This window comes from Flectobacillus sp. BAB-3569 (genome assembly GCF_002270355.1).
In the GTDB taxonomy this organism is placed as follows: Bacteria; Bacteroidota; Bacteroidia; order Cytophagales; family Spirosomataceae; genus Flectobacillus; species Flectobacillus roseus.
Genome location: NZ_NJFZ01000018.1, coordinates 1 through 100,084, shown reverse-complemented (window position 1 = coordinate 100,084; position 100,084 = coordinate 1). Strand labels below are relative to the sequence as shown.

Annotated in this window: 70 protein-coding genes and 3 pseudogenes; 31 read left to right on the top strand and 42 right to left on the bottom strand. The window is 37.2% G+C overall.

What is annotated here, in order from left to right; translation table 11 throughout:
• The coding region (locus BWI92_RS17550; RefSeq protein WP_217903436.1) for a transposase at positions 1-495 on the top strand (495 nt) is incomplete at its 5' end.
• Between the two features lie 109 nt (positions 496-604).
• On the opposite strand, the gene BWI92_RS17545 is transcribed toward BWI92_RS17550, so the two are convergent.
• The 5 genes from BWI92_RS17545 to BWI92_RS17525 form a co-directional block, all read right to left on the bottom strand.
• Positions 605-1,084 (bottom strand): hypothetical protein, encoded by a 480-nt coding sequence (locus tag BWI92_RS17545; RefSeq protein WP_095164873.1) that lies wholly within the window; start codon positions 1,082-1,084, stop codon positions 605-607.
• Between the two features lie 211 nt (positions 1,085-1,295).
• The gene (locus BWI92_RS17540) at positions 1,296-1,904 is read right to left on the bottom strand and encodes a tyrosine-type recombinase/integrase (RefSeq protein ID WP_229363246.1); all 609 of its coding nucleotides are present in this window, start codon (positions 1,902-1,904) and stop codon (positions 1,296-1,298) included.
• A gap of 265 nt (positions 1,905-2,169) precedes the next feature.
• A complete protein-coding gene (locus BWI92_RS17535) occupies positions 2,170-2,613 on the bottom strand; it encodes a DUF6584 family protein (RefSeq protein ID WP_141234824.1) in 444 nt (147 codons plus the stop codon).
• 281 nt (positions 2,614-2,894) lie between these two features.
• Complete coding sequence (locus BWI92_RS17530) at positions 2,895-3,392, bottom strand: hypothetical protein (protein ID WP_141234823.1); 498 nt, start codon at positions 3,390-3,392, stop codon at positions 2,895-2,897.
• Between the two features lie 437 nt (positions 3,393-3,829).
• Positions 3,830-4,231: a Dabb family protein gene (locus BWI92_RS17525; protein WP_095164867.1), complete on the bottom strand. Its 402-nt coding sequence runs from the start codon at positions 4,229-4,231 to the stop codon at positions 3,830-3,832.
• Positions 4,232-4,463: 232 nt separating this feature from the next.
• Between BWI92_RS17525 and BWI92_RS17520 the strand changes: the two genes are divergently transcribed.
• From BWI92_RS17520 to BWI92_RS17510, 3 genes are all read left to right on the top strand, one after another.
• Positions 4,464-5,309: an AraC family transcriptional regulator gene (locus tag BWI92_RS17520; protein WP_095164865.1), complete on the top strand. Its 846-nt coding sequence runs from the start codon at positions 4,464-4,466 to the stop codon at positions 5,307-5,309.
• Between the two features lie 124 nt (positions 5,310-5,433).
• Positions 5,434-7,284 carry a hypothetical protein gene (locus BWI92_RS17515; protein ID WP_095164883.1) on the top strand — a complete coding sequence of 617 codons (1,851 nt, stop codon included), beginning with the start codon at positions 5,434-5,436 and terminating at the stop codon, positions 7,282-7,284.
• A gap of 170 nt (positions 7,285-7,454) precedes the next feature.
• Positions 7,455-8,444: a sterol desaturase family protein gene (locus BWI92_RS17510; RefSeq protein ID WP_095164863.1), complete on the top strand. Its 990-nt coding sequence runs from the start codon at positions 7,455-7,457 to the stop codon at positions 8,442-8,444.
• Positions 8,445-8,591: 147 nt separating this feature from the next.
• Here the strand turns inward: BWI92_RS17510 and BWI92_RS17505 are convergent, their stop codons facing one another.
• The 10 genes from BWI92_RS17505 to BWI92_RS17460 all read right to left on the bottom strand — a co-directional run bounded on the left by BWI92_RS17505 (position 8,592) and on the right by BWI92_RS17460 (position 24,579).
• Positions 8,592-9,350 carry a LytTR family DNA-binding domain-containing protein gene (locus tag BWI92_RS17505; RefSeq protein WP_095164861.1) on the bottom strand — a complete coding sequence of 253 codons (759 nt, stop codon included), beginning with the start codon at positions 9,348-9,350 and terminating at the stop codon, positions 8,592-8,594.
• Between the two features lie 109 nt (positions 9,351-9,459).
• Complete coding sequence (locus BWI92_RS17500) at positions 9,460-11,625, bottom strand: histidine kinase (protein WP_095164859.1); 2,166 nt, start codon at positions 11,623-11,625, stop codon at positions 9,460-9,462.
• A gap of 255 nt (positions 11,626-11,880) precedes the next feature.
• Complete coding sequence (gene katG, locus BWI92_RS17495; RefSeq protein ID WP_095164857.1) at positions 11,881-14,136, bottom strand: catalase/peroxidase HPI; 2,256 nt, start codon at positions 14,134-14,136, stop codon at positions 11,881-11,883.
• A gap of 652 nt (positions 14,137-14,788) precedes the next feature.
• Entirely contained in the window at positions 14,789-15,325 is a 537-nt protein-coding gene (locus BWI92_RS17490) for an RNA 2'-phosphotransferase (RefSeq protein ID WP_095164854.1), read from the bottom strand.
• 35 nt (positions 15,326-15,360) lie between these two features.
• Positions 15,361-16,206 carry a hypothetical protein gene (locus BWI92_RS17485; RefSeq protein WP_095164852.1) on the bottom strand — a complete coding sequence of 282 codons (846 nt, stop codon included), beginning with the start codon at positions 16,204-16,206 and terminating at the stop codon, positions 15,361-15,363.
• 301 nt (positions 16,207-16,507) lie between these two features.
• Positions 16,508-17,911, bottom strand: a complete 1,404-nt coding sequence (locus BWI92_RS17480; RefSeq protein WP_095164850.1) for a TolC family protein — start codon at positions 17,909-17,911, stop codon at positions 16,508-16,510.
• Positions 17,912-17,959: 48 nt separating this feature from the next.
• A complete protein-coding gene (locus BWI92_RS17475) occupies positions 17,960-21,088 on the bottom strand; it encodes an efflux RND transporter permease subunit (RefSeq protein WP_095164848.1) in 3,129 nt (1,042 codons plus the stop codon).
• A 380-nt stretch (positions 21,089-21,468) separates the two neighbouring features.
• Positions 21,469-22,587, bottom strand: a complete 1,119-nt coding sequence (locus BWI92_RS17470) for an efflux RND transporter periplasmic adaptor subunit (protein ID WP_095164846.1) — start codon at positions 22,585-22,587, stop codon at positions 21,469-21,471.
• Between the two features lie 145 nt (positions 22,588-22,732).
• Positions 22,733-23,491, bottom strand: coding sequence for a LytTR family DNA-binding domain-containing protein (locus tag BWI92_RS17465; RefSeq protein ID WP_095164844.1), 759 nt, complete (start codon positions 23,489-23,491; stop codon positions 22,733-22,735).
• The gene (locus BWI92_RS17460; protein WP_095164842.1) at positions 23,488-24,579 is read right to left on the bottom strand and encodes a sensor histidine kinase; all 1,092 of its coding nucleotides are present in this window, start codon (positions 24,577-24,579) and stop codon (positions 23,488-23,490) included. The genes BWI92_RS17465 and BWI92_RS17460 overlap by 4 nt, the downstream gene beginning before the upstream one ends.
• A gap of 339 nt (positions 24,580-24,918) precedes the next feature.
• Between BWI92_RS17460 and BWI92_RS17455 the strand changes: the two genes are divergently transcribed.
• Positions 24,919-25,239 (top strand): hypothetical protein, encoded by a 321-nt coding sequence (locus tag BWI92_RS17455; RefSeq protein WP_141234822.1) that lies wholly within the window; start codon positions 24,919-24,921, stop codon positions 25,237-25,239.
• 59 nt (positions 25,240-25,298) lie between these two features.
• Here the strand turns inward: BWI92_RS17455 and BWI92_RS17450 are convergent, their stop codons facing one another.
• Together BWI92_RS17450 and BWI92_RS17445 are read right to left on the bottom strand one after the other, a co-directional pair.
• Positions 25,299-25,832 carry a carboxymuconolactone decarboxylase family protein gene (locus BWI92_RS17450; RefSeq protein ID WP_095164838.1) on the bottom strand — a complete coding sequence of 178 codons (534 nt, stop codon included), beginning with the start codon at positions 25,830-25,832 and terminating at the stop codon, positions 25,299-25,301.
• Between the two features lie 289 nt (positions 25,833-26,121).
• Positions 26,122-26,967 (bottom strand): helix-turn-helix domain-containing protein, encoded by an 846-nt coding sequence (locus BWI92_RS17445; RefSeq protein ID WP_095164881.1) that lies wholly within the window; start codon positions 26,965-26,967, stop codon positions 26,122-26,124.
• Positions 26,968-27,633: 666 nt separating this feature from the next.
• On the opposite strand from BWI92_RS17445, the gene BWI92_RS17440 reads away from it, so the two are divergent.
• Positions 27,634-30,771: a TonB-dependent receptor gene (locus tag BWI92_RS17440; protein WP_095164836.1), complete on the top strand. Its 3,138-nt coding sequence runs from the start codon at positions 27,634-27,636 to the stop codon at positions 30,769-30,771.
• 18 nt (positions 30,772-30,789) lie between these two features.
• Positions 30,790-32,739 (top strand): RagB/SusD family nutrient uptake outer membrane protein, encoded by a 1,950-nt coding sequence (locus tag BWI92_RS17435; protein ID WP_217903435.1) that lies wholly within the window; start codon positions 30,790-30,792, stop codon positions 32,737-32,739.
• A 175-nt stretch (positions 32,740-32,914) separates the two neighbouring features.
• Here the strand turns inward: BWI92_RS17435 and BWI92_RS17430 are convergent, their stop codons facing one another.
• From BWI92_RS17430 to BWI92_RS17405, 5 genes are all read right to left on the bottom strand, one after another.
• Complete coding sequence (locus BWI92_RS17430; RefSeq protein WP_095164832.1) at positions 32,915-33,628, bottom strand: metallophosphoesterase; 714 nt, start codon at positions 33,626-33,628, stop codon at positions 32,915-32,917.
• Positions 33,629-34,113: 485 nt separating this feature from the next.
• Positions 34,114-34,605 carry a hypothetical protein gene (locus BWI92_RS17425; protein ID WP_176464469.1) on the bottom strand — a complete coding sequence of 164 codons (492 nt, stop codon included), beginning with the start codon at positions 34,603-34,605 and terminating at the stop codon, positions 34,114-34,116.
• Between the two features lie 1,088 nt (positions 34,606-35,693).
• Positions 35,694-35,975, bottom strand: a complete 282-nt coding sequence (locus BWI92_RS17420) for a hypothetical protein (protein ID WP_095164830.1) — start codon at positions 35,973-35,975, stop codon at positions 35,694-35,696.
• Between the two features lie 957 nt (positions 35,976-36,932).
• Complete coding sequence (locus BWI92_RS17410; protein WP_095164826.1) at positions 36,933-40,229, bottom strand: caspase family protein; 3,297 nt, start codon at positions 40,227-40,229, stop codon at positions 36,933-36,935.
• 31 nt (positions 40,230-40,260) lie between these two features.
• Complete coding sequence (locus tag BWI92_RS17405) at positions 40,261-41,844, bottom strand: C1 family peptidase (protein WP_095164824.1); 1,584 nt, start codon at positions 41,842-41,844, stop codon at positions 40,261-40,263.
• Between the two features lie 679 nt (positions 41,845-42,523).
• On the opposite strand from BWI92_RS17405, the gene BWI92_RS17400 reads away from it, so the two are divergent.
• Positions 42,524-42,889: a hypothetical protein gene (locus tag BWI92_RS17400; RefSeq protein ID WP_095164822.1), complete on the top strand. Its 366-nt coding sequence runs from the start codon at positions 42,524-42,526 to the stop codon at positions 42,887-42,889.
• A gap of 180 nt (positions 42,890-43,069) precedes the next feature.
• Here the strand turns inward: BWI92_RS17400 and BWI92_RS17395 are convergent, their stop codons facing one another.
• Positions 43,070-44,308, bottom strand: coding sequence for a hypothetical protein (locus BWI92_RS17395; RefSeq protein WP_095164820.1), 1,239 nt, complete (start codon positions 44,306-44,308; stop codon positions 43,070-43,072).
• Positions 44,309-44,676: 368 nt separating this feature from the next.
• Between BWI92_RS17395 and BWI92_RS17390 the strand changes: the two genes are divergently transcribed.
• The 4 genes from BWI92_RS17390 to BWI92_RS17375 all read left to right on the top strand — a co-directional run bounded on the left by BWI92_RS17390 (position 44,677) and on the right by BWI92_RS17375 (position 47,187).
• Positions 44,677-45,042 (top strand): hypothetical protein, encoded by a 366-nt coding sequence (locus BWI92_RS17390; RefSeq protein WP_095164818.1) that lies wholly within the window; start codon positions 44,677-44,679, stop codon positions 45,040-45,042.
• Positions 45,043-45,205: 163 nt separating this feature from the next.
• Positions 45,206-45,571: a hypothetical protein gene (locus tag BWI92_RS17385; RefSeq protein ID WP_095164816.1), complete on the top strand. Its 366-nt coding sequence runs from the start codon at positions 45,206-45,208 to the stop codon at positions 45,569-45,571.
• Positions 45,572-45,746: 175 nt separating this feature from the next.
• Positions 45,747-46,547, top strand: a complete 801-nt coding sequence (locus BWI92_RS17380) for a hypothetical protein (RefSeq protein ID WP_095164814.1) — start codon at positions 45,747-45,749, stop codon at positions 46,545-46,547.
• Between the two features lie 256 nt (positions 46,548-46,803).
• Positions 46,804-47,187 (top strand): hypothetical protein, encoded by a 384-nt coding sequence (locus BWI92_RS17375; protein ID WP_095164812.1) that lies wholly within the window; start codon positions 46,804-46,806, stop codon positions 47,185-47,187.
• Between the two features lie 404 nt (positions 47,188-47,591).
• Here the strand turns inward: BWI92_RS17375 and BWI92_RS17370 are convergent, their stop codons facing one another.
• From BWI92_RS17370 to BWI92_RS17350, 5 genes are all read right to left on the bottom strand, one after another.
• Positions 47,592-49,034 carry a TolC family protein gene (locus tag BWI92_RS17370; RefSeq protein WP_095164810.1) on the bottom strand — a complete coding sequence of 481 codons (1,443 nt, stop codon included), beginning with the start codon at positions 49,032-49,034 and terminating at the stop codon, positions 47,592-47,594.
• A complete protein-coding gene (locus BWI92_RS17365; protein WP_095164807.1) occupies positions 49,027-52,233 on the bottom strand; it encodes an efflux RND transporter permease subunit in 3,207 nt (1,068 codons plus the stop codon). The genes BWI92_RS17370 and BWI92_RS17365 overlap by 8 nt, the downstream gene beginning before the upstream one ends.
• Positions 52,234-52,413: 180 nt before the next feature.
• Positions 52,414-53,499, bottom strand: coding sequence for an efflux RND transporter periplasmic adaptor subunit (locus BWI92_RS17360; protein ID WP_095164805.1), 1,086 nt, complete (start codon positions 53,497-53,499; stop codon positions 52,414-52,416).
• A 246-nt stretch (positions 53,500-53,745) separates the two neighbouring features.
• Entirely contained in the window at positions 53,746-54,165 is a 420-nt protein-coding gene (locus tag BWI92_RS17355; RefSeq protein WP_141234821.1) for a hypothetical protein, read from the bottom strand.
• A 541-nt stretch (positions 54,166-54,706) separates the two neighbouring features.
• Positions 54,707-55,567 (bottom strand): AraC family transcriptional regulator, encoded by an 861-nt coding sequence (locus tag BWI92_RS17350; RefSeq protein WP_095164798.1) that lies wholly within the window; start codon positions 55,565-55,567, stop codon positions 54,707-54,709.
• Between the two features lie 134 nt (positions 55,568-55,701).
• On the opposite strand from BWI92_RS17350, the gene BWI92_RS17345 reads away from it, so the two are divergent.
• The 14 genes and pseudogenes from BWI92_RS17345 (at position 55,702) to BWI92_RS17280 (ending at position 70,583) form a co-directional block, all read left to right on the top strand.
• Positions 55,702-57,732: a glycoside hydrolase family 3 protein gene (locus tag BWI92_RS17345; protein WP_217903434.1), complete on the top strand. Its 2,031-nt coding sequence runs from the start codon at positions 55,702-55,704 to the stop codon at positions 57,730-57,732.
• 307 nt (positions 57,733-58,039) lie between these two features.
• Entirely contained in the window at positions 58,040-58,561 is a 522-nt protein-coding gene (locus BWI92_RS17340; protein ID WP_095164794.1) for a GNAT family N-acetyltransferase, read from the top strand.
• Between the two features lie 185 nt (positions 58,562-58,746).
• The gene (locus BWI92_RS17335) at positions 58,747-59,367 is read left to right on the top strand and encodes a protein-tyrosine-phosphatase (RefSeq protein ID WP_095164792.1); all 621 of its coding nucleotides are present in this window, start codon (positions 58,747-58,749) and stop codon (positions 59,365-59,367) included.
• Positions 59,368-59,391: 24 nt separating this feature from the next.
• A pseudogene (locus tag BWI92_RS17330) lies at positions 59,392-59,723 on the top strand (ArsR/SmtB family transcription factor).
• 39 nt (positions 59,724-59,762) lie between these two features.
• Positions 59,763-60,236: a DUF6428 family protein gene (locus BWI92_RS17325; RefSeq protein WP_095164788.1), complete on the top strand. Its 474-nt coding sequence runs from the start codon at positions 59,763-59,765 to the stop codon at positions 60,234-60,236.
• 132 nt (positions 60,237-60,368) lie between these two features.
• Complete coding sequence (gene arsB / locus BWI92_RS17320) at positions 60,369-61,430, top strand: ACR3 family arsenite efflux transporter (protein ID WP_095164786.1); 1,062 nt, start codon at positions 60,369-60,371, stop codon at positions 61,428-61,430.
• A gap of 88 nt (positions 61,431-61,518) precedes the next feature.
• Positions 61,519-62,730 carry an MFS transporter gene (locus BWI92_RS17315; RefSeq protein ID WP_095164784.1) on the top strand — a complete coding sequence of 404 codons (1,212 nt, stop codon included), beginning with the start codon at positions 61,519-61,521 and terminating at the stop codon, positions 62,728-62,730.
• A 496-nt stretch (positions 62,731-63,226) separates the two neighbouring features.
• Positions 63,227-65,053 carry a YncE family protein gene (locus tag BWI92_RS17310; protein ID WP_095164782.1) on the top strand — a complete coding sequence of 609 codons (1,827 nt, stop codon included), beginning with the start codon at positions 63,227-63,229 and terminating at the stop codon, positions 65,051-65,053.
• Between the two features lie 374 nt (positions 65,054-65,427).
• Positions 65,428-66,429 carry a PAS domain S-box protein gene (locus BWI92_RS17305; protein WP_095164780.1) on the top strand — a complete coding sequence of 334 codons (1,002 nt, stop codon included), beginning with the start codon at positions 65,428-65,430 and terminating at the stop codon, positions 66,427-66,429.
• Between the two features lie 64 nt (positions 66,430-66,493).
• Positions 66,494-67,234 (top strand): hypothetical protein, encoded by a 741-nt coding sequence (locus tag BWI92_RS17300; RefSeq protein WP_095164778.1) that lies wholly within the window; start codon positions 66,494-66,496, stop codon positions 67,232-67,234.
• A gap of 206 nt (positions 67,235-67,440) precedes the next feature.
• Positions 67,441-67,812: a BlaI/MecI/CopY family transcriptional regulator gene (locus BWI92_RS17295; protein ID WP_095164776.1), complete on the top strand. Its 372-nt coding sequence runs from the start codon at positions 67,441-67,443 to the stop codon at positions 67,810-67,812.
• A 137-nt stretch (positions 67,813-67,949) separates the two neighbouring features.
• A complete protein-coding gene (locus BWI92_RS17290) occupies positions 67,950-69,176 on the top strand; it encodes a M56 family metallopeptidase (protein WP_176464468.1) in 1,227 nt (408 codons plus the stop codon).
• A 75-nt stretch (positions 69,177-69,251) separates the two neighbouring features.
• Positions 69,252-70,052, top strand: coding sequence for a lipid II flippase family protein (locus BWI92_RS17285; protein WP_095164773.1), 801 nt, complete (start codon positions 69,252-69,254; stop codon positions 70,050-70,052).
• Positions 70,053-70,151: 99 nt separating this feature from the next.
• Positions 70,152-70,583, top strand: coding sequence for a nuclear transport factor 2 family protein (locus BWI92_RS17280; protein ID WP_095164771.1), 432 nt, complete (start codon positions 70,152-70,154; stop codon positions 70,581-70,583).
• A 102-nt stretch (positions 70,584-70,685) separates the two neighbouring features.
• Here the strand turns inward: BWI92_RS17280 and BWI92_RS17275 are convergent, their stop codons facing one another.
• The 3 genes from BWI92_RS17275 to BWI92_RS17265 form a co-directional block, all read right to left on the bottom strand.
• Positions 70,686-72,371: a RagB/SusD family nutrient uptake outer membrane protein gene (locus BWI92_RS17275; RefSeq protein ID WP_095164769.1), complete on the bottom strand. Its 1,686-nt coding sequence runs from the start codon at positions 72,369-72,371 to the stop codon at positions 70,686-70,688.
• 14 nt (positions 72,372-72,385) lie between these two features.
• Complete coding sequence (locus BWI92_RS17270; protein WP_095164877.1) at positions 72,386-75,289, bottom strand: TonB-dependent receptor; 2,904 nt, start codon at positions 75,287-75,289, stop codon at positions 72,386-72,388.
• Between the two features lie 792 nt (positions 75,290-76,081).
• A complete protein-coding gene (locus BWI92_RS17265; RefSeq protein WP_095164767.1) occupies positions 76,082-78,058 on the bottom strand; it encodes an alpha-1,4-glucan--maltose-1-phosphate maltosyltransferase in 1,977 nt (658 codons plus the stop codon).
• A gap of 781 nt (positions 78,059-78,839) precedes the next feature.
• Between BWI92_RS17265 and BWI92_RS17260 the strand changes: the two genes are divergently transcribed.
• Positions 78,840-79,664 carry an SPOR domain-containing protein gene (locus BWI92_RS17260; protein WP_095164765.1) on the top strand — a complete coding sequence of 275 codons (825 nt, stop codon included), beginning with the start codon at positions 78,840-78,842 and terminating at the stop codon, positions 79,662-79,664.
• Positions 79,665-79,725: 61 nt separating this feature from the next.
• On the opposite strand, the gene BWI92_RS17255 is transcribed toward BWI92_RS17260, so the two are convergent.
• The 5 genes and pseudogenes from BWI92_RS17255 to BWI92_RS28885 all read right to left on the bottom strand — a co-directional run bounded on the left by BWI92_RS17255 (position 79,726) and on the right by BWI92_RS28885 (position 85,288).
• Positions 79,726-80,511, bottom strand: coding sequence for a sterol desaturase family protein (locus BWI92_RS17255; RefSeq protein ID WP_205749628.1), 786 nt, complete (start codon positions 80,509-80,511; stop codon positions 79,726-79,728).
• A 150-nt stretch (positions 80,512-80,661) separates the two neighbouring features.
• Positions 80,662-81,603: an NAD(P)-dependent oxidoreductase gene (locus BWI92_RS17250; protein ID WP_095164763.1), complete on the bottom strand. Its 942-nt coding sequence runs from the start codon at positions 81,601-81,603 to the stop codon at positions 80,662-80,664.
• A 548-nt stretch (positions 81,604-82,151) separates the two neighbouring features.
• Positions 82,152-83,033 carry a TIM barrel protein gene (locus BWI92_RS17245; RefSeq protein WP_095164761.1) on the bottom strand — a complete coding sequence of 294 codons (882 nt, stop codon included), beginning with the start codon at positions 83,031-83,033 and terminating at the stop codon, positions 82,152-82,154.
• 311 nt (positions 83,034-83,344) lie between these two features.
• Entirely contained in the window at positions 83,345-84,373 is a 1,029-nt protein-coding gene (gene pdxA, locus BWI92_RS17240; protein ID WP_095164759.1) for a 4-hydroxythreonine-4-phosphate dehydrogenase PdxA, read from the bottom strand.
• 106 nt (positions 84,374-84,479) lie between these two features.
• Positions 84,480-85,288 (bottom strand): annotated as a pseudogene (locus BWI92_RS28885) (DUF418 domain-containing protein).
• An 844-nt stretch (positions 85,289-86,132) separates the two neighbouring features.
• Between BWI92_RS28885 and BWI92_RS17225 the strand changes: the two are divergent.
• The 4 genes from BWI92_RS17225 to BWI92_RS17210 all read left to right on the top strand — a co-directional run bounded on the left by BWI92_RS17225 (position 86,133) and on the right by BWI92_RS17210 (position 94,895).
• Complete coding sequence (locus BWI92_RS17225; protein WP_095164752.1) at positions 86,133-89,993, top strand: pyruvate carboxylase; 3,861 nt, start codon at positions 86,133-86,135, stop codon at positions 89,991-89,993.
• 415 nt (positions 89,994-90,408) lie between these two features.
• Positions 90,409-91,212, top strand: a complete 804-nt coding sequence (locus BWI92_RS17220) for a hypothetical protein (protein WP_095164750.1) — start codon at positions 90,409-90,411, stop codon at positions 91,210-91,212.
• Between the two features lie 34 nt (positions 91,213-91,246).
• Complete coding sequence (locus BWI92_RS17215) at positions 91,247-92,125, top strand: XAC2610-related protein (protein ID WP_095164748.1); 879 nt, start codon at positions 91,247-91,249, stop codon at positions 92,123-92,125.
• Between the two features lie 286 nt (positions 92,126-92,411).
• Positions 92,412-94,895 (top strand): endonuclease MutS2, encoded by a 2,484-nt coding sequence (locus tag BWI92_RS17210; RefSeq protein WP_095164746.1) that lies wholly within the window; start codon positions 92,412-92,414, stop codon positions 94,893-94,895.
• 283 nt (positions 94,896-95,178) lie between these two features.
• Here BWI92_RS17210 and BWI92_RS28720 read toward each other — a convergent pair whose 3' ends face one another.
• From BWI92_RS28720 to BWI92_RS17185, 6 genes and pseudogenes are all read right to left on the bottom strand, one after another.
• Entirely contained in the window at positions 95,179-95,610 is a 432-nt protein-coding gene (locus tag BWI92_RS28720) for a carboxy terminal-processing peptidase (RefSeq protein WP_310588923.1), read from the bottom strand.
• 60 nt (positions 95,611-95,670) lie between these two features.
• A pseudogene (locus tag BWI92_RS17205) lies at positions 95,671-97,280 on the bottom strand (S41 family peptidase); the annotation flags it as partial.
• 117 nt (positions 97,281-97,397) lie between these two features.
• On the bottom strand, positions 97,398-97,877 hold the full coding sequence (locus tag BWI92_RS17200; protein WP_095164744.1) for an FKBP-type peptidyl-prolyl cis-trans isomerase: 480 nt from the start codon (positions 97,875-97,877) through the stop codon (positions 97,398-97,400).
• Positions 97,877-98,143 (bottom strand): hypothetical protein, encoded by a 267-nt coding sequence (locus BWI92_RS17195; RefSeq protein ID WP_095164742.1) that lies wholly within the window; start codon positions 98,141-98,143, stop codon positions 97,877-97,879. Before BWI92_RS17195 ends, BWI92_RS17200 begins: the two co-directional genes overlap by 1 nt.
• A 357-nt stretch (positions 98,144-98,500) precedes the next feature.
• Positions 98,501-99,337, bottom strand: coding sequence for a VOC family protein (locus BWI92_RS17190; RefSeq protein ID WP_095164740.1), 837 nt, complete (start codon positions 99,335-99,337; stop codon positions 98,501-98,503).
• Positions 99,338-99,406: 69 nt separating this feature from the next.
• Positions 99,407-99,886, bottom strand: coding sequence for an SRPBCC family protein (locus BWI92_RS17185; protein WP_095164738.1), 480 nt, complete (start codon positions 99,884-99,886; stop codon positions 99,407-99,409).
• Positions 99,887-100,084 lie beyond the last annotated feature (198 nt).

Sequence of the window (100,084 nt, the reverse complement as noted above, 5' to 3'; positions counted from 1 at the left end):
ATAGTAAAGGCTATACCAAACGTACTTATCGAAGTAGTGAATCAGATTGCAAGGATTGTCCACTTAGAGAACAATGTTGTGGTAAAGCTACAAAATTTAACCGGGCTGGCGAACCAGAAGGTGGATAATAGTATTCACAAAGAGCATTACGACCGAATGCATGAAAAGCTTACCCAAAACAAGTCTTATGCCAAGCGAATGGTACGAATACGAAGTAAAACCGTCGAACCCGTGATAGGAACACTCGTAAATTTTATGAACATGAAACGAGTGAACACACGAGGTATCAAATCCAGCAACAAACACGTATTAATGGCAAGTTTAGTTTACAACTTGCAGAAATATCTACGCTTCATTGTGAAAAAACCAAGTATATTAGCCCAAGCTATTGCCCTTTCAGAAGGAGAAATTTATGCCTCTCTCAAAAGCGTATCAGTATTCATCAATAACTCAATTTTAAGCGTTTCAAATTTGAGGATATTTTGCAAAAACTAAAAAACAGACCTCTCTTAAATCGCTTTAAAAGAGGTCTGGATGTGTATTCTGTAAGTAAATTTTAGGAAAAATGAGTTGTGCAACAGCTACTCGTGTTAGCGGCTGTTTTTTATTCCCCACTTGGTATTTTTCCATCTATCCATTCTTGTTTTTGTTGTATTGCACCACCTAAAAATAAAAAATTTGACTTATTAAAGTCTATTAGTCCAAATGCAATTACCATATATTTTCCGTCTAAATATTTTTTCTCGTCTTTATTTGGTTCGTTTGGTCTTAAATATCCAACAACTCTGACTTTATCACCAATTTTATTTGATTTATTTTTAAACATCAAAACTGTCCATAAATAATTGTCGTCTGCAATTTTTAGTTTGTAAAATGGTGTATTATTTCTACTTTTTTCAATTTTCTCAATTGTCCCGTCAAACGCCACTATTTTACCGTCAAATTTATCAAGCTCTTTTTCGCTACCTTCTTGAATATTTGTCGGGAAAGATTTATCTGTTGGTTTAGTAGTCGTTGAATTACTTTGTCCAAGCAAGTTTGTCATCGATAATGTTAAAAGTAAAATTGAAAGTAGTATTCTCATTTTATTATATATTTCATTTTTATCGTTGTCTGGTAAAATAGCCGCTAACTCCTAAATATACGAAAGGTTTGTAGTATTTTTTGTATTTTTTATAACTTTACCAATTTCCTATTGTACTATTCTTGTCGTATTTTTTAGTTGTCGTAGTTTTTGTATTGTTTAAAAATTAGGTTTTATTGAAGTTAAAAAACGTTTTTCGGTTTGCAAAACACTATTCATCTTTTATCTTTAATTGATCAAAAGGATTAACAATAGTTTCAAGTTTTCGAGTGCTTACATGTGTGTAACGTAAAGTGGTTTTAAGGTCGTTATGTCCCAATAATTCTTGAATGAGTTTAATATCTGTTCCTCGCTCATGAAGGTGTGTCGCATAACTGTGCCTTAAGCTATGGAAAGTTACATCTTGTGTTATTTTTGCTTCATTTTTGGCTCTGTGGAAAATTTGCTGAAGACTTCTAGTACTGTAAGGTTCGTCTTTATACTGACCTTCAAAAAGCCAATAAGTTGGTTTGTAGGCAATATAATATTTTCTTAAAAGTTCAAGTATACCTTCAGAAAGGGCAACCATTCTGTCTTTTTTTCCTTTTGCTCCCTTGATATTAATAACCATTCTTGCAGAATGAATGTCTTTTATCTTTAGGTTTACTACCTCGCTAACTCTAAGTCCGCCCGAATAGGCTAAAAAAAGCATAGTCTTGTGTTTTAGGTTTTCTAATTGTGAAAATAGCTTTTCTACTTGACTGATAGACAAAACGTTAGGTAAAATCAACTTTTTCTTTGGGCGTGGAATCTCAAAAAAGAATTTCTCACGTTTTAGCACACCCGCTGGTGCTGGCTTCCTAGCCAGTACCCATTTTTCTCTGGATTCTATCCAGAAGTTATCTTTTCAAAACTTAACTATTGAGTTGATTTTTATAATAGGATTAGAATCCTTAGATTGTGTTAGTACTGGCTAGGAAACCAGCACTAGCGGGGCTGTTGTGCGTTCGTTTTTTAATTTCCAAATATCCATTTTATAATAGTTACAAATCCAACTATAACTGAAATTACAATTAAAATGAATACAAAGAAGAAAAATTTACCTATTAGTTTGTCTTTAAAAGTTTGTATTTGTTTAGTGTTATATTTTTTTGAATGTTCTGTTTAGGATTATACTTCGGAACATATTTTGTTTTCTTTTCGCTGTCTAATTCTAAATCTGTTAGTTTTTGTTGAGCAAATTTTGATAGTTTTGTTTTGTCACCACGAAAAACTATTTCTTGTAAAATTTGATTTCCAGAATAGTTGACGGATTTTTCATAAATTTCCACACACTTAATAATTCTTTCTTCTGTAGTTTCTGTTAATATCCAATATTTTCCTGCCGCATCTAAAAATCCACTTTCATAATAAAATTCAGCAAGTTTATTCCACAATTCAATTTCATTTGGATTTTCCTGTATTAAATTTCGTAGTCTATTTGTCGCTTTGAAACGTAAACCGTTTTCAAACTCAAAATCTATTTTATCTAACTTTTCTTTTAAATCCATTTCCATTACACGGTTTGTTCAAAATGACGCAGAACTCCTAAATATACGAAAGTTTTGTAGTACTTTTTGTATTTTTTGTAATTTTACCAATTTTTTATTGTACTATTCTTGTTATACTTTTTAGTTGTCGTAGTTTTTGTATTGTTTAAAAATTATGTTTTATTAAAGTTAAAAAACGTTTTTCGGTTTGTACATTACTATCCATCTAGAACTAACATGTATATCAGGTAGTCAACTAACCCATTATTTAATGATAGTTTGGCAATTAGCATAACCTACCTTCATTGAGTTCTGATTCTCAGAATGCTATATCTTGTGGCTTCTTCATCGTTTTGAATATAGTTTTCTTTGATGGAAAGTGTATTATTATTAATCCATTTGGCATCTTCTATTCCTTTGGTTTTGAGTGCAACTTCTGCACGTTTAATTATTTTTTGATCTTTGATTTCTAGTAATACAAAACCATTATAATCATATTCGGCGATTAAGTCGGAAGATACGCTTATAAGCCACTTTTGGTCTGGTGATATAATGGGAGGGCTCACTAAATCTATTTTTTCTCCCGAATTTTTATTGACCAAAGTAAACATTCCTCCTTCATAAAAATTGACCTTAAAAACCCAATATGGTAGATTTTTAACAGAGCCTAAACACTCATAAACGACAAAACTATCAAACCCTTCATTATCATTTCCAGAGAGTACAAGCTTTTCCTTGCCTTCCATATCCAATGCATACCAGTTCAAACCCTCTTGGCGAAGTCCAGAACTATCTGGCATAATAAAAGATTTTGTAGGGTACTGATTGTAGATTTTTTTAGTAGAGGGTTCAAAAGTAAATGTGAATATCCCAGATTGAATTTGATGTTCGTTTGTATCAGGGGTTGCTAGAATTTTAGCAAGTGATTGAGAAGAACGATTGACTGAAGTGTCGGTATTGGTATTAATGGTATCATTCTTTCGGGGTCCACAATTCCAAAGGAGAATTAGTATAAATGACCCAGTTAAAAGATTGAATAAAAAAGGTTTTGAGCGCATAGGATAGATATAGAATAAGCTTTTGAGGTTATTATTAAATATGTTTCAAAGATATAGATTTACTAATTATTTCAAAACATATCCATAAATTAGCCACAAGCTTTTATAGATTGTTCATCCTATGAAAGCTTGTGGCTATATCACAAATCCCCTAATGCCTCACCCCTCAACCCTCTCGTCTAAATCTGCTCAGAGTCATACACAATTACCTTCTCCCAAAGGTGTGAATAGTCTTCCACAAATTTGAGATGAATGGGGTGTTTTTGATAGATTTCTTCTTCTTCTAAGTTATCAAAAAATAGCATCCACGAAACCGAATACCCTCGCTCGATAACACTACGGTTGGTACTTGCAGGTGTGCCAATGTGATGAAAACGAATGGTTGGCACTTTCGATAATCCTGTTAGTCCTTCGATAAGCTTGTTTTTGTCAGCCTCGCTCGATGGGTTTTTCAACCAAAAATAGACATGATGGATAAAGATTTTTTTCTTTGGCTTTGCCTCCGAAGGTAGCGCAACGGCCGTCAATGCAGAAGCTGCTGCTGCTTTGGTTAAGAATGAACGTCTTTCTAATTTTTTCATGATTGTATCAATGTTTTGAAGTGATGAGCTAATAATATGTATATTTCCATTATGCTCTTTATGGATAGATTATAATTTCTGTATGGTATTGTGTCTTGATTATAAGTGGTTTATCATATTTTTTTGTACTGTATTACATCAATGAAGATACAAAACTACAAATGTTTTTTTCTAGATAATGGTAAAAATCCATTATATCTTGGTAGATAATTAGTAAATATCCTGACGATTGATGAAACGCTATATTTTACATACTGCATTCAATATTTATCATTTTGAGGCGACTCAATGGGAGCATTCAGTGCACAAGCATACCTATTTTGAGATTATTTTTATCCTAAAAGGACAAGGTCAACATAACCTCAACGGCAATTCGTATGACTACTCAGAAGGAGATGTGTTTTTGGTGGGACCTGAAGATTTCCATGATTTCGAGATAGCCACGCTGACGGAGTTTTGTTTTATCAGGTTTAATGAATCGTTTTTGAAGCACTCAACGCAGGAGGGCAATACTTGGCAAAAAATAGTAGATTCTTTACTTTATACTTCCTCACAAAGCAGAGGGTCAATTGTACATGAGTTGTCAGAAAAGCAAAAGCTTCATCATTTACTTCATGTGCTTGAAAGTGAATATCAGCGTCCAGAATCTCAATATTTTGAAATTATTCGTGATAATCTTATGCGTAGTATCATGGTGATTTTGGCAAGGAATCTATTAGGACAAAGTGCCGCCCCAATAGCCACCAATGACTCTGTAGAGGCGATTTTACGCTATATCAAACAACATATTTATGAACCTTCATTGCTTACCATCGAGCATTTGGCTGAGGTTTTTCACTATTCACCTGCCTATATCAGTATTTTCTTCAAAAGACATACTGGCGAGCCATTGAAGCAATATATCACCAAGCTCAAAATGAGTTTGATAGAAGCCCGTTTGCAATATAGCCAACATTCTTTGACCGAAATAGCCGACGAATTTGGCTTTACAGATGAGAGTCATTTTTGTAAACAGTTCAGAAAATATACAGGAAAAACGCCGACAGCTTTTCGTAAAAAACGAACTAATTCGACTTAAAGAAAGGCTTTTTGTCCTAACACTACCCCATAGACTTGGAGTATAAAAATAGGTTTTTCCCTTAAATTTGAGAGAATCAGCATTCAATTACCCAATTTTCACTCTTAAAATTGTTTCTAAAACTTTGAAAAAAATAATTTCTATTCCCTGTATTCTGTTTAGTTTAGCCAGTTCTGGCGTGGCACAAACAGGAAGTGTCACAGAACCAGTACGTTATATCGGCGGTCAGACCGTTGATCCAAGTGTACACGAAGGTCGTTTGCGTTACGCTATCGGTACCGAAAACCGCCAGACGATGCGCGCTAACCGTACCCATCCCGAATATGCCGATGGCTATGGCTGGACCTACAACCATGCTTCTAATCTTTGTTATTGGAATAATACGTTTTATCAACAGTATTTGAGTAATCCAGCAGATGAGCACGTTGCACCTGGGCAGACCTTAATTGTAAAATCAAAAGATGGTCGTCATTGGGAGAAACCAGAGGTGGTGTTTCCTCCTTACAAAGCGCCCGAAGGCGTGAAGATTCCTGCGGGTTATCATGGTTATATGATGCACCAACGTATGGGATTTTATGTGGCTCCTGATGGTCGTTTGTTGGTAATTGCCTTTTATGGACATACTGATGACCCTTTTGGAAAAGGGGGAATCGGTCGCGTGGTGCGCGAAGCCTACAAGGATGGTTCTTACGGACCGATATACTTTATACGTTATGAAAGTGAAGCCAACTGGAATGAAAGTAATACCTCGTATCCTTTCTATAAAAAATCAACGGATGCTGGTTTTGTCGCTGCCTGTGATGCGTTGCTAAAAGATAAATTGATGACTTTTCAGTGGTATGATGAGGATCATGGCGTGGATGGGTTTTACAATGGCAACAAATCTGGACAAGCCTTGTCATTTTATCATCGTAAAGATGGAAAAGTGGTAGCTCTTTGGAAAAAATCTTTAGTAGCGCTTTCGGATGATGAAGGAAAAACTTTTTCTGAACCTGTAAAAGTACCTACTTTCTTGATGTCGGGCGGAAAACAATGGGGGCAAAAAACAGACGATGGTCGTTATGCAATTAGCTATAACCCTATTGAACAAACGCAGTATCGTTTTCCATTGGTCGTGGTGACGGGCGAGGACGGAGTTTTGTTTGATAATATGTTATTGATTCAAGGTGAAGTGCCCGTGCGTAGATTTACGGGTCGCTGGAAAGATTTTGGCCCTTGTTATATGCGTGGTATCGAAGAAGGAAATGGTAATCCTCCGGGTAATGATATGTGGATGACCTATACCGTCAATAAAGAAGACGTATGGGTGAGTCGTACGCCTGTGCCAATTCAATATGCAGTAAAAGGTATCGTTTCGGATAACTTTGATGCTTTGGCATTAGAAGGCGCTGTGCCAAACTGGAATATTTATGCACCAAAATGGGCACCGATAGAGGTAGTAAAAGCGCCTAGCAGAACAGGCAAAGCACTACAATTATCCGATACCGATTTGTATGATTATGCTCGTGCCATTCGAGTATTCCAAGAAGGAACCAAAGCACAGACTAGTTTAGATATATTTGCAGATGCTACCAATACAGGAAGACTCGAAATAGATTTGACCGACCAATTTGGTAATCGTCCTGTAAGAGTACGTTTTGATGAAAATGGACAAATCATCGCCACTGATGGAAGTACCGAAAAGGTAGTTTCAACTTATCAAAAAGGACAATGGTATAAAGTCGAGATTTTGACAGAGTCGAATACCTATGGTCACTATACGTTATTGATAAATGGTAAGAAAGTATTAGAAAAGGGACAATTGGCGGAGGCTGTGAAGTCTATCGAAAGGTTATCGCTACGCACGGGTGCTTATCGTAACTTCCCAACTCGCCAAACACCAAACGAAACCAATGACCCGCCACTCAAAGGTGCAGATGAGCCTTGTTCGCCAACGGCATTTTTTGTAGATAATGTTGTCATCAAAAGCAACTAAGAAATCATATTGATGGTAGAGACGCAAAGCCTGCGTCTCTATTTTTTTTGAACAATTTGCAATTCGCGAATTGCAAATTATTGGAGATATTTCTAAAACATACAGAACCCGAGAGTTTTCTAAAATGATTTTGCTAAATTTTGAGAACCAATTTTCTCAAACTTAACATTATGGAAATCTTAGAAACCTTGTATCGTGAAATTGTAGGCTTTTTTAGCTTTAGTGGTCTAATCGAAATTATTCAGACGGATAATTATAAAGCCCTTTTAACCCAAGATGGCATCGGAAAGGCATTAGCTCCGCTTATTCCTGTATTGCTGGTCATCGAACTTATCCGAGCGTTTTTCTTCCAACGCTTGAGTTTTACCCAATATAAAATCGCCTTTTTTACCTATATCTTCAATCGTGTTATTTCCAGATTTATCTCAATTGGGATGGTGGGTATTTGCATAGGTCTGTTTGAGCCTTATGCCATTTTCAAATCGGAGTTTACTTGGTATTGGTTTATTTATGGCTACGTGGTTTGGGAATTTGCCCATTTTGTGTACCATTATCTGGGTCATAAGGTGCGTCTATTCTGGTGTTTGCATTCTACACATCATGCGTCTGAGTCGATGAACTTGTCCATTACTTATGCTCACTTTTTCTTAGAAGGACCTTATGCCGATATTATCCGTACTACGATTTGTATTTTGATGGGCGTCAACCCTCCGTTATTATTTTTGATTATGTTTGTCGATGGCACTTGGGGTGCATTTATTCACATTGGTGAGAATCTAATGAAAGATGCTCGTCTGGGTTTCTTGAATAAAATCATTCTGACTCCCTCGCATCATCGTGTACATCATGCGCGCAATCCTTTATATATGGATACCAACTTTTGTAATCTGCTTAATATTTGGGACAAGGTATTCGGAACTTTGCAAGACGAAAAATATGAGGAGGAAATAGAATATGGTATCACCAGACCGATGAAAGCTGGGGATTTTTGGGATGCCTATTTTGGTGAAATTATCCTCTTAGCCAAAGACGTATATCATGCACCGACCATAAAAGATAAGGTACTTTATATTTTCATGCCTCCAGGCTGGCACCATTCGGGAGATCATAAAACAGCATCGGTGGTCAAAAAAGAATATTTTGCCACACAAAAACCGTAGAGACGTTGCACGCAACGTCTTCGCACGAACAGTGGATGTCGCTGTAGGGTATGTTGCGTGTAATTATTTATGCAATTTTAATAAACCTATATGGCAGACTTTGTATGGTACTAAGATATTTTGCTGGAGACGTTGCGTGCAACGTCTCTACAAGGAAAATCGTTTGAGATTGTCATGATAGGAGATACCCGTTTCGATTTTGGTACGCTTGCTGTCATTGAGGGCTACGAGATATTTTCCACTAAAATGTTTTTCTAGTTCTCTAATTTGGCTACCGTTGACAATACTCGAACGACTGATGCGAATAAAATTGCTTGGCAGTTTTTCGGATAAATTACTAATCGTATAATTGGTGATAAATTGCTTATTGTCTAGGGTATGTAAAAATACATATTTATCATCTGCTTGAAAAAAAGCTATATCCTGCAAGGCTATTATTAAGATTTTATCGCCTTGTTTTACTGAAATAGAATGTATTTCTTTCTTAGGTTTTAGGAGTTCTGTCAAACTTTGTAAGCTATCAGCTGAGATTTTTAGGGCTTGATTTTCGGTAAATTTCTGGAGCTTTTGCACGGCTTTATCCAAGCGAGATTTTTCGATAGGTTTTAATAAATAATCAATAGAATTTTCTTCAAATGCCTTAATCGCAAATTGGTCGTAAGCGGTTACGAAAATAACAATAGGCATAAACGTAAGCTTTTCGAGCATCTCAAAGCCAGTCAAAATAGGCATTTCAATATCTAAAAATATCAAATCTGGTCTGAGGTCTTCAATCAATTCTAAACCTTCTTGTCCGTTGAGTGCTTCGCCAATGATTTCGAAGGTATCGTCATATTCTTTCAATAATCTTTTGATACGATTAATCGAAATAGGTTCATCGTCGATTAGTATAGTTTTGTATGGCATGAGTCTTAATTGTTAGTTGTGAGTTGTAAATGGTGAATTTGGCGTTCGGCTTTCAGCTCTCGGCAAAAATATTTCTCATGAATTTAAGGGAACTTAAAGCAAGATATGGCTATAGATTCATGATAACAATTTCGATGATTTTGGGATTATTTTTGAGTTCCAAAGAAGCCTTGTTGCCGTACAGCAATTTAAGTTTTTCTTTAACACTTCTCAAGCCAAAACCTCCGCCGAGTGTTTCCGAAAAAGCAGGGCCATTGTCGTGAATCTGAATGGTTAATAAATCATTGGCTTGTTTGATGTTTATGTCAATAATACCTTTCTCTGCTACTCTTGAAATACCATGTTTGATGGCATTTTCGACTAAAGGTTGAAGCAAAAATCGAGGGATTTGCTGAGAAAATAAACTTTCGTCACAATTAATAGCATAAGATAGTCGGTGACCAAAACGAACCTCCTCAATACTCAAATACGCCCTGATGATTTCGAGTTCATCAAAAAGTGAATGAAAGCTTTCTTCTGTTCGACCCGTCGTATACCTAAAAAGCTTTGATAATTGTATAGTCATTTCTTCGGCTTGATTAGGCTGCTCATGAATCAGTCCAGCAATGCTATTTAAAGCATTATACAAAAAATGAGGATTGATTTTTGCCTCCAAAGCATCCAATTGCGCTTTGGATTTGAGCTTTTCTAAGTTGAGTAATTGATATTCTTTTTCAGAAATTTTACGGTTGATATTCCTGTGCTGAAACCAATAATATAAAAATGTCCAACTGATAAAAGCAGGTAATGCCATATAAAAATAAATTGCCATTGGCACACTGTATGCCCAAACATTGGTACGAAGAATACTCCATTGTAAAATTTCGGAAGAAGCGAATGCACAGCCCATTAAGGGTAAAAACTTTACTTCATCGAGCGGAATTTTGGGCTCGATGAATGTCAAAAAAATGTAACAAGCCAAGGTCGCCGAAAATCCAGCCGCAGCGGTCAATAGCACCATATCTGGCTGAATAGCTGAAAAATCAATTTGCCATTTACCCAGTATTTCTAAAGTAAAATAAGCAATACTCGTAATTCCGTAACCGACAAGCAAGCAAAAAATGATACTAAAACCTAAGTCATAAGGAGGTTTTAGACTAAAAGGTTTTGGTTTGTCCGTCATTTCAAAATGATTACTTGATGTTGAAAAAGTGGACAGCGTGTTTTCTACGGGCTTTTTCTCAAGATTAATGTTGGGTTTAGTACTACCATCTTTGAAAGAAGAGTCCGTTGGTCGGATTGGCTCGAATGGTTGATTGTTTTCCCGAATTTTGATTTTTCCTCCTAATGTTTTTACGCTTACCGTTGGTCCTCCTCCTAAAATGGTACCATGAATAGTATCATTTGTCATCAAACCCTTAAAATCAGCAAGCGGTGGTACTTGAATGCGGCTTCCCGAAACATCCAAATTCATAGGTTGGTTGAGAGGCATCGTGATTTTAATATTCCCTCCCGAAGTATCAAACCAAGCGTATTGATGTAACGATTGAATATCAGCGAAAATATTACCTCCTTTGGTGCTTACCCCAATATTCCCATGAATATCATTCAGGCGAATATTACCGCCCAAAGTATGGCATTCAAAAGAACCTTCTACGCCAAAAGCTTCAATTTTGCCACCCCAGCTCGAGCCATTAATAGCACCTTTATGGTTTTGAACAAGCAGATTACCACCTTTGGTGTCCAAACGAATATCAGCTTGATTATTGGCCACATAGATATTGCCCCCCATCGTCGACACATCGATTTTCCCCTGACAAGAAATCAGTTCGATTTTACCACCCATGGTTTTTCCTTTTAGGTTACCCTTGGTGCTTTGTGCCAAAATTTTGCCACCCCAAGTTTCAAAGAAGTGATTGCCACCAATCCCTTTGAGAGAGACATCGCCCCCGAAAGTTTTGGTTTGCGAGTTCAAACGATGCGGAATATAGATACGAAAAGAAGTGCTTTGAAAATTAAACCAGTTGAATACGTTAAAATAGCGAGGTTTGGCATAAATACTAAAAGTATCTCCAGATTGCTCGAATCTTAAATCATGTGTATCATGGTCAAACTCAAGCAGAGGATCGCTGTAGATAAAAAAGGTAAAAATGCTTCTGACGCTAGCATAAATTTCTACTTTAATGGTATTCTCGTCGTGCGCAATTAGTTCGAGATCACCAGTAAAATTTTGAAGGTCTAAGGTATTAATAGATTCAGCTTCAAAAGTTTTTTCAAAAGTCGGTTTATTATTCATGGCTATTGGGATAAACAAGCTTTGCGAAGGCAAAGAATGCTATGTTAAATTTAGTGAATTGTTGAACAAGATTTTGTTTGATTTCTGATTCAAAACAAGTCAAAACACTAAATTTTTAGAAAACCTTTCCGACAGATGAGGGATTTGGCAGGATAAACTGGGGAAAAATGGGAGGGAATATTTTCTAAAAAGCAAAAACCCGACAGTCAAGCGACCGTCGGGTTTTATTCACCAACTTAATAATCTAGTCAATCATTATTTTAAATCAAAACGATCTAGGTTGGTTACTTTTGTCCAAGCTGCAACGAAATCTTTTACGAATTTCGCATGTGAGTCTTGGAAACCATATACTTCGGCAATAGCACGAAGTTCTGAGTTTGAACCAAAGATTAAGTCAACTCTTGAAGCTGTCCATTTCACTTCACCCGTGATACGGTTGCGACCTTCAAATACTTCTTGGTCGTCAGACGTAGCATTCCAAGTAGTTGAGAAATCTAATAAGTTTACAAAGAAATCGTTCGTCAACGCTTCAGGACGGTGAGTAAATACCCCAAGTGATGATTTATCCCAGTTGGTGTTCAATACACGCAAACCACCTACCAAAACAGTCATTTCTGGAGCTGTCAAAGTCAATAATTGTGCTTTGTCGACCAACATTTCTTCTGAAGAAGTTGTATATTTTTTCTTTTTGTAGTTACGGAAACCATCAGCTAATGGCTCAAGTACTGCAAACGATTCTACATCTGTTTGCTCAGCAGTAGCATCTGTACGTCCTGGAGTAAATGGTACTGACACCTCAACACCTGCATTTTTAGCAGCTATTTCAACACCTACGTTACCAGCCAACACAATTACGTCTGCCAATGATACTTTTTTACCACCTGATTGTGTAGCATTGAATTCTTCTTGAATAGAAGTCAATGTTGACAATACTTTTGCTAATTGCTCAGGGTTGTTTGCTTCCCAATCTTTTTGTGGAGCCAAACGTACACGAGCACCATTTGCACCACCACGCTTGTCAGAACCACGGAAGGTAGAAGCAGAAGCCCAAGCAGTAGATACTAATTCAGAAACTGATAAGCCAGAAGCAGCGATATTTGCTTTCAAACCAGCGACATCATTTTCATCTACTAACTCATGGTCAACCGCAGGAATTGGGTCTTGCCATATCAAATCTTCAGCAGGAACTTCTGAACCTAAGTACAATGATTTAGGTCCCATATCGCGGTGAGTTAATTTGAACCACGCACGAGCAAAAGCATCAGCAAACTCGTCTGGGTTTTCGAAGAAACGTCTTGAAACTTTTTCATAAGCAGGATCAAATCTCAACGCCAAGTCAGTTGTAAACATAATTGGTGTATGGCGTTTCGATGGATTGTGCGCATCTGGCACAGTATCGGCTCCCATACCGTGTTTTGGAATCCACTGATGAGCACCTGCAGGGCTTTTGGTCAATTCCCACTCATAGCCAAATAAGTTCCAGAAATAGTTGTTACTCCATTTAGTCGGCGTAGTAGTCCATGCACCTTCCAAACCACTAGTAATCGTATTTTCACCATTACCAGAGCCATAAGAGTTTTTCCAACCTAAGCCTTGTTCTTCGATAGAAGCTGCCGCTGGTTCTGCGCTCACATACTTACTTGGGTCAGCAGCACCGTGTGCTTTACCGAAGGTATGTCCACCTGCAATCAAGGCAACAGTTTCTTCGTCGTTCATTGCCATACGACCAAATGTATCACGAATATCGTGTGCAGCAGCCAATGGATCAGGGTTGCCATCTGGGCCTTCAGGGTTTACATAAATCAAACCCATTTGTACAGCAGCAAGAGGGTTTTCCAAGTCACGCTCGCCCGAATAACGGCTTTTTGGACCACCGCTCAATTCCAACCATTTGTCTTCAGCACCCCAATAAATATCTTCTTCTGGCTCCCACACGTCTTCACGACCACCACCGAATCCAAAAGTTTTGAAGCCCATTGATTCAAGAGCGCAGTTACCTGCCAAAATCATCAAGTCAGCCCATGAAAGTTTACGTCCGTATTTTTGTTTGATTGGCCATAGCAACAAACGAGCTTTATCCAAGTTTACGTTATCTGGCCAGCTATTCAAAGGAGCAAAACGCTGAGTACCCGAACCAGCACCACCACGACCGTCGGCAGTACGATACGTACCTGCACTATGCCAAGCCATACGGATAAAGAATGGGCCATAATGACCGTAATCGGCAGGCCACCAATCTTGTGAAGTTGTCATCAACTCAACAATTTCCTTTTTAACTTCGCTCAAATCCAATGATTTAAACTCTTCGGCGTAGTTGAAATCCTCACCCATAGGATTAGACAAAGTAGAGTGCTGGCGAAGGATATTCAAACGTAATTGATTTGGCCACCAGTCTTGGTTTCTTGGACCACCACCTGCGGCATGTCTTGCTGGCGCAGGAGCAGAAGCACCGTGATGGAATGGGCATTTACCTCCCTCGTGAGAACCGTGATTTGATGATTGATGTTCCATTTTATAAATTGTTTAGTTTTTTACGGTAAAATATTGTCAAAAGTAAAATTCCGCATTAACATTTGGTAATATGTCATTGGTAAGGTTTTTCACTTTGAATGCTAAGTTTTACTACCATAATATTAGTAATAAAAAAAGGATTTTTCCTTGATTCGATGTTAAAATTACGATAATAATAATTATAAGTCAAATTGATTATTTTTATTGAGATATAGATTTTTGCTATAACATTGTTCTGAGTGAATAGAGAGGGATTTACCGAAGAAAATGGGTAAAATAGGTGTAAAAAATTGAGAAATTATTTTTTGAATAGGTTTAAGTGTTGACCTAAACAGCGAAAATATCCCTTTATAGGATTTATCTTTTTCTAATATAATGGAATTATCACAGCGTCGAAGAAATAGGCAAAATTAGTAGAGCCGTTGCACGCAACGGCTACAGGGCATGTTGGTAGTAAGCAATAAAAATAAAGGATATAAATAATCAAGATCTCTTTAACCTGAAGCTATTTTTGAGATATGTTTAGTAGACGTTGCGTGCAACGTCTCTACAATAGGGTTAGGTATTTTAGAAAATCACTTTGTGCCGTTGATACTTTGCACCTGTTCACATTAGTAGACGTTGCATGCAACGTCTCTACGGATAGGTTGAATTATAGACGAATAAACTCACTGGGCACGCTGTCGGTTAGCCAAACCTGATTTTCTGAAAGATAGAAAACATAGCCTTGGTCGTACATTTGTTTACTTTCAATTGTTAAAATTATGGGCTTTCCATGACGCATCCCTACTTTTTGCGCGGTTTCAGTATCTGCACTTAGATGAACGTGATGTCTATTCATTTTTGAAAGACCCTTTTCAAAGATAGAATCAAGATTTTTTTCAACGGTACCATGATATAAAATATTAGGAGGAATTTGTGTCTGTAAAGCCAAATCTACCTCTATAGAATGTCCTTGATTAGCTCTGATTTTTGATAAATCGTCATTGAAGGAAAACCTTTTTTTATTATTAGTATCTACCACTTCCTTTAGTTGTTCAAACGAAATCTGGGTTTGGAGTTTAGTCATATTTTGTAGTAAAATAGATACCTCTACCCAGCCATTTTCATCCAATTGAATATCTATTAAATCAGGCTGATGGCGAAGTATTTTGCTGAGAAGTTTACTGATGTGGGTTAAGTTTGGCATATAGAATTAGTCTAATATTTTTAGAAATCGACTACTCATCCAACCAAGATGAGTGTGGGGAGTTGATATATAAGCTCCATCATTGTCGTACATAACTCCGTTTTAAGTTTTTTGGTGGGTTGCATTTCCACAAACCACCAAGTTCTGCCGCTCGGGTCGGTATATGCTGCCAATGCTATTCCCTGAGCTTTACTTTCGTAAGTTCCTAATATATTTCCCTTCAAAGGACTTGAACGGAATTCGGTTGGGGTATCATAAATTCGTGGCTTATATCTCAGACTATAACCATCATTGATAACTTCAAATTTGATTGGTTGAGCCAAATATTGCGTTGGAAACGTCGTTTCAGACATTTTTGCACTTGATTTGGTAGGTTTAAACTTAAACTTAGCATCTACTATATACTCAGTTTTAAACTCCATATAGTCTCCACAACAGCCTAAATTTAAGAAGGTAACTTTTTGAAGTTGATGTTTTGCATCAAACTCTAAAGAAGCAATACTTTCCAAATGTCTAGATTGCTCAATAAATTTACCATTTTCTTGTAAGAAGAAAATGGTAATATTGGGTTCATAACCTCCATATCCATAATAAATAGCATCAATACTATTATCTCCATTGAGTTCTAGAAAATGAATACCCATCAGAAATTCTTCTTTAGATTCCTGCTTGTTATAGTGTAATGTATCGTATCCTGAATCAAATTTGGGTAGGAAATTCTCTTTTTCTTGGGTGGTGAAGGGACGTTCTACAGTTTTAAAATCTAATTCATCAGTACTTGAAAAGAAAAGTTTAGGGGTATTTTGTTGCCCCAAAACGGGAGAGATACAAGCTGAAAATATGAGAACTAGCGTGTAGTAAATAGAAGATTTAGGAAGCATAACATTATTATTTTAGATAAAAATCCAAAATAGTAAAATTGAGTAATTTTTACAAAAATATAAGTAGAGCCGTTGCACGCAACGGCTCCCAATAGGTTTGTGGTAAGAAGTAGTATTTTAAGGGATTATTTCCTCTTTTGATAATTGCTTGCTAATGAGTGCAGTGAGAAGATTGATCCTTTGCGTAGCTGCAAAACACTAATTTGTAGACGTTGCATGCAACGTCTCTACAATAGGGTTAGGTATTTTAGAAAATTTCTTTGTGCCTTTGCCACTTTGCACCTGTTCACTCAACGAAAAGCTATTCTACGCCTCCACCTAATGAACGGTACAATTCTGTGGTGGCGTCAAACTGCTCTTTGCGAACACTGATGGCCTCTAATTCATTTTGTAATGAATTGTTGAGCGTCGTAATCACTTCCAGATAGCTTGTCATACCGTTCTTATAGAGCAATAAAGCATCTTTGGTGGCTTTGGAAAGCGATTTGTTTTTTGACTGAATCAGTTCCAAACGTTCCTTCGCCGCTGTCCCTCTACTCAATGCCGTTGAAACTTCTCCAACGGCATTGAGTAGGCTCTGTTTGAAATTTAAGACCGATTTTTCTCTTTCTATTACAGAAACTTCATAAGCTGTTTTTAAGGCTTTTTTATTAAAAATTGGTTGTGTGAGGTTTACTCCCACGGTTTTGATTAATGAGCCTGGCAAGTCGAACCATGTATTTAGTTTGAAGGAGTTTGCTCCAATGGAAGGTGTCAGACTAATGCTTGGGTACATCGCGATATTTGCCAAATTCATTTTTGCGTTGGCAGATACTACTGCGTATTCGCTGGCTTTTACGTCGGGTCTACGACTGAGCAAATTGGCTGGAACTCCCTCACTGAATAGGGTAGTTGGCAAAGCCTCTTGCATACTTTTGGTTCGTTCGATGCTATTGGGATATTCTCCACATAAAATGCTAAGGGCATTTTCTTGTGCTACAATCGCCTGTTTTGCCACTGGAATCAATAATTCTGCGGTCTTTTTCTGCACTTCTGCTTGTTCTACAGCCAAGGAGGAGGTTTGTCCAGATTTGTATTGCAAACGAATCATTGTCAAGGCTGTGTCGGCGAATGCAATATTCTTTTGGGCAACCGAAAGTTGTTCGTCCAGTGTCAACAGGTTGAAGTAAGCTTGTGCTACTTGGGCAATCAAGCGAGTTTTGAGCGCTGAAAGATTTTCCTTTTGCATAAAATACTCCGCCAAAGCAGACTCCTTATGGTTTTTGGCTTTTCCCCAAATATCAGCCTCCCATGACAAACTCACCGTAGCACTGTAATCGTCCATATATGCCGTTCCTAGAAATTGCTCACTCAAAGAGCCGTTTAAGGAGTTTTTGGAAAGCCAAGTTCTGTTGGCTCCTAGACTAAAATCAAGGTTGGGGTACAAGCCTAGCTTTGCTTGCTGATAATTCAAATCTAGTTGACGTATAGTTAATACCGCCACTGAAATGTCATTATTTTTGGCAAGGGCTTTTTCTATCAAACCTACCAATTGAGGTTCTTTAAAAAAAGTTTTCCAAGGCAACTGAACAGAATCCGCAGTAGTCGAAATGGAGTTTCTGAAATGCTCAGGCATACTCACTTCGGGGCGACTGTATTTTTTGCCAACAGTACAGGCCGAAAGCATGGCTATCAATCCTATACTGATATATTTTGTTAGTTTCATGTTTATATTCTTTTCTAAAAATTAGAAAATGTGCTTTTCAGCATTTTCTTACGCTTTTTTTCCTGTTACTTTTTCTTGTAAAAACTGGAAAAACATATACAGAATAGGAATAATCACAATCCCTAGAACCACGCCACTCAACATCCCCATCGCCGCACTAGTACTAATCGAATGGTTACCTGTGGCAGTTCCTCCTTCGGAAATCATCAAGGGAATCATACCAACTATAAAGGCAAAGGAAGTCATGATGATAGGACGCAAACGTGCTCTTGCAGCATCTATTGCAGATTCCAAAATACTGAGTCCTGCACGACGACGTTGCACGGCAAATTCTACAATCAAAATGGCATTTTTGGCTAGCAAACCAATCAACATAATCATCCCGATTTGTACATAAATGTTGTTATCCAAACCAATACTTCTAATACCTAAAAATGCACCCAATAAGCCTGTTGGGATAGACAAAAGCACTGCCATTGGCAATAAATAACTTTCGTATTGCGCAGATAACAAGAGATATACAAATAGTAAGCATAGTCCTAAAATACCCAAGGTTTGGTTGCCAGAAGCTTTTTCTTCCAAACTCAAACCTGTCCATTCATAACTATAATCGGCTGGGAGTTTGTCTAACACTTTTTCCAAATTATCCATCAAAGCACCGTTACTTGTCCCCGGCATAGCATTTACATAAATAGTCAAGGCATTGTACAAATTATAGCGACTTACTGCTTCTGGTCCGTACACCTTGTTGAGTTTCACAATCGACTTCACAGGCACCATTTGTCCTTGTGGGTTTTTTACATAAATTTCATCAAAAGCCTGTTCGTCCATTCTAAACACCCCATCAGCTTTGATATTGACACGATAGAATTTTCCGAATCTTGAAAAATTCAAACTTTGGTCACCTGCAAAATAGCTTTGGACTGTACCCAAAACCTGACTAACACTAAGTCCCATTTGTTTGGTTTTATCTTCGTCTACTTCGAGCTCTAACTGAGGATAATCAGTACGGAATACCGTGTAGGCCGATGCTACGCCAGGGACTTTCATGAGTTCAGCAATAACCTCGTCTGATTTAGCTTTGAGCACATTTGGACTTCTACCTTTACGATCTTGTAAAACAATCTCAGCGCCATTGGTCATACCATAACCATCAACTGGAGGAAGGCGCATTGTCATAACCATACCTTCTTTAATCACAGAAAGCTTTTGATTTACTACACCCATCAACTCGTCTATATCCTGTACTTTTCCACGAAGCTTTTTAGGCTTTAGTTTTACAAAACCTACCGCATAGGCAGGGCTGGTACTGTTATTCAAAAGGTTAAAGCCAGTGATTGCAGTATTATCTTCAACGGCTTCGAGCTCAGACAGAAGTTTATTGATTTTATTGGCCACCTGCGTCGTAGGCGTAAGGGCTGTCCCTGGAGGCATACTCAATACGTAAGTGAACATATTGTCGTCTTCCATTGGCACAAAACTTCTTGGCGTAGAGTTCATGACCCAAGCCGAGGCCGCGATTATAATTGCCACTAAAGCTGTAGCCAACCACTTACGTACTGCCAGAAAGCGAATGATTTTGACATAGCGATTTGTGAAATTATTGAAACCGTAGTTGAATGCGACATAGAATCTTTGTCCAAAACCTAGCTTTTTCTTTTCTCCATGATGCTCAGTTGCATGATTATTTTTCAATAAAAGTGCACATAAAGCAGGTGTCAAAGTCAAGGCGTTGACTGCCGAAATAATGATAGAGATGGCAAGTGTATAAGCAAATTGTTTATAGAAAATCCCTGCTGAACCAGTCATAAAGCCAATCGGAATAAATACCGCCGACATCACCAAGGTAATCGAAATAACAGCCCCTGTGATTTCGCTCATAGCCGAATGAGTAGCTTCCTTGGCACTCATATCAGTACCTTCCATTTTACTATGCACGGCCTCCACAACCACAATGGCATCATCGACCACAATACCGATAGCCAATACCAAGGCAAAAAGCGTTAGGATATTGATGGTAAAACCTAAAACTAATAAGAAAAAGAAGGTGCCAATAATAGCCACAGGCACTGCTATGGCAGGAATAAGGGTAGAACGAAAATCTTGCAAAAACACAAACACTACTATAAATACCAAGATAAAGGCTTCGAACAGGGTAGATTTTACCTGATTGGTTGCTTCGTCCAAACGCTTTTTGGTACTGATAAGTTTGGAATATTTGATACTTGGAGGAAAAGATTTTGACAAACGTTCAATTTCTTTGTCAATGCCTATCTCGATGGCATTGGCGTTTGAGCCGGTCGTTTGCAAAATCGCAATCGTCACCGCATTACGCATATTCGAAGAGTTTGAGCCACTGTAATAAATAGCCCCAAATTCTACACGTGCCACATCTTTCAGACGAATCATATTATTGCCTTGATTTTTTACGACAATATTATCGTAGTCTTCTGGCAAGTTTTTCTTTCCTTTATAACGAATCACATATTCGAGTGGTGCATCCGATTCTTCACCCAAACGACCGGGAGATGCCTCCAAACTTTGGTCTGCTATAGCAGCAGTAATTTCGGCTGGCGTAAGTCCATAACTGGCCATTTTACGAGGATTCAACCAAATACGCATCGAATAATCTTTTACCCCAAAAACCATTGCTTGCCCTACGCCTGGTACACGCTTGATTTGTGGAATCAAGTTGATATTGGCATAGTTTTGCAAAAAAGTTTCGTCGTACTTGTTGTTATCTTCCGTAAACAAGTTGAAAATCAGAATCATACTATTTTGCTGTTTCGAGGTGGTAAGACCCATTCGGACTACTTCTTGTGGCAAAATAGGAGTGGCTTGTTGTACACGGTTTTGTACGTTTACGGCCGCTTGGTCAGGATTTACGCCTTGTTTAAAAATAACCGAAATAGAAAATGTACCATCATTACTAGCCGTAGACCTGATGTATTGCATATTTTCTACCCCGTTGATTTGTTCTTCGAGCGGTGTTACTACCGAACGAATTACCGTTTCGCTGTTGCCCCCCGGATACGAGCCAGATACCATTACAGTTGGGGGCGAAATATCTGGAAAACGAGTGACAGATAGTCTGTCGAGACCCACAAATCCTAGTACCACAATGACAATCGAAATCACCGTAGCCAGCACAGGTCTGTCTATTATTTTTGTTAGCATGGTTGTTTTTTTTGTAAAGGCACAAAGGGATAAGGCACATAGGCACAAAGTGTTATTTTAGAAAGATTCACTTTGTGCCTATTGGCTTTGTGCATCTGACACTTGATTTTATTCTAAAGGGATAAGGCGCAAAGGCACTGAGGGTTATTTTAAAAACATTCACTTTTTGCCCGTTGCCTCTTTGCCTTTGTCACTTGATTTAGCCAAAAGGGATAAGGCACAAAGGCACAGCGTGTTGTTGAAAAAAGACTCAATTTTTGCCCGTTGCCTCTTTGCCTTTGTCACTTGATTTAGCCAAAAGGGATAAGGCACAAAGGCACAGAGTGTTGTTGAAAAAAGACTCACTTTGTGCCTGTTGCCTCTGCGCCTTTGTCACTTGATTATTTAATCACCGCCTTCACTACTACGCCTTCGTTGAGCATATCGATGTTGTTGGTGGCGATTTTTTCGCCTGCCTTTAGTCCCGATTTTACGATATATTGACCGTCTACTTTTCCTGCGACTTCAAAAGATTTCATTGATACTTTGCTGCTGTCGCCGAGGGTAAAGACGAAAAATTTATCTTGAATATCTTTGACACTGCCCATTGGAACTTTCAAAACGCCATCAAAGTCTTTTTTGAGAATTACCCTAGCTGTACCACCTGAACGAAGCAATTTTTGTGGATTGGGAAAAATCGCTTTGAATGACATACTCCCAGTCGTTTTATCGATATTTCCACTTGCTACTGTCAGGCGACCTTTGTGATTATACACCGAGCCATCAGCCATTATGAGTTCTACAGAATTAGCATTTTTCTGAAATCCTCCTTCTTTAGCAAAAGAGATATAGTCGGCTTCACTCAAAGAGAAATAGACTAAAACCTCATTGATTTCGGAAAGAGTGGTTAAGGGCGTTGCGTCATTTGGCATCACCAAGTTGCCAATACGGTTGGGGATACGACCGATATAGCCACTTACTGGAGCTTTGAGAACACTAAAATCTAGGTTGATTTTTGATGAGCCAAGGGCGGCGCGTGCCTGTTGGACTTGGGCTGCTGCGGCTTCGTAATTGGATTGAGCCGTTTTGAGTTGCATTTCCGAAACTACTTTGCCTTCTACCAAAGGTTTTAATTTTTCAACCTCTAATTTGGCAGTAGCTTGTGCCGCCAAGGCAGCTTCTAAGAGTGCTTTACTATTATTGACTTGTTCGTTGTAAACATCACCTTTGATTTTGAAAAGTGGTTGACCTTTTTTGACATAGTCACCTTCTTTGACATAAATCTGCTCCAAATAACCTGTTACTTGAGCTTTGATATCTACATTGACTGTCCCTTCAATTGTGCCTGGATATTTTTTTTCGACTTCGGCGTTGGTGGCACCTAATTGGATAAAATCAACAACTAGAGGTGGTTGCTGGGTTTGCTGTGCTTGCTCTTTACATGAAAATAACAAGAGTGTAAAAGCAAAAAACAATAGTGTCTTACTAGACAATCTTGTTCTGAATGCGGTTTGTATCATGATTTCGTATAGATAGAAAATTTTTGATACAAAGAAATAAAGAGAAAAGCGAGTAGGTAAGTCAAATTTGACCGAAACGACAAAATTGGATTCTGAAAAGAAAACGTGTCTGACCGAAATAAGAAATCAGAGAAGAGCCAATACGTTAAAAATCCAACCAAGCTTTGAGTAAACTGGCTTTTTCACGACTTACGATTAGCTCCATGTCTTCTGGACTTTTTTTCAAGTCAATTTTTAGTTTTCCATTAAAATAATTGTGAATTTGTTCGATGGCATCTACATGGATGATAAACTGGCGATTGGCACGAAAAAAATCCTTTGGATTTAGTTGCTCTTCTAGTTCTTCCATGGTCAACGGAATAATCTCCTCGGTACCATTGTTTAGCTTGGCACGAGTGATTTTTAGCTTAGAATAAAAATAGGATATATCGCTGATTTGCAAGCTCTTGTACCCATCTCTGTATGGCAATAAAAACCGAGTTCTGAAATTTTTGGGCTGAAAATAATTCAATAAATTCGCCAAGGAAGCTGGCTCTGGTACTGAGGAGGTACTTTCTAATTTCTGAAAAGCACGCTCCAACTCATCCAATTCTACAGGTTTGAGGAGGTAGTCGATGCTATTATATTTGAAAGCCTTCACGGCGTATTCGTCATACGCGGTAGTAAAAATGATAGGGCAAGAGATAGTTGTTTTTTCAAAAATCTCAAAGCTCAATCCATCCGACAAACGAATATCCATCATGACAACATCAGGCATTTCATGAGTTTCAAACCAGTCGATACTGTCACTAATACAGTCTAATACTTCCACAATTTGTACATTTGGACGAACTGATTTTATCAATCGTTCGAGTCTATCGGCATTGGGTTTTTCGTCTTCTATGATGAGTACTTTCTGAATCATGCTCTTATCAGTGGTATAATTACTTTGAAAATATCGTTGCTTTTGTCAATTTCTACACCCTTTTGCCATAACAGCTTATAGCGTCTTTGAATATTTTGCAAGCCTAAACCTGATGAACTCATGGGATTTTCAATCGGTAGAAGGTTGTTTTCTACGATGAGTTCATCATTTTCGTTATTATAAATACAAATTTGAAGCGGATTTCGCCGAGAGGTTTTATTATGCTTTAAGGCATTTTCTACCAATAACTGCAAGGTTAAAGGCGGCAAACAAGCACCTAAGCATTCTTTTTCAATATCAACTTCAAAAGTAACACCATCACCAATGCGTTGTTTAATCAGAAAAATATACGATTTTAAAAACCTTAATTCTTCGTCTAGCGATATAATATCCTTCTTGGTATTGACGAGCATATAACGGTATATTCTCGAAAAATTTTCGGCATATTCATAGCCCAATTGCTGGTCTTTCAGAATCATTTCTGATAAAACACTGAGGTTGTTGAAGACAAAATGCGGGTCTATTTGGAGCTTGAGCGAATACAATTCAGCTTCTACAGCCATTTGGTCGAGTGCTGCGGCACGTATTTCAGAGTTTTTCCAATTATCGATCAAATACACACAGGTATTGATGCCAATAATCATGAAAGAGATAATGACACTCACTACAATCCACTGAATATAACCACGTTGCATCTCGATGCTCATGGAGCTTGTCACATTCTGACAAGCCTCACACATTTCGAGGAATCGATACAAAAAATCAAAAAAGCCAATAGCAAGCATGACCAAGATGAAATTGAGCCCCGTTTCAATCAATAGTCTACGGTAGGGGCTTTTGGTCCAAGGGATATAGTGATTGAGTTGCATTCCTAAATAAATACTTGATTCAGAAATGAAGCAACAAAAACTAAAATTGAGAAATAAGTCCAAGAAAATATCAAAGGCATCTCGTTGGAAATAGATTTTCCAATAAGCCGAAAATGGGTCGATGATATATGAAACTAAGTTGTAGAGCACAAAGGCAAAAACGATAATGATAATTCGTTTTCTGCGGATGCTGAGGAAGGTATCTCTAGTTTTGGACATTCTTTTTCTAATTCATTAATCTAACTTTATGCTTTTTCAAGACTACCTAAAGCCATTTATGAATCTACAAAGTTGCGTACAAGTTGAGAAATAAACCTAATAATTTAACTTAAGCTACAGAATATCCTTCTGAATAGACATTTTTGGATACTGAGATTTTGTGGAGGAGGAATAGGAAGGTCTTTTTGGGGATATACCTAGTGAAACGATGTTCATCAAAAGCTGAAGTTTCAATGCTTTGTGAAAAATAATTGTCAAAATGAGTATAAAAGAAGAAGAGAATACTTAAACACTTTTAAAATACCTATTTATAATAAACTCATTTTAACCTATTTAATCATGCTCATCATCGGTTCTTTACTCACAACTTTACCTGCATTTGCATTTAATATCTGCGTTTTCTTTTTGGGGAAAATAATTATAAATCATCAAGACGTTATTCTATACTGTAGAAGTTTATTTGGAAGTCTTGTCGATGAAGAAGAGGAGGTTCCTAGCAGACTAGCATACGTCGAGAAGCTCCTAGTTATGATAGGCTATTTGGTGCAGGCTTTTGCGATCATTGGGATGTTTGCGACGGTATTTCAGTTGGTTTCCATGCTCAGTATTCAAATGGCTGAACCTGTAAAAATGCAGCTTTCATCGCCGCATGGGCTTTAATTTAAGTTGAGTGAATGAGTTTTTTGAAAATAATCACTCATTCACTCAACCACCAATCACTAAATTGCTACTGCAACAGGAAAATCAACAGGTACTTGCGTTACGCCATGCAAGTAGTTAGTGATAATTTTGTCACCAATCAAAACGATGGTATCTACTAATTGAGCTTTGGTATAACCTGCTTCCAAAAATGCTTCTACAGATGCTTGACTAGGGTGTCCACGCTCGATAGTCGTTTCTTTTACGAATTGTGCTAAAGCTTGCAATTTGGGGTCAAAATCGATGGCTACTTTACGAATTTTAATGATTTGCTCGTCAGAAAAACCATTCATTTTGCCAATAGCTGTGTGAGCCGAAAGACAGTAAATACAGTCGTTGATTTGACTCACCACCAAGTTTACGACCTCTTTTTCTTTATTGCTCAAAGAAGATTTCATACTTTGTAGTGTTACATAGCTTGACAAGGCATTGTCTGAATGAGCGAAAGTGGCGTATAGGTTAGGAACCATGCCTATTCCTTTTTTGAGGTTATCAAAAATATGTTGGTTTGTTTCAGATACTTGTTCGCGAGTTAGGACTTCAAAAGTTTTCATGTTCGATTTTGTTTAAGTATTATTGAATCATTTTGTTGATGCAAAGTTGATACAATAGACTCGCTCACAACGAACCACTTTTTCCCGACTTGTTACCAATATTTCCTAAGCCATCGGTAATCGGCTTTGGGCTTTAGTAAGTACTTGAGTTGTCAGGCAACAGGCACTAGGCAAAGAGTGTTCAAATGTTTTTTATTGCCCACAGCCATGCTTTTTTCCAAAACCAACCGCCGAAAGCCGATACCTGAAAGCCCTAAGCATAATCTTACATTTTATTTTGCACACTAACTTAATTTCTAAAGTGTTTTTCCTTAAATTCTGTTGGAGAATTGCCAACAACCTTCTTAAATAAGCGACTAAAATGGGCTACCTCCTCAAAACCTAGGTCGAATGCAATTTCTTTGGTGGGTTTTTCTGTAAAAATCAATAAACGCTTGGCTTCGAGTGTAATACGTTCATGAATGATTTGAAGCGGTGATTTGTGATTGTACAGTGCAAATAAATTGGATAAGGTTTTGGGCGATTTGCTCAGCATATCGGCATAATCTTGCACTTGATGTTTGGATTTGTAATGGTTTTCTACCGCAATATTGTATCGGCGGACGATGTCAAAATCTTGTTCTTCCATCGGAGGTTGGATGCTTTGCTCCTTAGCGATTCTTGTTACCAAAATAATCAGGCGCTTGAGCAACATTCTTAGCATTTCGCCTTGGATGGTATCAATTGTACTAAATTCATCAATAAAAACTGTGCGCAAAGATTCAAAACGTTGAAGGTTTTCTGCTGATAGTTGGAAGAAAGTAATCTCTCTCATGCCATAAAACAAAAAGCCCACACAAGACACCTCCTTGTCGTGATCGACAATACAATAAAACTCTCTATTGAAACGCCAGATAACTAAATTTTGGGGCTTTTCGAACCAAAACGACTGATTGACCATCAGTGGAAGAATCGTATTTTTGGGAAAATTGTAAGGATTCCCATCGATTGAGATTTGCTGAGATTCACCTCTATTCCATACGATTGTTAACAAGCGTTCTTCTCGATTGTCGTAAAAAATATGTTCAAATTTGTTTTCTTCGATTAATAATGAGAAATAACTATGGAAAGAGTTTTCTTCAAAAATATATTTCATATGGATTGTTTTGCTGTGTTTAGTAGGTTGTCTTTTACTACATTGACAATAGAAAATAACAACTTTTTTGTTCCATTTCATAAAAATCATTTTCAGAAATAGTACTATTCTTATTGTCCTGTATCTGTACTGTTTTTTGACCAAACAGCAGGATAGAAAAGGTCATAGAAATCATTTTTATAGCTGCTTCTTTAAAAATAGGTATACAATCAGTAAAAAAATACTGGTGAATTTTCTATCCAAAAGATGAAAAATTTACCATGTTATCAGCCTATAAACTATTGCAATTGTACTATTTGAAAATGTACTAATTAGGGAAGAATACCTGTTTTTTGTGTTGCGTATATATAGGATAGTTGAATTTCCGTAAACGATATCGGACTGTATTTTAATAGGTTTTTGATACTTCTAGCCCCATTTATTGACAAATAGGATAAAATAGAACTAAACAAAGTATATATAAAAAAATCATATTTTACCAAAATGAAAATTGAATCAATTAAAGAATAAATTTAATTAAATGTAGCCTATACAGTCAGGACGGAGCATGATGGTTTGGGTCTGGGATGGTAATATCTTTGACAAAAAAGACAAAATAATATAAAATAAATCATATTATGTAAAGGTCTTTTTTCTGTCAATTATTTCATATAAAATCTAATCTCAATGCTCAAAAAATTACTAAATGTGGGTGTGCTTGTGGCCTTAGCTGGAAGTTATACTCAAGTTGAAGGTAAAGGCAATTTGGTACTTGCAAAAGAGGCTAGTTTGCTACATTCGGTAAGAGTAACAAACAAATCAAGTTTGGCTTTGCCTGTAACTGGAAAGGTTACTGGAAGCGATGGAGAAATTCTTCCAGGAGCAAGTATTAAAATCAAAGGTACAAATCAAGGAACTACTACAGGTGTAGACGGTTCGTTTAAACTGAATGTACCAGATGGCAATGCGGTGTTAGTAATTTCTTCGACAGGCTACGAAACAAAAGAAGTGGCCGTTGGAAATCAGACGGTAATTAATGTAGTATTACAAACAGATACGAAGGCCTTAGAGGAGGTTGTCGTAATTGGTTATGGCGAGCGTAAAAAATCAGACGTTACAGGTGCAGTAGTAAGCGTAAGTGCTAAAGACCTTACACAAAGACCTGTTGCCAATGCGTTACAAGGTATGCAAGGTAGAGCAGCTGGGGTTGACATTACTTCTAATGAAAGACCTGGTCAAGTTGGAAATATCACGATTCGTGGGGTTCGTTCATTGACGGCTTCAAACTCACCTTTGTATGTAGTAGATAACATCCCATTGACATCGGGTGGTATCGATAACATCAACCCAAATGATATCGAGTCGGTAGACATCTTGAAAGATGCCTCTGCAACAGCTATTTATGGTTCACGTGGTGCCAATGGTGTTGTGATCATCACTACAAAAAGAGGTAAAAATGGTAAATACACCTTGAGTTTGAACTCCAACTTTACTTCTGAAACATTGCAAAACAGTTCTCCTTTGATGGATGCTGCGCAATATATCGACTACAGAAGATGGTCATATTATTATTTGAACCAGAACTTGTATCCTCGTGGTGATAGACCAACTCAAGCGAATGACTTTTTGATTTTTAAAGGTTCGGGCGACTTAGCATCTTGGAATAATATCCTAAAAGGCTGGGAAGGTGGAACATGGGATGGTTCTAAGGTACAAAATACAGACTGGATAGGTATGGTAACTCGTCCGTCTTTGACAGGACAACATACTATTAGTGTAAGTGGTGGTACAGACAAAATGAAGTCTTACGCTTCTTTTGGTTTTATCGATAACCAAGGAACAGTAAAGGGACAAAGCTACAAACGTTATTCAGCAAAATTGAGCGTTGATGTTAAAACAAGTGCTTGGTTTTCGATGGGTGGCGTTTTAAATGCAGCTTACTCTGTTAACGAATATGGTCAGTCAGGTGCAGGTAAAAATACCAACGTAGGAGCTTCTGGATTATACGAAAGTGCTAGGAACTTGTTCTCTTATGCGATGCCTTACGATGACAAAGGTGTTAGAGTTTTGTACCCTGGTGGTGATGATGCCTTCAAGACTGTTGTAAATGAAGAAAACTACTCTCAAGATCAACGTACGAATCTACGTATCTTCGGTAGTTTGTACTCTGAAGTAAACTTTGCAGGTTTTTCTAAAGCATTGGATGGCTTAAAATTCAGAATGAACTTTGGTCCAGATGTTTCACTTAACCGAAACGGAGTATTTCTTGATGCCAACTCGGTAATCAGAACAGGTTCTAGCTATGCTTCATTGACAAAAGATCAAGCGTTGTCTTATACATTGGATAATATGCTAACGTATAACAAAACTTTTGATAAGCATCAATTAAGTGTATTAGCACTTCAAACTCAAACCGAGTGGACTTATGATAGAAACAACATGGCCGCAGACAACGTGCCTATGACAAGTCAAAAGTGGAACGCCCTAAATATTCCATTGTCTGCTTGGGGATCTACATTGTCTGAAAGACAGCTTCGTTCATATTTGGGTCGTATCAACTATGACTACAATAATAAATTCTTAATTACAGTTTCGGGACGTTATGATGGCGCTTCTCAGTTGGCAGAAGGCAACAAGTGGGCATTCTTCCCAAGTACTGCTTTAGGTTGGAGATTAACCAACGAACCGTTCTTGTCAGATCTACGTTGGGTTGACGACTTAAAAGTAAGAGCAGGGATTGGTGTTACAGGTAACTCTGCTATTGATCCTTATGCTACTCAAGGTGGTCTTTCTCAAATATATTACCCTTATGGCGGTACTTTGGCTACAGGACAAGTGAATAACCCAACTTTGGCGAATCAAGACTTAACTTGGGAAAAAACAACGCAAATTAACTACGGTATCGATTTCTCATTCTTCAAAAGAAAAGTGTCTGGTACTCTAGATTTCTACACTTCTCGTACTACAGATTTATTGATGTTGAAAACGATTCCTTCAGTTACGGGTTTTGTAAACACGTATGCCAATATTGGTGAAACATCAAGTCGAGGTATAGATTTGACAGTGACAACAGTCAACCTAAATAGAGGTGGATTTGAATGGAGCACTACATTCAACGGTTCATGGCAAGCCAATGAGATTGTATCTTTAGCAAACGGTAAAGTAGATGATATCAACAACAAATGGTTTATTGGTCAAAGCCAAGGCGTAATTTATGACTATCAATCTAATGGATTGTGGAAAGATGCAGACGCTGCAGAAATGGCTAAATTCAATGCTAACGGACAAGCATTCACCATTGGTTCTGTAAGACCTGTAGACCAGAATGGTGACTATAAAATCGATGCCACAAATGATCGTAGAGTGTTAGGAAGTACCATTCCTAGATTTATTGTAGGTATGACAAACACGTTTGACTACAAAGGTTTTTCATTGTCATTTATGCTATACGGTCGCTTGAAATACTTGTATAATACAGGTGGTGAGGCATTGACTGGTCGTTCTAACCAACGTGTTGTAAGCTACTATACACCAAACAACACTAATGCCGATTATCAACATCCATACTATACAGCCGCAGCTGGTGACCCTTATTACAATGCATTAGGCTATAAGGATGGATCATTTATTAAAATTAGAAATATCTCATTAGGCTACAACTTGCCAGACAAATTCTCTCAGAGTCTAGGCTTGAGTCACGCAAGAGTTTATTTCCAAGCTCAGAACTTAGGAATGGTTTACAATAATATCAACTGGGTTGATATGGATTTGCAAAGCTCCGCTTGGAATAGAGGCTTTACTATGGGTATTAATGTAGATTTTTAACTTTTAATGATTTTTAAGATGAATAAAGTACAGTTTAGATATATAAAAACAGGTATTTGTGCATTCGCTCTTTTAGCAACGATGTCTTGTCAGTCAGACTTCCTAAAAGAAGAGTTAACCACTCAAAGAAGTAATGCCTATTACTCAACCGATGAAGGTATTCAAGCCGCAGTAACTGGTGCTTATAACCAAACCTTTAATGTGCCATTGAGTGGGGAGGTTCAGTTTGCAACTACTAACTACGGAACAGATGAGTTTCATGTTGGAGGTGATGGTTCAAACAGCCCTTGGAACAATTACGACGGAGGTTTTAGGCCTATCGTGACCGTGGTAACAAGTAATACCATCGCAGCCGAAAGAGCTTGGGACACTTATTATATTGCTATTGGTTTGGCTAATCAAATCGTTAAATCTGCTACTGAAAGTAAGTCGACAAGCAATGCCATCAAAAAGACAGCTTTAGGTGAAGGGTATTTCTTACGTGCATTCAACTATCTAAGATTAGTGCGTCAATATGGAGCAGTACCATTGAAATTGAGTGTTAGTACAACGGTAGAGTTGGAGTTTACACGTGAGAGTCCAGATAAAGTATATGCGCAAATCATTGATGATTTTACTAAGGCGTATGAATTATTAGAAAATACAGGTGGACCTGCCAAAATTACAAAGGATGCCGTAGCACATTATTTAGCAAAAGCATACTTATCGAGAGCTAGTGAAATCAATGATGCATGGAACTCTTCTACTAAGGCGGCTGATTTAGCAAAAGTTGTGTCTCTTTCGGACGAAGTAATCGCTAGACACCCTTTGGCAAACAATTTTGGCGATCTTTGGGCTTATAACAAGCCTAATGGAACAAACGAAACGCTTTCAGAACTGATTCTTTCGGCGCAATTTGGTGACAATTTGTTGGCAACAAACTTCAACAACCAGCACTTGTACTTTACGGCTCGTTATGATGACCTTCCGTATATGCAACGTGACTTAACAGGTATGCGTCCATTTAGCCGTTTGGCACCTACCTATTTTACGTATGATGCCTTCGATCAAGTAAATGACTCAAGATTCTGGAAAAGTTTTAGAACAAAAAGTAGACTTAACAACGGTAGTGGTAAATACGTTAATGGCGATCTTGGTTTGATGTTTATTATTAATAGCCCGTCAGATACACGTTTTACAAAAACGAAATATGTGGATGAGATTGTTTACTCAAAAACTAACAAAACAGTCCCTACAGTATATGTAGCCCATGCTTCGGATGGCAAAAGTTTAGTACAAGACGTTCGCTTCCCATCATTGAGTAAGCATTTTGACGGTGCACGTTTGGCTATCAACGAAGTAAGAGGTTACAGAGATATGGTATTGGCACGTTCGGCAGAAACGTATTTGATGGCAGCAGAAGCAAAAATTCGTCTAGCCAATCTTGGACAAGGTTCTTATGACGCAGCACTTCCTTATATCAATGCTGTAAGAAAAAGAGCTGCTTACAAAGCTGGAGAAGATAGAGCAGCTTACACAGATGGTGCCGCAGCTTTTGTTGTGTCTCAATCTGGACAAAATGTTAATATCAACTCATTCATGACTGAAAATTCATACTATGAGTCGAATAATATTCCAGTATCAACTACAGCAACTGCCCTTGAAATTTCAAGTATCAACAGCCTGCCAGCACCAGATGTAGCGGTAATCAACAAACTAGGTTATACGTCTACTTATGATAAAATGTTGTGCTTGGTATTGAACGAAAGAACAAGAGAGCTTTGTGGTGAATTCCACCGTTGGGAAGATTTGAGCAGAACCAAAACATTGGTGGCTAGAGCAAAAGCCTACAACCCTGGTGCAGCTAACAATATCAAAGATTATCACTTGTTGAGACCAATTCCACAGACTTTCTTGGATGGCGTTTACAGCGGAGGAAAACCTTTGACGTCTGAGCAAAAAACTGCTATGCAAAACCCTGGTTATTAATGATTAATGCAGAGTTGTGAATGGTGAATTGTGAATGTAAAATTTTTATTGTCAAGGTTTTATATTCACAATAAGTTGGGTCTAACTCTGTATAAAACTTTATAATAAAAACTTGATTTATTAATGATAGGCGATATTCAGTAATGGATATCGCCTTTTTTATTAATATCAAAAATCATTTGGTCTCTTTAGCTAATACATTGACCAAAATAATATCCTTAAGACAGTTAAACCGAATAGGGAGTGTATCTCCCAATCCTTTGCTAATTAGCTTGAGGTTGTGTAGTCCTTCCTTTTTTAAAAGATTCCAAGGGTAAAATAGTTTTCCAGGATATAATCCATGGTCTTTTTTCCACCATACAATTTGGCAACCATGCAGATGTCCTGCCAACTGCAAATGAAAGTGCTGTTGAGTTCTTTTGAAATCTTTCGGATTATGAACCATCTGGATATTGAAATCTGCCGACAGGAGTTTCTCATGTAGATTCGACACCAATAGGTTGATAGACTTTATCGAAAAAATATGATAGCCATTTTCAATCCATTTAATGTTATTTTTCATGAATAAGGATTTCACTTTCGATATACCAAAGAAGTAATCATGATTTCCAGCTATGGCAAAAACATATCTTTTAGTTGATAAGTATGCTAATAAAGAATTTAGATAAATCAAACCACCATCAAAATCTATATAATCCCCTCCAAGTAAAATGATATCAGGATTAATTACCTCAATCTCACAAATCAGTTTATGAATCAGTTTTTGACTAAAACAAGATAAATGCAAGTCTGATATAAATAGAATTGAAAATCCTTTTGGAAGCTCTGATTGAATATTTTCAGTGCGAATCTCAAAAGTATGATTATAGCCTATTTCTAACTTCTTCATGATACCAAACGATAACAGCGAGGCATCCTATATGCCAGTTTTGTAAGGGTTTTCGATAATTAAGTAAACCTATAAGCATAAATATGCCAATTCTCACTACCAATAACACTGTTGAGAAAACTCCTAATTGGTATAGTATCTCACAACTTTTTTTAAGTGGATTTTTAGTGTTTTCAATTAACAAAGGGAATAAAAAAAGGAAGTGAACTTCGACTAGGTAAAATATAGCAATACTAATTGGCAGGTACCAAAAGGAGGTTTTAACCAAAAGTATCACAGAAAAAAGATACAAAGATTATATTTTAAGTATCCATATAACTCAAAGCTCCTATTTGGGAGATTTACTTCTTGATGGGGATTTAGTAGTTCAAGATACTGTGCCATCCAAAAGGCGCCATCCGTAAATAATTGCAGGGATAACTTTGTATTGGGAATGGAGCTTTGAGCTAAGATTTCGGAGCTTTTGCTTATTAGATATTGATATTTCATTGGCAATAAATAAAATGAAACCAAGCTAACCATGCAATCCCATTTCCGCCAACTAGCATTCTATGAAAGGTGCTCTCCTGCTTACCACATCGTTTGATATGAAACACAAATTCATCATAACAGATGGCTACAACTGTGTAGATCAGTACAATTAAAATCGGTATAAGGTAGACTTTGGGAGAGTTACTCATCATACTAACCCACATCAGTATAAACATTGGAATTCCACCAAGTCCTAGTGCTGCAGCTTCAGCATCTCGTTCTTTTTTTGGTATTTTTAGATTAAGAGGATTTCGATGGTATCGCCAGTCAAGAATTCCGCCACAAGTTGCCACACTTCCAAAGATGGCTATTGCCCAGAACTGCCAAGGTAAAAATGGGAAGACTTGTCTTATGCCTAAGTGAATATTGGTTTTAAAGATCCAAAGAAGTGTTGCAAACAAAATTGCAGGGACTAATAGTAATATTAGTGAGAGATACTGGCGCATTTTTATATAATTTTTTATGTAGCTATTTACTTTATTGACTCAAATGTAATCGAGATTGTCCTAAATACAAAAAAAGGCATCGAAAACTTCGATGCCTGAATCAAATATGAATAGTGTCAGATAAGTTTATGCCTTGTGGCTTTTACTTTTCTTTAAATGAATCTCGAACCTAAAATAGCCACTATAAAGTATGAGTTGTGAGTTAATAATCTTAAGTCAAACGATTTCTCATGATTTTAACAGTACTTACTTTTTGTAGAAAAGTATAATGTCTCAAACTGATAAATAGTGGATTAATAGCCGAAGATACTACTTTTTAGTGAATGATTTTTAGGAAATTCTATTTTTTTAAAAGCACTTATGTGCCAATATGAAGTCATGAGATCTATTTTATATTTGGAATGCTGCAAAACACAAAACTGAAGTTACCTCAAATTTTAGATTACATCAAAAAGCGACAGCCCATTGATGTTTGTTCGGATTTATAAGTTGTGCAGATGATAAGAATTTCCTATTAGCTGCCTAGTGCAGAAATCGCTAATGGAGATATAGGTTTATACAAAGGATTTCCAATAATTGCGGATTTGGGATTTCTGATTTCTGAAATAAAGTAAAAACCTCTATTTTTTACAAAACATAAAAGCTTACACTTCCGAAATCCAACATCCGATATCCGAAATAGACAGTTTTAGAATCTTTCGTACAGTTCTAATAGAGATAGTTCAATACCTCAAATCAATCTGCTAGTATGTTACCAAACATGTTACATTTCGTCATAATAATGTTGATAGCTGCTCTGTTTTAGATAGGATTTCCATTTCTATCATAAGAACTATATTTTTCCAATTCTTTAAAAATTGGATTTTGCGGGTCTAGGTTAAATAAGGTTTCTTTATATTTTTGAAAATCAAATAAGTCGTTCATACTTCCATAATAAGGCGGAAGTCCAAAATTTAAAATGTTTGCCAAGTAATTTTTTGATTCAGGATTTTTAGATAATACAGATTCATAAAAAATAATTTATATAAATCTGCACCTTCCCAATAACATGCTACGGTATTCAATAATGCGTCAACTATTGATGCTATTTATTCATCTCCTTCTCTATCAAATCGTTGAATTAGGTAGTTTAAAAGAAATAAACCTTTGTCTTCAAAATTAATTAAACAATAATCGCAAAGACTATTTATATCCATTTGATTCAAACTTTCAATCAGTTTTTTCATATTTCTAAAAATTACCCATCCTTTTGGAAGAGTCAAGGCTCCGTTAATCCTAAAATTAGGAATTTGAACAACTTTTGTAATTCCATATCCAGTAATACATGCAACTTTTATTGTATATTTTTGTTCCGCCTCTATAAATTTCATCTACCCCATATTTAAGAACTTCTTTTACTATATCTAGTATATTAGCAGAGTTCTTATTAAGAACAATCGATTACCATTGGTGCATTGAGTTTGAACTAGCTTCAATAAGATGATGAAGTTTATTGGGATTAGAAAAAACCTTTTTAACAACATCATTTATTGACTGAGAAATGATTTTACCTCCCTCTGAACATGAATTATGCCTACCTTATTTTGTAGGGAAGCTTACAGGGGGATGATTTCGTTCACTTTTTGCCAAATCTCATAAACTGAATATATTCACAAACTCATTAAGCTTTTTTTCAAATCTTCACTGGAATATATCGTAGATTCTGAAAAATTATAAAATTCAAAATACATGTCATTAGATGTATTGGCCAACACTAATAAAATTTCATGTAACAGCAAATCAACTGTCCCTAATCCGTTACTCCAATAATCTATCATAAAATATTTGTAATTACTATCCAATAACTCCCCGTTTAGTTTGTATTTTGCTAGTTGCACATGGCTAAAAGAAAGGGAATGTCCATCCACGTTCATTTCATGTTCGTATGGGATGCTATCTTTTTGAAAAAAAACTTCGTATTCAAATTCATTTTCATCCGTATTTCTATAATAATGTATATTAAAGTTAATTTTTTTTGATAGCGCTATTGATTACACATGTTGTTAAATCATCAACATCGATATTTTTTTTTGAATGTACTGCTAATAGTGCCGTAGTATAACGAAAGGAGTAAATCATGCAAATTGTAAACTTTCCCAAAAATAATACCACTTGTTTATTGTTAGGATTTATAAAGTAGACATCCTTATTGTCAAAATATTTAAAAAACTAGGCAATTGCTTTCAATTTGCTATTTCCACACAATAGGAATACCCTACGACCTTTGATGTTTATTCAAGAAGAACCGCTTCGCTATACCTTCCTACAATCATCAAATATGATTGCTTTTACTTCATCATTTCCACGGGGAAATCGTTCCCTAGTCCATAGCTAGCTGGATATTGCGGTGTTCCGCTGTACTTTTTCATGAGTTCGGGTACTTGTACCTGAATAAAGTTTTTGAGTCCATTTACCGTAATCATTTTATTGTTGGCTGCTTGTCCTTTTAGGGCTTGAAGTAACACATACGTAAAAGCACCGTGACCGAGTGTAGCAAATTCATTGGCGAATTGCTTAGAACCCGATGCCGCCATCCAATGAGTTCCTGTACTTCTTGCCACGACGGCTAAACTCTTTTGTTGATTGGCATCCGCCGCAATTAGTTGCTCGAAAGCACCAGCACTTTGACAGGCATCCAAAATAAATACTTGTTTTTGTGCCTGAATATTAACAGCATATCCTTGTAATTGCTTCGAAGGAATACCTTTCTGTAAAAGTATTTCATCTACATTTTTCAGGTCAGATACATCGGTTGGCACTAGATAAAACTCTTTGTTTTTATCCGAAATTACGCCGTGACCCGCATAATAAAATACAAACACATCCTGTGCTCTCGCCGTTTTTTGTACTTCTGTCAATGCATTTATAATCCCATTTTTATCAGCCTTTGTATCAGTGACGAAATAGGTTTTTACGTTTGAAATAACCGTTTTCGCATCTTTTTCTATTTCATCTTTAAAGGCGGTTGCATCTGCAAGGGCATAGTTGAGCGATAATTTCTCATTCTGATATTGATTGATGCCAACAACAACTAAGTGGAGGGTTGCATTTTTATCAACAGCGTCGATAATACCGCCATCTTTTGAAACGTTTGGTTTGTTATTTGGCTGGTTTCCAGCTTTGTAATTCACAATAATTTCATCGGGCTGACTTTCTGTTCTTTGGCTGTTCAGGGCGATGGCTCTGAAAACATTCTGACCAGCTAATAGATTAATGGTATATTTCTTAGTATCTGTTCCCGTTGTATTGTCGGTTACGAATAAACCACGAGTAGCCAAATTCACGATTTTACCGTTATGAAATAACCTGATTTCATCAATTTTATCATTTTCGGCAGTAGCATTTACGGTTATTTCTGCAAGTCCTGTTGTGTTTTCGTAAATTGGCTTGCTATCGTCTTCAACGGTGAGGTTTCTTGTTTTTTGTTCATAAGAAATCTTACAAATTGGTGCTTTGTGCAAATCATCAAAATCAGCATCTACGGCAGGGAAACGTTCGCCAGCTAAAATGCGGGGCAATAATTTGGGCGTATAATATTTTTCGTAAAGTATTTCTAAGGGAAAAGAGTTCACTCCTTTTACAAAGTATAAATCTTTTTGAGCATTTACGGAAGCATCGAACTGCCCATTAGGCGTAACAACCGCCCATTCGCCAGTCGAGGGAACTGGGTATAAAGTCGCTAAGAGTTCACGGGTTTGTAAATCCCAAAGTTTTATATTGTTTTCACGAGCGTTTGTGAATAAATAACGATTGTTTTTACTGAGAGTTACCCCTGCCACGGCATCGGTATAGGCCTTTATTGTTTTAGCCATATCCCATTGTTGTTGCTGGATATTGTAAAAATGTAACTCTCCATCATAGTTACTAGCAATCAAATAGTTTTCATCGGCTGTGAAAGTAGCTGAATAAAAAGTTTTTTTGCCATTGGGTAAAAGCTCTGGGATATCTATTGTTTTTCCTGTGCTGACTTCAACGATTATTTGTCCATTACCCGACTGGCAAGTAAGGTATTTATCATTCATTGAAAATGTCAGCCTTCCGCCACCAACATATTTTTTGGGTAAAGTAATTTTCTTGACTAAGTTCCCTGTAGCTCCGTCTAGTAAGTCTATACTTGTAAATTCTCCAAAGGTATTGATTGTGGCGATTTGTTTAGAAGTATGAGCAAAAACAGCTTGATTAACTGCTTTTTTCCGCCATAAAATTTTCTTCGTTGTAACATCGGCTACAACCAATTTATCCTGATTGACACTATACTGATCTTCAATTTTTGGGTCTCTGTAATACGCTACATGGAAAAGATATTTATCATCGAAAGATAAGCCCATGTTGCTTGGCCTGCCTCCTCCTGCTTCGTAAAGAAAATCTTTATGAGCATTATTTGCTAAATCTATTTCAGTCCAGAAATCATATAATTTACTCCCTTTTTGATTAAGTTGTAAATGATATTCAAATGCAGGTTGGTTGGTCTGAATTACTTTTCGCATTGCACCAGAAGACAAATCCCAAATGGCTGCTTTTTTATCAAATTCGATGAGTAATTGATTAGAAGATTCAGAAAGATGATGATAAAAAACTTCCTCTTTTGTAACTCCGACTAGCTTAGTAATAGTCTGGCCATTCTCTGTACTGAGAAGGCTAAGATTTTTTTGTGTTCCGAGTAGGATCTTTTTCCCATCATCCGAAAAACGGATTACACCCCTTCTACTTCCATATTCACTGACATGGAAATCAGCTTGCTTTATACGCCAAATATCTTGTTTAGTTTCAAGGTTGACTAAGATTATTTCATTAGACGTATGAATAAAGATTTTCTTGCTGTCTGGCGAAAAACCTGCAAGATTTAATATTTTGGTTTTGTATTCATTAGGATGAATGTATGAATAAATACGTTGACCTGTATTGATATCCAATATTTCCAATGAGTTATTGTTGCCTGCCATCAAGTAGCGTCCATCGGGCGAAAATCGAGTGAATTTTATTTCAAGAATCGGATCACTTGCATAACCGCTTTTTGCTAAATTAAAATTGAGTTCTTTGATGATTTCACCACTTGGTACTTTACATAATGTCACATCATTTCCGAACGGAATCGAAATTGCATTTCTTTCATCCGAATAGTCTTGTTCAACCCCAAATTTGTTGATTCTAATAGTTCCTCTAAAGCCATTTTCACGAGTGTAAATACTGGCATTACTTAACAAAAGACTTGATTTTCGGTGATAAGACCAATTCAGGCGGTTATGTTTATCTTTACCCGTATTATTAATTGGACTTTGGCTGACCACATTTCCATTATAGTCTATTGTTTGGAATTTATATTGGTTCGTTACGATGTCAATCGTTTTATTATCCAGCCTAAAATCAGCGGCCATTATATTGGGAAAACTTTGTAGTTGTTTTCCCGTACTTAATTCCCATAAAATCAGCACTTCGTTTTCTTCAACCGTTAAACCAACTTTATTATCAGGCGAAATCGAAGCCATCATTACCTCACTTTGCAAGCCCGATTTGATAACCAATTGAGGTTTCTGAGCAAAAAGTATCAATGGAAACAAGAGTAATAAGATTAAGCACTTCTTCATAATGTTTTATTTGATAAGTTTGATAGGAATACTAGTTGTGTTTAATTTCAATCATTAAAGGCACAACGCTACCAGTAGTTGGCGTAGCGGGATCATCATCAGCAACCGTTAAGTTTCGTGTTGAATGTCCTTTCGTACTAAAAGCAACACGATTTGTATCATACGTAATTTTAGCCTTATCAATCAGTTTATTCCCTAATACTGTTTTGATTTTGGTGCTCAAGGCACCTGTCATACCGTTCATTTTTTCGGCAATGGCTTTAGCATCCAATTTTTCAGCAGCGTATAAAATCAAAAGATAGTCTGTACCTTTTTGATTATCCAACTTGATAACCTTGGTGTCTGAAGGAAAAGCGATGGTACTGTTTGCCCCAACATGAGTTGAAGTATTGTCATTAAAAGGTAAAATTCGATTTACTTGTCCCGTTAAATCCGTGGCAAAAGCATATACATATGCTTCGGCATCAACATTCATAAAGAAACGAAAAGCTGTACCACTCGTATAGGCATTTGCCATTGTATAAGCTACTAAATCTTCTTTAGGCCCTTGAATTTCTTCTTCAACGGTTAAATTTCTCGTGGAGGTTTTCCCAACATCCATATTTTCACCTGTATTTAGTTTGAACTCTATGTTACCACTCAAACTGAACGTGTACTCGGGTATCGGACTTGGTTTTGGTTGTGGCTCAGGACTTGGTTGAGGTTTGGGTGTGGGTTTTACTTCTACAGGAGCAGGAGTGTCAGTCGCTCCAAAAACCTGAATTGCCACGATACACCACTTAGCGTAATCCTTGTATTTGATCCAAACATAGCCGTGGTCTGCCCAGTTAGCACCCCAGCTATTTAGTACTCTGAATGCTCCGCCAGCTTTGTTATCGTCGTAACCAACAATGGCCATGGCGTGTCCGTTGTGTTTCCAATCATTTAGTACTTCATTGGGTGAAGGTTCCCAAACTTCTGACTTTATTTTGAAAAATGTTTCTGGCAAATTAAAACCTGTAGAAACGGGCGAACCTTCTAAAAGTGCTTTCTTCGTCAAATCAATTCTTACTTGTTCGGGTTTTTCGTACTCTTTGATACCAGTAGCGTAAAGAATCGCAGCATCGGCAATACGATATTTAATGGCTTCTTTAGATATTTCTGGGGTGATGGGTAATCCACATTTATAAGGAACACTCTTCATCAATGCTTCACCTTTTTCAATCATAGTGAGCAAGGCCTTAATTGGATCTGCACCGTTTTGACAGTCAGTATCACCTGCTTTCTTGATTTGTTCATACAAGAAAGTAGGAGAAAAAGCATATTTGTCAATCAGTGTTTTATCGGTAAGATTATGTGTTTTGGCATACAAAATAGTAGCAATTCCATAGCCATTGGCAAATGCCACACAAGTACCATGATTCCCTTGGTCGCCAGGAGTAGGGCAATATTTTTCTAGTGAATGAGCTGCAGGCATCCCTCTAAAACTGCGTAAAGAAAGTTCTATTTTTTGAGGAGTAGCGGCAATTGTAGAGAGGTCGAAATTAGCCCCAGTCCCTTTTTGTTGTGAAAAGGTGAGACTTATTGTTGATGAACAGATGACTAAGAATGCGATAAGGAAGTAGCTCTTTTTCATGAAATGAATGATTAGTTTTTAAGGATAAGGCTATTAATTTCTAAGATAAAGATGGGAAAAGTAGGGAGAATAAGCAAATGAATTGATTCCAGACTTATCAATTAAGACATAAATGGGTACTGAATGAGTCTTAAAGACGGTTTTACTTTTTATACCAGTTAGTTCAACTATCAAATAAAATGTCACCTGAATCTTCTTTGTTACTGTTTTTAAGCAAGTGACAATAAATTGTCATACTGAATCAGGTTTTGAGGTACAAAAATAAAAATTGAATTTCGTGTTGAGTAAACACGCTAAATTCTGCTTGGCCTAAAGTTGTATTTGCATAAAGAATCTCGAACAATACCAAGAGTGAAGGATGGTGTTTATTAGGGTATTATGATCGAAATTTGACCACTCACCAGTGCCGACTTTCTAGCCAGTACTTACTCAATATAAGGCTTCTAATCCTTTTTATCACACTACTATTGCAGGGTAAACCTACAATGAAAGTCAGCTTCTGGATAAAGTTCAGAGAAAAAATGGGTATTGGCTAGGAAGCCCGCATCCGCGTGTGTAAACCCTATAAAAGTGAAAGCTACTTACAACCTTTTTTGTTAAAGAAGTATCTTTGGTTTAATCTTATCATTAAACTTAAAATTTAACGAGAATTAAATTTTCATCGTTTACTTACACAAAAATGAAAACACAATCTACACTTATTTTACTATTGTTATTTACGCTGTCTATAAGCTGTAAAGACGAGGAGGTTTCACCACAAAAAGCTATTTTAGGAAAATGGGAATTCATTGGTATCGGTAATGGACGAATAGAAGCGCCATCTGGCGTAAAATGGTATTATGAATATTTTGAAGATAGCCTCCGTTTGCACTATCAATCTTCCACTGGTCAGATAGTTAAAACAAAATATTATTGGGAAAATAGTGGGTTTCTGAATACAGAAGGGACTACTTATAAATGTGTATTTTACAGAGATACAATGCAGCTAGACTATGTTCATATAAATGCCATCTTTATGTCAAGCTTTTTCAAACGGATTAAATAATTACAATGCTAGTTCAAGTCATCTCAATAATGAAGTTTGGAGAGAAGAACTCTGGATAGAATCCAGAGAAAAAGTGGGTACTGGCTAGGAAGCCAGCAGCAGCGTGTGCATGATGTTTTTTTGTTAGTATTAGAGAGCGTTTATCTTTTGGGATAAACGCTCTCTAATACTAACAAAAAACTACTCACTAATTCTCAATTGCAAGTCCTTTACAAGGATAGGAGTTGAATTGATATTGTTTTTGATGAATACTTCTAAATAATCTCCTTGGTTAATTTCAGAGATGGTTTCTAAGGTTAACTGAAATCCTTCCCCTTTTCCTCCTACAGCTATAGATGAATTAGGCGCTATTTGGAGTAAACCATTCTTATAAATTGCTATTGATAAATCAGAATTGGCTTCTGGTGTTTTTCCTCCTACATTGGCATAAATGCGAGCATTCAATGTTCTTTTACCCGTGTAGGTAACTCGATTTGCTGTAGCAACAAAACCATCAGCTTTCATGGTTGTTGTCTCGCCTGCTATTTTCGTAAATAAATTAGGAGAAATTAGTTTCGTTACAGCCGTATTTTCATTCATGTACAGAAAGGCGTAAGGTTTTGTATCAGGTAAACCAGCCCCATTTTGTCTCATTTCCCAACCAGGTGTGTGAGAATCAAATCCACTAATAAGCACGGCTGGTCCTCTAAATAAATTACCATTCATCCTTGCCTGATCGACCTTTGCCTTCTCATGAAATTTTATAGCAGTACTTCCTGAAAAAACGAAATAGTTATTCGACATATCAATGTCATTTGCTTCAAAATCGGCTAAAAACTCAATGCCAACCCCTGAAGATATTCCAGTAATGTAATTGTAGGCACTACAAAACTTACCTGTTGTTCCTGTCACCTTCAATCCATCTTTACATCTCCAAAAGTTGGTCGTAATAAACATTGAGTTGAACCCACTAAATCTTCCTACACCTCCGCTAGCAACTCTAGGAGCTTCTACTACTGAATTCCCTGCTAATAAATTGAGGGCTTTAGTACCTGTATTATCCTCAAAATCGTATGCTGTAGTAGCAGCACTTAATGGGATAACACAAACCTTTTCCAAATAAACATCGACATCTAAACTTCTGAGTACAGCTCCTTTAGTAGCTGAAATAATTCGGTCTTTTCCTGGGTCTAAGCCTCGTAAGCCTGCACCATTTAAGTTTATACTATTCTGTCCTAGGTCAACAGAACCCGAAATGATATATACCTTGGCAGAATTGAGGGTTATTACGCCATTTTGAGGGCTGGGCAAGTCACTGAGTGCGTCCACATAAACAATACTAGAAGGTAGGGGGTGTGTAAGATCTTTTTGAGCAAATGAAGTATTTAAGGCACAAAAAAATAAGAGCATTGAACTAATGCTTGTAAGGATGTGATTCATAATAGTTTTTGAATAATGTATTTATTAATGATTAAATATGCTATTTATTAGAATGATAGCAGCGGGAAAATAAACAGAATAAGGATTAATATATTGTTTATCAAAGGATTATATTGTTGCTATCAAGCAATAAAAATTTATTAGAAATGAAAAACATTTCCAACGCATACAGTATTAACTAAATATTAGCTGTGTTGGATTAAGAAAAGTACAATTATTTTTCTAGTACCCGCGTTGCGTGTGTAAAGCCTATAAAAGTGAAAGCTACTTACAACCTTTTTTGTTAAAGAAGTATCTTTGGTTTAATCTTATCATTAAACTTAAAATTTAACGAGAATTAGATTTTCATCGTTTCTACTTACATAAAAATGAAAACACGCTCTGCACTTATTTTACTATTGTTATTTACGCTTTCTATAAGCTGTAAAGACGAGGAGGTTTCTCCACAAAAAGCGATTTTAGGAAAATGGGAATTCGTTGGTATCGGTAATGGAAGAATAGAAGCGCCAACTGGTGTAAAATGGTATGATGAATATCTTGAGGATAGTGTTCTACTACACCAGCAGTATACTACGGGCAATATAGTTGTAGAAAAATACTTTTGGGAAAATAATGGATTTCTGAATTCAGGCGGAACTACCTATAAATGCGTATTTTATGAAGATACAATGCAATTAGATTATGTTCATGCAAATGCCATCTTTATGTCAAGCTTTTTTAAACGGATTAAATAACTACAATGCTAGTTCAAGTCATCTCAATAATGAAGTTTTGCTGAGAAGGACTCTGGATAGAATCAAGAGAAAAAGTGGGTACTGGCTAGGAGGTTAGCGCCAGCTTGTGAATTAGATTTTTACGGGGTTATATTTTAAATTTTCATCGTTTACTTACATAAAAATGAAAACACGATCTAGACTTATTTTACTGTTGTTATTTACGCTTTCTATAAGCTGTAAAGACGATGAGGTTTCTCCACAAAAAGCGATTTTAGGAAAATGGGAATTCGTTGGTATCGGTAATGGAAGAATAGAAGCGCCAACTGGTGTAAAATGGTATGATGAATATCTTGAGGATAGTGTTCTACTACACCAGCAATATACTACGGGCAATTTAGGTGTAGAAAAATACTTTTGGGAAAATAATGGATTTCTGAATTCAGGCGGAACTACCTATAAATGCGTATTTTATGAAGATACAATGCAATTAGACTATGTTCATGCAAATGCCATCTTTATGTCAAGGTTTTTTAAACGGATTAAATAATTACAATACTAGCTCAGGTCATCTCAATAATGAAGTTTTGCTAAGAAAGACTCTGGATAGAATCAGAGAAAAAGTGGGTATTGGCTAGGAGGTTAGCACCAGCAAGGGTAGTATAAAATGATAATAACGTCAAAGATGTTGAAGCTGGAAAACAAAAACTTTCAGAGTTTGCAAAATGGGATACAAAAATATAGGACAAGCTAATAAGAGCTTACCTATTTACAAACAGTATTACATATCTATAATGCCATTGAGCAAAATGAAAATCAAAACTATTATTCTGGTGAGTTTAGCAATGTTAAGCTTTACGAATTCAGGAAAATTTGAACCATCAGAAACAATTGACATCTTTGGGGACACTGTAGGGAGGCTTCCTATCAACAGTAATAGGAAGTTAGATATCTCTACAATAACAAAATGGCTTATTGATAATTACTTTTTTGGGAGAAAACTTCATGTTGATTTAGTGAAAACTGTAAAAGAAGTGAGTATTTTCAAAATCAGCGTTAAAGGAGAGCTGGCTACATCAGTCCGTAGAGACTATACTTTCATTACTATTCGTAATAAAAACAGTTTTCTATTACCAATAGAGTTTATTCAGTTTAGCGACATCGATGATAAAATGATGCTCGGAGGAATCTATAATTATAGAGAATTTGATTATTATTTTATATACGATATAATAGGCGAACAGTTGACGCGAACCTTTGACAGTAGAAAAGTAAAAACAGGAGTTAAAATAGGGTATTATCGAGATGACGAGTGCGTTGAATATTATCCGAAAAGACTTTTGTTTGATAATGAAAAAAAGACATCTATTTTTTTTCGTGGAATTGTCAAAAACTTTTGCAGAAAAGGACATGATAGAGTGATTCAACAAAAAAAGCCTTTAACAAAAGAAGAAATTTCAATAAGAATAGATTACAACGGTAAATTTTGGGTTTATAACGAAAGGTCCAAGTATAAATTTTGGTAATCACCACTAGTGCTGGCTTCCTAGCCAGTACTAACTCAATCTAAGGATTCCAATCCTACTATAAATATCAACTCAATTGTAAAATTTTGGAAATAAAGCTTCTGGATAGAATCCAGAGAAAAAATAGGTACTGGCTAGGAAGCCAGCACCAGCGTGTGAAGATATGAAAGCTCAAAAAACTATAATTGATAATGCCAGGATATTATATGGACAACAATAAAAAATATTCTATTTTTTAGTTTAAATAGTGATAGATATGGTTAATTTGAAAGTAATAATAAATATAATCCTAATATTTAACTTAGTATGTTTTATATTAGGTTCTTGTACGGACTCAAAAACACAAAAAGTTAAAGTTTATTACACAACGTTTGAAAAAAAATATACCATTCCACAAGGAATAGAAGTAAATGGGTTAAAACAAGGATTATGGATTAATTACAATAGTATAGGGTTTTTACAAAATATTGAGACTTACGTGGATGGTTTAGTACAGGGTGAGACAGTAACTTATAATGAACACGGCATAATTGTTCAAAAGGCAGAAGTTCATCAAGGTAAATTTAGGGGTAAATTTGAGTGTTATAGTGACAAGGGGGTTCAAACCATCAAGGGGATATATTTTGATAACAAAAAATAGGTGATTGGTTTTATTACGATGATAATGGTGTATTAACGGAACAAGAAAAATGGGGTAATGGAAAGATGTTAACTAAAAAAGTATTCAAAAAGTGACGCCCCCCTGCTAGTGCTGGCTTTCAAGCCAGTACTAACTCAATCTAAGGATTCCAATCCTACTATAAAAATCAATTCAATAGTAAAGTTTTTAAAAAAAGCTTCTGGATAGAATCCAGAGAAAAAAAGGGTACTGCCTAGGAAGCCAGCACCAGCGCAAGAAGCCAGCACCAACGTCTGAAATCCGAAATCAGAAATCCCAAATCTACAATAGTTTCACAATTCATCACTCAAAACTCATAATTAAAAATAATCCCCATCTTACTCGGTAAAATGGGGTTATTTGCACTAACGATTACACAATACAAATTAATTCCATCCGCCGCCGAGTGCTCTGTAAGCATTTACAAAAGCATTCATTTGGCGCATTTTTGTTTCAATCAATTCCATACGTGATTCTAATACATCACGTTGGGTCAACAACACTTCCATATAATCTGCTCTAGCCGACTTGAAGAGTTTGATAGAGATTTCCGTAGATTGTGTAAGTGCATCTACTTGATTAGACTTCATGTTGAAGTTCTTATCCAAGTTATCAATGTTTGATAATTGGTTGGTTACCTCAATACAAGCATTCAACACTGTTCTTTCAAACTCGATGATTGCTTTGATTTGCTTGGCACTTGCGATATTATAGCCAGCAATCAAGGCATATTTGTTTACCAATGGACCAGCGATGTCGCCAGCCAATGAGGTAATCAATGCTTGAGGTAGATTGACCAAATACAAAGGATTGTAAGATCTAAAGCCCAAACCAGCACTCAAACCCAAAGAAGGGTAGAAGTTGGCTCTCGCAATACTTACGTCTAGTTTCGCAGCCGAAAGTTTCAACTCAGCTGCTCTTACATCTGGACGGTTGATAATCAATTGCGAAGGCAAGCCAGCATATATCTTTGTTGGTGCCAAAGTGTTGAAATTGTCAGAACTTCTATCTACATGTTGTGGGTAACGTCCCACCAAGAAGTTGATTTTGTTTTCGGCTTCAACAATTTTCTGCTGAATTTCATACTGTAAACTTTGCGTTTTGAATACCTCAGCCTCGAATCTGCGCACAGCTAGTTCAGTAACTTTAGCTGCTTGTTTTTCTTGTCTGATGATATTCAAGGCATTGCTCAAAATCTCGATGTTTTGCTTGATAATAGCCAATTGGTTGTCTAATGCCAACAACTCGTAATATGAATTAGCAATTTCTCCTACCAAATTGGTTACCAGAAAGTTTTTGCCCTCAATGCTTGCGAAATAGTTTTGTGCAGCTACTTTTTGTGCGTTACGCAATTTGTGCCAAATATCCACTTCCCAACTCGCTCTTGCGCCCACCATCATATCAGGCAAAACCTCTGGAGTTCTTACGCCAGGGCGAATTTCAGACATATCGTCTGCCGCACCTTGACTGGTATATCTCGAAACTTTGTCTACACCTAAGCCACCGCCAAGTTTTACAAAAGGAAGGTATTCCCCTTTACGAGCATTGATTTCGTTGCGCGAAATTTCAATTTCTTGTAAAGTAAGATTCAATTCCTGATTGTTTAACAAAGCTGTATCAATCAAGGCTTCCAATTTTGGATCAGTGAAAAACTCTTTCCACTTGATTTTAGCCACATTGGTCGAGTCGCTTGTACCGCCATTATAAGTAGCAGGTGTATTACGGTTTTCTGTTTTAGTCACAGGTACCAAAGACTTTGGTACGCAGGCCGCTACCAACATCAGTACACAGCCCGTTGCTAAATAATTGATTTTTCTTATATTATTCATCGTCGTTACTGTCGTCTGGTTGAGGGAATGAATCTAATTGGTGAACAAGGTTTTCTGTCAACGAGTCGTTTTCTTCATCTTTGATGAGCTTGCGACCTTCAGCTATTGAACCAAAGATATAATACAAGCCTGGCACAATGATTACCCCAAAGATGGTACCGAATAACATACCGCCCAAGGCCGAAGCACCGATCGTTTTGTTACCAATTGCCCCTGCACCATGTGCCAATACCAATGGAATCAAACCTGCAATGAAGGCAAATGAGGTCATCAAGATTGGACGGAAACGAACTCTAGCTCCTTCGATAGCAGCGTCAAGTACTGTTGCGCCTTGATGGTGTTTTTGCATGGCAAACTCTACAATCAATACGGCGTTTTTACCTAACAAACCAACCAACATAACCAAACCAACTTGTGCATAAATATCGTTGGCTAATCCCATTGATTTAATCATTAAGAATGAACCAAATACCCCTGCTGGTAACGATAATACTACCGACAATGGAATAATAAAGCTTTCATATTGAGCAGCTAATACTACATAAACGAAGGCCAATACGATAAGGAAGATATAGATAGCTTCGTTACCACGTCTAACTTCATCGTAAGAAAGGGCAGCCCAGTCAATATCAAATCCGTGTGGCAATGTTTCTTTGGCAACTTGTTGTACCGCAGCAATCGCCTGACCCGAACTGTAACCTTTTGCAGCACCACCACGAATAGCGGCAGTAGTGTACATGTTATAGCGGTTAATTTCGTTTGGCCCTTGCATTTTTTTGATTTTCATGAAAGATGAGAAAGGAACCATTTCGTCACGGTTATTTTTCACATACAATTTCATGACATCTTCTGGTAACTGTCTAAACTCTGGCGAAGCCTGAACGAATACTTTAAAGAAACGTTGGAATTTAATAAAACCTAGTTCGTAAGTACTACCAATCAAGATAGACAAAGTGTTCATGGCATTACCAATAGAAACGCCTTTTTGCATAGCCAATTGGTTGTCGATTTCAAGTTCGTACTGAGGATAGTTTGCACTAAAGAAAGTAAACAAACCTGTAAGTTCAGGACGTTTTTCTAGGGCTTTCATAAAATCATTTTTCACGCTTTCCAATTGGTTGTAGTCACCTGAGTTCGTTTTATCCAACAATTGTAGGGCAAAACCACCTGCTGCACCATAACCAGGAACTGCTGGTGGATCGAAGAATTCGATGGTCGCTCCAGGGATTTCATGTGCTTTTTCTTCTAGTTCATAAATGATTTCAGAAACTGAATGATGACGCTCATCCCATGGTTTTAAGTTAATCAAACAAGTACCCGCGTTCGAACCACGACCTTCGGTAAGTACCTCATAACCAGCCAAAGCTGATACTGATTGGATACCTTCTACTTTTTCAGCAATTTCTTGTAGTCTACGTGAAATATCGTTGGTACGCTCCAACGTTGAGCCTGGAGGTGTCTGAATAATGGCATAAATCATACCTTGGTCTTCACTTGGAATAAAACCAGAAGGGAGGTTTGATGCAATACCTGCGATACCTGCCACAAATACAATCCATAGGACAACTGTCACTAATTTACGATGAGCGATTACCTTCAGGATATTTACATAGAAGTTTGTCAACTTTTCGAAACCAGCATTGAAAACATCCAAGGCTTTGTCTAGGATATTTTTCTTCTTAGGTTTTCCATGATTATTTTTCAAAATCATGGCACAAAGTACTGGTGTTACCGTAAGGGCAATTACCCCCGAGAGAATAATTGAACTAGCCATCGTAATGGAGAACTGACGGTAGAAAATACCTACAGGACCACTCATAAATGCTACTGGTACGAATACCGCTGTCATCAACAAAGTAATCGCAATAACGGCACCACTAATCTCACCTAATACTTTTCTTACGGCCTTATAAGGGGACAGGTGTTCCTCTTCCATCTTGGCATGGACGGCCTCGACGACGACGATGGCGTCATCTACTACGATACCGATAGCCAATACCAAGGCAAACAAGGTAATCATGTTGATGGTCAAACCAAACATCTTAATAAAGATGAATGCCCCAATCAATGAAATAGGTACTGCAAGCGTTGGAATCAACGTTGAGCGCCAGTCTCCCAAGAACACAAATACTACTAATGCCACGAGAATGAAGGCATCGCGAAGGGTATGAATTACGTTTTCGGTAGAAGCATTCAAGAAGTTAGATACGTCATAACTGATTTGGTAGTCCATCCCTGGAGGAAATGAAGACTTTTTCAGTTCATCTAATTTATCTTTAACACTCTTAATTACATCACTGGCATTGGAACCATATGTTTGTTTCAAGACAATCGCCGCCGAAGGATAACCATTTAGGTTGGAGTAAATATCATAATATTCACTACCTAGTTCTACCTTGGCAACGTCTTTCAACCTAAGGATTTCCCCATTAGGATTCGAGCGAATAATTACATCTTGATATTGTTCAGGTTTGTTAAAACGTCCCTGATAGGTTAATACATATTCGAGCGCTTCGGCACGTTTACCATCGGCACGACCAATACGTCCTGGCGAACCAATCACACTTTGGTCACCCAAAGCTTCCATGATTTCGTCTGCCGAAACGTTGTACGCACGCATACGGTCTGGGTTCAACCAAATACGCATAGCGTACTGACGGCTGCCCAATATACGTGCTTGTCCGATACCATTCAAACGCTGTAACTCTGGAATCATGTTCACCCCTGCAAAGTTGAACAAGAACTTCATGTCTGCGTTTTTATCTTTCGAATAAAGGTTCACGTACATCAACATACTGTTCATAACGCGGTTTACCACGACCCCTTCGCGTTGTACCAACGTTGGTAAACGGTTTAGTACTTGAGCAATCCTAGTATTTACCTGTACGAGGGCTTGGTCAGGGTCAGTTCCTAAGTTAAAAACAATTTGAATGTTGGCTTCACCCGCCGAAGTGGCATCGGAAGTCATGTAGCGCATACCCCAAACACCATTGATAGCCTGCTCAAGGGGAATAAGCACCGACTCGGTTAGTACTTTGGCACTAGCACCAGGATAAGAGGCACTTACCATTACTACTGGTGGTGCAATTTCTGGAAATTGTGAAGTAGGGAGTGTCTTCAAGGACAAAATCCCCATGAAAACGATGACGATCGATATTACTATCGCTAATACCGGTCTTTGTATGAATTTACTAAACATGTTCTTCTTGAAGTTTTTGAATACACAAGTGATTGAAGTCTGGACTGAAAGAGTAGGTGTTGAGTGATTGGTGGCTATGAGTCATAACCACCTCATCCATAGATCAATGAGTGCGAATTCCAAAACTCACTCATTGATAATTCACTCAAGCACAATAATTAACTCTTGCAGTTTCTTAGATTATTCAGCATACACTCTTAAGTGCGAAATCACTTTTTGTGGGTCTTCATAATCAAACTTAATCTTATCGTTGTCTCTCACTTTCTTAATACCTTCAAGAAGTATTTTTTCATCGCCTTTCAAGCCCGATTTGATGATATAAATATCTGGCAATTCAGCTCCGATGGTTACCTCGCGTGACTTTACAGTATTGTCTTTATCTACGACAAATACATATTTTTTCTCAAGTACTTCGAAAGTAGCTTTCTGTGGAATGATGACAGCATTTTTCAATGGCGATTCCATCAAGATGCTACCAGTTTCACCATGTCTCAACAATTTTTCAGGGTTTGGAAACGTAGCACGGAAAGCGATGTTACCCGTTTCGTTGTTGAAGTCAGCCTCAATCGTTTGAATCACACCTGTATGAGGGAAAATATCTTGGTTAGCCATTTTCAATTTTACAATTGGTAAGGTTGTTCCTTTGGCTTTTGTTTTCAAGTCAAGATATTGAGATTCAGGCACATTGAAATAAACCCACATTTTGCTATTGTCTGAAAGGGTTGTCAACAAATCACCTTCGTCCAACAAACTACCTTCACGTACAGCGAAGTGGTCCATGATACCGTCAAATGGCGCTCTGATTTCAGTAAAGCCTAAGTGTACTTTTGCCAAGTCCATTTCGGCTTTTGCTTTATCCCACTTTGCTTTTGCCAAGGCCAATTCGTTTTTAGAAACAATATTGCTTTCTGCCAACGATTTGGTGTTTTGGTATTCAATTTCAGCAAAATTTGCTTCAGCTTGTGCCTTTTGGAACTCCGCTTGGTATTGCAAAGGAAGGATTTGGAACATTAATTGTCCTTTCTTCACAAACTGACCTTCATCAACATATATCTTTTTTAAATAACCTTTTTCTAAGGCACGCAACTCAATGTGCTGAATTGCTCGAATCTGGCTCACAAACTCGTGAATGGCGGTTGTGTCTTTTTTTAGCGGGCTGGTTACAAGAAGTTTAATCTCTTCTTTCTTTTCTTCTTCTTTTTTAGAATCGCAGCTAGTATGGCATAGCATAACAGCCACACCCATCAGGATGAGAATTTTTTTCATGATTTTGTATTGTGAAATTGTGAGATAGACTACTGCCAAACAGCTCTGAAGGGATTTTTGGAAACAGAAAAATGATAAATCACAATATTATATTGATAATATTTTTGATTTAAACGACTAGTGAGTAAACTGAAAAGTGTATTCAATCAACATGACACTAGCATCTGCTACCTGAAAATCACTACCTAGAGGGCTGTAACAATATTTGGAATGGAGATGGGACTTTGAATCCCAATAGACATTATCTCATAGTCGGAATACACCGAAAACGATAAATAATTTGTTGGGAGAAAGTTGTAAAAGATTTTTACTGTAAGAAGAAAACTGAGGGCTGCGAAGTTGGATTAAGTTCTGGTACCAACTAAAGAAAAGAGATGCAATGGCATGGCCACCCTGAATATGTTCTGATGAAGCAAGAGTCGCTTCATCTTCTTCCACTTCTTTTTCGTTGGCATCAAAAAATACTTTTTCTCCTCTCTCAGTAACAGGTACAGAGAAAATAGCAGTTTGATGCGACTCGAGAAGTGTGTTGTGGAAAGTCGAATTGGTGTTTGAAGAAGACGCAACAATATCCCCTTCCTTGTGAGAGCGAGCCATCAACTGGTTCGAGAAGCTCAACACGAGGAAAACGAGAGAGAAGAGATATTTTACAAATGTCTTGTTCATTTGAGGCGAAAAGTAGTGTGTTGAAATAACACTTGCAAATGTTTTAACCCAAAATTTATATAAAGGAAACAAGAATCTTGTATTAGTTATATTATATCCTTATTTCTTCTAAAAATAAAAAGTTAGCTTGATTTTTTTGTACTTTTTCAGTATCTACAAAAACTTCAAATTGAGCTAAATGGACTAAAACACAAAGGAGTAAAAAGCGAAGCTTTTAAGTGTTTGAAATATAGTGAGTTGACTTTTGTATGTGGCACTATTAATTCAATCTGTATGCTGTGGTCGCTCTTTAATTTTGCTTAGTTTTTCTTCCAAAATTTTTTAAATCTTGGATTTGTCCAATCTGAACTTGCTCTCAAAAAGAACATAAATCTCGTTTTTGTTCAATATTTGAGTCAATTTAAGAAGCTTTTGTTTGTTGAGATGCATTCTATTAGTAAAGGTTTAATAGGAAGGTGAAAAAAATGAGATTTTTTCTCAAAAACTGCGAAACTGTAAAATTTGACTTTGAAATATACCTAAAGGGCTGATCAGAAAGTGCTTAATGAAATAATTGTCGATAGTTTAGCGGCGTCATTTTTTTCATCTTTTTAAACTGTCTATTAAAGTTTGAAACATTCTGAAAACCTGATTCAAAGCAGATATCTGCGATAGAAATATCTTTATCCTGTAACATTTTACAAGCGTGTTCTATTCTGATTTCGGTCAAAATATGACTAAAAGTCTCACGGGTTCTATGTTTAAAATATCTACTAAAGGCCGATTCACTCATATTTACTAAGCTGGCAACTTGCTCCAAATGAATCTCTTGTTGGAAGTTTTGCATCATGTACGCAAATACCTGCTTAATTCGAGCAGATTCTTCCGAATTATTGATGGTAATGGTGTAGGAGTTTAAATATTTGACGGCAGTTTCTTTACTCATTTGATTCAGAATCGACAAAACACTTAAAACTCTATCCATACCTTCTAGTCGACTCAAAGAGGCCAAAGTTGGTTTAATTTTCTGACAAAATTCATGACTAAACTGAATTCCTCGCTTGGCGTTTTCAAACAGATCGAATACTTTTTGATTTTCGGGTTTTAAGAAAAAATCATTTCCTAAAAAATCCTCTGTGAAATGAATGACCGTTGATTGTGCCATTTCCGAAGACTTTCCTTCTATAAAATCAGGGTCATTTTTGTAAAAATGGGGTACGAAAGAACCAATGATGACTAAATCATCGGGACCAAAATCCTCTATACTGGTACCAATATATTTTTTGCCCGTGCTTGATTTCATCCAAACTATCTCAATTTCTGGATGAAAATGCCAAGGCGTTGGAAAAAATTGGCAGGATTGTTCAAATATGTTGAACGACAAGCCCGATGGTTTATTAATCTTAAGTAATTGTGGTTTCATGGTATTGATTCTACATATTTCAAGTTGAATTTGTCAAAAAAGTATTAAAAATTAAAAGAATAGGTAAATAATTACTTGTATTACTTTGATACATTTGTGTAAATATTTAAAGAAAATTTTGAATAAAATTTACTATGAAAAATATTATACCTTATTCCATAAAAGCACTATTGACCCTTGGTTCGGTAGTAATTTCTTTCGCTTCTTTGGCGCAAACCCTCAAACAGCCTGAGCTTGGTCATCGTACTGTATCAATCCTGACCGTTGGGAAGTTGAAGTTTAAAGACCTTAACAAAAATGGTAAGCTAGATCCATACGAAGATTGGCGCCTACCTGTCAACACGCGCATACAAGATCTCGTAAGCCAAATGACTTTAGACGAAAAGGCTGGTATGATGCTCATTAGTACTACCCGTATGGCTGGCGATTTTGCGTTCGAACAAGGCAAGCCGAAAGGACCTATCACTAATGGTTTTAATGAGGAAGATTTGGTTCAAAATATCAATATGTTTAGCCGAAAACCTTTGCCATATCCATTGCTTTCAGCATCGGGAACGACTAAAGGTGTAAAAGAAAAACACCTGCGAAATTTTATTTTACGTGCCAATACCGACGCCAAAACCATTGCCGAATGGTCTAACAATCTGCAAGCACTTACCGAAGATACTCGTTTGGGTATCCCAGCGATTGTGGCATCCAATCCTCGTAATCATATTACTAGAGACAATTCCGTGGGCTTGAGTGTAGGTACAACCGTGTTCTCTAAATGGCCGGGAGAACTTGGTTTGGCAGCTATGCATGATTTGAAATTAACGCGTCAGTTTGCTGAAATTGCCGCTCAAGAATGGAAAGCTGTCGGACTTCGCAAGGGTTATCAATATATGGCCGATTTAGCTACTGAACCTCGTTGGCAGCGAATAGAAGGCACTTTTGGCGAAGATGCCGACTGGGCTGCCAGTATGATGTTTGAAGTGGTGCAAGGTTTTCAAGGAAAAAAACTCAATACTAATTCTGTCGCATTGACGACTAAACATTTCCCTGGAGGTGGTCCACAAGTGGAAGGTCAAGACCCGCATTTTGATTTTGGGAAAGACCAACATTATCCTGGAGGAATGTTTGAATATCATCTCAAACCGTTTATTGCGGCGATTAAAGCGGGTACTTCTTCGATGATGCCCTATTACGCCAAACCTATTAAAACTGAATTTGAAGAAGTTGGTTTTGCTTACAGCAAAGCTATTATTACAGATTTATTGAGAAAAAAACTAGGTTTTAAAGGTATTGTCAACTCAGATACAGGCCCTATCGAAATGATGCCTTGGGGCGTAGAAGGACTTTCGATTTTGGAACGTTATCAGAAGAGCCTAGATGCTGGGGTTGACTTATATTCGGGTTCTGCTGATCCGAGTTTATTGATAGAAACTGTTAAAAAAGGACTTGTTAGTGAAAAACGGATAGACGAATCTGTAACAAGAATTCTGAGAGAACGTTTCGAATTAGGGCTATTTGAAAATCCGTATGTAGACGCAGAGGCAGCTCAAAGAATTGTTGGAAATGCCAATTTTCAAAAAGTAGCAGATATCGCTTTACGAAAATCGATTGTGGTATTGAAAAATGAAAAACAGACTTTGCCAATCAAAGCTAAAACTAAGGTGTATTTTGAAACTTATTTGGAGAGTGGAAAAAACAATCCTCACTATGTGTATCAACCAAAATCTTCGGCCGACTATGCCGTTGAGTTTGTAAAAACGCCTGAAGAAGCTGATCAAGTCATTGTTTGGTTGATGCCAGGCACAGCAGGGGGCTTATTTGGCTCAACAGGAGCACCGATTGATTTACGTCTTTCTAAAAACTTGGTTGATGTCGAATATGTCAACAAAATTTTAAAATCAGGTAAATCAAGTACGCTTTGTATCAATTTTACAAGTCCTTGGGTGATGGAAGAATTGGCGCCAAGTAATGCCTTGTTAGCTACTTTCGGCACAACCCCTGAGGCTGTTTTAGATATAGTTTTAGGGAAATTTAAACCTTCAGGTAAACTTCCATTTTCTATTCCAGCATCATCTAAAGCAGTGTTAGAAAATCTTTCGGATGTGCCAGGCTTTATGAAAAAAGGAGAGTATGCCCTTTACAAATCTGGGGATGGCTTACAAGCATTGAAATAAGGTTAAGTATGAATGCTGAATAAGATTTATTTATCAGTTTAGGCACTAGGCAACAGGCACAAGGCAAAGAGTGTTAAAATATTTTTAAATAACCACAGAAATGCTTTTTCAAAGCCCACCGCCGAAAGCCGATACCTGAAAGCTCAAGGCACAATCTTAAACATTATTTTGCGTACTAACTTAGTTTTTACGTCTTGCTCGTTTGAATAAAGCGGGCAAGATTTTTTTTGAAAAAACATATCGTTAAATTTGTATATCGCAATATTGCGATATACTTTTGTTGTGTCATTAAAATTTGTCAATTCGCATGACTAATATTTCCAAAAATCTCGTCATCCGAGCAATGCAAGAAAATGATTGGGAAAGTGTTGCTCAAATCTATCAGGAGGGAATGGATACCGATATGGCTACATTCGAAACGCAAGTGCCTTCGTGGGAGAAATGGAATTTAGGACATTTGAAAGTCTGTCGTTTGGTTGTTGAGCAAGATCATAAAGTGGTTGCTTGGGCGGCCTTAAGCCCTGTTTCGACGAGAGAAGTCTATGCTGGAGTAGCTGAGTTGAGTATATATGTGGCTACCAAGTCCAAGGGTAAAGGTCTTGGAAGTATGCTAATGAGCCGAGTAATTGAGGAAAGCGAAAGGGTAGGTATATGGACGCTCCAGTCAAGTATTTTTTCAGAAAATACTATTAGCATTCATTTGCATCAAAAGTCAGGATTCAGAATTGTAGGGTATCGCGAGAAAATCGCACAAAGAAACGGGCGTTGGCGCAATACGCATATCCTCGAAAGAAGAAGCCCTTATGGAGTTGTGAGTGGTGAATTGTGAATGATGAATTAGGGTTTACGAAGGATTTTCTTTCAAAAGAGCTCTTACCATTAGCCTTTTTTGATGTAGTGGCAACTCTTGCAGTTGCCATTTTGAAGGCGGTAACTGCAAGAGTTACCACTACATCAGTTTTATTTTACGTCATCACTCAACATTCAGAATTTTTATTTTAACCAATATTTCTAATGATGATTTTCAGTCCAATTCAACATTTAATTGAAGCCTCAATTGCTCAATTTGATACGATTTCAGAAGAAAGAAAAGCTCTTCTGGCACAAATTTCAACCTATATAAGCGCACAGGTAGCTAATCAAGAACCTGTGAGGTTGGTATATATCTGTACCCACAACTCGCGTCGGAGTCATTATGGACAAATTTGGGCAGGTGTGGCGGCTGCTTATTATGGTATTCCACATGTGGAAACTTATTCGGGTGGAACTGAAGAAACAGCTTTTAACGAAAGAGCAGTGGCGGCATCCGAACGATTAGGTTTTAACATTGAGAAAACGACGGAAGGAACGAACCCTGTCTATCAAGTCTATTTTGCTGATGATGTAGCACCTGTAACAGCTTTTTCTAAAAAGTATGATAGCGATGCTAATCCCAAAGCTGGATTTTGTGCTGTAATGACCTGCAATAGTGCCGACAAAAATTGTCCAGTGGTATTTGGCGCGAGTGCAAGAGTGGCAACGCCTTACGAAGACCCCAAGGCCTTTGATGGCACTCCAGAGGAATCCGCCATGTACGAAGCCCGAAGCAAGCAAATCGCTTTGGAGACGCTATATGTTTTTTCTTTAGTAAAATAAAAATTATTCAATCACTCAACCAATATGGGTATTACAAAAACAGATTTTTTTCGGAGGAGCAAAATGACATAGCCACGATGTTTAAGGCAATTGGTCATCCTGCTCGGGTAGCCATATTGGACTATCTCTTAAAGGTAAATGCTTGTATCACAGGAGATATTGTGAATGAATTGCCTTTGGCACAACCTACCATTTCTCAGCATTTGAAAGAACTCAAAAATGCAGGGCTTATCAAAGGAGCCATTGAAGGGAATGCCGTATGTTATTGTATTGACGAAAAAGGAGTGGAAAAACTTCAAAGTTATTTCGGAAATATTCTTTCCACGCTCAATAGCCGTAAAGGTTGTTGTGAATAAAAAATTAGCCAATTATTCTCATCAAAAACGCATAAAACCATGAAACTTTCAGAAGTAAAACAACATTTAGCTACTGCCGAAGCAGTGAATTTTCAATTATCGAATGGCACTTTTGTACCAGAACATTTTCATGTAACAGAAGTCGGACTAATCACCAGACATTTTATTGATTGTGGTGGGGTCGAGCGTATCGAGAAGATAATTAACTTTCAGTTGTGGGATGCCAATGATTACGAGCACCGTTTAAAGCCACAAAAGTTGTTGAACATTATCGCTTTGTCCGAAAGCAGACTGGGGATTGGAGATTTGGAGGTAGAGGTTGAATATCAGTCAGATACGATTGGGAAATATGGCTTAGGATTTGATGGCACAAACTTCCAATTGTTATCTAAGAAAACAGCTTGTTTGGCGCAAGATGCTTGTGGTATCCCTGCCGAAAAGCCTAAAGTACGTTTGAACGATTTGCAAGCGAGTCAATCAGCATGCTGCACGCCTGGGGGCGGATGTTGTTAAAAATGTTTAATGAGACTTCTTCGCAAGATCAGGACTAAGTCTTTGGCATTGAGGTTAACAAGATTGATAAGAAACAATTTATATTTTGGCTTAAGGCATAAAGCTTATAGTCTAGAGCAAAAACAATACGAAATGTCTGCAAATAATTGTGCCCCAGTTGTAGAACGCAAGCAACTAGGTTTTTTAGATAGATATCTGACTCTTTGGATATTCTTGGCGATGGCGATTGGCGTTGGAATCGGGCATTTTTATCCTGAATCCTCCAATTGGATTAACTCATTTTCGAGTGGAACCACCAATATTCCATTGGCCATTGGCTTGATTTTGATGATGTATCCGCCTTTAGCAAAAGTAAAATATGAAAAAATGGGAGAAGTCTTTTCCAACCTCAAAGTATTGTCGGCTTCGTTGATACTGAATTGGATTATCGGACCTGTTTTCATGTTTTTATTGGCGATTACTTTTCTGAAAGACTACCCACATTATATGGTTGGCTTGATTTTGATTGGACTAGCCAGATGTATTGCCATGGTGGTAGTTTGGAATGATTTAGCCGATGGAAGTCGTGAATATGCCGCTGGACTCATTGCACTGAATAGTATTTTTCAAGTGCTTTTGTATAGCGTTTATGCCTACATTTTTATTGGAATATTGCCTACTTATTTCGGTATCCAAGGATTGAATATTGAGGTAAAAATGAGTCAGATTGCTGAGAGTGTAGGAATTTATCTTGGAATTCCTTTTGGTTTAGGACTTTTTAGTAGATGGATTTTGATAAAAACCAAAGGCGAAACGTGGTTTCAAGAAAAGTATGTGCCCATGATTTCGCCGATTACGTTGGTAGCCCTATTGTTCACGATTGTGATTATGTTTAGTCTCAAAGGTCAACTTATCGTACAGATTCCGATGGATGTGGTACGTATTGCTATTCCTTTGGTGATATATTTTGCAGTAATGTTTGTAGTGAGTTTTATTATTGGTAAAAACTTTGGAGCAGATTATGCCAAGAGTACTTCTATCGCCTTTACCGCAACTGGAAACAATTTTGAATTGGCGATTGCCGTAGCAATTGGCGTATTTGGCATCAATAGTGGTGAAGCTTTTGCCGGTGTTATTGGACCATTGGTAGAAGTGCCAGCCTTGATTGGATTGGTCAATTTAGCTTTTTGGTTTAGAAAAAAATGGTACACTTAGTTAGAGTGCTGAGTTTTGAGTGTTATTTTGTCCTTGCCTAGTTCGAGATTTAGTCTTGAACTAGAAATTAATTTTCAGACATCAACCGATGAATACAATACAGCTGGGCTTAAAAGAAAACTGGAAGCAATTTTCCATTCTTGTTATGATCAATGCCTTTGTGGGAGGTATGATAGGTTTGGAGCGTTCGGTTTTGCCTCAATTGGCTGAGAAAGATTTTGGGATTTCTTCCAAAACAGCTGTGTTTTCATTTATCATTGCCTTTGGTATCACGAAGGCAATCTGTAATTATTTTACAGGAAAACTGGCTAATCTTATTGGTCGCAAAAATCTTTTAGTGATTGGATGGGTATTTGCTTTGCCTGTACCGTTTATCTTGATTTATGCCAACAGCTGGAATTGGGTTGTTTTGGCAAATATCTTATTGGGTATTAATCAAGGTTTGGCTTGGAGTATGGCGGTGATTATGAAAATAGATTTAGTAGGTAGTCAAAAAAGAGGTTTGGCGGTAGGAATCAACGAATTTGCAGGGTATGTGTCGGTCGGGATTGTAGCATTTTTGACAGGATACATTGCCAATACCTACGGAGTTAGACCATATCCTTTTTATCTGGGTATAGGTTTTTCGATCATGGGTTTATTACTTTCAATACTTTTTGTCAAAGATACTCGTCTACACGTGGGGCAAGAAAGCACCCAAAGCACTATTCCTTTACTCAAAAATATTTTTCTGAATACTTCTTTTACGCATAAATCTTTGAGTGGTATTACGCAGGCAGGTTTGGTCAACAATCTCAACGATGGGATGATGTGGGGTTTGTTGCCCATATTATTGCTCAATAAAGGATTTTCCCAAACTCATATTGGTATTCTTACGGCAATATACCCGATGGTGTGGGGATTGAGCCAGCTTTTTACAGGAAAACTTTCTGATGTATATTCCAAAAAGATGTTGCTTTTTGGAGGAATGCTCTTTCAAGGAATGGCCATCGTAGCCTTGATTAAAGCCAATTCATTTGAAACTTTTGGGCTTATTGGCGCCCTTTTAGGTCTTGGTACAGCGCTAGTATATCCAACTTTCATCAATGCTATTGCTGACTATACACATCCTTCACAACGAGCCGAAAGTTTGGGTACATTCCGTTTTTGGCGTGATTTGGGCTATGCAACAGGAGCATTGTTAACAGGCATTTTGGCTGATCATTTCGGAATAGATATGTCCATTCTGATGATTGGTATCCTTACGATTATTTCGTCTTTCATTATTTTATTTCGCGTTGAAAAACCTTTTCAAATTTGAAAATTTGAGGATTTGGTAATTTGAAAAGGTTTTTAGTTTGATTGCCGATAGCCCCAAGCTGATAGCTGACAGCTCAAGACCGATAGCTCAAAATATGCCCTTAACATTAATTTAACATTGAAATAGCTATTGGCGCCATTATTGGAGTGATCTCCACCAAGCCTTGTCGAAGTGTAATGTATTAGTTTTTAGCTTTTTATAGGAAAGTGTTGCTATCGCTAGGCTAATTGGAGGAAACTCCAGCTAGGGCGTAAATAGATTAATGAGGTAAAATGCTTGTTATCATAAAATTATACTCAAAGCTCATACTTAACGACATCGTTGGTTTATTTTTTGCTACAATTGAACTTAGGATTTAGATGGAAAAGTATGAAAAAAAGTATAATCTTCACTTAAATTCTTTACTTGTTTATATATTTGTGCTTTTATCTTTTTGAAAGTATAGTAGCCTATTCAAGAATACTATGTAATAAACTCCTACAGTAAATTATATCAAATGAAAAAAGCACTTTTAATTTTAACCTCATTCCTTTCTATCATAGTTCTCAGTTGTAAAACTCAAGAAATTATACCAGACCAAGGTTCTCTTTTTATTGCTGTTAAAGATCAGTATGGAAGAAATGTAAGTGGAGCAGAAATCACAGGTAATCCCATTATACCTCAATCTAATACAGATAATTTTGGCTCTATTTTAGTGAAAAATCTAAATGTAGGTACTTATGAACTTATAGCTAATAAAGCCCAATATGGAAGTGGAAAGGCTGTCGCGGTGGTGAAAAGTAACGATGTTACCTCTGTAAATATCAATCTAGAGTATGGGATTTTTGCCTCTTTTGCTCCAATAGTAAAGATTGAATTCCCTGTTCAGCCTGCTAACTATGCAGTTGGAGAGAGCATTTTGTTTAAAGCTTATATAAAGGATAATGATACCCCTTTTGAAAAATTAACCATGAGATGGGAGAGTAGTTTGGACGGTCTTATTAGCGAAATTGGTGCTGATAAAGACGGTATTAGTACTTTTTCAACCACAAAATTATCAGCAAATAACCATATTATTAGATTGATCGTAAAAGACCAATCGGGTAATATCGGTCGAGATTCCATCCTTGTTTCTACACTTTCTCCTAAGGAAATTAAGTTAGAAACACCTAGTAAATTAGATGGTGGTATCGTATTGAATTGGTCAAAATCTACTGAAAGCGACTTTAAAGAATATAGAATTTACAGAGCGAACGAAAACTGCGACGAATATTCAAAATCACTAATTGGAGTAGTTCAAGATGCGTCAAAAAATACTTTTACAGATACTCGTCCCCCTTTCAGTACGAAGTCTTGTTATTTTGTTGAAATTATTACCAATACATTAAGAACTAGGAGAAGTAATCAACAACAGGTAGAGTATCCTGCAGGTTTATTTTTTGATTATACGCCCAAAGATGTAGCGATTCATCCTACAAAACCGTGGTTGTACCTTTCACAGCAAGATAAAGGAATTGTGGTTGTTTATGACTATGAAAAATCTCAAGTGGTGACTGAAGTTGCCACGCCTAGACACTCAGGCTACTTGTTGGTTGCGAATAATGGTAATGGACTAAACCTTTACATTCCATCGTATAACAATTCCGTGAATATTTTTGATGCCAATACCTTTGAGCTCAAAAAGAGCTTGTTGACCACTGCACCAGCCACAGATGTTGCTGTCAGTGGAACAGGTGATGTTTTTGTGACACAAAATAATCAATGGACAAATCCTATTGTTTCCTTTAATGAAGGAACTGGTTTGATAAATGGAGGAACATATAGTTATAGTTGTATTTACGGCGGAGCAAGATTAAGAAAATTACCGAATCAAAATACGCTAATGGCTATTAGTACAAGTATTTCACCAACGGATATGGATTTGATTTTTTATGATAGCCAAGGAAAATTGACAAGTTGTAAGGAGGATTCTCAACACGGTGATTTCCCTTTAGATCCTAATATCTTTTGTGTTTCGCCCAAGGGAAATTATGTCTTAACCTCTTTAAGTGGTGCTGCTTATTTAGCGAACGAAACTATGAAGTACTTAGGTTCAGTAAGAGGTAATGATGTACTTAATTATTCAGATTTTGCATTCAATGCTGATGGGGGTGTGTTTTATGGAGCAACGAGCAACAGACAGTCTATACAAATAGGAAAATATCCAGAACTAACTCGTACCAACGAAATACTCTGCAAAGGATTTCCCTACAAAATATTTGTGAAAGGAAATAATATTATATCCTTGAGTAGAACAGCATTAAATGCGGGTTCTACAGCAGTTGAAGTTGTGAAAATCCCGTAATTTCTTAGGTTTTTGCTATGATAAATCATTATCCGATACTACCTATATCTAGTTCGGATGAACAAATGTTGGTTTAGCGGAATACCAAATGGAATAGTATTATTCATTTACCCAACAAAACAGACTTATAAGTTTTCAATTAAGAAGCATTGTCTGCGAAATATTGATAATTAAAGTTTTATTATTTATAATTTAGGATTAAAGCTTTCAAGTGTATTGTGTTACTCAATTTGACTAACACAATATATTTGAAAGCTTTATTTTCGAAAAGAGAGTAGAAAATTAGAAATCTGTGTAAATTTGTTAGCTAACAAATACCACCAATATTAAACCACTGCTAACGCTTTTACTGCTTTAGGGTATATACCTATCTAATGCTAAACACTTCTGAAATACCATTAATTGATACTTTAAAGGCAATACTAGATAGTTCGCCTGAAAATTTTGTATTGATTTCTGCTAATCATACTATTTTATTATTTAATCGTACCCTTCAAGAAATGATATCTGGTTACTTTAACACCGATATCCAGATTGGTGATGATTATCGAAACTATGTACTCGAATCCACACAGAATCTCTATGCAGAAAGTTTTCAAAAAGCCTTAGAAGGAGAAATTATTATTATTCAAGACGAGGCTGTAGTAGGTAATACTACTGTCTGGTTTGAATATAAGATGAACCCAGTTTACGATGTTAATAATCAATTGATTGGGATTGCATTATATATCAAAAATATTAATGCTCAAAAAAGAGCAGAAATATCACGATATGAGAGTGAGATGAAATTTCGTCGTATTATCGAGACCGCACCCATTGCCATTTTGATAGTAGACAGTCAAATGACAATTACCTTGTGTAATCCCGAAACTGAAAAGATTTTTGGGTATAATCACGAAGAAATGATAAATCAACACATCGATTTATTGATTCCTGCTCGCTTCAAACAAAATCACCATCAACATACCGAAGAATATCTACAGTCACCACGAATGTACCAAATGGGAGCAGGCAGATTTATCCCATCTGTCACCAAAGATGGCAAAGAGTTAATTGTGGAAGTGAGTCTTAACTCATTTATTGTCAATGGAAAACAGTTGGTTTTAGCCATGATTCAGGATGTGACCGCCCGTATACAAAACGAAATTCAGCTAAAAGAGCAAGTGCAGATTTTGGAAAAAATCGCTTGGCAACATTCTCATGAAATACGCCGACCAGTTGCCAATATCAAAGGCTTGATAGATCTAATCAATATGGATTATGAAGCAGTACAATCTATTCCAAACTGGAGTTATCTTGAGCAAGAAGTGGAATCACTTGATCATATCATTCATAAAATTGTAGCTGATACCTATCGCGAGTTTAGAGGGAAATAAAGAGTAATGTTTTACTAGGTCAAGACTTAGTCGAGCCCAGTGCAGTTCTAAAACCATCAAACACATGAAAAATCTACTATACTTATTTTTATTCATTGCTCTTCTAAGCTGTAAAAAATCAGAAGATATTCCTGAATCAATCGTAATTAAAGACCCTATCTTTGAAAAAATGCTGGTCGCCCAAGGGATTGACTCCGACAAGGAAGTAAATGGGAAAATAGCAAAATTAGATGTTATGAAAGTGGATACCTTGTTGATTCAAGGTGATGTTTCAAATATCAATAACACCATTTCGAATCTCGCAGGCATAGAAGCATTTGAGAACTTAAGTTATCTTGATTGTTCCTACAATACTTTATCCGTTCTGGATTTGAGCAAAAACGCTAAACTTACTTATTTAAAATGCTCAGGTATTCAAGAGTTAATTGCTGGTGTGACCGATTATAAACAAGTCCAGTCCATAATATTAAACCCTTTCGCCAATCTGCAAACCATTCATTGTGCCTACACCAATATCTCAACTTTAGACTTTGTGATTAAGCCTCAACAACTTAAGGTTCTAAACTGTACAGGAAGTAGTCTGAGCTCGTTGAATGTATCTCAGCTAACAAATTTAGAAGAGCTTTACGCTTCATGGATTTTGTATAACAGGTTGGAGTCTATTGATTTAAGACAAAATACCAAGCTTCAAAAATGTAAGTTGCAGATTTATGGACTTAAATCTATTTGCGTTGCTTCCATAGATAAAATTCCTGCGAGTGGATGGGAAAAAATGACTACCACAAACTATGTTAATTGTCAATAATGCCATTTTACTAGTTCAAGACTTAGTCTTGGACTTATTTTTTTAAACAGTTTGTAAGCTGAAACAAACACCAGTCCGAGACTAAGTTTCTAACTAGATAATAGTATCCTCAAAAATATCCCATCATTTTTTCAAAAAATCAACTTTATCTTGTCGATATAAATTTTTATTCTACATTTGTAGAGTTAATTCTAAATATGTAGAAAATGAAGCTTTCAGAAACTGAAGAAAAACTCATGGAATACCTTTGGCAGAAGGGAAAGGCCTTTATGAAAGATTTGTTAGAGGCATATCCCGACCCCAAACCAGCTACGACAACGGTGGCAACTTTATTGAAACGAATGATTGATAAAGGTTTTGTGGCGTATCGTGAATATGGTAATTCGAGGGAGTATTATCCGCTTGTGTCTAAAGACGACTATTTTACGAAGCATGTTAAGGGACTGATTAAGAATTTCTTTAACAACTCGGTGGGTCAGTTTGCGTCCTTTTTTACTCAGCAAAGCGAAATGAGTACAGAAGAATTGGAAGAATTGAAAAAAATCATTGATGCTCAACTTCAACAAAAACAGCAATGACACTCTACCTACTCAAATTTTCAGCCTGTCTGGGTTTGATATACCTATTTTATAAACTATGTCTTGAAAATGAAAACTTTCATTTGTTCAAGCGCTACTTTCTATTGGTAGGGCTTGTATTGAGCACAACAATTCCATTGGTTTCTTTCGAGATTCCATGGTATCAAGAACATGTTATGGAAATAGTTCTACCTATAAAAAATGCAAATCCGATTGATGGGAAAATACCTTCGATTGAGCCAATTCAACCGAATGAGTATCCTACAGTCGAAATGCCCATTTGGTTCTACATCTATGGTCTAATACTAGGAGTGTTGTTGACAAGATTTTTGCGAGGACTTTATTTGATTACTCGCAAAGCAGTGATGAATGAAAAGCTAGTACACCAGAATGCTCATTTGGTATTAATTGAGGAAAAAATCGCTCCGTTTAGTTTTTGGAAATACATCTTTTTAAACAAGTCAATTTATCAAACCAAAGGAATTGAATCAGATATTCTTTTGCATGAATTAACTCATGTAAAACAAAAACATACTTGGGATATTCTTTTTGTAGAGTTATTTCTGATCGTTTTTTGGTGGAATCCCATCTTGTATTTGTACAAAAAAGCTATACAATTAAATCATGAATTTTTGGCTGACAAAGAAGTTCTTGCTCATACACAAGTGCCGATTTATCAACAACTATTACTTCAAAATGCCACAGGGAATGCTCTTTATTTAACAAGCAGTTCAACCTTTTCTATTACAAAAAAACGATTTCTTATGATGACACATCACACCTCCGTAACCGCCCGTATCTTGCGTGGCGTGGCTTGTTTGCCTTTAATTTTGGTATTGATTGCTGGATTTTCAGACTGGTCTTTAGGGCAAAAAATTGAGAAAAAAACGCAAAAACCAGCGCCAATACCAATTGATGCAGCAAATCAAACTGTAAAATACAAGATCAGTAAAATATTCTTTGCAAAGGGCGAGAAAAATCCCACAGTGATAAAAGGCTATGCTGAGTTGACTAGTGTTGAGCTAGAGGCACTAAAACATCCTCTTATGTTTACTTTTGAACGACCCACCGACGAAATGCTGAAAATATGGACGCATCCTCGCTGTGGTATTTGGATTAATGAAAAACATGTCCCTTATCAAACTTTAAAAAAATATACATCAAAGGATTTTTCTCATTATTTCGTTAGTAGACTTGCCAAAAATGCTCAAGTTGGTAAGCGCCGATATCAGATAGATTTAATGACTAACGATTTTTTTGAAAATGTCTACAAAAAGAAAGCATTAGAAAATCCTTTTATTGTGTATACAGTTGGGAAGGGTGCTAATCAAGAGCAGTATAGAATAGAATTGATTAAAGAGTAAAAAACTTGAAAAGGGATTCGAAAAGGAGTAATTTTCCTTTCGAATCCTTTTTTAAATTTCTAACAAGTTCTTCTGATGAAAATAGTAATAATCATTTTAGTTTTAAACCTAGTTATTAATCTCATTGCCACTTTTTCTTTTGCAGCCCGTATTGCAGGCATCCGTACAGGCAAGATAGCTTTAGCATTTTCGCTCTTCAATATCCTCAATGTAATTTCGAGAACCGCCAATGGATTTCAGGCGCCTTTATTAGCAAACTATGTGGAGAAAACCATTGATGCCGATATGGAGAATACGACACTTATTTTTAGGATGATATTGTTGTCGTTTACCATAGCCACAGCAGTAGGCATAGTACTAACGCCGAGTGTGCAAAGAATTTTCCATAGAGCTATTTTGGAGTTTTATCAGGTAAAGACTTTTGGGAAAATGATGGGAAGTTTTCTTAGAAAAGAGCAATTTTGGCAAAAGGTCAAATCTTATTCTGTTCTGCCACAATGGACTAATTGGAGGATCTTGCAAGTACAAGAAAATTATCCTTGGAAGATTTTTATTCTCAATATGCTAGCTACCGCCATTCTTTCTGTTGGCGTAATTGCTTCCGTTTATGCCGGCTATTTGAACCCAACTTATAGGAGTACAGCCAGTAATTTATCAGCTTTGATTAATGGCTTTTCAACGATCATCTTGTTTGTATTTATCGACCCTTACTTATCTATTTTGACTGACCAATTTATGTCAAAAGAAATAGGTGAAAGCAGATTTCGATTCAATATCTCTTTTATGATGATTTCAAGGTTACTGGGCACCGTATTGGCGCAAGCACTTTTGATTCCCGCCGCACAGGTCATTGCGTTTGTGAGTAATCAGATGTAATTTGGAATAGTATTGATAATCAGGTATTTTAGTTACAAACTTCTTAGATAATATCTTCATTTTATCATTCACATACCCTCCACATAAACCTTTATTGCTATGAAAAATCTATTTGTAATTTTATCACTGAGTGCTTTTTGGGGCTGTCAATCTCAGAAAGAAGATGCTAACAAACAAAAATCGGAAGTATTTGTCAAAACCTATTTTGAACATTTCAATCGCCATGATTTTAAGGCAATGGCAGCCATGTATGTCGATTCTGCGGAGTTTAAAGACCCTTCTTTTGGTACTGGTATAGTGAGACAGTCTCAACAACAAACCGTCGTAAAATATACCGAGCTCGCCAAGATGTTTCCTGATCTTCGAGACAGCGTTATCAGCATATATCCATCCGATACCAATCATATCATTGTAGAGTTTATTTCTAAAGGCTCTATGCCAAGCAGTAAGTTCGAGCTTCCAATTTGTACGATTTTTACCCTACAAAATGGAAAAATCACAAAGGATTTTACTTATTATAACAACCAGTAAAAGAGTGATGAGTTTTGAGTGTGGAGTGCGGAAAGGGCAGATATACTAAAACAAAAAAGGAGTGATGAAACTCATCACTCCTCATTCAAAACTCATCACTTCTTAATATGATGGATTCTGCACTAAGTAGCCTGGAAGGTTAGACGCACCGTCGATGGCTGTTTGTGGAATTGGGAAAATACGTTTGTTACGGTCTGTAATAGTTTTTTCAGTCCAAGTATCTTCGTATTTACCAAAACGAATCATATCTGTACGACGAAGCATTTCCCAGTAAAACTCAAAACCTCTTTCACGATACAATAAGTCTAATGACATACTTGTCAATGCTGGAGGAGGCGTTGTCGCTTTTCTTGAAGCACGAACGGTATTAACATCTGCTAAAGCTGAAGCAGCGTCGTTGCTCTTACGCAATTTTGCTTCTGCACGCATCATATATACATCAGCCAAACGTAAGATTACGATATCTGCGTCTCCAAGGTTACGACCTGATGTAGATTTCTTCGAGAACTCATATTTTTCAACACGGTAGCCTGTAGAGTAGTCAGAACCAGTTACACTAAAGTCTACTTTTTCGGTAAAGATTACTGGAGTAGTCGGACGGTTACGAGTGTCATTGAAAAGTTTACCAACCTTCATTTTTCCATCTGGACATTTCAAGAAAACACCATTTTTACGAATCAAACCATACTGCTGACCACGCAAAATACCTCGGTTGATATTGAAGCTTTCAGCTGTTACACATGAGTCAGCTGGGTTTGAATAAATCGAAAGGTTTTGCTTGTAAAAACGAGGGTCAACGCTAGGGTCTTGTGAGCCATAAGCATTTACCCAAGTACGATAATAGTCAGACGTAATCGCTGGACCGTCAGTACCATTTGCCGCAGGGAATGCTGGCAATGGGAATTGGTCGCCCGACAACGAGAAGTAAGCCAAACGGTTGTGACCATTCAACTCAGCACGTTGGTCTACAGCAAAGATAATTTCTTTGTTGCTATGGTTATCGCTATTAAAAATTGAGAAATATTCTGGCGACAACTGGTATTGATTAGAATTAATGATTTTGTCTGTATACTCAATTACTTTGTCTAAATCGTCGTTTGAGAAAGTAACGGTTTGTGCCGTAACATTACGGTAAACCGCAGCATTTAAGTGCAAACGAGCCAAAAGACCCCAAGCTGCTGCTTTGTTCAAACGACCTGGACCTACTGTCGTAGAAAGATTTGGTTCTACGGCTAATAGTTCTGATTTGATGTATTCTACGGCTTCAGCACCACGAATTACTTTTGAAGTTTCACCAACGGTATTTTTTACAAAAACTACCCCGAACAAGTCCAACGTAAGCATCGAATAATAGGCACGCATACCACGTGATTCTGCTAAATATAATTGTGAAGTTGCATCGGTTTTGCCTTGGAACTCATTGATGGCTGATACCGAACGAGAAATTCCTTGTAAAATAAAATTCCAAGTATTTCTCAAGTTTGGATCTGTACTTGTAGACGTATGCTGGTGCATGGCCAAATAGATACCATTATCGCCCCAGTCAGTACCTCCACGATATGGCAAAATAGCCTCATCTGTAGAGATTTCTTGAAGTGTAAAATAGTTGGTATGTAAGAAAATACTTGGTAATAAAGCGTACACAGGAGCTAAAGTACCATTAGCGATATCTGCGTAAGAAATACTCGGAGAAAAAGATTCATCTAGTACTTGTTCTTCGAGGTTAGTACAACTCTGAGCTGCAATCAAAGAGGCTAACAATGAAAGGAATATAACTGGTTTTTTCATGTTTCTTTAGAAAATTAGAATGTTACGTTAAGCCCAAATACAACTGTTCTTGCTTTTGGATAACTTAAATAATCGATACCATAAGAAGTAATACCGTTGATTGTACGGTCAGTATTTACTTCTGGGTCATAACCATTGTATTTTGTAATTACGAATAGGTTTTGCCCAGTTACTGATAATCTCAAGCCTGAAATCCACTCGTTAATTCCTAGCTTTTTGGTATCGAATGTATAACCTAGTGCAAGGTTATTCAAGCGTAAAAATGCACCGTCTTTCAAGAATCTTGTTGATACTGGAGCTGAGTTATTAACAGATTCATTCGGGAATGCTAATACTTCAGGAGTAGTGTTGATTCCTTTTGAAAGACGTAATTTATAGAAGTTAGAGTTAGCTGTGTTATCGTAAAGTTTGTTTCCAGATACCCCATTGAAATTGGCTACCAAATCAAACCCTTTATAGCTTACACGACCAAAGAAGTTGTATTGTTTGTTTGGTAAAGCGGTTCCTGCTGCAACACGGTCGTTGTCAGTAACGATTCCATCACCATCAACGTCTCTGTATTGGCTCAAACCTTTGTCATCTAAACCAATAAATTCTTTCAAGAAAAATGTACCAATAGGTTGACCATTTACGTAACCATTGATAGTAGCTGAAGTCAAACCAGAACCAGAAGCCGAACCTGAAGGAATTACTGAGTAAGGTGATTTGTTTACTACGTTGCTGATGAAAGTAATGTTTCCACCAAATTCATAAGTCAAACCTTGTTGTGTAGAATGACGGTAGTTCAATTCTAATTCTAAACCTTTGTTAGTGATAGTCATATCTTTAACATTAGTCCAGAAAGTACCCGCTGGTTGTACTGGGTCAGAAGGAATTACTTCTAACAAAATATCTCCAGAAACTTTGTGGAAGGCATCGATTGTACCGCTCAAAGCACCATTTAAGAAGGCAAAATCTAAACCTAAGTCAGTTTGAGTAGATTGTTCCCACTGAATATTTGGGTTAGCCAAACGTGTATAAGAAGTTCCTGCTGGATAAGTCGATGATTCATTCAAAGGATATGATGTCGTACCCGAAACTACTGAAGTAAAGCGTGCTTGGGTAATTTTTGAAGGAATTTCTTGGTTACCTGTTCTACCCCAACCAGCTCTTAACTTTAAGTTGCTTACTGCTGAACCTTTCATGAATTCTTCTTCAGAAATTCTCCAACCTGCAGAGAACGAAGGGAATACACCGTATTTATTGTTAGCACCAAATTTTGATGAACCATCAGCACGAACTGTGGCTGTTAACAAGTATTTGTCTTTGAATGTATAGTTGGCACGCCCAAAGAACGATTGTAATTCATTGATAGTGGCATAACCATAAGGTTTGTTGTTAGCCAATGTCAATTCTTGTCCTAAGCCTGGGTTATAAATTGGCTCAAGGTCAGTAATAGGAAATTTGTTGATACTATAACCACGACCTTGCAAGAAGAATCTTTGATAAGAGTGACCTACCAACATAGATAAATTATGGTCTTTGCCAATGCTTCTATTGTAAGTTAAGTAGTTTTCAATCAGTCGGTTGGTATTCCATGTGTCAATAGATTCTAAACGACCATCCTGTTGTGGTACAGCATTTGCCAATGATTGTAGGTCGCGATGTGCGTTTGAATAGTCAATACCAAAATTGAGCTTGTATGTTAAATGATCTGTAATTTTTAGGGAAGGAGAGATATTTCCTAAAATTCTTGTTGTAGTCGTTGCATCTTTTTCCAATTTTAACGCCAACAATGGGTTTGTACCTGATTGATACAAATAGATATTGCCATTGGCGTCATATGCAGGAATTGTTGGGTTCGTTGAAATAGCACTACCCAATACTGACCCGATCGGAGGACGTTCGTTATATGTTTGTGTGGCGTTTAGGTTTACATCTACAGTCAAACGATCCTTCAATAATTTTTGAGTCACATTCAAACGACCACTATAGCGATTCAATTGGCTATTTTTGATAATACCTTCTTGATTCTGAATACCGAATGAACCATAATAAGTCAATTTGTCAGCACCACCACCGAATGATAAGTTATGGTTTTGTGTTACGGCTGTGCGGCTTATTTCTTTCTGCCAGTCTGTATTTCCTTTGAAATCTTCCAATACACCACCTACTGCTACTACTTGCTTACGGTATTCATCTGCTGTGAATACATTCAACGGACGAGCCATGGTCGACAAACCGTAACTAGCTGAGTAAGTGAGTGAAGAGAAACCCGATTTTCCTTTTTTTGTAGTAATCAAGATAACCCCGTTAGCACCTCTTGAACCATAAATGGCAGTTGCAGAGGCATCTTTCAACACGTCGATCGACTCGATGTCTTGAGGGTTCATAAACGTCAATGGGTTGGTTGCACCACCTGTTGATGAATTATCAAGTGCCATTCCATCTACTACAAACAATGGCGTACTACCCGTACGAACACCACCCGGACCACGAACTGTAATGTTTTGAGTACCACCCGGCTCACCACTTGCAGATGTTACGTTTACACCCGATACTTTACCTTGTAATAAAGATTCAGGCGTGTTGATGATACCTTGGTTAAATTCGGCACTTTTCAAAGATTTTACGGATCCAGTAACATCTTTCTTTGTTGTACTACCATAACCAACTACTACTACTTGTTCTAAGTCAGATGCAGTAGATTTTAACGAAACCTCTATTTGTGTACGGCCATTTACCGCTATTTCTTGTCTTTCGTATCCTACAAAAGTGATGACCAAAGTTGCCTTTTCGTCAACATTCAATGCAAAATTTCCTTTTGCGTCGGTATTTACACCACGCTTGCTACCTTTGATCGCAACCGAACAACCAATTAATGGTTCGTTAGTTGTGGCATCAATGACTTTTCCTTTTACTGGAATTTCGCTCGTCATCAATGTTTCCAAGCTGTAATTAGATAATGCTGCACGGTTGTGAGCGTGAAGCGGTGTGGGCGAGAGCCCAACACAAACACCTAATAGCAAACCAGCGGTTAGTTTACTGGTAAGACTCAGAGAGTAAAATTTGTTCATGATAAAATTGGGTTGATAAGTAGGAGTATCAGGATGTTGTATACTTTTTTGAGTTTAAGAAAATTACGAGTATCCTGTCTCTAGCATTCACCAATGCTTAATTTGGAGGCGCAAGTTATCCTATCAAAGTCGAGAGGCTGTAAATAAATCATTAAGTCGAGATGATTTATCCTTAACATTGGGCAAAACAAATCTGTTCTCACACAGTAAAATATGGAGATTCTAAGAAAAAGTGAAATATTAGAGGGCTAGCTATTGCCGTTTTTTACCGAAAAAACAGGGTGATTTGGGTAAGAAAAATGGAGTTGAATAAAGAGTATTTGTTGAGTTCATATTCAAATGGTCATATTGGTTTGGAGATAACTTTACAGCTGAAAGTAACCTGATTGTATCCTAGGAATAGAAATTTAATTATTTTTTTTATTAATAAATCATTTTTTAACAAGTATTTTTATGAAATCGATTGTAAAACGAATTGTTTCAAAAAACGACTCTATGCAACTGTATCTGTATTTTTGCTTATGATTTTACAAAAAAATAAGCCCAACTTCTCCATGTAGGAAGTTGGGCTTAACAATTTCTTAATATACTTAGGTGATTATAAGTAATTCCCAAGAGGGATTTGACTCTCAACACCTAAGTATAAATCTTATACTAAATATCTTCTATTCTAAATAAGTGCATTGGCATAATATGTGGGTCAAGATCTACAAAGTTGTATTCTCCTTTCCAGTGATATTTGGCTCCCGTCAACAAATCATGAACAATATATTCTTGGTCTTGGTGTTTATGGATTTGCGAAAGTGGTACTCTCACTACTCCGCCCTGGCGATTATAAGGGTCGAGATTGACTACGCACAAAATTCGGTTACCATTGGCATGCGTTTTTAGATAGGCCAATACTTGATCATTTTCTATCTGACAGAAAGTAATATTATTGGTACGTTGCAAAGCGGAATTTTCGACGCGTGCTTGGTTCGTCAGACGAATGATTTGTGTCAACTTATTTTCAAATGACCAACCCCAGTGTTTGATTTCATATTTCTCAGAATTACGATACTCTTCTTTCCCTGGATTTGCTTCATTGTTCATGCTTTCAAATACAGGTCCAAAAATACCATAGTTTGCCGAAAGAGTAGCCGCCATAAAATAACGTGTGATAAACATCGGTTCTAAACCACCTTGCAAGCACCAAGGCAAAATATCATGGGTATTCGGCCAAAAGTTGGGACGCATGTAGTATTTCTGCTCGGTATGCGTCAACTCCATCATGTACTCGGTCAATTCGGCTTTGTTATTGCGCCAAGTATAATAGGTATATGATTGTGCATAACCCAATTTGGCAAGTTGTGCCATTACCTTCGGCTTGGTAAATGCTTCTGCCAAGAAAATCATGTCTGGATATACTGCTTGCACTTCGGCAATGACCCATTCCCAAAAATTAAATGATTTGGTATGTGGATTGTCTACACGAATAAGGCGAATACCCCATTCGGCCCAAGTCATAATGACATTTTTTAACTCATCCCAAAGCTCTTCCCAGTTTTCTGACTCAAAGTTGATAGGGTAAATATCTTGGTATTTTTTAGGAGGGTTCTCCGCATATTGAATCGTACCATCAGGACGTACTTTGAACCATTCTGGATGTTCTTTAGTGTAAGGGTGATCTGGCGAACATTGAATGGCTAAGTCCATAGCCAGTTCGATACCATTATCTTGACAAGTCTGAATCAAATGTTTTAAATCATCTAAGGTGCCCAATTCTGGAAGAATTGCCGTGTGACCGCCCAAGTCTGACCCAATACCATACGGAACCCCAGGTTCGCCTGGCTCACAGGTAGTTGAATTGTTTTTACCTTTTCTAAATTGATGACCAATTGGGTGAATAGGAGGAATATATAAAACATCAAAGCCTAAAGATTTTACACGCGGAATGACATTTTCCTCAACATCTTTAAATGTACCATGTGCTCCTTTTTTTGATGCTGCAGAACGTGGAAACATCGAATACCAAGAAGAGAAAGCCGCTTTTTCACGATCAACCCAAAGTTTGAGTGTCTTGTAAGTACTAACATACTTTTTATTCGGATACAACTGAATCCAATCGTGCATGGTAGTTCCCGTGGCAAACTCTATAGCATGTTGGTATTCATTAGGATTACGGAAGATACTCGCCGCATGTTCAATTAGTGCTTTGTCTGATACGGAAGCTACTGAAGCCATATAGTCCAATATATTCGCACCGACTAACAGTTCAATATTGACGTGTTGTCCATCCTTAATTTTCATGCTGATTTCGTGCTCCCAGCTAGCAGCATGGTCTACCCATGCTTCAATGGTATATTCATAGAAACCATTATCTTCTACCTTAAATGATGCCCCATAACGGTCATTATTGATAAAATACATAGGTGTTTCAATCCATTCCTTGGCATTGTTACGCTTGTGGAGCAATCTTGCTGAGAGAATATCGTGTCCATCCAAAAAAACGTCTGCTTCTACATGAATAGAATCCCCTTGTACAGCTTTAATAGCAAAACGCCCCCCGTCTAGTTCAGGGCTTACACGTTCGATAATTACTCGACTCTGTCCGTTTTGCGGTTTTTTTAAAGATTGTTTCGTCTTAGCCATAGCTATTTGTTCTAAATTGGGAAAATGGTTTGGGTATCACAGTGAGCATGAAGAATGGCGAGAGATGAGATTTAATATTGATTTCTTGATAATTATCATTTCGAGAAACGGAAATCTCAACTATCTTATCCAAAACTTACCATAGATACACGAATGTTTTTGTTTATAAAAATGTTAGCTAATTGTAGGGTACCACTCAAGAATAGCATAAACAAGACCTTGAGAGTGCCTACACAAATATATTTCTAATTGTCGAAATCTAAAATTTAAAAGTAAAACAAGTTTTTTTGATAAAATTTTGAGTTTTACAAAAGTTTGGCACGATATAAGCTAGTAAATAGTCAAGGACTTACAATATTTTAAAGAAAGAATTTGAATAAAAAGCCTGAGTAAGTACAAATCTTTAAAAAAGACAAATTCTTTTTAGTAAGCCACTCAAATCTCATATCTCCTTACTTCACACTTTATAAAGTATAATGTTTTGTTTGAAAGTTGGACAAAACATAGATTTTGAAATGCTAGAGAAACCTTGAATTGGTTAGATAAAACTACAATTCATAAGTTTTTTATGGCTTTTGTCTATTTAATTTGGCAATTAAGCCCATTAAAACGTAAACTTAGCTAAAGTATTTTAAGGCTGGCACGATTTTTGTGAAGAATTGTATAAACTTTATAATAGTCACTTTATACATTTATCTCAAATTTCGAAGGTTTCATCGAGTATTAGCACTGCGTTTCTTAAAACACATCTGAAAATAAACACATAATCTGAATAACAATTATGAAAAAATTAATCGCATCCGCTTTCCTTATTTTAGTTCAAGGTGGTTTGATGGTTACAAAAGCTCAAAATTCTGAGTATAGTGGTTCTTATGGAAATAATGTAGTAGAAGAAGGAATTGCAAAGTATTACGGTAAAAATTTAACTGGAAATTTAACATCTTATGGTGAGCGTTACGACGATGCACAACTTACTGCTTCGCATTCAAAGTATCCTCTAAATACGGTTTTGAGAGTAACAAACCTCGAAAATAATCGTACAGTCGATGTACGCGTAAATGATTATTGTCGTTGTGAAGAAGAGGGCAAATTATTGAATTTGTCAAGAGAGGCTGCTTCTCGTCTGGGTATGATTGCAAGTGGAAAAGCTCAAGTAAGAGTTGAAGTATTGAATGCTAGACCTGCGTCTCAGGTAAATATTTATAGAGATTACGATATCGCGGCAAGTACTCAAGAAAGAGTGCCTGTACAATCTAGTTCATTAATGCCTCAAGCATCGGTTTCAATGGCTCCAAGTAGCTATTCGACGGCATTCTCTGAAGATAGAACTTACGATATCAACGGTACAGTAAAATCTCCAAGAGGATTTGCTGTACAGGTAACAGCATTGACAAGCTTAAACAAAATTCATGATATGTATGATGAACTTATTAAGTTAGGTTTGTCACCAGATGAAATTTATGTTCAAGTTGGTCAAAAAGAAATGGGTAAAGTGTATCGTATTCTTTTCGGAGAATTCCATACAAAAGAATCAGCATTAGAAAAAGTGATGTGGTTGCAAGAAAGAGGCTATAGAGGTTTAGTTCGTACGCACTACAATTACTAAGATTTTATATTACAACTATTATTACCACACTATTAAAGGAGACGTTTAACGTCTCCTTTTTTTATGTTCTTTCATCAAACTCTTTTTGAAACTTGGGACTTTCTGTTTTGCCGATTTTATCCCAAAAGGTAAAGTATAAACCAAAGTTATAACGATAGTACTTATGATGATGACTATGATGAGTAGCTCCAATCATTACCTTACCTAACCAGTTCCCCCATTTGGTTTTAGGATAAATCTCTATGTCTAAATGATTGATTGCTGCTGTAATTGTCATAATAGTTAAATGAACTGTAGCGGCATATATATGCATAGGAATGATACAAATAATCGCTGGCATAATAAGCGCTTCAAGTAAACCCTCAATCGGATGAAATGAGAAGGCTGTCCATGCGGAGGTAATTTTACTATCATGATGGACTTTATGTACCAGATGGTAGATTTTCGGATGATGCATCCATCGATGAATCCAATAATAATAGGTTTCATGAATGAGCATTGAGATGACTATGCTGCACGGGAACCAAACTATATCATACCAGTGCAAGTCTGTATATAATTGGGTATAGCCTTTTTGCCAGAGTACCGCCGTAAGTGCTCCAATTACAGAAAAAAGGACTGCTGTAAGCGTAGACCAAGTTATTTCCTTTTTGAACTGTTCTGGTGGATATGCCTTTGTATTGATTTTTCGAAGCTTCCATTCTTCTTTTTTCCATAAATAGAAATAGCTATGGAAGAATCCTGAAAGAATAAAATAGCGAATCATTACTACAAAAAACATAGCAATGCAGGTAATGATAAATGTAGTTGGATCTAAAAAATCAAAATCAGCTAATGAAGTTTTCATACTTTTTTAACTGATTTATGCTGAAATTGTTTGAAGGAAATTTCCTTTGGTGTAATCCCGAAAATATTATTCAAAATAAAAATCTGAAGCGTCGACTTGAATAAATTGGCGAGGATGCTTCAGATTTTTTACTTCAATACTATTGCTATACTAATGTTGAGGATGAGCTCTTTTAATCTTTTCAATCAATACTTCATTGATTTTTACATAACTTTCATGAGTCCATCCACCGATGTGAGGCGTAAGAATGACATTCTTTTTCTGAAAAAGTGCTTCGTAATAACTTTCTTGCTCAGCACTGAGTTGTGACATTTTCTCATTTTCTAGTACATCCAAACAAGCTCCTCGCAACTGACCCGAATTTAAGGCTTCCACAATATTACAAACCGAGGCTACTTCTCCACGAGCCGTATTGACCAAAAAGAATGGTTTTTGAAACGAATTGATAAAGTCTGTATTCACCATCATTTTAGTTTCGGAGGTCAATGGCACATGAAGACTTAAGACATCTACTTGCTCGAATAGTTCCTCCAAAGTAGCTTCTTGGGTATATTGGTCGCTAAAATTGCTTTTGTATTTGTCGTAAGCCAATACTTTTACACCAAATCCTGATAATCTTTTCGCAACCGAACTACCCATATTGCCGTATCCAATAATCCCAACAGTCATTCCCATGAGTTCGATTCCGCGATTAGCCTCACGTTTCCAGATTTTGTGACGAACCTCGATGTCTGCTGTATTGATATGATTGAAAAGACATAAAAGCATCCCAATAACATGTTCGCCTACGGCGTCGCGATTACCTTCATTGGCGGCAAAAATAATAATTCCTCTGCGCTCAGCTTCTGCGATGTCGATGAGGTCGAGACCAGCGCCTGCTCTGGCAATAAACTTCAACTCAGGTGCGGTATCAAGCATTTCGATATCTACCTTCGTTTTACTACGAATAATCAAACCATCGTAGTCTTTGAGTTTTTCCAACAACTCTGCACGAGTAATTTCGGGGATATAATCATAAGTCATCCCGATTTCGGTTAGCATTGTATGAATGCTAAGGTGCATTTCGTCGGCAATCAAAATATTTTTCTTCATCTAATCTACTTTGTCCTGTCAGAAAGAAAGAACTTAAAATGTACTGTAATCTAGTTTACTATAAAACGAATCAAAGTTACGGTGGGTTTCATTCTGAACGAAATATTTGTAGGTAAATAGGTATATGTTGGGCGAAAGGGGCTTTCGGGTATCGGCTTTGGGCTTTTAGGTAAGGGCTCAATAAAAGCGCAAGTCATCTCGAGTCTTGGGAGAATAATAGAGAAAACAGATACAATCTCCTAGCCTGCAAATGAAGCGGTTTAAATATTTTTGTCACGGGGGAATAAATTCATCCGCTAAATGGAAGCCTTGGTTAAGAACTACTTTAATACTGAATATATATTGAGCTCAACTGAGCATCTTCAATAAATCAAAAAAGCGGTCGAAATTTTTTCGACCGCTTAGAGGATATTATTATGCTATGTTTGATTTGGCTTAAGACGTAAAGTATTACGTCTCTACAGTAATGATGCGGATTTGAGCATAATCACTCATTTACTCAACCACCATTCACTAAATTTGAAATATCCTTTTTCAGAATAGTAAAACTAGAATTTCAATTTTTTCAAATTGTTCAAACTAATTTCAATACCTTCCATTGGCGTGCGCTTGTAGGCTTCTAACTCAACGATAAAGTATTTAAGACCTGCTACGTCTTTTTTGTTGAAAATTTCTTGGAAGTTGATATCTCCTTCACCCACTTCAACACTTACGTTTTTCACTGGATCGTGGTCTTTTACGTGTACGTGTGTGAAGCGCCCTTTATATTTGTTGAACCAATCTGCTGGTTTTTGACCTGCTACTACTGCCCAATATAAGTCCATTTCGAATACGATATGTTTTTCAGTATTGTCTAGCAAAGTAGTATAAAGCATTTCACCATTTGGTGATTTGAATTCGAAATCGTGGTTGTGATAGCCAAATTTTAAGTTCAACGTTTTAGCATACTCAGCAGCTTTGTTGAAAATATCAGCCATCAATTTACCTTGATTACGGTCATCGTCGAGCATATAAGGTACAATTGTGTATTTCTGACCAACTTTGGCTGCATCTTCTAACATACGTTTGTAGCTGTCTGAAAGCTGACCGTTTACGACATCTTTTGACGTAATCATGTTATGAGCAGATGGCATTTTTAAGCCATTGTCATTCATGGTTTTTAAATATTCGTCTGCCGTCAGGCCAAAGAATTTACCATTTGAATATCCGAAACCTTCTACGTTTTTGTAACCCATCTTAGCAATTTTAGCTAAAGCGGCTTTCGGGTCTTTAGAAACATCTTCACGTACTGACCACAATTGTACACCAATATGGCTCTTTTCACCTTTTTTAATATTTGCGAATAAATCGTTCGAAAGAAGTGCTGCACCAGCAGTTGTCAAAAGACTAGTTCTGAGGAAGTCACGACGAGATGTTTGTTCGTTCAACATTGCTCTAAATTGATTAAGTTAAATGATTATTGGTAAGTTAATACGCAAAATAAAATTTAATTACTGAGCTTTCGGATATCAGCTTTGGGCATTCGGCAAAAAATGTATCTATTTGTTACTAAAAAACAATAAAACACTTTTTGCCGTGTGACTTTTGGCTTGCGCCTAAAGCTCTCAAGTTAAATCTAATTCTGCATGATTACTTAATAAATGGATAGATAGTTTGAGGTCTTGACCTCTTCATAATTAAATACCCATCAACTTAACGTTCATGGGTATTTTAAATTTTGTTTCAAAAGTAAGAAAAAGTTTTACTTTTCTTCTATTTCCACTGCTGATTCTTTGCGGTTTTTTACAACATCAATGGCTGTATAAATCGCTTGAAGCATTGAACTTTCGCTTGCTGTATTTTTTCCAGCAATGCCATAAGCCGTTCCGTGGTCGGGCGAAGTACGCACTACTGGTAGCCCAGCTGTGAAGTTTACACCATTTTCGAAGGCAATATATTTGAATGGAATCAAACCTTGATCGTGGTACATGGCCAAAATAGCATCGAAATGACGATGTTGCATATTGCCAAAGAAACCATCCGCAGGAAATGGGCCAAATACCAAGTTGCCGTTTTGTTTAAACTGCTCCAAAACAGGAGAAATAACGTCTTTTTCTTCACTACCCAACAAGCCATCTTCGCCAGCATGAGGATTCAGGCCAAGGACTGCCACTTTTGGTTTTTGAATCCCAAAATCATTGGTCAATGATTCGAGCATCATCGTTAATTTTTGAGAAATTTTTTCGGCAGTAACCTGCGAACGCACTCGACCCAAAGGAATATGTCCTGTCACTACGCCAACTCGAATTTGCTCAGAAACCAAAAACATTAGAGAGTCTTTTGCTTCGAAAGCATTGGTAAAAAACTCGGTATGTCCCGGAAACTTAAATTCTTCCGACTGAATATTATACTTGTTGATAGGCGCCGTAACAATCGCTTGAATGTGCCCGTCTTTCAAGTCCTGAGTCGCTTTTTGTAAGCAAGCCAAAGCAGCAGCGCCCGCTTCTGGGGTTACTTTGCCAGGCTCTACATCAGTTTGTTTGTCGTCCCAACACGTAATCACATTAGTAACTTTGTAGTTGATTTGTTGAATCGCAGGAATACTATGTAAAGTCCAGTCTTTCAAATCTAATACTTTACGGTAATAGCTCAATACACGCTGTGAACCATAAATCACGGGTGTACAGATTTTGAGGATGCGGTTACTGGCTAGGGCTTTTAGTATTACTTCTGGACCTACGCCATTGTAGTCACCTAAGGTAATACCTATAACAGGTTTTTGATGTTCCATATTCTTTTGAGATTCTTGATTCGGTTTTGCCGAAAACGCTCGGTATCCTCAGATACACTTTCGATAAATTCCTGCAAGTTTACTTAAAAGATAGGTAAATAAAAACCTATTGGGTCATAGAATCACGTAAAGGGTAAGAAGAGCGTAGCATTTTTTGCCACTTGCCATACGTGGCCGAACGCCAAAGCCACTCGATTGGGCCATAATAGTAGCGACTCAACCACCATTTACTCAGCCTAATTTGAAATAAAAAAATACCACAGCCCCCAACAAGCACCAAGCAGGATTAAAGTCGCCAGCCAGGCCTAATCCTAAACCATAAAAAAGAAGTATTCCAATCAAACTTTGAAGTAAATAGTTCGTCAAGGCCATTCTGCCTACATAAGAAAGTTGTTCTAAGATACCTTTCCAAGAGATTTTTGACAATAATAAACTAAAACCTGCCACATACATTAGGGTCATGGTGGCAGAATGAATCGAGAATAAGAATTCTGAAAAAATGCCAAACCAAGAAGGCAGTTGGTCCCAAGGGATAGTCGCTTGAAGGGTAATGAAAAATGTAACAATCACAATATTGAGTATAAAACAAGCCCAGACTGTCTTCTTGAATTGTTTTTTATATTCTTGAAAATGATCAAACAAACGAAGACGACCGATTAATAGCCCCAATAAGAAAAAGCCATAAGTAATAAAAATGCGTCCAGAACTCCACTGAAAATCGGCTTTGAAGGCAAAGTCTTTAAAGTTTTGTTGAATAATTTGTGGATAAGTTCCAGCCTTGAGGGTTTGGAAGTTTTTTAGCTGTTCTTTATTTGACTTTTCTTGTTCTTTTTTGGCTACAGCTTCTGACACTTTTGGTGCAGGATGCCAGTATTCAATAGTACGAACGACCAAAATAGGGATATTAAGAATCATAAAAATTGCCAAAGCCAATACCACACGATTTGAAAAGAAATTAGCCAGTAATAGAAATATCCCTAAAAAAGCATAGATGCCCAAAATATCACCACGCCAGTGAATATGATGGATAAATCCAATGACAAAAAGCAGTATTAAACGCCATAGAAATCGGAGCTCGAAATGAGTATCCTTTGCTTTACGATTGGTAAATTGTAGCGAAAAACTTAATCCGAATAATAGAGAAAAAAAGGTATAAAATTTTCCTGAAATAAAAATACCATCAAAATAATTGACAATGGTAGTAGGGATAGAATTTTGATAAGACAGCCAAACTGACTCAGGAATAAAGCCTGCAATAAACCAGCCCAAGGCATGAGCAATGACGATGCCTAGCAAGGCAATACCTCGTAAGCCATCTACTAAAACAATTCTGTTGGAAGAGAAGGTTCTTGTGTTCATAATCGGTTCAAAGAGATTTTTAGATTTTAACTTTAAGATGCAAGATTTTAACCAAAGGTTGCAGACAAATAGAGAGAAGTACTTAGAGAGAGCTGTCGATTTAACTATTTTTAAGATAAAAATTGGTGATTTGTTATGAAAATAGTTAGCATAACAACTAATCAGTTGTATCTAACCCAAACAAAATTGCATCTTTCTAATATAGACCAAATTTTCTTGTGAAAGTTTGGGTAAATACACAATTTATTTTTGATTTTTGTATGAATTAATAATTCTTTATTCTGTTAATCTTGTAAATGATAGAAGAAATCACGATTGCGAATTTTGCGTAGTTCAATGAGTACCTTTTATCTATTTTAATTCCTGACTGTTTTAAACTCCAAACTGACAAACTCAAAAAATGCCACAACCATACGTTCAAACGATTAATAGCTTACTTGTCGCCAACCGTGGTGAGATTGCTATCCGTATTATGCGTGCTGCCTCTGAGTTAGGTATCCGAACGGTTGCCGTTTACACATTTGAAGATCGTTATTCGCTTCACAGATACAAGGCGGATGAGGCTTATCAAATTGGTAAGGACGACGAACCTTTAAAACCATATCTCGATATCGAGGGGTTAATAAAGTTATGTAAGGAGAAAGAAATAGACGCTATTCATCCGGGTTATGGATTTCTTTCTGAAAACGTAACATTGGCACGTCGTTGTCGTGAAGAAGGAATCAAATTTGTTGGTCCTTCTCCAGAAGCGATGAATGCTTTGGGCGATAAGGTAGCTGCCAAAGATGCTGCTCGTAAGGCTGAAGTACCAATGATTGAAGACTCGAAAGAGGAGCTAGTATCGTATGATATTGCACTTAGAGAGGCTCGTCGTATTGGTTTTCCTGTAATGGTAAAAGCTGCGGCCGGTGGTGGCGGTCGTGGTATGCGTGTAGTACGTGAAGAGGAGGCTTTAGAAAAAGCTTTCGCAGAAGCGAAAAACGAAGCTAAAAATGCGTTTGGTGATGATACTATCTTTATTGAGAAGTTCATCGACCAACCAAAACATATTGAGGTGCAGTTGTTGGGTGACCAACACGGCAACTTAGTACACCTTTATGAGCGTGATTGTTCGGTACAACGTCGTTTCCAAAAGGTAGTAGAAGTAGCACCTTCTGTGGGTTTGAAAGATGAAACCAAACAAAAGTTGTATAAATACGCTTTATCGATTGGTAAAGCAGTAAATTATTACAACGCTGGTACGGTTGAGTTCTTGGTAGATAAAGACGAGAATATCTACTTTATCGAAGTAAACCCTCGTGTTCAGGTAGAACATACTATTACAGAAGAGGTAACAGGTATCGACATTGTGCGTACCCAAATTTTGATTGCTCAAAACTACCGCCTTTCTGACCCGAATATTTATATCCTTCGCCAAGAGGATATTCCATTGAGAGGCTATGCTATTCAATGTCGTATCACTACCGAAGACCCGGCCAATGGTTTCAAACCTGACTTTGGTACCATCATTGCATATCGCAATGCAGCTGGTTTTGGTATTCGTTTGGATGAAGGCTCATCGTATCCTGGGGTTAAAATCTCCCCTTATTTCGACTCGATGCTTGTAAAAGTATCGGCAAAAGGTCGTACCTTGAAAGGCGCTTCCGAACGTTTGTTGCGTGCACTTACCGAATTCCGTATTCGTGGGGTAAAAACCAACATTCCTTTCTTACGTAATGTAATCCAGCACCCTATTTTCCAACAAGGAAAATGTGTGGTTCAATTTATTGATTCACATCCTGAGCTTTTCAACTTTACGACAACTCGTGACCGTTCTACAAAAGCTCTTCGTTATTTAGGAGATGTAGTAGTAAATGGTAACCCAGATGTAAAAGTGAAAAACGAACGTACTTTCCGTACGCCAGTAGTTCCTGCATTTGACAAATATGCTGAATATCCTATGGGTAATAAGCAACGTTTGGAATCGATGGGTGCCGATAAGTTTGCTCAATGGGTAAAAGATCAAAAACAAATCCTCTATACAGATACTACTTTCCGTGATGGTCACCAGTCGCTTTTGGCTACTCGTGTTCGTACCCGTGATATGTTGGCTGTGGCTGAAGGTTTTGCCAAAAGCTTTCCAGAATTATTTTCAATGGAAGTATGGGGTGGTGCAACCTTCGACGTATCGATGCGTTTCTTGAACGAATCTCCTTGGAAACGCTTACAGGCTTTCCGTGAGGCTATGCCAAATATGTTGTTGCAAATGTTGTTCCGTGGCTCCAATGCCGTTGGTTACTCAGCATATCCTGACAACTTGATTGAGAAATTTGTAGAAAAATCTGCTGAAAACGGCATCGACGTGTTCCGTATCTTCGACTCATTGAACTGGGTTGAAGCGATGAAAGTTTCGATTCGTGCCGTTCGTGAGCGTACTAACTCTATTGCAGAAGCTTCTATTTGTTATACAGGTGATATTTTCAACAACGAAAAGTATACACTTCAGTATTACTTAGACATGGCTCGTCAGCTGGAAGACGAAGGTGCTCACATGCTTTGTATCAAAGATATGGCTGGTTTGTTAAGACCATACCAAGCTCAAACTTTGGTTACAGAGTTGAAAAAATCGCTTTCTATTCCTGTACACTTGCACACACACGATACTGCGTCGATTCAAGCTGCTACTTATTTGAAAGCTATCGAAGCGGGTGTCGATGTAGTTGACTGTTCATTGGGTGCTATGTCTGGTTTGACTGCGCAACCAAACTTCAACTCAGTGGTGGCAATGATGCAAGGCAACGAGCGTGATTGTCCATTGAACTTAGGCTTATTGAACCAATATTCTAACTATTGGGAAGATATTCGTCAAATCTATTATCCATTCGAATCTGAATTGAAAGCAGGTACTGCTGAGGTTTATGACAACGAAATTCCTGGTGGTCAATATACCAACTTGCGTGGTCAGGCGATTGCTTTGGGTGTAGGTGATAAATTTGAAGTAATGAAGCACAATTACGTAGAGGCAAACAAATTGTTTGGTGATATCGTAAAAGTAACGCCTTCTTCAAAAGTAGTAGGAGATATGGCAATCTTCATGACAGCCAATAGCTTGACTGCTGAGGATGTATATGCTCGTGGCGCTACGCTTTCTTTCCCTGAATCAGTAAAAGACTTCTTCAAAGGTGGTCTAGGTCAGCCTTACGGTGGTTTCCCTAAGCAATTACAGGAAATTATCTTAAAAGGAGATCAAGCCATCACAGGTCGTCCAAACGATAATATTACGCCAATTGATTTTGATAAGGATTTTGCTGATTTCCAAGCTAAATTCCCAGAAAATCAAGAAGGTTTCTTGGATTATCTTTCTTACAAGATGTATCCGAAAGTATATGAAGACTATTACAAAGCTCAACAAAACTACGGCGATGTATCAGCTCTTCCTACGACAGCATTCTTCTATGGCTTGAAGCAAGATGAAGAAATCTTAATCACAATCGACGAAGGTAAGACTATCATTGTCAAATACTTGTATGCTTCAGAACCAGACGAATCAGGTTTGCGTACTGTTACTTTCGAATTGAATGGTCAGGCTCGTCGTATCAAAATTTTAGATAGAAATATCAAAATTGAGCGTCCACAACATGTAAAAGCTTCTGTAAAAGGAGATATTGGCGCACCTCTTCAAGGTCGTTTGAGCCGTATCTTGGTGAAACCGGGCGATGAAGTGAAGAAAAACGCTCCATTGTATGTTATCGAAGCCATGAAAATGGAATCGATCGTATCGTCTCCATTCGAAGGTGTAGTTTCTCGTATCGTGCTCAACGAAGGTACTGTAGTGGAACAAGAAGACTTAGTATTGTCAGTAGAGGAAGCAAAACTTCCTGAACCAGACAAAGATGAATACTTATTTGTGTACGGAACATTGCGTAAAGGATATGGTAACGAATTACACAAATTAATTGCCCGTAACTCTGAGTTTATTGGTTTGGCCAATTACCAAGGAAAGATGTTCAATATTGGTGAATATCCAGGTATTGTTCCTTCTGATGATGCCTCTGACAAAGTGGTTGGTGAGCTATACAAATTGACAAATCCACTTCGTTTAGTGAAAATTTTGGATGAATACGAAGAATTCTATCCAGAAAACGAAGCTGATTCGGTCTTCTTGCGTAAAGATATCCAAGTTGAGGTAGATGGTACTAGCTACGCTACGTTTGGGTATTTGTATAATCGTCCTTTGGATGGTTTACAGCAAATTACTTCAGGTGATTTCTTGAATCAATAAGAAATATCAAACACTATAAAAAAATCCTCCTTGGCTTGCCTTGGGGGATTTTTTATTGAGTGATTGGTGAGTGACTGATTTAGTGATTAGAATTTAAAGTGTACGAAGGATTCTAAAACCGTCTATTTCGGATATCGGATGTTGGATTTCGGAAGTGTAAGCATTTATGTTTTGTAAAAAATAGAGGTATTTTACTTTATTTCCGAAATCAGAAATCCCAAATCCGTAATTATTGGAAATCCTTCGTACAACCTTAGATTAGAATAGGCAATCATCTGGAGAGACGCCATGTTTGAGTCTGTCACTGATATAGAAAATTACCTCCCTAAACTCTGCAATCAAAAATCTGAAATCCACAATCGAAAGTGTCTTTTGTTTTTGCTATATTAGATACCTCATTTAAACCCGAACCAAAATGAACTCACTTTTGAAAACTAGCGCCTTGCTAGGCCTGCTTGCTATGGCCTCTTGCAAGCAAAAATCACAAGAACAACAAACCACAACAGATTCCACAATTGCTCAAGTCAAGGTTGACTCTACAAACATGTTTCCCAAAGAAACTGATTATCAAATCACTGTTCAGATGCCAGGAACCTTTCATCAAGGACAAGTTCCTTTGGATTCAGATAAAAAATCATGGGTTGGTATTTTCCAAACAAGTAAAGGCTTTGAGCTCAGAGCAACAAAGATTGCTTTGGAAATGGTTCATGATGAAATGATTGATGAAACGCCTGAAGCGAAAACGGGTATTCAAATTAACATTGCACAAAAAGATACTTGTTTGCTTTTGATTGAATCGCAGTCTTATCTGAAAGATCATGTGATAGCTCCGTTGACTTTGTCCAAAACAGAGTTTTATCCCAGTGATGCTGTCGAATTTGAGTATTTGGGCGTGAAGTATAAACTATTTGCGGTAGGTAAAAAGGAAATTGCCAAAGAAGATCCTAACCAGATTTTAGTGACAGATTATACGCTCTCTATTTCGTTTACGAAAGAGGGTAAAAACTACACTAACGTCTTGCTTCGTCAACCACGTTTTGATACAAAAATTCCTACAGTTCAGTTTGCGGGAGATATTGATGGCGATGGAATTGTGGATTTAGTGTTAGATGCAGCCACTTATTACAACGATATCAACAGTACCTTATATCTGTCAAAAATCGCCAAAGGAACTCAAGGACTAACTATAGCAGGTGGATTTACAGCGGGAGTAGACTAAATTTTTGAATAAACCTTATGCATATCCATTGACTATGAAAAAACTATTTTTTCTTTTGTGTACACTCTTGAGTAGCTCCACTTTTGCTCAGTCTGTCTATACAGGTACAATTGACAAATACCCAATTGAGGTAATTTTGAACGTCTATTCCGATGACGAAATCCAAGGTATTTATGTTTATTCCAGCAATGATGAGCCGATAAATATTTCTGGTACTATCAAAAATAAAGTGCTTTCTATTCTCGAAAAAGATGCCAAAGAGAAAGTAACAGGGAAAATGGTAATTGATAAGTTTTCGACTAAGGCTACACAATTATCAGGAACTTGGACCAACCCTACTGGTACAAAAAGCTTTAAAATAGCACTCACAAAAAAATACGACCTTGATGATGGAGAAGGTATAGCTTGGAGTAATCGTGAATTATTGCAAAAAGTAACTTCTGGTAATCAATATTTTAAAATTGTGCTTAGTAAAGCCAAAGATGATTATCAAGCACGTGTAAAAGCTTTAAAGGTCTTCGAAAAAAAGACGGACAAATTGCTTCAAACCATTGCGGTTGATTGCCAATCAATGGGCATTAATAGCGTAGAAACGGGCGATTTTAATTTTGATGGTCAAGCTGATATTTCTTTATTTGAATCATCTTATGCTGGAGCAAATACTTCTTCAAAATACTTTTTGCTTGACTCAAACGGACAATACAAAGACAGTGGATTTGAAGGAGTTTCGCTTACATTTGATGAGAAAACCAAAAGAATTACCGAAGTAAACCAATGTTGCGCAGGGTCACAATATACCTCGACTTTGTACAAGGTGGCAAATAACAAAATGGTAAAACTTGAGCAACACTGTTTTATTTATGATGAAAAAAAGCAAGACTTTATAGAACGTAAATGGAAAGATTGCCAATAAAAAGTTAAGGCTTTATTGTACATAGCCCTCAGAATTACCTGAGGGCTATTTTTATGAATAAAAAACCTATTTTTCCAACACTATCCAATAACCATTTTTCTCAATATTCACGAAGGTTTTGATTTCGATAAAAAAGAGTTGAAATTTGTAAAAATAAGGGCTTTGAGTTTCTAATAAATCGATTTGGGGATAGCATTTTGTTAAAATAGATACTCAGCGATACCTTTTTGATGATCTATGGTAAGACAGCGAACAAATGTCTTACGTAATTTGTTATTTTTTTATGATGTTATACCCTCAAAATATAGAACAAAAATTAGGATTTGACCGAATTAGAGAACGACTTAGTGAATTGTGTATTAGTCCACTCGGCAAGGCATTTGTGGAGAAAGTTCGCTTTTCGGATAACTATGATTTAGTCCAAAAAATGATTCGTCAGGTAGATGAAATGCGTGAGATTATGCAATATGAACCACAGGCATTTCCTTCTCAAAACTACCTCGATGTTAATCAACAACTGACCAAAGCGGCTATTGAAGGCGCTTTTCTTTCTGAAGCAGAGTTTTTTGATGTAAAACTTTCCCTTCGTACCATTCAAGAATGTCTTCGTTTTTTTGACAACAAGGAACCTGAGCAATACCCTCAATTACGTGAATTATTGGGTATGGCTTTTCAGCCCCGTACCGATAAAAATCAAGAGGAAGTAAAGACCAACAAAGATGCTAAATTAGAAATAAGAGGCATTTTGGATGCTTTAGATAAAGTAATTGATGACCGTGGACGTTTGAAAGATAATGCCAGCCCAGAATTACAGTCTATTCGTCGTCAGTTGGTTTCGCAAGAGAATGATTTACGTAAAAAATTAGATAGTATTCTTCGCAATGCTCGTAGTAATGGCTGGGTAACAGATGACTTTTCTTTGGCTTTGCGTAATGGTCGTATGGTAATTCCTTTGGCAGCTGAGCACAAACGCAAAATCAAAGGTTTTATCCATGACGAATCAGATACTGGTAAAACGGTATTCTTAGAACCAACCGAAGTCCTTGAAGCCAATAACGAAATTCGTGAGTTAGAATCGGCAGAACGCCGTGAGATTATCCGTATTCTCATGGATTTGACCACACGTTTGCGCCCTCACGTACCTGTCTTGAAGCGAGCTTACACATTCCTTGGGATTATTGATTTTGTTCGTGCGAAGGCTTGTTATGCTATCGAGCTAGGTGCTATTGCGCCTTTAAGCGTCAATACACAGCTAGTAGACTGGAAAAACGCACGTCACCCATTGCTTTATGCTTCTTTCAAGAAAATGGGTAAAAGCGTTGTTCCATTGTCAATTACCTTGGAGCTAGACAATCGTATTTTGTTGATATCTGGACCTAACGCTGGTGGTAAGTCGGTTACGCTCAAAACTGTTGGTTTGATTCAGTATATGTACCAATGCGGTTTATTGGTGCCTATGGCTGAGTATTCTACGATTGGTTTGTTTAGAAATATTTTCATTGATATTGGTGATGAACAAAGCTTAGAGAATGACCTAAGTACCTATAGTTCGCACTTGACAAACATGAAACATTTCTTGATTCAATCTGACAGAAAGACCTTATTTTTGATTGACGAATTTGGTACTGGTACAGAACCTGCTTTGGGTGGAGCTATTGCGGAGAGTATTCTTGAGGATTTGAATCGTTCGGGCGCGTATGGTGTGATTAATACCCACTATACCAACCTGAAAACTTTTGCTGACCGAACCAAAGGACTTGTCAACGGTGCGATGCGTTACGATGCAGAACACTTAGAGCCATTGTATGAGCTTGAAATCGGAAAACCAGGGAGTTCTTTTGCCGTTGAGATTGCGTACAAAATCGGTTTACCTAAAAATGTAATCGATCGTGCTAAAAACAAGATGGGTAAGCAGCAGGTAAGTTTTGAAAAATTGGTAAAAGAGCTAGAAATTGAGAAGAAGGTATTTGCAGATAAAAACGTAGAAAATGCCCAAAAACAACGTCATCTCGACCAATTACTTGATCAATATAACTCGCTGAAAAACCTATTAGATTCGGAGAAAAAGACCATTCTGAATAGCGCTAAACTGCAAGCAAAAGAGTTAGTAAAAACAGCTAACCAGAAAATTGAGGCAACGATTAAAGAGATACGTGAGCAAGAGGCTGATAAATCTGCTACCAAAGAGCTTCGTCAGGATTTACAAGATTTTCAAGAATCTCTAGTAATCGAAAAAGTACCTGAGAATAAAAATAAGCCAACTCCGAAGAAAGAGGAAGAAGAAAAAGATGTCATTGAGGTAATAGGAGGCGATATTGTGATAGGCTCATTGGTACGTATCAAAGGACAGGAAGCCATTGGGGAGGTATTGGGCGTTCGTGGTAAAGATATTGAAGTTGCTATTGGCGATTTGAAAACGACAGTAAAACTTAATCGTTTGGAGAAAATTTCAAGAAAAGAGTTCCGTCAAAAAGCTTCTCCTAAAGCCAAGCTAACGGGAATTGATATGAATGAGAAAATGCAAAACTTCTCATTCAACCTTGATTTAAGAGGAAAGAGAGGAGAGGAGGCTTTGGTAGACGTAGACCGCTTTATGAATGACGCCATTATGGTTGGTTATGATGAGATTAGAATTGTACACGGGAAAGGTGATGGTATTTTAAGAACGCTTATTCGTCAACATTTGAGAGGATACAAGCAAGTCGATAAAATGGTAGATGAGCACGCCGACCGTGGTGGTGCTGGTGTAACGATTGTGAAAATGAAGTAAGATTATGCTTATTTGGAGAATATTTTAAAATGTTATTTGACACTAGTGATATAAACAAAATATCCCTTCGCCACACCTTACTTTTCTTGTCTTGACACAAGAAAAGTAACCGCGCGGCGGCCGCAAAAGAAAGTCAAGAAATCCTAAACTCGCCTTCGGCTCAAACAGTAGGATTTCATTAAAATAAATATAAAATTCAGCATTTTGATAACTTATAAAATTTAAACAAGCGCTAAACAAAAAAGCCGACTCAGTTATGAGTCGGCTTTTTTATTTAGCATTCTTATTTTTTATTCTGCGTGATTTTGATACCATTTGAAGGAGCTAGGAAGATATAATCTGTTAATAATCTTTCTGTTTCTTTCAAATAAGCGTCTTTTTCACGTCTTTCTTTAGCTGCTTTTTGTTTTGCTTGCGCAATACTTACAGAGTCAGTTTTTACTTCAGTTTTAGTTTCTGGTTTTTCAACATCTGCTAATTCTTCGGCAAGGTCTTGGCTATTGCGTTTTTTCTGCTCTTCGATTTCTTTACGACGTTTGTCTTCTTTCAAAGAAATGGTTTTGCGTTCTTTTGCTTTTTTCCAATAATCAAAATCAGCGACTAATTTTTTCAAATCTGTTTCTGACTTTAAGTGCTCTTGGTATTTTTTATTCAAAGACGAAACGATTTGTTCGTTTACATCAGCCGAAGGAGTGTATTTGCTTGTAGCAATCATATCCCAAGGCAAAGCACTTGGTTGTGAGCTTTCACCATATTCTTCTGCCGAGAAGCCTGAAGGCAATTGAATATCTGGTGTTACACCTTTGTGTTGAGTACTACTACCAGTAATTCGGTAGAATTTCTCCATCGTGATTTTCAACTGACCTACGTTGTCTGGCTCACCTTTCAAGAAACGACCCAAATCTACTAAGGTTTGAACAGTTCCTTTTCCGTAAGTTTGCTCACCTACGACGATACCACGTTTGTAATCTTGAATAGCACCCGCAAAAATTTCTGAAGCCGAAGCACTAAAGCGATTTACTAAAACACCTAGTGGACCATCGTAAGTTACAGAAGGGTCACGGTCGTACTCAGCCGAAATTTCACCATCAGCATGCTTGCGTTGAACTACAGGGCCTTGAGGAATAAACAAGCCTGTCAAACTAACAGCTTCTACCAACGAACCACCACCATTGTTGCGAAGGTCAAGAATTACACCGTCTACTTTTTCAGCTTTTAGTTCAGTCAAGAATTTCTTTACATCTGCACTCGTACTTTTGAAATCGCCTTCGCCTTTTCTTACACCTTCGAAATCACGGTAAAATACAGGTAGCGTAATCAAACCTAATTTGTACGAACGACCATTGTTAGTAAATTCTAGAATATCCTTTTTCGCACTACCATCTTCTAATTTGATTTTTTCACGAACCAAACGAACTTCTTTAGGTACTGAGCCCACCGCTGCATCACCTGAAAGAATTTTCAAACGAACGATGGTATTTTTCGGGCCTTTAATCAATTTTACGGCATCGTCGGTCATCCAACCTACAATATCTGTAAAAGCACCGTTTTCACCTTGTGCTACTGCTACGATTCTATCTTTTGGTTTTAAGGCTTTGCTTCTGTACGCAGGGCCACCCGTGATGAGTTCGATAATAGTTACATAATCGCCATCCAAACGAAGCGTTGCGCCGATTCCTTCAAAAGACTGTGCCATTTCTTGGTTGAATTGCGCGGCAGCTTTCGGAATCATGTAGTTGGTATGCGGATCAATACTTTCGGTGAATGAGTTCATGTATTGTTGGAATACATCTTCACTCTTAGTTTTGTCGAAATACTTTTCACTACGAGAATAGCGCTCCTTCAAGTCTTTGACAGCTGAGGTATCAGCTTTTCCACTGATTTTCCAGTCTAACAAAGTACTTTTGATAGCTTTTCTCCAAATCTCATCAAGCTCTTGTTTGTTTGAAGCCCATTCAGCTTTTTCTCTGTCTGGCGTATAAACCTCATCTACATTGAAATTCATCGGTTTAGCCAAAAGCTGATTCACAAACGTAAAACGTTCTTTGGCTCTTTTACGATAAACATTATAGATTTGATAAGCGGCTGTCAAATCACCTTTTGCAACTGGTCATCCAATGAATAGCGAAATTGTTCGAAATCTTGAATGTCCTGTTTGGTGAAGTTCATTTTATTACCGTCAAGCTCCTTGATGTAATTATCAAGGATTTTAGAAGATAAAGAATCATTGAGAGGAACCCTTCTGTAATGATAATTCGTCAGGATTTGTGTCACTAATTCTTCTACTTTTTTCTGTGTTTCGGTGGGCTTGAGGTCGTCTTCACTAAATTTGTAAGCCACAGTAAGGTTTTTCTCGGCACTATGTGAGGTCGAGCGAAGTCCCATAACTGCTAATAGCGTAACAGGAACAAGTGCAATGAGATATTTCTTCATAGAGATTCGATGCGAAGGTAATTGAGTGATTGATGGTAAAACCAATCACTCAATCTATGATTCGCTTTATTATTTTTCGATACTTAGTAACTCAACTTCAAAAATTAAAGCTGAATAAGGTTTGATTACAGGACCGCTACCGCGAGAACCGTAAGCCAATTCTTGAGGAATAAACAATTTCCATTTAGAACCTACTGGCATTAATTGTAACGCTTCAATCCATCCCTGAATTACACCAGTTACTGGAAAAGTGATAGGTTCGTTACGTTGAACAGAGCTGTCAAATACAGTTCCATCTAATAAAGTACCATGGTAATGTGTTTTTACTTTATCGTTAGCTGTTGGTTTTGGACCGTCGCCTGCTTTCAAGATTTGATATTGTAATCCGCTTGGTAAAGTAACAACGCCTTCCTTCTTTTTGTTCTCAGCCAAGAACTTTTCGCCTGCTTCTTTGATTGGTTTGTACTGAGCTGCTTGCGCCTCCATCATGAATTTTTGAAGGATTTGGTTGGCTTGCATATCAGAAATTTGCGTACTAGCACCTTTCATTACCTCACCAAAGCTTTTGCCATCAATTCAGAATTGATAGGAATATTTTGCATTTTGAAGTTTTGAGCTACTAAAACTCCTAAGCTATAACTTGCTGAGTCAGCTAAGCTGGTCAATTTCAAATCCTTGTTGTCTGTTGCTACTTTGGCAACGGCTGGTTTAGTGGCAACTTTTGATGCTGGTGTAGCCGACTTTTTCACTTGTGCATGTGTGGCAAATGACGTAAGCGCTACGCCCGAGCAGAGTACTATGTGTTTTAGATTCATGATTTTATTTAATGTTTACTACAATTTTGCAAAAGATTATTCCAAATACTATACTGCTCTTGCAGGCTAGAATGATGGAGTAGAATCAAGCCTTGTGTTCAAAAAAATGTTAGAATAGACTTGATAAGAACTACAAAAATAAACATTTGACGGACTTATTGTAGTATTTGCGATTGATAAATTATTGTTGGTTAAAACGCAAGATTTTGTGAAAAAGTATGCAAAAATCAAATCACATCCTTTCCTAGAAAGAGTTTTAACTACAATATATTGAAATGTGTAGAGAACACCACAACAAATTGCGATGAGTGGTTGAAATGTATTGTGACTGGTCAAGGAGTATTTTCTCACTCAGTATTAAGCATCGAGTAGGGTTTGAATATCAAATTTTTGCATTTTCATAAATGCTTGAACTACATTTTTGCTTTTTGCTGGGTCACTCATGAGTTTAGGTAAAATACTGGGTACAATTTGCCAAGAAACACCATATTGATCTGCGAGCCAACCACATTGGTCATATCTTCCATTTTTACCTAAATTTTCCCAGTAAAAATCTATCTCTTCTTGGGTATCACATTCAACAACGAATGAATTGCCAGGAGAGAAATCAAAGTCGTGTGCGTTTGGGCTGCTTATGGCATTGAATAGAATACTACCCAATTGATATTGACAGAACATAACCCTTTCTTCAGGAAAGTTGAAATGAGCAGGATATAGGGATTCTATTTTAATGGTAGAGTTGTTGAAAATCTGTACGTACTGATTAACAGCTTCTTTAAGTCTTGGAAATTTATCATTGGCAAAAAGGAGGGTAGGAACGATTTTTTGTGAAGCTTCTATTGCTTGAATATCTAATTGCCAATACACACCAAACTTATCACAAAGCCATGCGTATTTTTTACTCCAATCATATTCTCCTAGAGGCATTACGGCATTACCACCCTCCAAAAGCGCCGAGTACAATCGCTCTATTTCTTGCTCACTTCCGCAATACACATAATGTGACAAAGCAGGGCTGGGCTTATATCGTGGACCGCCATTTAATCCCATAAACTTAGTACCCATAAGCCCAAATGAGCTTACCATCGGGTTCTTTTGTAGTATATGAGAATTGGGAAAAAGATTTGTGTAAAAATCGGCTGCCTCTGTGGCTTGGTGATTGTACCAAATACAAGAATAAATGGGCTTTTGCATGATTGTCTTTGAATTTTTAAGTGCTAGTTCAAGACTGAGTGTAGAATTGGGTATCTGTACAAACTTATTTTACATCGGATTTAAAACTGCTTTATACCTACCAGATTCTGCGAATTCTTTAATGATACGATTTCTTTCGATAAGAAGTTTTGTCATATAATTTGTCAAAAATAAATGATTGGCAAGTTTCCCAAGAAACCCCAATGGTGATTCAAACTCAAATAAATCTGTCATAAGCACTTTTTCTCCTACATATTCAAACTGATGAATATGAGTCAAGGACTTAAAAGCTCCTTTAATCAATTCATCCTTAAAGTAATATGGTCGTTCAAAGGCTGTAATGTGCGCTGACAAATGTTGTTTTATGCCAAAATGTGTCGCTTCAAAGGTTACATATTCACCTAATCCAATCAAGCCAGTGGTTTTTCCTTCAATAGCTTTTTCATGAGTATGTGCTGTTGAAATCGTATGTAAATCGATGCTTCTGGCCAAATCAAAGCATATTTCAAGGCTGGAGGCTATCTCGGTTTGAAGCTGAATCAGAGGCATTTGTAAATTGTGAATGAGCGATTTAGTGAATTGTGAATTAAAAAATCATAAAGGTAGAGACGCAATGCCTTGCGCCTCCAGATAAGAAAATCTACAACTTTATGAGTAGATTTTACCACTAACCATTTTTCTAGCTAACGGCTAACGGCTAACGGCTAACGGCTAACGGCTAACGGCTAACGGCTAACGGCTAACGGC

Excerpts from the sequence above, each read along its gene's own strand:
- BWI92_RS17545 (WP_095164873.1), bottom strand. The coding sequence starts at position 1,084 with ATGAGAATACTACTTTCAATTTTACTTTTAACATTATCGATGACAAAC.
- BWI92_RS17535 (WP_141234824.1), bottom strand. The coding sequence starts at position 2,613 with ATGGATTTAAAAGAAAAGTTAGATAAAATAGATTTTGAGTTTGAAAAC.
- BWI92_RS17530 (WP_141234823.1), bottom strand. The coding sequence starts at position 3,392 with ATGCCAGATAGTTCTGGACTTCGCCAAGAGGGTTTGAACTGGTATGCA.
- BWI92_RS17525 (WP_095164867.1), bottom strand. The coding sequence starts at position 4,231 with ATGAAAAAATTAGAAAGACGTTCATTCTTAACCAAAGCAGCAGCAGCT.
- BWI92_RS17520 (WP_095164865.1), top strand. The coding sequence starts at position 4,464 with ATGAAACGCTATATTTTACATACTGCATTCAATATTTATCATTTTGAG.
- BWI92_RS17510 (WP_095164863.1), top strand. The coding sequence starts at position 7,455 with ATGGAAATCTTAGAAACCTTGTATCGTGAAATTGTAGGCTTTTTTAGC.
- BWI92_RS17505 (WP_095164861.1), bottom strand. The coding sequence starts at position 9,350 with ATGCCATACAAAACTATACTAATCGACGATGAACCTATTTCGATTAAT.
- BWI92_RS17500 (WP_095164859.1), bottom strand. The coding sequence starts at position 11,625 with ATGAATAATAAACCGACTTTTGAAAAAACTTTTGAAGCTGAATCTATT.
- katG (WP_095164857.1), bottom strand. The coding sequence starts at position 14,136 with ATGGAACATCAATCATCAAATCACGGTTCTCACGAGGGAGGTAAATGC.
- BWI92_RS17490 (WP_095164854.1), bottom strand. The coding sequence starts at position 15,325 with ATGCCAAACTTAACCCACATCAGTAAACTTCTCAGCAAAATACTTCGC.
- BWI92_RS17485 (WP_095164852.1), bottom strand. The coding sequence starts at position 16,206 with ATGCTTCCTAAATCTTCTATTTACTACACGCTAGTTCTCATATTTTCA.
- BWI92_RS17480 (WP_095164850.1), bottom strand. The coding sequence starts at position 17,911 with ATGAAACTAACAAAATATATCAGTATAGGATTGATAGCCATGCTTTCG.
- BWI92_RS17475 (WP_095164848.1), bottom strand. The coding sequence starts at position 21,088 with ATGCTAACAAAAATAATAGACAGACCTGTGCTGGCTACGGTGATTTCG.
- BWI92_RS17470 (WP_095164846.1), bottom strand. The coding sequence starts at position 22,587 with ATGATACAAACCGCATTCAGAACAAGATTGTCTAGTAAGACACTATTG.
- BWI92_RS17465 (WP_095164844.1), bottom strand. The coding sequence starts at position 23,491 with ATGATTCAGAAAGTACTCATCATAGAAGACGAAAAACCCAATGCCGAT.
- BWI92_RS17460 (WP_095164842.1), bottom strand. The coding sequence starts at position 24,579 with ATGTCCAAAACTAGAGATACCTTCCTCAGCATCCGCAGAAAACGAATT.
- BWI92_RS17455 (WP_141234822.1), top strand. The coding sequence starts at position 24,919 with ATGCTCATCATCGGTTCTTTACTCACAACTTTACCTGCATTTGCATTT.
- BWI92_RS17450 (WP_095164838.1), bottom strand. The coding sequence starts at position 25,832 with ATGAAAACTTTTGAAGTCCTAACTCGCGAACAAGTATCTGAAACAAAC.
- BWI92_RS17445 (WP_095164881.1), bottom strand. The coding sequence starts at position 26,967 with ATGAAATATATTTTTGAAGAAAACTCTTTCCATAGTTATTTCTCATTA.
- BWI92_RS17440 (WP_095164836.1), top strand. The coding sequence starts at position 27,634 with ATGCTCAAAAAATTACTAAATGTGGGTGTGCTTGTGGCCTTAGCTGGA.
- BWI92_RS17435 (WP_217903435.1), top strand. The coding sequence starts at position 30,790 with ATGAATAAAGTACAGTTTAGATATATAAAAACAGGTATTTGTGCATTC.
- BWI92_RS17430 (WP_095164832.1), bottom strand. The coding sequence starts at position 33,628 with ATGAAGAAGTTAGAAATAGGCTATAATCATACTTTTGAGATTCGCACT.
- BWI92_RS17425 (WP_176464469.1), bottom strand. The coding sequence starts at position 34,605 with ATGCGCCAGTATCTCTCACTAATATTACTATTAGTCCCTGCAATTTTG.
- BWI92_RS17420 (WP_095164830.1), bottom strand. The coding sequence starts at position 35,975 with ATGAAATTTATAGAGGCGGAACAAAAATATACAATAAAAGTTGCATGT.
- BWI92_RS17410 (WP_095164826.1), bottom strand. The coding sequence starts at position 40,229 with ATGAAGAAGTGCTTAATCTTATTACTCTTGTTTCCATTGATACTTTTT.
- BWI92_RS17405 (WP_095164824.1), bottom strand. The coding sequence starts at position 41,844 with ATGAAAAAGAGCTACTTCCTTATCGCATTCTTAGTCATCTGTTCATCA.
- BWI92_RS17400 (WP_095164822.1), top strand. The coding sequence starts at position 42,524 with ATGAAAACACAATCTACACTTATTTTACTATTGTTATTTACGCTGTCT.
- BWI92_RS17395 (WP_095164820.1), bottom strand. The coding sequence starts at position 44,308 with ATGAATCACATCCTTACAAGCATTAGTTCAATGCTCTTATTTTTTTGT.
- BWI92_RS17390 (WP_095164818.1), top strand. The coding sequence starts at position 44,677 with ATGAAAACACGCTCTGCACTTATTTTACTATTGTTATTTACGCTTTCT.
- BWI92_RS17385 (WP_095164816.1), top strand. The coding sequence starts at position 45,206 with ATGAAAACACGATCTAGACTTATTTTACTGTTGTTATTTACGCTTTCT.
- BWI92_RS17380 (WP_095164814.1), top strand. The coding sequence starts at position 45,747 with ATGGGATACAAAAATATAGGACAAGCTAATAAGAGCTTACCTATTTAC.
- BWI92_RS17375 (WP_095164812.1), top strand. The coding sequence starts at position 46,804 with ATGGTTAATTTGAAAGTAATAATAAATATAATCCTAATATTTAACTTA.
- BWI92_RS17370 (WP_095164810.1), bottom strand. The coding sequence starts at position 49,034 with ATGAATAATATAAGAAAAATCAATTATTTAGCAACGGGCTGTGTACTG.
- BWI92_RS17365 (WP_095164807.1), bottom strand. The coding sequence starts at position 52,233 with ATGTTTAGTAAATTCATACAAAGACCGGTATTAGCGATAGTAATATCG.
- BWI92_RS17360 (WP_095164805.1), bottom strand. The coding sequence starts at position 53,499 with ATGAAAAAAATTCTCATCCTGATGGGTGTGGCTGTTATGCTATGCCAT.
- BWI92_RS17355 (WP_141234821.1), bottom strand. The coding sequence starts at position 54,165 with ATGAACAAGACATTTGTAAAATATCTCTTCTCTCTCGTTTTCCTCGTG.
- BWI92_RS17350 (WP_095164798.1), bottom strand. The coding sequence starts at position 55,567 with ATGAAACCACAATTACTTAAGATTAATAAACCATCGGGCTTGTCGTTC.
- BWI92_RS17345 (WP_217903434.1), top strand. The coding sequence starts at position 55,702 with ATGAAAAATATTATACCTTATTCCATAAAAGCACTATTGACCCTTGGT.
- BWI92_RS17340 (WP_095164794.1), top strand. The coding sequence starts at position 58,040 with ATGACTAATATTTCCAAAAATCTCGTCATCCGAGCAATGCAAGAAAAT.
- BWI92_RS17335 (WP_095164792.1), top strand. The coding sequence starts at position 58,747 with ATGATGATTTTCAGTCCAATTCAACATTTAATTGAAGCCTCAATTGCT.
- BWI92_RS17325 (WP_095164788.1), top strand. The coding sequence starts at position 59,763 with ATGAAACTTTCAGAAGTAAAACAACATTTAGCTACTGCCGAAGCAGTG.
- arsB (WP_095164786.1), top strand. The coding sequence starts at position 60,369 with ATGTCTGCAAATAATTGTGCCCCAGTTGTAGAACGCAAGCAACTAGGT.
- BWI92_RS17315 (WP_095164784.1), top strand. The coding sequence starts at position 61,519 with ATGAATACAATACAGCTGGGCTTAAAAGAAAACTGGAAGCAATTTTCC.
- BWI92_RS17310 (WP_095164782.1), top strand. The coding sequence starts at position 63,227 with ATGAAAAAAGCACTTTTAATTTTAACCTCATTCCTTTCTATCATAGTT.
- BWI92_RS17305 (WP_095164780.1), top strand. The coding sequence starts at position 65,428 with ATGCTAAACACTTCTGAAATACCATTAATTGATACTTTAAAGGCAATA.
- BWI92_RS17300 (WP_095164778.1), top strand. The coding sequence starts at position 66,494 with ATGAAAAATCTACTATACTTATTTTTATTCATTGCTCTTCTAAGCTGT.
- BWI92_RS17295 (WP_095164776.1), top strand. The coding sequence starts at position 67,441 with ATGAAGCTTTCAGAAACTGAAGAAAAACTCATGGAATACCTTTGGCAG.
- BWI92_RS17285 (WP_095164773.1), top strand. The coding sequence starts at position 69,252 with ATGAAAATAGTAATAATCATTTTAGTTTTAAACCTAGTTATTAATCTC.
- BWI92_RS17280 (WP_095164771.1), top strand. The coding sequence starts at position 70,152 with ATGAAAAATCTATTTGTAATTTTATCACTGAGTGCTTTTTGGGGCTGT.
- BWI92_RS17275 (WP_095164769.1), bottom strand. The coding sequence starts at position 72,371 with ATGAAAAAACCAGTTATATTCCTTTCATTGTTAGCCTCTTTGATTGCA.
- BWI92_RS17270 (WP_095164877.1), bottom strand. The coding sequence starts at position 75,289 with ATGACGAGCGAAATTCCAGTAAAAGGAAAAGTCATTGATGCCACAACT.
- BWI92_RS17265 (WP_095164767.1), bottom strand. The coding sequence starts at position 78,058 with ATGGCTAAGACGAAACAATCTTTAAAAAAACCGCAAAACGGACAGAGT.
- BWI92_RS17260 (WP_095164765.1), top strand. The coding sequence starts at position 78,840 with ATGAAAAAATTAATCGCATCCGCTTTCCTTATTTTAGTTCAAGGTGGT.
- BWI92_RS17255 (WP_205749628.1), bottom strand. The coding sequence starts at position 80,511 with ATGAAAACTTCATTAGCTGATTTTGATTTTTTAGATCCAACTACATTT.
- BWI92_RS17250 (WP_095164763.1), bottom strand. The coding sequence starts at position 81,603 with ATGAAGAAAAATATTTTGATTGCCGACGAAATGCACCTTAGCATTCAT.
- BWI92_RS17245 (WP_095164761.1), bottom strand. The coding sequence starts at position 83,033 with ATGTTGAACGAACAAACATCTCGTCGTGACTTCCTCAGAACTAGTCTT.
- pdxA (WP_095164759.1), bottom strand. The coding sequence starts at position 84,373 with ATGGAACATCAAAAACCTGTTATAGGTATTACCTTAGGTGACTACAAT.
- BWI92_RS17225 (WP_095164752.1), top strand. The coding sequence starts at position 86,133 with ATGCCACAACCATACGTTCAAACGATTAATAGCTTACTTGTCGCCAAC.
- BWI92_RS17220 (WP_095164750.1), top strand. The coding sequence starts at position 90,409 with ATGAACTCACTTTTGAAAACTAGCGCCTTGCTAGGCCTGCTTGCTATG.
- BWI92_RS17215 (WP_095164748.1), top strand. The coding sequence starts at position 91,247 with ATGAAAAAACTATTTTTTCTTTTGTGTACACTCTTGAGTAGCTCCACT.
- BWI92_RS17210 (WP_095164746.1), top strand. The coding sequence starts at position 92,412 with ATGTTATACCCTCAAAATATAGAACAAAAATTAGGATTTGACCGAATT.
- BWI92_RS28720 (WP_310588923.1), bottom strand. The coding sequence starts at position 95,610 with ATGATTGCTACAAGCAAATACACTCCTTCGGCTGATGTAAACGAACAA.
- BWI92_RS17200 (WP_095164744.1), bottom strand. The coding sequence starts at position 97,877 with ATGAAAGGTGCTAGTACGCAAATTTCTGATATGCAAGCCAACCAAATC.
- BWI92_RS17195 (WP_095164742.1), bottom strand. The coding sequence starts at position 98,143 with ATGAATCTAAAACACATAGTACTCTGCTCGGGCGTAGCGCTTACGTCA.
- BWI92_RS17190 (WP_095164740.1), bottom strand. The coding sequence starts at position 99,337 with ATGCAAAAGCCCATTTATTCTTGTATTTGGTACAATCACCAAGCCACA.
- BWI92_RS17185 (WP_095164738.1), bottom strand. The coding sequence starts at position 99,886 with ATGCCTCTGATTCAGCTTCAAACCGAGATAGCCTCCAGCCTTGAAATA.